The organism is Pseudomonas sp. TWI929, assembly GCF_039673335.1.
GTDB lineage: Bacteria > Pseudomonadota > Gammaproteobacteria > Pseudomonadales > Pseudomonadaceae > Aquipseudomonas.
This window is the reverse complement of sequence record NZ_JBDJLK010000014.1, coordinates 1-96,966: the sequence shown is the minus strand read 5'-3', so window position 1 is coordinate 96,966 and position 96,966 is coordinate 1. Positions and strand designations below refer to the sequence as shown.

At 63.3% G+C, this 96,966-nt stretch carries 76 protein-coding genes, 1 pseudogene and 1 riboswitch; of the genes and pseudogenes, 31 read left to right on the top strand and 46 right to left on the bottom strand.

Going from position 1 to position 96,966, the window contains the following annotated elements; translation table 11 throughout:
- Nucleotides 1–80: 80 nt before the first annotated feature.
- Together ABE456_RS09140 and ABE456_RS09135 are read right to left on the bottom strand one after the other, a co-directional pair.
- Complete coding sequence (locus ABE456_RS09140) at nt 81–1,394, bottom strand: hypothetical protein (RefSeq protein ID WP_346643604.1); 1,314 nt, start codon at nt 1,392–1,394, stop codon at nt 81–83.
- A 92-nt stretch (nt 1,395–1,486) separates the two neighbouring features.
- Nucleotides 1,487–2,980 carry an aldehyde dehydrogenase family protein gene (locus tag ABE456_RS09135; protein ID WP_346643603.1) on the bottom strand — a complete coding sequence of 498 codons (1,494 nt, stop codon included), beginning with the start codon at nt 2,978–2,980 and terminating at the stop codon, nt 1,487–1,489.
- Between the two features lie 494 nt (nt 2,981–3,474).
- On the opposite strand from ABE456_RS09135, the gene peaA reads away from it, so the two are divergent.
- The 5 genes from peaA to ABE456_RS09110 all read left to right on the top strand — a co-directional run bounded on the left by peaA (nt 3,475) and on the right by ABE456_RS09110 (nt 9,748).
- Nucleotides 3,475–5,040: a quinohemoprotein amine dehydrogenase subunit alpha gene (gene peaA / locus ABE456_RS09130; RefSeq protein ID WP_346643602.1), complete on the top strand. Its 1,566-nt coding sequence runs from the start codon at nt 3,475–3,477 to the stop codon at nt 5,038–5,040.
- Between the two features lie 48 nt (nt 5,041–5,088).
- Nucleotides 5,089–6,519, top strand: coding sequence for a quinohemoprotein amine dehydrogenase maturation protein (gene peaB, locus ABE456_RS09125; RefSeq protein WP_346643601.1), 1,431 nt, complete (start codon nt 5,089–5,091; stop codon nt 6,517–6,519).
- 1 nt (nt 6,520) lies between these two features.
- On the top strand, nt 6,521–6,844 hold the full coding sequence (gene qhpC / locus ABE456_RS09120) for a quinohemoprotein amine dehydrogenase subunit gamma (RefSeq protein ID WP_346643600.1): 324 nt from the start codon (nt 6,521–6,523) through the stop codon (nt 6,842–6,844).
- A gap of 32 nt (nt 6,845–6,876) precedes the next feature.
- The gene (gene peaD, locus ABE456_RS09115; protein WP_346643599.1) at nt 6,877–7,998 is read left to right on the top strand and encodes a quinohemoprotein amine dehydrogenase subunit beta; all 1,122 of its coding nucleotides are present in this window, start codon (nt 6,877–6,879) and stop codon (nt 7,996–7,998) included.
- Nucleotides 7,999–8,074: 76 nt separating this feature from the next.
- A complete protein-coding gene (locus tag ABE456_RS09110; protein ID WP_346643598.1) occupies nt 8,075–9,748 on the top strand; it encodes a fatty acid CoA ligase family protein in 1,674 nt (557 codons plus the stop codon).
- A 160-nt stretch (nt 9,749–9,908) separates the two neighbouring features.
- On the opposite strand, the gene mobA is transcribed toward ABE456_RS09110, so the two are convergent.
- The 3 genes from mobA to ABE456_RS09095 all read right to left on the bottom strand — a co-directional run bounded on the left by mobA (nt 9,909) and on the right by ABE456_RS09095 (nt 14,861).
- Entirely contained in the window at nt 9,909–10,484 is a 576-nt protein-coding gene (gene mobA, locus ABE456_RS09105; protein ID WP_346643597.1) for a molybdenum cofactor guanylyltransferase MobA, read from the bottom strand.
- Nucleotides 10,485–10,545: 61 nt separating this feature from the next.
- Nucleotides 10,546–13,674 (bottom strand): efflux RND transporter permease subunit, encoded by a 3,129-nt coding sequence (locus ABE456_RS09100; RefSeq protein WP_346643596.1) that lies wholly within the window; start codon nt 13,672–13,674, stop codon nt 10,546–10,548.
- Nucleotides 13,675–13,685: 11 nt separating this feature from the next.
- Nucleotides 13,686–14,861 (bottom strand): efflux RND transporter periplasmic adaptor subunit, encoded by a 1,176-nt coding sequence (locus tag ABE456_RS09095; protein WP_346643595.1) that lies wholly within the window; start codon nt 14,859–14,861, stop codon nt 13,686–13,688.
- A gap of 263 nt (nt 14,862–15,124) precedes the next feature.
- Between ABE456_RS09095 and ABE456_RS09090 the strand changes: the two genes are divergently transcribed.
- Entirely contained in the window at nt 15,125–15,826 is a 702-nt protein-coding gene (locus ABE456_RS09090; RefSeq protein ID WP_326432937.1) for a response regulator transcription factor, read from the top strand.
- Nucleotides 15,827–15,832: 6 nt separating this feature from the next.
- On the top strand, nt 15,833–17,131 hold the full coding sequence (locus ABE456_RS09085; RefSeq protein ID WP_346643594.1) for an ATP-binding protein: 1,299 nt from the start codon (nt 15,833–15,835) through the stop codon (nt 17,129–17,131).
- A 109-nt stretch (nt 17,132–17,240) separates the two neighbouring features.
- Here ABE456_RS09085 and ABE456_RS09080 read toward each other — a convergent pair whose 3' ends face one another.
- From ABE456_RS09080 to nrfB, 4 genes are all read right to left on the bottom strand, one after another.
- Nucleotides 17,241–18,332, bottom strand: a complete 1,092-nt coding sequence (locus ABE456_RS09080) for a GGDEF domain-containing protein (RefSeq protein ID WP_346643593.1) — start codon at nt 18,330–18,332, stop codon at nt 17,241–17,243.
- 81 nt (nt 18,333–18,413) lie between these two features.
- Nucleotides 18,414–19,253, bottom strand: coding sequence for a DUF4434 family protein (locus ABE456_RS09075; RefSeq protein ID WP_346643592.1), 840 nt, complete (start codon nt 19,251–19,253; stop codon nt 18,414–18,416).
- Entirely contained in the window at nt 19,253–22,258 is a 3,006-nt protein-coding gene (locus ABE456_RS09070) for a phage receptor (RefSeq protein ID WP_346643591.1), read from the bottom strand. Before ABE456_RS09070 ends, ABE456_RS09075 begins: the two co-directional genes overlap by 1 nt.
- Nucleotides 22,255–24,429 carry a cyclic di-3',5'-guanylate-activated glycosyltransferase NrfB gene (nrfB, locus tag ABE456_RS09065; RefSeq protein WP_346643590.1) on the bottom strand — a complete coding sequence of 725 codons (2,175 nt, stop codon included), beginning with the start codon at nt 24,427–24,429 and terminating at the stop codon, nt 22,255–22,257. Before nrfB ends, ABE456_RS09070 begins: the two co-directional genes overlap by 4 nt.
- A gap of 193 nt (nt 24,430–24,622) precedes the next feature.
- Between nrfB and ABE456_RS09060 the strand changes: the two genes are divergently transcribed.
- On the top strand, nt 24,623–25,054 hold the full coding sequence (locus ABE456_RS09060; RefSeq protein WP_346643589.1) for a PACE efflux transporter: 432 nt from the start codon (nt 24,623–24,625) through the stop codon (nt 25,052–25,054).
- A 181-nt stretch (nt 25,055–25,235) separates the two neighbouring features.
- Nucleotides 25,236–26,798, top strand: coding sequence for a threonine ammonia-lyase, biosynthetic (gene ilvA / locus ABE456_RS09055; RefSeq protein ID WP_346643588.1), 1,563 nt, complete (start codon nt 25,236–25,238; stop codon nt 26,796–26,798).
- A gap of 187 nt (nt 26,799–26,985) precedes the next feature.
- Here the strand turns inward: ilvA and ABE456_RS09050 are convergent, their stop codons facing one another.
- The 3 genes from ABE456_RS09050 to ABE456_RS09040 form a co-directional block, all read right to left on the bottom strand.
- On the bottom strand, nt 26,986–28,167 hold the full coding sequence (locus tag ABE456_RS09050; RefSeq protein ID WP_346643587.1) for a hypothetical protein: 1,182 nt from the start codon (nt 28,165–28,167) through the stop codon (nt 26,986–26,988).
- A gap of 63 nt (nt 28,168–28,230) precedes the next feature.
- Nucleotides 28,231–28,698 carry a VOC family protein gene (locus ABE456_RS09045; protein ID WP_346643586.1) on the bottom strand — a complete coding sequence of 156 codons (468 nt, stop codon included), beginning with the start codon at nt 28,696–28,698 and terminating at the stop codon, nt 28,231–28,233.
- A gap of 110 nt (nt 28,699–28,808) precedes the next feature.
- On the bottom strand, nt 28,809–30,428 hold the full coding sequence (locus ABE456_RS09040; protein WP_346643585.1) for an NADP-dependent glyceraldehyde-3-phosphate dehydrogenase: 1,620 nt from the start codon (nt 30,426–30,428) through the stop codon (nt 28,809–28,811).
- A 186-nt stretch (nt 30,429–30,614) separates the two neighbouring features.
- Between ABE456_RS09040 and ABE456_RS09035 the strand changes: the two genes are divergently transcribed.
- Nucleotides 30,615–31,769 (top strand): hypothetical protein, encoded by a 1,155-nt coding sequence (locus ABE456_RS09035; RefSeq protein WP_346643584.1) that lies wholly within the window; start codon nt 30,615–30,617, stop codon nt 31,767–31,769.
- A gap of 83 nt (nt 31,770–31,852) precedes the next feature.
- A complete protein-coding gene (locus ABE456_RS09030) occupies nt 31,853–32,638 on the top strand; it encodes an AraC family transcriptional regulator (RefSeq protein ID WP_346643583.1) in 786 nt (261 codons plus the stop codon).
- Here the strand turns inward: ABE456_RS09030 and ABE456_RS09025 are convergent.
- Nucleotides 32,631–33,212, bottom strand: a complete 582-nt coding sequence (locus ABE456_RS09025) for a LysE family translocator (protein ID WP_346643582.1) — start codon at nt 33,210–33,212, stop codon at nt 32,631–32,633. The genes ABE456_RS09030 and ABE456_RS09025 overlap by 8 nt on opposite strands.
- A gap of 401 nt (nt 33,213–33,613) precedes the next feature.
- On the opposite strand from ABE456_RS09025, the gene ABE456_RS09020 reads away from it, so the two are divergent.
- The gene (locus tag ABE456_RS09020; RefSeq protein ID WP_346643581.1) at nt 33,614–35,182 is read left to right on the top strand and encodes a TerC family protein; all 1,569 of its coding nucleotides are present in this window, start codon (nt 33,614–33,616) and stop codon (nt 35,180–35,182) included.
- Here the strand turns inward: ABE456_RS09020 and rarD are convergent.
- Nucleotides 35,145–36,032 carry an EamA family transporter RarD gene (rarD, locus tag ABE456_RS09015; protein WP_346643580.1) on the bottom strand — a complete coding sequence of 296 codons (888 nt, stop codon included), beginning with the start codon at nt 36,030–36,032 and terminating at the stop codon, nt 35,145–35,147. The genes ABE456_RS09020 and rarD overlap by 38 nt on opposite strands.
- Before the next feature lie 32 nt (nt 36,033–36,064).
- Entirely contained in the window at nt 36,065–37,651 is a 1,587-nt protein-coding gene (locus ABE456_RS09010; RefSeq protein ID WP_346643579.1) for an EAL domain-containing protein, read from the bottom strand.
- A 299-nt stretch (nt 37,652–37,950) separates the two neighbouring features.
- Here ABE456_RS09010 and hppD point away from each other — a divergent pair, with 299 nt between their 5' ends.
- Nucleotides 37,951–39,027 (top strand): 4-hydroxyphenylpyruvate dioxygenase, encoded by a 1,077-nt coding sequence (hppD, locus tag ABE456_RS09005; protein WP_346643578.1) that lies wholly within the window; start codon nt 37,951–37,953, stop codon nt 39,025–39,027.
- Nucleotides 39,028–39,049: 22 nt separating this feature from the next.
- On the opposite strand, the gene ABE456_RS09000 is transcribed toward hppD, so the two are convergent.
- Both ABE456_RS09000 and ABE456_RS08995 read right to left on the bottom strand, forming a co-directional pair.
- Nucleotides 39,050–39,856: a CSS-motif domain-containing protein gene (locus ABE456_RS09000; protein ID WP_346643577.1), complete on the bottom strand. Its 807-nt coding sequence runs from the start codon at nt 39,854–39,856 to the stop codon at nt 39,050–39,052.
- 133 nt (nt 39,857–39,989) lie between these two features.
- Complete coding sequence (locus tag ABE456_RS08995; RefSeq protein ID WP_346643576.1) at nt 39,990–40,676, bottom strand: type 1 glutamine amidotransferase domain-containing protein; 687 nt, start codon at nt 40,674–40,676, stop codon at nt 39,990–39,992.
- Nucleotides 40,677–40,874: 198 nt separating this feature from the next.
- On the opposite strand from ABE456_RS08995, the gene ABE456_RS08990 reads away from it, so the two are divergent.
- A complete protein-coding gene (locus ABE456_RS08990) occupies nt 40,875–42,941 on the top strand; it encodes an ATP-binding protein (RefSeq protein ID WP_346643575.1) in 2,067 nt (688 codons plus the stop codon).
- Between the two features lie 6 nt (nt 42,942–42,947).
- Here the strand turns inward: ABE456_RS08990 and ABE456_RS08985 are convergent, their stop codons facing one another.
- The 7 genes from ABE456_RS08985 to gspG form a co-directional block, all read right to left on the bottom strand.
- Nucleotides 42,948–44,549, bottom strand: a complete 1,602-nt coding sequence (locus tag ABE456_RS08985; RefSeq protein WP_346643574.1) for a response regulator — start codon at nt 44,547–44,549, stop codon at nt 42,948–42,950.
- 79 nt (nt 44,550–44,628) lie between these two features.
- On the bottom strand, nt 44,629–45,684 hold the full coding sequence (locus ABE456_RS08980; protein ID WP_346643573.1) for a tetratricopeptide repeat protein: 1,056 nt from the start codon (nt 45,682–45,684) through the stop codon (nt 44,629–44,631).
- 248 nt (nt 45,685–45,932) lie between these two features.
- A complete protein-coding gene (locus ABE456_RS08975; RefSeq protein ID WP_346643572.1) occupies nt 45,933–47,348 on the bottom strand; it encodes a TolC family protein in 1,416 nt (471 codons plus the stop codon).
- Nucleotides 47,345–50,524, bottom strand: a complete 3,180-nt coding sequence (locus ABE456_RS08970) for an efflux RND transporter permease subunit (protein WP_346643571.1) — start codon at nt 50,522–50,524, stop codon at nt 47,345–47,347. Before ABE456_RS08970 ends, ABE456_RS08975 begins: the two co-directional genes overlap by 4 nt.
- 12 nt (nt 50,525–50,536) lie before the next feature.
- A complete protein-coding gene (gene mexE, locus ABE456_RS08965; RefSeq protein ID WP_346643570.1) occupies nt 50,537–51,778 on the bottom strand; it encodes a multidrug efflux RND transporter periplasmic adaptor subunit MexE in 1,242 nt (413 codons plus the stop codon).
- Between the two features lie 192 nt (nt 51,779–51,970).
- Nucleotides 51,971–53,161 (bottom strand): type II secretion system F family protein, encoded by a 1,191-nt coding sequence (locus ABE456_RS08960; RefSeq protein ID WP_346643569.1) that lies wholly within the window; start codon nt 53,159–53,161, stop codon nt 51,971–51,973.
- Between the two features lie 11 nt (nt 53,162–53,172).
- Nucleotides 53,173–53,598: a type II secretion system major pseudopilin GspG gene (gene gspG, locus ABE456_RS08955; RefSeq protein WP_346643606.1), complete on the bottom strand. Its 426-nt coding sequence runs from the start codon at nt 53,596–53,598 to the stop codon at nt 53,173–53,175.
- A gap of 185 nt (nt 53,599–53,783) precedes the next feature.
- Here gspG and ABE456_RS08950 point away from each other — a divergent pair, with 185 nt between their 5' ends.
- The 4 genes from ABE456_RS08950 to ABE456_RS08935 all read left to right on the top strand — a co-directional run bounded on the left by ABE456_RS08950 (nt 53,784) and on the right by ABE456_RS08935 (nt 59,192).
- Nucleotides 53,784–54,377, top strand: coding sequence for a lytic transglycosylase domain-containing protein (locus tag ABE456_RS08950; RefSeq protein ID WP_346643568.1), 594 nt, complete (start codon nt 53,784–53,786; stop codon nt 54,375–54,377).
- 167 nt (nt 54,378–54,544) lie between these two features.
- Nucleotides 54,545–56,005 (top strand): HAMP domain-containing sensor histidine kinase, encoded by a 1,461-nt coding sequence (locus ABE456_RS08945; protein WP_346643567.1) that lies wholly within the window; start codon nt 54,545–54,547, stop codon nt 56,003–56,005.
- A gap of 297 nt (nt 56,006–56,302) precedes the next feature.
- A complete protein-coding gene (locus ABE456_RS08940) occupies nt 56,303–57,775 on the top strand; it encodes a HAMP domain-containing sensor histidine kinase (RefSeq protein ID WP_346643566.1) in 1,473 nt (490 codons plus the stop codon).
- On the top strand, nt 57,765–59,192 hold the full coding sequence (locus ABE456_RS08935) for a sigma-54 dependent transcriptional regulator (RefSeq protein WP_346643565.1): 1,428 nt from the start codon (nt 57,765–57,767) through the stop codon (nt 59,190–59,192). The genes ABE456_RS08940 and ABE456_RS08935 overlap by 11 nt, the downstream gene beginning before the upstream one ends.
- 37 nt (nt 59,193–59,229) lie before the next feature.
- Here the strand turns inward: ABE456_RS08935 and ABE456_RS08930 are convergent, their stop codons facing one another.
- From ABE456_RS08930 to ABE456_RS08920, 3 genes are all read right to left on the bottom strand, one after another.
- The gene (locus tag ABE456_RS08930; protein WP_346643564.1) at nt 59,230–59,514 is read right to left on the bottom strand and encodes a hypothetical protein; all 285 of its coding nucleotides are present in this window, start codon (nt 59,512–59,514) and stop codon (nt 59,230–59,232) included.
- Between the two features lie 92 nt (nt 59,515–59,606).
- Nucleotides 59,607–60,959 carry a GntP family permease gene (locus ABE456_RS08925; protein WP_346643563.1) on the bottom strand — a complete coding sequence of 451 codons (1,353 nt, stop codon included), beginning with the start codon at nt 60,957–60,959 and terminating at the stop codon, nt 59,607–59,609.
- Between the two features lie 110 nt (nt 60,960–61,069).
- The gene (locus ABE456_RS08920; RefSeq protein WP_346643562.1) at nt 61,070–61,609 is read right to left on the bottom strand and encodes a gluconokinase; all 540 of its coding nucleotides are present in this window, start codon (nt 61,607–61,609) and stop codon (nt 61,070–61,072) included.
- Nucleotides 61,610–61,816: 207 nt separating this feature from the next.
- On the opposite strand from ABE456_RS08920, the gene ABE456_RS08915 reads away from it, so the two are divergent.
- Nucleotides 61,817–62,836, top strand: a complete 1,020-nt coding sequence (locus ABE456_RS08915; protein WP_346643561.1) for a LacI family DNA-binding transcriptional regulator — start codon at nt 61,817–61,819, stop codon at nt 62,834–62,836.
- A gap of 146 nt (nt 62,837–62,982) precedes the next feature.
- A complete protein-coding gene (locus tag ABE456_RS08910) occupies nt 62,983–64,302 on the top strand; it encodes a PAS domain-containing methyl-accepting chemotaxis protein (RefSeq protein ID WP_346643560.1) in 1,320 nt (439 codons plus the stop codon).
- Here ABE456_RS08910 and ABE456_RS08905 read toward each other — a convergent pair.
- The 8 genes from ABE456_RS08905 to ABE456_RS08870 form a co-directional block, all read right to left on the bottom strand.
- A complete protein-coding gene (locus tag ABE456_RS08905; protein WP_346643559.1) occupies nt 64,277–67,549 on the bottom strand; it encodes a transporter substrate-binding domain-containing protein in 3,273 nt (1,090 codons plus the stop codon). The two genes, ABE456_RS08910 and ABE456_RS08905, sit on opposite strands and share 26 nt — an antisense overlap.
- A gap of 13 nt (nt 67,550–67,562) precedes the next feature.
- Nucleotides 67,563–68,177 carry a response regulator transcription factor gene (locus ABE456_RS08900; protein WP_346643558.1) on the bottom strand — a complete coding sequence of 205 codons (615 nt, stop codon included), beginning with the start codon at nt 68,175–68,177 and terminating at the stop codon, nt 67,563–67,565.
- Between the two features lie 219 nt (nt 68,178–68,396).
- Nucleotides 68,397–68,639: a DUF1272 domain-containing protein gene (locus ABE456_RS08895; protein WP_346643557.1), complete on the bottom strand. Its 243-nt coding sequence runs from the start codon at nt 68,637–68,639 to the stop codon at nt 68,397–68,399.
- A gap of 66 nt (nt 68,640–68,705) precedes the next feature.
- Nucleotides 68,706–69,458, bottom strand: coding sequence for a precorrin-4 C(11)-methyltransferase (gene cobM, locus ABE456_RS08890; RefSeq protein WP_346643556.1), 753 nt, complete (start codon nt 69,456–69,458; stop codon nt 68,706–68,708).
- A gap of 33 nt (nt 69,459–69,491) precedes the next feature.
- Entirely contained in the window at nt 69,492–69,878 is a 387-nt protein-coding gene (locus ABE456_RS08885; RefSeq protein ID WP_346643605.1) for a cobalamin biosynthesis protein, read from the bottom strand.
- The gene (locus tag ABE456_RS08880) at nt 69,878–70,564 is read right to left on the bottom strand and encodes a CbtA family protein (protein ID WP_346643555.1); all 687 of its coding nucleotides are present in this window, start codon (nt 70,562–70,564) and stop codon (nt 69,878–69,880) included. The genes ABE456_RS08885 and ABE456_RS08880 overlap by 1 nt, the downstream gene beginning before the upstream one ends.
- 9 nt (nt 70,565–70,573) lie before the next feature.
- On the bottom strand, nt 70,574–70,762 hold the full coding sequence (locus ABE456_RS08875) for a CbtB domain-containing protein (protein WP_012272173.1): 189 nt from the start codon (nt 70,760–70,762) through the stop codon (nt 70,574–70,576).
- Between the two features lie 93 nt (nt 70,763–70,855).
- A riboswitch (cobalamin riboswitch) is annotated at nt 70,856–71,081 on the bottom strand.
- A 194-nt stretch (nt 71,082–71,275) separates the two neighbouring features.
- Nucleotides 71,276–71,755 (bottom strand): GNAT family N-acetyltransferase, encoded by a 480-nt coding sequence (locus ABE456_RS08870; protein ID WP_346643554.1) that lies wholly within the window; start codon nt 71,753–71,755, stop codon nt 71,276–71,278.
- A 123-nt stretch (nt 71,756–71,878) separates the two neighbouring features.
- On the opposite strand from ABE456_RS08870, the gene ABE456_RS08865 reads away from it, so the two are divergent.
- The 5 genes from ABE456_RS08865 (at nt 71,879) to ABE456_RS08845 (ending at nt 75,871) form a co-directional block, all read left to right on the top strand.
- Nucleotides 71,879–72,508, top strand: a complete 630-nt coding sequence (locus ABE456_RS08865) for a LysE family translocator (protein ID WP_346643553.1) — start codon at nt 71,879–71,881, stop codon at nt 72,506–72,508.
- A gap of 21 nt (nt 72,509–72,529) precedes the next feature.
- Nucleotides 72,530–73,402, top strand: coding sequence for an alpha/beta hydrolase (locus ABE456_RS08860; RefSeq protein ID WP_346643552.1), 873 nt, complete (start codon nt 72,530–72,532; stop codon nt 73,400–73,402).
- Nucleotides 73,403–73,498: 96 nt separating this feature from the next.
- A complete protein-coding gene (locus ABE456_RS08855) occupies nt 73,499–74,365 on the top strand; it encodes a pirin family protein (protein WP_346643551.1) in 867 nt (288 codons plus the stop codon).
- 132 nt (nt 74,366–74,497) lie between these two features.
- Nucleotides 74,498–75,424: an AlkA N-terminal domain-containing protein gene (locus ABE456_RS08850; RefSeq protein WP_346643550.1), complete on the top strand. Its 927-nt coding sequence runs from the start codon at nt 74,498–74,500 to the stop codon at nt 75,422–75,424.
- A 186-nt stretch (nt 75,425–75,610) separates the two neighbouring features.
- Complete coding sequence (locus tag ABE456_RS08845) at nt 75,611–75,871, top strand: DUF1652 domain-containing protein (protein WP_346643549.1); 261 nt, start codon at nt 75,611–75,613, stop codon at nt 75,869–75,871.
- Nucleotides 75,872–75,890: 19 nt separating this feature from the next.
- Here the strand turns inward: ABE456_RS08845 and ABE456_RS08840 are convergent, their stop codons facing one another.
- From ABE456_RS08840 to ABE456_RS08810, 7 genes are all read right to left on the bottom strand, one after another.
- Nucleotides 75,891–76,505 carry a Yip1 family protein gene (locus tag ABE456_RS08840; RefSeq protein WP_346643548.1) on the bottom strand — a complete coding sequence of 205 codons (615 nt, stop codon included), beginning with the start codon at nt 76,503–76,505 and terminating at the stop codon, nt 75,891–75,893.
- Nucleotides 76,506–76,591: 86 nt separating this feature from the next.
- On the bottom strand, nt 76,592–76,879 hold the full coding sequence (locus tag ABE456_RS08835; protein ID WP_346643547.1) for a hypothetical protein: 288 nt from the start codon (nt 76,877–76,879) through the stop codon (nt 76,592–76,594).
- Between the two features lie 169 nt (nt 76,880–77,048).
- Nucleotides 77,049–77,696, bottom strand: coding sequence for a DNA oxidative demethylase AlkB (gene alkB, locus ABE456_RS08830; RefSeq protein ID WP_346643546.1), 648 nt, complete (start codon nt 77,694–77,696; stop codon nt 77,049–77,051).
- A 225-nt stretch (nt 77,697–77,921) separates the two neighbouring features.
- Nucleotides 77,922–79,367: a curlin gene (locus ABE456_RS08825; protein ID WP_346643545.1), complete on the bottom strand. Its 1,446-nt coding sequence runs from the start codon at nt 79,365–79,367 to the stop codon at nt 77,922–77,924.
- A 16-nt stretch (nt 79,368–79,383) separates the two neighbouring features.
- Nucleotides 79,384–79,857 (bottom strand): curlin, encoded by a 474-nt coding sequence (locus tag ABE456_RS08820; protein ID WP_346643544.1) that lies wholly within the window; start codon nt 79,855–79,857, stop codon nt 79,384–79,386.
- A 15-nt stretch (nt 79,858–79,872) separates the two neighbouring features.
- Nucleotides 79,873–82,104 (bottom strand): Ig-like domain-containing protein, encoded by a 2,232-nt coding sequence (locus ABE456_RS08815; protein ID WP_346643543.1) that lies wholly within the window; start codon nt 82,102–82,104, stop codon nt 79,873–79,875.
- A gap of 32 nt (nt 82,105–82,136) precedes the next feature.
- Entirely contained in the window at nt 82,137–83,465 is a 1,329-nt protein-coding gene (locus ABE456_RS08810; RefSeq protein ID WP_346643542.1) for a hypothetical protein, read from the bottom strand.
- 306 nt (nt 83,466–83,771) lie between these two features.
- Between ABE456_RS08810 and ABE456_RS08805 the strand changes: the two genes are divergently transcribed.
- From ABE456_RS08805 to ABE456_RS08780, 6 genes are all read left to right on the top strand, one after another.
- Nucleotides 83,772–84,683 carry a LysR family transcriptional regulator gene (locus ABE456_RS08805; protein WP_346643541.1) on the top strand — a complete coding sequence of 304 codons (912 nt, stop codon included), beginning with the start codon at nt 83,772–83,774 and terminating at the stop codon, nt 84,681–84,683.
- A gap of 98 nt (nt 84,684–84,781) precedes the next feature.
- Nucleotides 84,782–85,711: a hydroxymethylglutaryl-CoA lyase gene (locus tag ABE456_RS08800; RefSeq protein ID WP_346643540.1), complete on the top strand. Its 930-nt coding sequence runs from the start codon at nt 84,782–84,784 to the stop codon at nt 85,709–85,711.
- A gap of 24 nt (nt 85,712–85,735) precedes the next feature.
- Nucleotides 85,736–86,926: a CaiB/BaiF CoA-transferase family protein gene (locus ABE456_RS08795; RefSeq protein ID WP_346643539.1), complete on the top strand. Its 1,191-nt coding sequence runs from the start codon at nt 85,736–85,738 to the stop codon at nt 86,924–86,926.
- A 12-nt stretch (nt 86,927–86,938) separates the two neighbouring features.
- On the top strand, nt 86,939–87,463 hold the full coding sequence (locus ABE456_RS08790; RefSeq protein ID WP_346643538.1) for a gamma carbonic anhydrase family protein: 525 nt from the start codon (nt 86,939–86,941) through the stop codon (nt 87,461–87,463).
- 67 nt (nt 87,464–87,530) lie between these two features.
- On the top strand, nt 87,531–88,847 hold the full coding sequence (locus tag ABE456_RS08785; RefSeq protein ID WP_346643537.1) for an MFS transporter: 1,317 nt from the start codon (nt 87,531–87,533) through the stop codon (nt 88,845–88,847).
- A 43-nt stretch (nt 88,848–88,890) separates the two neighbouring features.
- Entirely contained in the window at nt 88,891–90,171 is a 1,281-nt protein-coding gene (locus tag ABE456_RS08780; RefSeq protein ID WP_346643536.1) for an OprD family porin, read from the top strand.
- 652 nt (nt 90,172–90,823) lie between these two features.
- On the opposite strand, the pseudogene ABE456_RS08775 reads toward ABE456_RS08780, so the two are convergent.
- The 4 genes and pseudogenes from ABE456_RS08775 to tssI all read right to left on the bottom strand — a co-directional run.
- A pseudogene (locus ABE456_RS08775) lies at nt 90,824–91,961 on the bottom strand (hypothetical protein).
- Nucleotides 91,961–94,639, bottom strand: a complete 2,679-nt coding sequence (locus ABE456_RS08770) for a T6SS effector BTH_I2691 family protein (RefSeq protein ID WP_346643535.1) — start codon at nt 94,637–94,639, stop codon at nt 91,961–91,963. Before ABE456_RS08770 ends, ABE456_RS08775 begins: the two are co-directional and overlap by 1 nt.
- A gap of 11 nt (nt 94,640–94,650) precedes the next feature.
- Complete coding sequence (locus ABE456_RS08765; protein WP_346643534.1) at nt 94,651–95,529, bottom strand: DUF4123 domain-containing protein; 879 nt, start codon at nt 95,527–95,529, stop codon at nt 94,651–94,653.
- Nucleotides 95,529–96,966, bottom strand: a 1,438-nt coding sequence (gene tssI / locus ABE456_RS08760) for a type VI secretion system tip protein TssI/VgrG (protein ID WP_346643533.1), incomplete at its 5' end; no start/stop codon positions are given. The genes ABE456_RS08765 and tssI, both read right to left, overlap by 1 nt.

Here is a 96,966-nt window from a genome sequence, read left to right as displayed (position 1 = left end):
CTTAGTGGGGTTTTTTGTTAATTTCCGGGGGGTTGGGGGGTTCCCGGCGATGGGCTGCAAAGCAGCCCCAAAATTTCAAATCAGAAGAAGGTCCCGACGATTAGCTGCATATAAGTCCCGCCGTCCGTCCCACCCAACTGCGTACCGCCATTCGCAGCACTGCGCTCCGGCTTGTAGAAACCCACCAGCGGGCTGATCAGCAGGTGGTCGTTGACCATCCATTCCACATACAGGTCCAGCTCGCGCCCGCCCAGGTTGCCCCGGTCGGTGTCCAGCGTATCGAAGTCGAAGTACAGCGCGCCGACCGTCAGGTTGTCGCGTGGCTTGCCTTTTAGCGCCACGTGGTGCACCTGGCTGTTCTTGTTGAACGGCCCGGCATAGTTGGCCGCCACTTCACCCTGGAACCAGGTGCCGTAGCCTCGGCTCAGGCCATAGAACAGCGGGTCGAAGTCTTCGGAAAAGCGGCTGTAACGGTAGGTGGCGGTCGGTGACCAGGGCAGCGCGGAGAAGGTCCAGTTACCCTCCAGGTACCAGGCGTTCTCGCGCCCGCCGGTGCGGTCTTGGGTTACGTATTCGGCGGCCAGCTCCAGGTCTTTCACGCCCAGGCCGCCGCGCCCGCGCAGGCTGGCGGTGTCCATGCCGTCGCGGTGTTCCAGGCCCAGAAGCTGCGCGTAGCGCTGGTCCACGTCGAGGCCGTGGATCCAGCTCAGGCCGACGGTGCCGGCGTCGGCGACATGCTCCAGGTTGGCTACCGCCAGCGAAGTGTCGGCCTGGAAGTGGTTGTCGGACTTCAGCCACATCAGGTCGCCGCGCCAGCCTTGTTTGCCGCCCAGGCGCAGCACAGCGGTGCGGTCGAAGGCCTTGCGGGCGGCCAGGTAGTAGGCGCCGCCGCGGTCGAAGTTGGCACCCAGGTCTACCTTGCCCAGGTTGACCGGGTCGCCCTGGATCAGGAAGCCGTCACCCAGGGTCACCACCTGACGCCCACCGGAAATGTCCACGCCGTCTTCGCCCAGGGCCGGGAACAGGTTGGCCGAGCGCCAGCCCAGGTACAGGTCTTCGATGGCGGTGCGGCGCTCATCGCCCAGGGTCAGGCCGGCAGCATCGCCATCGCCCCAGGTGGCGGAACTGAGCAGGTTGAAGGCGCCGTACAGTGCGCCGCTGTCGGCCAGGGCCTGGCTGCCGCTGAGGCCGTACTTGATGTAGCCCTCTTGCCAGGCGCTGCTGCCGGGCTGGCGGTTGCCGGCCTGGTTGAAGCTTTCGTCGCTGTGGAATACGCCGAACAGGGCTTCGAGGTCGGCGTTGAGGGTGCTGCCGTTGTGGTTGTACAGCTCGTACGCTTGGCTGGCGGGTGCGGTCAAAAGAAGGGCCAATGTGCAGGCGAGTGTGTGCCTCATGGTGTGCTCCATGTTTTTGTTGTTGTTTTTTCGGTTACCTGCGCCGGCCTCTTCGCGGGTGAACCCGCGAAAGGGCCAGAACAGGCTGAAGATCAGAGCTTGATCAACACCGACTTGAGCTCGGTGTAATGCTCGATGGCCGCCGCGCCCATCTCGCGACCGACGCCGGACATCTTGTAGCCACCAAACGGCAGCGCCGGGTCCAGCGCGCTGTGGCAGTTGACCCACACCGAGCCCGACTTGATGCGCGGGATCATGCGGTGCACGGCGGACAGGTCGTTGGACCAGATGCTGGCGCCCAGCCCGTAGGGGTTGTCGTTGGCCATGCCGATCACTTCGTCGAGGTCATCAAACGGCATCGCCACCAGCACCGGCCCGAAGATTTCTTCCTGCACCAGGCGGTGGCGCTGGTCGACATCGACGATCACCGTCGGCTTGACGAAGTAACCCGGCCCGAAGCCTTCGCCACCGCAGGCAATGGTCGCGCCCAGCTCGCGGCCCAGTTCGATATAGCCGGTGACACGGTCCTGTTGCTTGGCCGAGATCAGCGGGCCCATCTGTACCGCCGGGTCCAGGCCGCTGCCCAGCTTCATGCCATTGGCGATGCCGGCGATGTCGGCCACCACATTGTCGAAGTGCTTGCGGTGCACATACAGCCGCGAGCCTGCGCAGCACACCTGGCCCTGGTTGAAGAAGATTGCCGTGGCGGCGCCAGCGGCGGCTTCCTGCAGGTTGGCGTCGGGCATGACGATGGTTGGCGACTTGCCGCCCAGCTCCAGGGTGACGCGGGTCATGTTGTCCATGGCCGCCTTGCCGATCAGCTTGCCGACCTCGGTGGAGCCGGTGAAGGTCAGTTTGTCCACGCCGGGGTGGCGGCTAAGCGCGGCACCGGCATTCAGGCCGGTACCGGTGACCACGTTGAACACGCCTGCCGGGTAGCCGGCTTCGTCTACAAGCTCGGCCAGCTTGAGCACGCTCAGCGGGGTTTCATCAGCAGGCTTGAGCACCACGGTGCAGCCGGTGGCCAGTGCCGGGCCCAGCTTCCAGCAGGCCAGCAGCAGCGGGAAGTTCCAGGCGACGATGGCGCCGACCACGCCGACGGCCTCACGGCGTACGAAACCATGGAATTGGTCGTTGGGCATCAGCGGCATGGAGGCCTCGACGGTGCTACCCTCGATCTTGGTAGCCCAGCCCGCCATGTAGCGCAGGAAGTCGATGGCCAGTTGCACGTCCATCACCTGGGCCACGGCAGCGCTCTTGCCGTTGTTCAGGCATTCCAGTTCGGCCAGTTGGCGGGCGTCACGCTCCATCAGGTCGGCCAGGCGCCACAGCAGGTTCTGCCGTTCCCGCGGGCGCAGGCGGCTCCAGGGTGAATCGTCGAAGGCCTGGCGTGCGGCGCGCACGGCGCGGTCGACATCTTCGGCTTCGGCGGCGGGCACCTCACCCAGCACTTCGCCAGTGGCCGGGTTGCGGAACGACAGGGTGCGACCGCTGGCGGCGTCCTGCCAGTCGGCGCCGATGCGCATCTTCAGCTTGCGTTCGAGGAAGGCGCGGGTGGCGGGCAGGATGGGCAGTTCGGAAAGCATGGGGCTGTGCCTCTTGTCTTTGGATGTGACGGGCACTGGCGCAATGGCCGTGCCAAGCTGGGCTGATGGCCGCAAAGCGCTGAAGGTATTGGGTTTTGCCTAGGTGCAAGGTTGTGATTGCAGGCGTGCGCTGTTGCACATTGAGACGGTGTGAGACGGTGGTGAAACAGTGGCTGTTCCGGCCTCTTCGCGGGCTCGCCCGCTCCCACAAGGAATGTGTAATGCCTGGGGGCGGTGCAATACCTGTGGCAGCGGGCGAGCCCGCGAAGGCCTGCACAGCAGGCCCCTGTCTCAGGATGAAACACCCTGTCGCGAAATGGCACGCTGCAATTGGCCATCTCTGCCGATGTCCAAGCACCGAAAACCGGCTAAAAGGTTGAAAGGAAAAGCTTTTACAGCACCTGGCACAGTTCCTGTATCACAACCGTCACATGCACACCTGCTGTACCAAAGCGTGCGAAAACGATAAGAACAACAACCGTGGAGGTCTGACCTTGAAGACGACTCGACTCCGGCGGCATGCGGGCAAACTGGCGCTGGTCGCCGCCGCGCTGCTGAGCACCCAGGCCATGGCGGCCGAGCAGGGCCCGAGCCTGTTGCAGAACAAGTGCATGGGGTGCCATATCCCCGAAGGCAACGACACCTATAGCCGCATCAGCCACCAGCGCAAGACGCCGGAAGGCTGGCTGATGAGCATCGCCCGCATGCAGGTGATGCATGGCCTGCAGATCAGCGACGACGACCGTCGCACGCTGGTCAAGTACCTGGCCGACAAGCAGGGCCTGGCGCCTAGCGAGACCGATGGCGTGCGCTACGCCATGGAGCGCCGGCTCAACACCGTCGAGCACTTCGACACCCAGCTCAGCGAAACCTGTGGCCGTTGCCACTCCGGTGCCCGTGTCGCCTTGCAACGGCGCCCGGCCAAGGAGTGGGAACACCTGGTCAACTTCCACCTCGGCCAATGGCCGTCCCTTGAATACCAGGCCCAGGCGCGTGACCGCGACTGGCTGCCGATCGCCCTTCAGCAAGTAGTACCCGAGCTGGCCAAGCGTTACCCGATGGAAAACGCGGCCTGGGCCGAATGGCAGAAAGCCAAGCCCAAGGCCGACGCACTTCCCGGGCAATGGGCCTTCAGTGGCCACATGTTGGCCAAGGGCGATGTGCGCGGGGTGATGAGCGTTACCGCCGACGAGGGCGATACCTTCAAGGTCGAGGTCAAGGGGGCTTACGCTGACGGCACGCCGTTCAACGGCAGCGGCTCGGCAATCCTCTACAACGGCTATGAATGGCGCGGCAACGTCAAGGTCGGCGACGCCAACCTGCGTCAGGTGTTCGCTGCGCTGGATGGCGAAATGAAAGGCCGCATGTTCGAGGCCGAGCACGATGAGCGTGGCCTGGACTTCACCGCCGTGAAGGAAGGCAAGGCGCACTTGCTGGCGGTACAACCGGCGTTCATCAAGGTTGGCAGCGAAAGCGAAATCACCTTGGTCGGCAGCGGCCTGTCCGGCAAGCCGGAGCTGGGCGCCGGGGTGGAAGTGACCGAAGTGCTGGAGCAGACCCCAACCCTGGTACGGGTCAAGGCCCGCGCTGCGGCGGATGCCAAGCCTGGTCAGCGTGAAGTTGTGGTGGGCGCGCTCAAGGGCGCCAACCTGGCGGTCTACGACAAGGTCGATGAAGTGAAGGTAGTGCCGGCGTTCTCCATTGCCCGCATTGGCGAGAACGACGCTTCGGTGCCGAAGGTGCAGGGCCGTTTCGAGGCCGAGGCCTGGGGTAAAGACGCCAACGGCCAGCCACTGCGCATCGGCTACCTGCCGGCCAGCTGGAAGGTCGAGCCGTTCAACGAGCGTGCGGTCGAGGATGAAGACGTCAAGTTTGCAGGGCAGATGCAGGCCGATGGGGTGTTTGTGCCAGGCGGTGCCGGGCCCAACCCTGAGCGCAAGATGATGACCAACAACGCCGGTAACCTGAAGGTCATCGCCACGCTGGCCGACGGCGGCCAGACCGGCGAAGGGCACATGATCGTCACCGTTCAGCGCTGGAACAACCCGCCGCTGCCGTAACGGCAGGGCGCAACGGTTTTCCAACGGATCGATTATCGGGAGGTCGCCATGGGCGCACTACTGAACCTGGTCGAACGCAACCTGCATGAAGTGCAGGTCGATGCCGACCGCATGCTGTTCCATATCCCCAGCAGTTCGCTGTTTGCCACCGATGCGGTGACCGGCAGCATCATCGACGCCTTGCGCCAGCAAGGCTGCTCGGCCGAGGAGCTGATGCAGCGCCTTGGCCAGCAGTTTGCCGGCGACGATATCCAAGACACCCTGCGCGAGCTGATCGCGCTGGAACTGGTCAGCGACGGCTCGCCGCTGACCCCGGAAATCGCCCTCAAGCAGGTCGAGCGCACCGCGCTGAACACCGTGGTGCTGAACGTTAACACCGGCTGCAACCTCAGCTGCACCTATTGCTACAAGGAAGACCTGGACAAGCCTTCCGCCGGCAAGAAGATGAGCACTGACACGGCCGAAGCCTCGGTAGAGATGCTGCTCAAGGAGTCGCCCAACGAGGAACGCTACAGCGTGGTGTTCTTCGGTGGCGAGCCGCTGTCCAACCGGCCGTTGATCGAGCACATGGTGGCGTACTGCGAGCGGCGTTTCGCCGAGGCCGGCAAGCAGGTGGAGTTCATCATGACCACCAATGCCACGCTGCTCACCGAAGAGATCATCGACTGGCTCAATGCCCACCGCTTCGGCCTGTCGATCAGCATCGACGGCCCCAAGACCGTGCACGACCGCAACCGCATTACCGTGGGCGGGCAGGGCACTTATGACGTGGTGCGGCGCAAGGCCGACCTGTTGCTGTCGCGCTACACCAGCCGCCCGGTGGGCGCGCGGGTCACGCTGACCCGTGGCATCACCGACGTCGAAACCATCTGGAACCACCTGTTCAACGAAATGGGCTTCGCCGAGGTCGGTTTTGCCCCAGTCACCTCTGGTGACATGGCCGACTTCAACCTCACTGGCGAAGAGCTGGTGCAGGTGTTCGCCAACATGAAGGCGCTGGGCCGCAAGTACCTGGAGGCGGCACTGGAGCACCGCAACATCGGCTTCTCCAACCTGCACCAGCTGATCACCGACATCCACGAGGGCCACAAGAAGGCCCTGCCGTGCGGTGCCGGGTTGAAGATGCTGGCGGTGGACCACAAGGGCGAGCTGAACCTGTGCCACCGCTTCACCGGCTCCAACCTGCCGACCTTTGGCAACGTGCACCAGGGCGTCAAGCAGGCACAGCTCAACGACTTCCTGTCGCAGCGCCTGGACCGCAGCAACACAGGCTGCGAAAGCTGCCGCATCCGCAACCTGTGCTCGGGCGGTTGCTACCACGAGAGCTACGCACGCTACGGCGACCCGCAGCACCCGACCTACCACTATTGCGAACTGATGCGTGACTGGGTCGACTTCGGCATCGAGGTTTACAGCCGCATCATGGCCGCCAACCCGGCCTTCATCGATCGCTACATCACCCCGCGGAAGGCGCACTGACATGAAGCACTTGAAGCCCCTGAACAACAAGGCGCGCATCCTCGAGCAGGCCGCCGCCGAAGACCGCGTCGAAGAAGTCATGGCCATGAGCGCGGTGGCGGGCTGCACCGCCACCACCGACCCGGGTTGGGAAGTGGATGCCTTTGGCGGCGTCAGCTCGCTGTGCCAGCCGATGGAGGCCGACCTGTACGGTTGCTCCGACCCTTGCTGGTGGCCGGCCCAGGTGCCGGACATGATGAGCACCTACCAGGAGTGGAATGCCCAGGCAAGCAACTCCCAGGAAGACTGGCGCAACCTCGGCACCGTGTTCCCGAAAGACAAGTGACCGGCCCAACAAGAATGACAAGGGGAAACCGCATGAAAGCTGGACGCTGCGCGCAACTCGCGCTCACCATCGCCGCCACGGCCTGCGCCGGGCTGGTACAGGCCGACGACACCGGGCCGGCGCTGAAGGCTGGCCACGAATACATGATCGTGACCAACTACCCGAACAACCTGCATGTGGTCGATGTGGCCAGTGACACGGTGTACAAGAGCTGCGTGATGCCCGACAAGTTCGGCCCCGGTACCGCGATGATGGCGCCGGACAACCGCACCGCCTATGTGCTCAACAACCACTACGGCGACATTTACGGCATCGACCTGGACACCTGCAAGAACACCTTCCGCGCCAACCTGTCCAGTGTGGCGGGCGAGGTGGGGCGCTCGATGTACTCGTTCGCCATCAGCCCGGACGGCAAGGAAGTGTACGCCACGGTCAACCCGACCCAGCGCCTGAACGACCACTACGTGGTCAAGCCGCCGCGGCTGGAAGTGTTCAGCACCGCCGATGGCCTTGAGGCCAAGCCGGTGCGTACCTACCCGATGCCGCGCCAGGTTTACCTGATGCGTACTGCCGACGATGGCACCCTGTATTTCGCCGGGCCGGACATCTACAAGATGGACGTGAAGACCGGCAAGTATTCGGTGGCCTTGCCGCTGCGCAACTGGAACCGCAAAGGCTACAGTGCCCCGGACGTGCTGTACTTCTGGCCGCACCAGAACCCGCGCCACGAGTTCTCGATGCTGTACACCATTGCCAAGTTCAAGGATGCCAAGCAGGACCCGAACGAGGCCGAGCTGCTGTACGGCTACCTCAGTGTCGACCTGAAGACCGGCAAGACCCATACCCAGGAATTTGCCGACCTGACTGAGCTGTATTTCACCGGCCTGCGCTCGCCCAAGGACCCGAACCAGATCTACGGCGTGCTCAACCGCCTGGCCAAGTACGACATCAAGCAACGCAAGCTGATCAAGGCGGCTAACCTTGAGCACACGTACTACTGCGTCACCTTCGACAAGAAGGGCGACAAGCTGTATCTGGGCGGCACCTTCAATGACCTTGCCGTGTTCAACCCGGATACGCTGGAAAAGGTGAAGAACATCAAGTTGCCGGGTGGTGACATGTCCACCACCACGCCGCAGGTGTTCGTCCGTTAAATCGGTGTTGGCTTCTTCGCGGGCAAGCCCGCGAAGAGGCCGGCACAGACAACACAAAAACAACAAGAGATCGCCCATGCCCCAGCCAAGCTACTCCCAGGGCAACCAGGCCAAGCCCCTGCTGACCCAATGCATCGGCGACGCCTTCGACACCACCGTCGCCCGCTTCCCCCACCGCGAGGCCCTGATAGTCCGTCACCAGGCCCTGCGCTACACCTGGCAGCAACTGGCCGATGCCGTCGACCAGCACGCCCGCGCGCTGATGGCCTTGGGCGTGCAACCCGGTGACCGCTTAGGGATCTGGGCACCCAACTGCGCCGAATGGTGCATCACCCAGTTCGCCAGCGCCAAGCTCGGTGCGATCCTGGTCAACATCAACCCGGCCTACCGCTCCAGTGAGCTGGACTACGCCCTTGGCCAGTCCGGTTGCCGTTGGATAGTTTGCGCCGACGCATTCAAGACCTCCGATTACCACGCCATGCTGCTGGGCCTGGTCCCAGGCCTGGCAGGCAGCCAACCGGGCGCCCTGATCTGCGAGCGCTTCCCTGAGCTGCGCGGCGTGGTCAGCCTGGCCGCCGCACCACCGCCGGGCTTCCTCGCCTGGCACGACCTGCAGGCCCGTGCCGGGGCCGTCAGCCGCCAAGCCTTGGCCGAGCGCCAGGCGCAACTGCGTTGCGACGACCCGATCAACATCCAGTACACCTCGGGCACCACCGGTTTCCCCAAGGGCGCCACGCTCAGCCACAGCAACATTCTCAACAACGGCTACATGGTCGGCGAAAGCCTGGGCCTGACCGAGCATGACCGGTTGGTGGTGCCGGTGCCGCTGTACCACTGCTTCGGCATGGTCATGGCCAACCTCGGCTGCATGACCCACGGCAGCACCCTGATCTACCCCAACGATGCCTTCGACCCGCTAGCCACGCTGCGCGCGGTGGCAGAGGAAAAGGCCACTGCACTGTATGGTGTGCCGACCATGTTCATCGCCGAGCTGGACCACCCGCAGCGCGGCGAATTCGACCTGTCGAGCCTGCGTACCGGGATCATGGCTGGCGCCACCTGCCCGATCGAGGTGATGCGCCGGGTAATCAGTGAGATGCACATGGCCGAAGTGCAGATTGCTTATGGCATGACCGAGACCAGCCCGGTGTCGCTGCAGACCGGCGCTACCGACGACCTGGAGCGCCGTGTAACCAGCGTTGGCCGCACCCAGCCACGGCTGGAGAACAAGGTAGTCGATACCGACGGCAACACCGTGCCGCGTGGCGAAATCGGCGAGCTGTGCACGCGCGGCTACAGCGTGATGCTGGGTTACTGGAACAACCCCAAGGCCACGGCCGAGAGCATCGATGAAGAAGGCTGGATGCACACCGGTGACCTGGCGGTGATGGACGAGCAGGGCTACGTGCGTATCGTCGGGCGCAGCAAGGACATGATCATTCGCGGGGGCGAGAACATCTACCCGCGCGAGCTGGAGGAGTTTTTCTTCACCCACCCGGCGGTGGCCGATGTGCAGGTGATTGGCGTGCCGTGCAGCAAGTATGGTGAGGAGATCGTGGCCTGGGTACGGTTGCATCCGGGACATGTGGCCAGCGAGGAAGAACTGCGCGAGTGGGCGAAGGCGCGGATTGCGCATTTCAAGGTGCCCAGGTACTTCCGCTTTGTCGAGGAGTTCCCGATGACGGTGACGGGCAAGGTGCAGAAGTTCAGGATGCGTGAGATCAGTATCGAGGAATTGATTGCTGGCTGACCATTTCCATGCTGTTACGCGGTCCCTGTGGGAGCGGCCTTGTGTCGCGAAAGGGCCGCAAAGCGGCCCCGGCAATTTATGCGTCGATGCTGAAGTCCTGGGGCTGCTTCGCAGCCCTTTCGCGACACAAGGCCGCTCCCACAATGACCGCGCCAGGCATTCAGTCCTTTAGCAACTCCGGGCTGTTGAAATTGCTCAACCTGCGATCACCCTCGGCACACTCCAGCGCCACTACCTCGTCGCGCAGCAAGGACTTCTGCAAACTCCGCTCCCCCTCGGCCCAGGCCTGTTCCAGCACCGGCAACACCCGCCGCGGCAGCACGCTGAACATCGGCTGCCAATAGCCCCCCTGGCGCACCATGGCGGCGCAGTCATGAACTGCTGCCACCCGCAGCAGGTCCTCGATCAACGCCCGGTCAACCAGCGGCGCATCGCAAGCCTGCACCACCACCCATTCATGCCGCGCCACCTTAAGCCCGGCAATCACCCCTGCCAGCGGCCCAGGGAAGTCCACCTCGGCATCACCCACCAACTGGTCGGCATACGCCCGGTAGGCATCCTGGTTGCGGTTGCAGGAAATCACCAGGTCGTCGCTCAGCGGCCGCACCACACGGTGCACATGCGCCACCAGTGGCTCGCCTTGCCAGTCAATCAAGCCCTTGTCACGGCCACCCATGCGCTGCCCGCGGCCACCGGCGAGAATGAGGATGGAGCAGGGCGGCAATGCATCAGGCATGAAAAAGGGTTCCAGGCAGTCTTTGCCGGGAACCCTCCCATGTCACGCTGGGCTTGTCCAGTCAGCTGTCGCTGACTATCGGTTGCGTGTCGGCATTATTTGCCTGGCGACGCCCGGCCAGGCGCATCACCACCACGAAGAACACTGGCACGAACACCACCGCCAGGGTGGCGCTGAGCATGCCGCCGATCACCCCGGTGCCGATGGCCTGCTGGCTGGCCGAGCTGGCACCGCTGGCAATGGCCAGTGGCACCACGCCGAGGATGAACGCCAGCGAGGTCATCACGATCGGCCGCAGGCGCAGGCGCGCGGCCTGCACGGCAGCGTCGGCGGCATTCACGCCCTGGTCGACCAGATGCTTGGCAAACTCGATGATCAGGATGGCGTTCTTCGCCGACAGGCCGATCAGGGTGATCAGGCCGACCTTGAAGAACACGTCGTTGGGCATGCCGCGCAGGGTCACCGCCAGCACCGCGCCGAGTACGCCGAGCGGCACCACCAGCAGCACCGCGGTCGGGATCGACCAGCTTTCGTACAGCGCCGCCAGGCACAGGAACACCACCAGCAACGACAGCGCCATCAGCATCGGTGCCTGGCTGCCAGACAGCCGCTCCTGCAGCGACAGGCCGGTCCACTCCAGGCCGGCACCAGCCGGCAGCTGCGCCACCAGGCGCTCGATCTCGGCCATGGCTTCGCCTGAGCTGTAGCCGGCCGCCGGCTCGCCGGAAATCGACACCGCCGGGTAGCCGTTGTAGCGGGTGAGCTGCACCGGGCCGCTGACCCACTTGGCTTGAACGAACGCGCCCAGCGGTACCATCTTGCCACTGTTGTTGCGCACATGGATTTTCAGCAGGTCTTCGACCTGGCTGCGCTGGTCGCCTTCGGCCTGCACCACCACCCGCTGCATGCGGCCCTGGTTGGGGAAGTCGTTGACGTAGCTGGAGCCCACGGCCACGTCCAGCACCGTGCCGATATCGGCAAACGACACGCCCAGGGCATTGGCCTGGCGGCGGTCGATTTCCAGCTGCACCTGCGGGCTTTCCGCCAGCGAGGCTTCGCGCACGTTGGTTAGCACCTTGCTTTTGGTGGCGCTTTCCAGCAACTGGTCACGGGCAGCCATCAGCTCGGTGTGGCCCATGCCGCCGCGGTCCTGCAGGCGGAACTCGAAACCGGTCGACTCACCCAGGCCGTCGATTGGTGGCGGTAGGACCGAGTAGGCGATGGCGTCCTTGAGCTGGCTGAAGGCCATGGTCGCACGGTCGGCAATCGACTGGGCGCTGTCGTCGGCGCCGCGCTCGGACCAGTCCTTGAGCGTGGTAAAGGCCAGCGCCGCGTTCTGCCCGCTACCGGAGAAGCTGAAACCGAGGATCAGCGTGGTATTGCCTACGCCCGGTTCCTCGGCATTGTGCGCCTCGATCTGCGCGGCCACCTGCTCGGTACGCATGCGGCTGGCGCCCGGCGGCAGCTGGATGTCGGTGATGGTATAGCCCTGGTCTTCCGTTGGCAGGAATGCCGTGGGCAGCTGGCTGAAGCCGTAGCCCAGCACAGCCAGCAGCACCGCGTACACCAGCAGGTAACGGCCGCTGCGCTTGAGGGCTTGCACCACCCAACGCTGGTAGCCTTTGCTCATGCCCTCGAAGCGGCGGTTGAACCAGCCGAAGAAGCCCTTGCGCTCGTGGTGTTCACCCTTTGCCACGGGTTTGAGCAAGGTGGCGCACAGCGCCGGGGTCAGGCTGAGGGCGAGGAATGCCGAGAACAGGATCGACACCGCCATCGACACCGAGAACTGCTGGTAGATCACCCCCACCGAGCCTTGCATGAACGCCATGGGCAGGAATACCGCTACCAGCACCAGGGTAATGCCGACGATCGCGCCGCTGATCTGGCCCATGGCCTTGCGCGTGGCCTCCTTGGGCGGCAGGCCTTCTTCGGCCATGATGCGCTCGACGTTTTCCACCACCACGATGGCATCGTCGACCAGGATACCGATGGCCAGCACCATGCCGAACAGGGTCAGCACGTTGACCGAAAAGCCCATGGCCAGCATCACGGCGAAGGTGCCCATCAGCGCCACCGGCACCACCAGGGTTGGGATCAGGGTGTAGCGCAGGTTCTGCAGGAACAAGAACATCACCGCGAACACCAGCAGCATGGCTTCGAACAGGGTGTTGATGACCTGTTGGATCGACACCTTGACGAACGGTGAGGTGTCGTAGGGGATGTCGTACTTGACCCCCTCCGGGAAGTAGCGCGCCAGCTCCTGCATCTTCGCCCGCACCAGGGTGGCGGTTTCCATGGCGTTGGCGCCGGGCGCCAGCTGCACGCTGAAGGCGGTGGCCGGCTTGCCGTTCAGGCGCGTGCCGTACTGGTATTCCTGGGCACCGATCTCGACCCGGGCAACATCACCGATGGTGACCGTGGAGCCGTCCGGGTTGGCGCGCAGGACAATGGCGGCAAACTCTTCGGGGGTGCTCAGCTGGCCCTTGACCACCACGTTGGCGGTGATTTCCTGGGTGCTGCGGCTGGGCAGGTCACCGATGCTGCCGGGGGCGACCTGGGCGTTCTGGCCGGCGATGGCTTCGGCCACGTCATTGGGCGTGAGGTTGAAGCCGATCAGCTTGCGTGGGTCGATCCAGATACGCATGGCACGCTCGGAGCCATACAGCTGGGCCTTGCCGACGCCCTTGAGGCGGCGGATTTCATCCATCACGTTGCGCGCCAGGATGTCCGACAGGGCGGTCTCGTCGAGCTTGCCGTCTTCGGAGGTAAGCGTGGCCAGCAGCAGGAAACCGGTGGACACCTTTTCCACCTGCAGACCCTGCTGGGTGACCGGGCGTGGCAGGCGCGACTCGACCACCTTCAGGCGGTTCTGCACATCGACCTGGGCCAGGTCCGGGTTGGTGCCCGGGGCGAAGGTGGCGGTGATGGTGGCGCTGCCCAGGCTGCTCTGCGATTCGAAGTACAGCAGGTTGTCGGCGCCATTGAGCTCCTGCTCGATCAGGCTGACCACGCTTTCGTCCATGGTCGCCGCCGAGGCGCCCGGGTACACGGCGTAGATCTCCACCTGCGGCGGGGCCACGTTGGGGTACTGGGCCACCGGCAGTTGCGGGATGGCCAGCGCACCGGCGAGCAGGATGAACAGCGCGACCACCCAGGCAAAAACCGGGCGGTCGATGAAGAATTGCGGCATGAATCAGGCCCTCACTGGCCGGTGTGCTGTGCGATGGGCGGCGTCCCGGATGCATTGTCGACCTGCACCTGGTCACCGGCCTTGACGTGTTGCAGGCCCTCGACCACCACCCGCTCGCCGGGGGCCAGGCCTTCGCTGACGACCCAACGGTCGCCCTGGGCGCTGCCCAGTACCACCTGGCGGTCGCTGACCCGGGCCTGCTGGTCGACTACCAGCACCTTGGGCACGCCTGCGCTGTCACGCAGGATGGCGCGCTGCGGCACGCTCAGGCCCTTGGGTTGCACGGCCTGCTCCAGGCGCACGCGCACGTAGCTGCCGGGCAGCAGGTCGAGGTCCGGGTTGGGGAACTCGCTGCGCAGGGTGATCTGGTTGGTGCTGGGGTCGACACTGATGTCGGAGAACAGCAGCTTGCCCTGCAGCGGGTAGGTGCTGCCGTCGTCCTGGATCAACGTGGCGCGGGCCTGGCCGTCGCCCACCTGTTGCAGCTCGCCGGCACGCAGTGCGCGGCGCAGGGCGTTGAGCTCGCGCGTGGACTGGGTGACATCGGCATGGATCGGGTCCAGTTGCTGGATGGTCGCCAGCGCTGTGGTCTCGTTCTGCCCGACCAGCGCGCCTTCGGTGACCTGGGCGCGGCCGATACGGCCGGAAATCGGCGCGGTCACGGTGGCGTAGCCGAGGTTCAGGCGGGCGCGCTCGAGTGCCGCCTTGGCTTCGGCCACTTCGGCATCGGCCTGCAGGAAGCTGGCCTTGGCGTTGTCGTATTCCTGGCGGCTGACGGCCTTGTCGTCGACCAGCTCGCGGTAGCGCTGTTCCTGCAAACGGGCCTGGTACAGGGTGGCCTGGGCCTTGGCCAGGGTGGCCCGGGCGCTGTCGTGGTCGGCCTTGAACGGTGCCGGGTCGATCAGGAACAGCACATCGCCTTGCTTGACGTCGCTGCCTTCGCGGTAAACACGCTTGAGTACCACGCCGGCGACCCGCGCACGTACTTCGGCAGTGCGCGGCGCGAGGATACGGCCGCTGAGTTCGCTGCTGATGGCCAGGGGCTGCAGTTGCAGGGTTTCCACCCGCACTTGCGGGGTGGGGGCCTGTTCGTCTTGCTCGGCGCTGTCGCCGCAGCCGGCCAGGGGCAGGCTCAGAAACGCCACGAGCGCCAACGGGCGCAGGCGCGGGGGGAGGGTAGTAGGCATGCGGATCTTCCGATGATGACCGGCTATATCCTACGGCAGGCGTTGCCTGGGCGGCTGTTAATACCTGTAGGACGAGTGTGAAAAAGTGTGAAGAACAATCCTGTGGTGCTGCAGTGTTCTATATCCTGAGTATTCCTGTGCCGGCCTCTTCGCGGGTAAACCCGCTCCTACACAGGTTTCAGGTGCTGTGCGGTCCCTGTGGGAGCGGGTTTACCCGCGAAGAGGCCGGCACAGGCATACCTCAACCCAGATTTGATCCGCCTATGCCGAATATTTTCCTGGTCGAAGACGACAGTGCCCTGTCCGAGCTGATCGCCAGCTACCTGCAACGCAACGACTTCCATGTCCAGGTGATCGCCCGGGGCGATCATGTGCTGGACGAGTATCGCCGGCAAAAGCCCGACCTGGTCATCCTCGACCTGATGCTGCCGGGTATCGATGGCCTGCAATTGTGCCGCTTGCTGCGCCAGGAGTCGCAGGGCCTGCCCATCCTGATGCTGACTGCCCGTGACGACAGCCATGACCAGGTGCTGGGCCTGGAAATGGGTGCCGACGACTATGTGACCAAACCCTGCGAACCCCGCGTGCTGCTGGCCCGGGTGCGTACCCTGCTGCGCCGTAGCAGTGTCAACGAGCCGCGCCTGGACAACGACCTGATCCTGATCGGTGGCCTGCGCATCGACCTGGCCGAGCGTACAGTCAGCTGGCGTGGCGAAGAAGTGGAGCTGTCCAGTGGCGAGTACAACCTGCTGGTGGTACTGGCGCGCAATGCTGGCGAGGTAATGAACCGCGACCGCATCCTGCAGCAACTGCGTGGCATCGAGTTCAACGGCACCGACCGTTCGGTGGACGTGGCCATCTCCAAGCTGCGGCGCAAGTTCGACGACAACGCCGGCGAAGCGCGCAAGATCAAGACCGTGTGGGGCAAGGGCTACCTGTTCAGCCGCGTCGAGTGGGAGTGCTGACCGGCCATGCTCAAGATCCTGGTGCGGCTGTACCTGGTGATCATCGTTGCCTACGCCGGCGCGTTATTGTTCATCCCTGACACTATCGTCGGTCTGTTCCACGAACGCTTCATGGCCTACAACCTGGACCAGGCCAAGGGCGTGCAGTCGTTGATCGTGCGCCAGTTCCGCCAGGCCCCGCGCGAACAGTGGCCGGCGGTAGAGCAGGAACTGGCCCGTGATTTTGCGCCGCTGCAACTGCAGCTGCTACGCATGGAACAGGCCGAGCTGAGCGAAGAAGAACAGGCGCGCCTGGAGCACGGCCTGTACGCGGTGCGTATTGCCGAGTGGGGCTACTACGAGACAGTGCTGGCGCCATTGGACAAGGAATGGCTGGTGCGCCTGCATTCGCCGCCAGACCCGCTGGACATCAACGTGCTGTCGTGGGGCGTGACCGTGCTTATTGGTGCGGCCATGCTGGGTTGCCTGCTGCTGTGGGTATGGCCGCACTGGCGCGACCTGGAACGCCTGAAGGAAACTGCCCGGCGCCTGGGCCAGGGGCAGATGGCCGAGCGTACGCACATCTCGCCGCATTCCAACATCGGTGAGCTGGCCGGGGTGTTCGACACCATGGCCAGTGACCTGGAACGCCACGTCAACCAGCAGCGCGAGCTGCTCAATGCGGTGTCGCATGAGTTGCGCACGCCCTTGACCCGGCTGGACTTCGGCCTGGTGCTGCTGTTTGACGAAGTGCCGCCGGCCAGCCGCAAGCGCCTGCTGGAGCTAGTGGGGCATGTACGTGAGCTGGATGAGCTGGTGCTGGAACTGCTGTCCTATAGCCGCCTGTATAACGCCGACCAGGCCCGCGAGCGGGTCGAGGTGTCGTTGCTGGAGCTGGTCGACAGCGTGCTTGGCGGTTTCGCCGAGGAGCTTGATAGCCGCGGTATCCAGTGGGAGGTGCAGGCCGAGGGCGATTTGCCGCGCTTTGTGCTGGACCCGCGGCTGACGGCGCGGGCCGTGCAGAACCTGGTGCGTAATGCCATGCGTTATTGCGATGAAAGCCTGTTGCTGCGCTTGCGCCTGGAAGCGGATGGCGGCTGCTTGCTGACGGTGGAGGATGACGGGATTGGCATTCCGGCGGAGGAGCGGGAGCGGATTTTCCAGCCGTTCTATCGGTTGGACCGTAGTCGGGACCGCAACACCGGCGGGTTTGGTCTGGGGTTGGCGATCAGCCGGCGGGCGATCGAGGGGCAGGGTGGCACCTTGACTGTGGCGCAGTCGGCACTGGGCGGGGCGCAGTTCCGCATTCGGTTGCCTGCGGGTTGATGTATCGCCAGTGCCGGCCTCTTCGCGGGTGAACCCGCTCCCACAGGGAATTTTGCGCAGGTCCTGTGGGTTTATCGAGACGTCGAACCGCCGCGAAAGGCCGGGCCTGCTAATGCTGGTCTGCCAGCTGGCTTGACCACAGCACAAAGCGGTCCTTGCCACTGTGCTTCGCCTCATACAGCGCCTGGTCGGCGCGTACCAGCGCGGCGGTCAGGCTGTCGCCCTGGTCGACCCGGGCCAGGCCGATGCTGACGGTCACCGAGTGCTCGCCAATGTCTTCCCGCACCCGCTGGCACAGCGCCGCGACTTGCTGCTCGGCACCGTGCTGGTCCAGGCCCTGGAAAAAGATCGCGAATTCCTCGCCGCCCAGCCGGGCAAACTCGAAGCCACTCATGCTCGCCTTGATATGCAGGGCCACGCGCTTGAGCACTTCATCACCCACGTCATGGCCAAAGCGGTCATTGACCCGTTTGAAATTGTCGATGTCGATCATCGCCAGGTACTGCCCGCCTGTGCCCAGGCGCAGTTGGCGGTCGGCCTGGGCCATGAACGAGCGGCGGTTGGGGATTTCGGTCAAGGCGTCGACATAGGCCTGGTCCAGCAGCACCTTGGACAGGTAGAAGTTGTGCAGCTTGGCCTTGCGCATCTGCAGGTAGCTGTAGGTGACCAGGCCGCTGAGAAACACCGCGTAGCTGATCAGCATGGCGCCTTCAAGTTCGTCGGGCCCGATGCGGGTGTGGTAGAACGGGTTGAGCACCACCCAGGTGATGAACATGGCGCAGAAGAACGACCAGCGCCTTACCGGCAGCACCGACACGGCATACAGCACGGTGGAGACCCCAAGCACCAGCCACACCGGGCGCAGGGCCACCGGGATGCCTTCGATCACCAGGCGCATGCCCAAGGTGATGACGCTGATGAACAGCAGGTTGAGCACGTCGAAGTGGTGGCTGCGGCGGGTGAAGCGCAGTACCACGGTGAGGCAGCTGAGCAGTGCGATGAACAGGTAGGACAGCCAGGTGAAACCCTGGCCGCCGAGGAAGCTGACGATCAGGTCGAAGACCAGCCAGATCACGATGCTGATGCTGAACACCAGCAGGCAGAACGGGCGCATGGAGTCGAATTCGTACTGGCGGAACTCGGCGCGCAGGGCGGCTGGGGCGACCTGCTTGCGCACGTGGGCTTCGATGGTCTTGAACATGGGGGCTCCTGGGGGTACTGCTTTACCAGGCCCGGCCTCTTCGCGGCGGTTCGACGCCTCGAAGAGGCCGGGCCTGGAGACTCAATTCTGTGGCAGGACACCCCGGGCCCAGGGCCGGTAACGCAAGGCAAACACTGCCTCGGCATGGCAGCCGCCTACCAGCTTCGGCTCGGCTGGTTCAGCCCTGAACGCTTGCCCCGCCGTGCTCACCTGGCGGAACGCCTCGCGCACCACGCCGACCCGGCATGGCAAGGCCTGTTCGTAGCCTTGCCGCACCAACGCCGGCAAACGCCCTGTCCCGGCGCCATCCTGCCACCACACAGTCAAGCCCAACCCGGCCAGTTGATCCAGCCAGGCTGCATTCACCCGCGGCGACAGCTTGCCGGCGCTGAATGCACTGATATGCAGCGGCTTGTCCAGCTGGCGGTTGAACGCCTGCAGTTGGCTGTACAGCGCTTCGCGCCGATCGGCTTCACGAAAATGCTGGTCGTCCAGCTCCATTGGCAGGTACCAACCATCCACCGGCAGCTGCCAGGCCTGGCGCAGTTGCTGGTACTGGCTGAGCGAGCGCCCCAGTTGCGCTTTCCAGTAGCTGTTCAAGCCTGCGCCATCCAGCTCGTCCAGGCGCTGGTAGTAGGCTGGGTCCATATACAACCCCAGCACCAACTGCAGGCCCTGGGCTTGCGCCGTGCGCAGGCTGTTGGCCAGCCAGCCCTGGGCACCGCCAAAGTCGCTGTCGCCATAGGCGCTCCACTGCACGATCAGGGTCTTGCCGCCCTGGGCGACGGTGGCGTGCCATAGCTGCTGCCACTGGGCAGGGGTGACACTGGCATCGCGGTTCAGCGGTTGGTAGAACAGGCGCTGGTCGGCCGTGGCCGACAGGCTCAGGGCGAGCAGGCAGAGGGCCAGGAACGTACGCATCAGAAGGTCATCTCCGCACCGACCAGCACGCCGTTGGCGCGCTCGTAGAGGTTGCCGCCCAGCGATTGCTGGTACTCGGCACGCACTTTCAACGAGCCGCGGTAGGCGTTGTAGCGGTCGTCATCGAACCACCATTGCCAGCGCAAGCCAACCCCGGCCCGCGCGTCCTGGCGCCAGTCGTTGCTTGGGTCCTGGCTGGAGAACTCGACAAAACCATAGGGCATGATGGTTTGTGGCGAGCTGCCGGGCAGTTTCCAGGCATGGCCCTGCTGGTAGCGCGACAGCCAGGCGTGGTCGCCGGCGCGGGTCCACCAGGCAGCGTCGAGGTAGAGGAAGCGCTCGTTCCAGTCATCTTCATCGACCCGCCAGTCGTTGCGCCAGTCACCCTGGTCGAGGAACGAGGCGGTGGCGCGCAACAGCAGGTCGTTGCTCGATTCGGCGTGGTGGCGCAAGTCGCCCCAGTTGCCGCCGACCTTGGCCGGGCTCAGCAGCTGGCCCAGGCTGAGGCTGCGGTAGTGCTCCTCGTCGACCTGCCGCTGGTGGTACAACTCGGCATACAGGTTGAGGTTGGCCTGGCCGAGCGGCTTGTAGCGCAGGCCAACGCCGGTGCCCATGCTTTGCGCATAGTCGTTGCGGCTTTGGCCACCGAACAGCACCCGGCCATACACCGACAGGGTGCTGCCGTTGCGGCTGGGTTCTTCGCCCAGGGCGTGGTCCCACATGGCCAGCTGCACGTTCTGCGATTGCGTCCGGCGTGAGCTGCCGCTGCGCTGGCCGTTGTCGAGGAACTTGTCGTTGGTCGAGGTGCCGGCCGGCGACCAGGTGCTGGCCAGGGTGATGGTGTCGCGCCGTGACAGGCTTTCGTGGGCGCGGCGCTGGCGGTACTTGCGGGCTTTCAGGCTGCCGTACTCGTCATCGCCGTCGACCAGGTTGTGCTCCACATCAAGGATGCGCCGTAGTTCGCGACGTGCTGCGGCGCTGTCTTCATGCTCGTCGTAGCGCAGGGCCAGTGTTTCGCCAAGGCGGTAGTCTTCGGGGAAGTCGTGGGTGGCGCGCTCCAGGTAGGGTATTGACTGAATGCGCTGGTTTTTTTCCGTCGAGCCGGCCAGGCGCATGCCGTAGTCGGCGCGATAGCGCGGCTGGTCGGGGGCCAGGCGTACGGCTTCGGCCAGCCAGGCGGTGCTCTGCGCTGTGTCGCCGGCCAGTTGCGCGGTGCTGGATGCGGCGTAGTAGTGGTCGGCGCGTGGGTTGTGTGCCAGGGCTTGGCGCTGGAAGCCCAGTGCGGCCTGCGGGTCGCCTTGGCGCTGGGCAATGGCAGCGCCTAGCGCCCAGTCATCGGCGCTGTTGTGTGCGGCGGCGTCCCAGTAGCGCCGCGCTGCATCAGCGTCGCCTGCATTCAGCGCGCCACGGGCGGCAGTGAGGCGGGCGTTGTCGGTCCAGGCGCCCTCGGGCAAGCTGCGCCAGATGGGCAGAGCGGTTTCGGAATCGCCAGCGGCCTCAAGCGCATAGGCCAACGGCAGGCGGTTGCCAGGGTCGCCCAGGCGCTCGGCGGCCTGGTAGTAGACCACCGCTTCACCCGGCTGGTCGGGCATGGCGCAGCGGCCCAGGGCGCGGTATTGCCCAGGCTCGCCTGGAGTGGCTGGCACGGCTTGGCGTACGGCGTCGCACTGGCCGGCCTCGGCCAGGCGGCCGAGCAACTGGGCGCGGGTATTGGCGTCGACCCGGGGGATCAGGCCGAGCATGCGGCGGCTGTCCAGCGGCCCGTCGTTGCGCGCATACAGGTTGCCCAGGCGTTGCAGCAGCGACGGGGTAAGGCGGCCCTGGCGGCGGTCGTAGGCTTGCTCCAGCAGTTGCCGGGCGTGTTCGCTGTGGCCCTGTTCGGTCAGCAGGAAGGTGGTTTGCTCCAACGCAGCCAGATCGCCGGTCTGCCGATAGCGCTTTTCCCATTCGCTGGCAGTACGGGGTTGCGGGGGCTGTGGCGGGTCGCCGTACAGGCGTTGCTTGAGCACCGCATAAGCCCGTGGGTCGCTGCTGGCGGTGCAGCCCTTGAACTGTTCGCGGGCCAGGTTCGGGTCCTGGTGTGACAGCCAGTCGACAGTCTCCAGGCAAGGGCGTTGCAGATCGTTGCTCAGGCGGCGCACCAGTGCGGCATCGTCACCTTCGCGGGCCAGTTGCCAAAGTTGCTGGCGCTGTTCGGGTTGATTCAATTGGTCGGGCGGTAGTGACTGCAGCCAGCGCTGGGCGGCCTGGTTATGGCCAACGGCAATGGCGCGGTTGGCCATGGCCAGGCGGGCCTGGTTGGCCGCTTCGGCGGAAGGCGCGCTGGGCAGCAGTGCGTTCAGGCCTTTTTCATCCACCTGCTGGATGTAGGCATTGGCCAGGCGTTGCCAGTCCTCGGCTGGCAGCTGGCCTTTGTCGGCGAGCGGTTGCAGTTGTTCGCTGGTTTCCTTCCAGTTGCGCAGTTGTTCGGCGAAGTTGGCCCGGGCCAGGCGCAATACCTGCCCGTCACTACCGGGAGGCAGCTGGTTGAGCCAGTCCAACGCCTTGGCCGCGCCACCGAACTTGGCCAGGCTCAGGCTGTAGGCCTGCCACAGGCGTACCCGGTGGGTGCCGTCGCTGGCGGCCAGCCATTGCTCCACCTGGCTGGCCGGGGGTGGGTCCTGCTCGATCCAGGTCAGGCGCAGTTCAAGCAGGGCGTTGGCATATTCGGGGCTGCCGCCCAGCTGTTCAGCCAGCGCTTCAGCCTCTTTGTAACGGCGTTGGTGGGCCAGGGCTTCCACCAGCAGCGCGCGGGCCTCGTCGTTGTTCGGTACCCGGCCCAGCACATGGCGGGTCAGGCGCTCAACTTCGGCCCAGTTGTCTTTCTTGGCCTCGCGGTAGCTGCGGTCCATGAAGGGGTAGCTGGTGAACCGCTGGAACTCGGTCATCGGCGCCGAAGCGGCGGCGGGCAGGGCGGCAGAGCACAGCAGCAGGCCAGTGAAAGTGAGGGAAAAGCGCGGCTTCATGCCACCTCCCGGGTCAGGTCAAAGGCAGCCTGCTGTTCGCTGGCCTGTTCGAGCAGGGCCTGCTGCAGCACCTGCTCGGTGATGATGCCGCGAGCGATCAGGTGCTCGCCGAGGCTGTGGTGTTCGGGGTCGAAGTCGATCAGCGCCTGGTTGAACAAGGTGACCGGGACCATGCCACGCACCTGCAGCAGGGTGCCGAGCATGACTTGGTGATGGCTGACCCGCTCCAGCAGCGCTTCGTCGTCCTGGTGGCGCTCCAGGATGGCCAGCATGTCGCGGGTTTCTGGCTTTTGCCAGGGGCTTGGGTAGTGGTAGCGCAGGCCCAGGGTGACCCGGCCCTGCGGCGCCAGGCGGGCGCTGACCGGGCGTTTCAGGTAGCGGCTGATTACCCCCAGCGACACCTGGCTGACCGGGGTTTCGCTGGCCAGGATCAGTGTGTCGCCGTTTTCGGCCACGGGTAGCACACCGTAGTGCGTGGCCAGTTTGCGCGGCAGCTTGGTTATCAGTTGCGGGTCGAGCTTGAACGGGTTAAGCGGTGCCCAGGGCAGCTCCAGCTGCTCGGCCAGGGTGGCTACCAACTGTTCGCTGTTCAGCCAGCCGCGCAGCAGCAGTTCGCGGCCCAGGCGCCGGCGAATCGGGCTGGTGATTGCCTGCTGCAGCTGCTCGTCGCTGATCAGGCCCTTGGCCACCAGGCGCTGGCCCAGTGGCGTACGGGCAGGGGCAGCGATAGCGGGGAACTCGTGGGTGGTCTTGTCCCAGGCCACGCGCCGCGAGTCGCCCATTTCCATCACTTGGCGCAGGGCGCGCAGGTTGGCGAAAAAGTTGACGAAGTTGCTCCACATCATCCGCGGCGCGGACAGCAGGCCTTCGCCAATGCCATAGAAGCGGGTGACGAACCAGGCGCGCTGAAACAGGCGGTTGAACAGCATCAGCCCGTTCAGCCACAGCAGCGTGGTCAGCAGCCAACTGTCACTGAGGATCGACATGAAGCGCCACGACTGCGGCGCGATCACCGTGACCAGCCACATGGCCAGCAACACCAGCAGCAACAGGTTGACCAGAAAACTGAGCAAGTAGGCGAACAGCCCGCGCCGGTCACGCCAGAGGAAGTAGTTGAGCGCGCCCTTGCGGCTCCAGCCGAGGTTGCTGGTGCCCTGGAACACAATGCCGACGATCCACCGCGACTTCTGCCGGATGGCATGCTGCCAGTCGCGCGGGAAGTGCTCGCGTACGCAGATCACCTGGGAAAATTCGCGGCTCATGCCTGGGCGCCATTCCTGCTTCAGGGTCAGCGCCGGGTCGGAGATGGAATAGCGGGCGAAAATGCATTTCATGCCCTTTTGCTTCAGGCGAAAGCCGATGTCGTAGTCTTCGGTGAGGCTTTGCACATCAAAGGCGATGCCGTCGCCGTCCTCCAGCAGCGCGTTGATGGCGCGGCGGCTGAAGCAGGTACCGACACCGGCGCTGGGCACCTGGCCGGTCAGTGCTTCGCGAACGATCACGTCCTTGCCGTGGTTTTCGGCGAATTCGTCGACATAGTGGCCGGCGGTAAAGCCCTTCCACTCCGGTGCGTAGGGGTACACCGGGATCTGGATCATGTCCTTGTTCGGCAGCAGGTAGTTGAACAGGCGCAGCTCCATGGGCGAAATCACGTCTTCGGCGTCGTGCAGGATGAAGCCGGCGAATTCGATGCCGGCGTCCTGCTGGAAGCGCAGCAGCGCGTCGATGATGTTGTTCAGGCAGTCGGCCTTGCTGGTGGGGCCGGGGCGGGCGCAGACCACTTTGTGCACGTTGGGGTAGTGCAGGCACACCGCGTCGACGTCGGCCTGGGTTTGCGGGTCGTTGGGGTAGGTGCCGACGAAGATCTGGTAGTTCTCGTAGTCGATGGTCGACGCTGCCAGGCGCGCCATTTCACCTACCACGCCCACTTCGTTCCAGGCTGGGACCATGATGGCCAGGGGTTTTTCCGCGACCTCGTACAGGCGTTTCTCGTCGGCTTTCTCGAACTTGTCGTAGATGCGAAAGCGCCGGATCAACTTGCGGCCCCAATAGCACAGGTCGATGAACAGGTCATCCAGGCCCAGCAGGAACATCAGCGAGGCCAGGATGATCGCGAGGATCTTCAGGCCGAACAGCACGTAGGTGAGAAAATCGATGAATGCCAGATTCATGTGCCGGTCACCGGCTGGGCTGAGTGGGTCATTGTCCTGCTCCTCGTTCAATTCCCTGGACGAAGTTGTACGACATGTCGCCGTTTGTACTGGATAGATACAAGCAGCCGCACACCGGGTTGTCCAAATTTCAGGCTTTTTCTTGCGGGCTACTTCTTGTAGCTTTACAGGTCGTTTACCCAGGGAGCTGAACATGCAAGGCAAGGCACGCAAGATCGTCCAGGCCATACTTTACGAAGCCATCGCCGTCGCCTGCGTGGCGCCCGCGCTGGAGCTGGCGTTTGGTGCTGGCATGGCGCAGTCGACCGTGCTGTCGGTGCTGATGTCGGGTATCGCCATGAGCTGGAACATGGGCTACAACTGGGTGTTCGAGCGCTGGGAAGCGCGCCAGCACCAGCGTAAGCGCACCTTCATGCGGCGCCTGCTGCATGCCTTGGGCTTCGAAGGCGGGCTGGTGCTGATCCTGCTACCGCTGGTGGCTTATTGGCTGGACGTGAGCCTGGGGGCGGCACTGCTGACCAACATGGCGTTGTTCGTGTTCTTCTTCGTTTACGCTTTTGTCTTCCAGTGGGGCTTCGACAAGGTGTTCGATGTGCCGCTTTCGGCGCAGCAGGCAAAGTGTTGACTTGCGGCCACGCGGCAGGCTAAGTTCCTACCCCATGAATACCTTCCCGCACGTGAACGCCATTATTATTACCGCCATTATCAGCTTGGCGGGCTAGCGCGTACGTGCAGCAAACCCGCCCTGGAGGCGGGTTTCTTCTCTCTGACTCCTGGGCAACGTGAAAACAGCCAAGGAGTCATTGATGACCAGCTTCAGCGTCACCCCGCGTACTACCGCCACCCCCCAGCAACTGCTGTCGGAGCAGGTGCGGCGCATTCTTGCCGCGCCGGTGTACGACCTGGCCATCGAAACACCCCTGCAAGCCGCGCCTGCCTTGTCGGCCAGCCTGGGCAACCAGGTGTTGCTCAAGCGTGAAGACCTGCAGCCTACCTTCTCGTTCAAGATCCGCGGTGCCTACACTCGCCTGTCACGCCTGAGCGCCGCACAGCGCGAACGTGGGGTGATCACTGCGTCGGCGGGTAACCATGCCCAGGGCGTAGCCATGGCGGCATCGCACCTGGGCATGAAGGCCACTATCGTCATGCCCACCACCACGCCATCGCTGAAAGTGGAAGGTGTGCGTTCGCGCGGCGGGCATGTGGTGCTGCACGGTGAGAGCTTCCCGCATGCCCTGGCCCACGCACTGAAACTGGCCGACAGCGAAGGCGCCACCTTTGTGCCACCGTTCGATGACCCGGACGTGATCGCCGGGCAGGGCACCGTGGCCATGGAAATCCTCCGTCAACGCCCAGGCGCCCTGGACGCCATTTTCGTGCCGGTGGGTGGCGGTGGCTTGATCGCCGGTATCGCCGCTTATGTGAAGTACCTGCGCCCGGAGGTGAAGGTGATCGGTGTCGAGCCAGAGGACTCCAATTGCCTGCAAGCCGCCATGGCCGCTGGCGAGCGGGTGATCCTGCCGCAAGTCGGGACCTTTGCCGATGGCGTGGCGGTTGCACAGGTCGGTGCCCATTGCTTCGAACTGTGCCGGCACTTCGTTGACGAGGTGGTTACGGTGAGCAGTGACGAGCTATGCGCGGCAATCAAGGACATCTACGACGACACCCGCTCGATCACCGAGCCATCCGGTGCCCTGGCGGTGGCCGGGATCAAGAAGTACGTGGCGCGCGACGGCGTGCAAGGGCAGACCCTGGTGGCCATCGACTCCGGGGCCAACGTCAACTTCGACCGCTTGCGCCATGTGGCCGAGCGGGCCGAACTGGGCGAGCAGCGTGAGGCGATCATCGCTGTCACCATCCCGGAACAGCCGGGCAGCTTCCGTGCCTTCTGCCAGGCCCTGGGCAAGCGGCAGATCACCGAGTTCAACTACCGCTATTTCCCCGGCAAGGAGGCGCGCCTGTTCGTCGGGGTGCAGACCCACCCTGTGCACGACCCGCGCGAGCAGTTGCTGGCCAGCTTGCGTGAGCAGGGTTACAGCGTGCTGGACTTGACCGACAACGAGCTGGCCAAGCTGCATGTGCGCCATACCGTGGGCGGCCATGCCGCGCCGGGGGCTGATGAGCGGGTGTTGCGTTTCGAGTTCCCCGAGCGCCCGGGGGCGTTGCTGGGCTTTCTGGAGCGGCTGGGCAAACGCTGGAACATCAGCCTGTTCCATTACCGCAACCATGGCGCGGCGGAGGCCCGGGTGTTTGCTGCACTGGAAGTGCCGGGGGATGAGCTGGTGGGGTTGCCGCTGGCGCTGGATGAGATGGGTTACCGGTATTGGGATGAGACTGATAACCCGGCATACAAGCTGTTTCTCGGTTGAGTCGAGGCCTTGTGGCGAATGCAACCTTGTGTAGGAGCGGCCTTGTGTCGCGATAGGGCCGCTAAGCGGCCCCGGCAATTTATGCTTTGTCGCTGAAATCCTGGGGCTGCTTTGCAGCCCATCCGACCGGTCCAGCGCTTCGGCAAGGCCGCTCCTACAAGGCCCTGCGTACGGTGATGAACGATGTTCAGCGCTCACGCATGAAAAAGCCGGCGACGAACTTGCGGAAGGTTTCCAGGCTCTTGAAGTCGGCGTAGCGCTTGAAGTTCTCGGCATCCGGCTCGGGGCCGATCGGCTGCTCCAGTAGCGACACCGATAGCACCCGGTCCTGGTCCGAGGTCATTACCAGTTCATCCATCACTTGGCCGCCGATCACCGGGCGACGCATCTGCACCTTTATACCCTTGCTCGCCATCCAGTCGATCAGCGACACCAGGGCCTTGAGTGGCTCGCGCTCTTCATCGCGATACACCGGGAACAGGTGGGCGCGTGATAGCACCGGCACGCTGGCCACGTGGATCAGTTCGTAGTAATGGCTGCCGGCACTGGTCGGCGAGTAGACCATCAGCGCCAGCAATGGCCCGCTGGTGCGGTTACCGCCCCAATACAGGTGGTGCCCTTGGAAGTCGAAGCCGTCTTCACTGCGGTTGTTGAACAGCTTGCGCCCTTTGATCTGGTCGACGCAGTCCAGCAGCAGGCCATGGCGGCGGTGGTTGCCGAACACCGTGGCTTCGCGCAGGCGGGCCTTGAGCATCAGCATGTGCTTCATGTCCAGGCGGGTTTCCAGGTAGTTGCTGGCGGGTACCCGCTCCAGCAGCGGGTAGCGGCTGGCCACGCTGCGTAATTCGGCAAACTGTGTGGTCAGGTCCTTTTTCAGGTGGGTGGCGTACAGGTTCAGGCCGCTGGTTTCGAGCCAGGTCAGCAGCAGTGACAACAGCCGCTGTTGTTCGCGCCGCTCGCTGGCATCGCCGCTGGCACTGGCCGTGCTGGCGCGAAAGTCGCCGATCAGGCGCAACGGCGTGTCGGGCGGCAGCCAGGCAGCGGGGGGCGTGGGGTCGTTTTCGCGTTCGAGCGCTTCCCGTTCGTCCTTGGTGAACGGGCAGCCGGGCGCGTGCTCGGCGGTGCCCGGGTTGTTCTTGAGGAACAACGTGCCGGTGTTGCCATTGAGGGTAACGTTGAGCACCGGCAACGCATCGTTGCGGCAGTCACAGGCCAGCCACTGGTTGGCGTTGCGCACTTTCATCAGCAGCTGGTTGGCCTGCAACAAGCGTGGGCCGACGAGGCTGCCAGTGGCAAAGCCGACCAGCAGCTCCTCTTCGGCGGGGGTCAGGCTGCGCACCTGGGCGGCGGTTTTGTCGATGATTCGCATGAAGCAGCTCCAAGCTACGAGCGCCAAGCTTCAAGCAAAGTCGCGCCGCTTTCAACTTGCCGCTCAGTTGCCGCCAAACATCTTCGCGGCGCGGGCGCGAATTTCGTCGGGGGTGAGGTCTTCCTTGTGGGTGGAAACGAACCAGATGTTGCCGAACGGGTCTTTCAAGGTGCCGCTGCGGTCACCGTAGAACTGGTCCGTCAAGGGGTGCAACTGGGTGCCGCCGGCCGCCAGGGCCTGGGCGTAGACCTTGTCGCAGTCCTCGACGTAAAGGTGCAGGCCCACGCCTGCGCCGCTGAGCTTCTGGCTGGCAGTGAGGCCACCTTCCATGTCGCAGGGGTCACCGAGCATCAGTGAAGAATCGCCAATCTTCAGCTCGGCATGGCCGACGCGGCCGCCAGGGGCGTCGAGGCGGAACATTTCGATAGCACCAAAGGCCTTCTTGTAGAACTCGATGGCCTTGGCGGCGTCGTTGATGGCCAGGTAAGGGGTGATGCTGCGTTGGCCTTCGGGGATGGGTTTGGCTGCCATGTTCAACTCTCCTTTGCAGTGGGCGCCGGCGGGCGCCCTGTTGCTTAGAGTCGTTTGCGCAGATGGAAAATCGACAGTGGTGCTAGAACGATTCTCTATAAGCGCGGCCGTCAGAAGATGTAGTCGGTGGTGAGGAAGCTCGACTGGCGGTTGCGGATGATCTCGCTGATCAGTTCCTTGTTGGCCTCCTGGAAGCGCGTTGCGACCAGCGTGCGGATGGAGAACACGCGCAGGGCATCATGCACCGACAGGGTGCCTTCGGCGCTGTTCTTGCGGCCGTTGAACGGGTAGGTGTCGGGGCCGCGCTGGCATTGCGCGTTGATGTTGATGCGCCCGACCTGGTTGGCGAAGGTGTCGGCCAAACTGCCGATGGTAGCCGGGTCGTTGCCGAACAGGCTCAGTTGCTGGCCGTAGTCGGAGTCGAGCACATAGTCGATCACCGTCTGCAGGTCGCGGTAGGGCACCACCGGCACCAGTGGGCCGAACTGTTCTTCGTGGTACACGCGCATGCTGTGGTTCACCGGGTAGAGCAGGGCGGGGTAGAAGAACGAGCCGCGGCTGCGCCCGCCGCCTTCATTGAGCACCTGCGCGCCCTTGGCCGTGGCATCGGCGACCAGGCCGTCGAGGTAGTCGATTTTGCCGGGCTCTGGCAGTGGCGTCAGCGCTACGCCAGGCTCCCAGGGCATGCCAGGCTTGAGCGCAGCCAGCTTGCGCTGGAATTTGTCGAGGAAGGCATCCACTACATCCTCGTGGACGAACAGGATCTTCAACGCCGTGCAGCGCTGGCCGTTGAACGACAGTGCGCCGGTGACCGCCTCTTCTACGGCGTTGTCGAGGTCGACCTGCGGCAGCACGATGCCTGGGTTCTTGGCATCCAGGCCCAGCGCCGCGCGCAGGCGGTGCGGGCGGGGGTGCAGCTTTTTCAGGTCGCTGGCGGCCTTGTGCGTGCCGATGAAGGCGAACACGTCGACCTTGCCGCTGGCCATCAGCGCGCTTACGGTTTCGCGGCCACGCCCGTAGATGACGTTGATCACCCCCGGCGGGAAGCTGTCGCGGAACGCTTCAAGCAATGGGCGAATCAGCAGCACGCCGAACTTGGCCGGCTTGAACACCACCGTGTTGCCCATGATCAGCGCCGGGATCAGCGTGGTGAAGGTTTCGTTGAGTGGGTAGTTGTACGGGCCCATGCACAGGGCCACGCCGAGCGGTGCGCGGCGGATCTGGCCCAGCGTGCCTTGCTCCAGCTCGAAGCGGCTGGAGCGGCGGTCGAGGTCCTTGAGGGCGTTGATGGTGTCGACGATGTAGTCGCAGGTACGGTCGAATTCCTTTTCCGAGTCCTTGAGGTTCTTGCCGATTTCCCACATCAGCAGCTTGACCACGGCCTGGCGCTGTTCACGCATGCGCGCAAGGAAGGTTTCGACGTGCTGGATACGCTCGGCCACGCGCATGTTCGGCCAGGCGCCACGGCCCTTGTCATAGGCCTGCACGGCGGCGTCGAGGGCGGTGAGCGCGGTATCGGCATCGAGCAGCGGGGCGCTGCCCAGTATTACCTGGCGTTCTTCGTCGCCCTCCTTGAGCCACACTGGGCTGCGCACGGTGGCCAGCGGGCCGTCCCAGCGCCTGAGCTCACCATTGACCAGGTAGTCGCGTTGTTCCAGAGGGGCTCCCAGGCGCCAGGTTTCGGGGATGTTCTCGGCGCTGGGGAAGAGTGAATCGAGCAGACGGTCCATGGGTACTGCACCTCACATTGCTGGGCGGGTTTTGAGCCTGATGAAACGTTTCATCTGGCAGCATGCACCGGCCGCCGGGAAAACACCAGCCTGCGCTGCCAGCTGGGTTCTAGTCGGGCAGGTATTGCTGAACTACTCTCTTTTTCCGATAGACCATAGAGCATCTAAAAGGACGTCGAAGAAGATATGAAAGCGACCTTGATGGCAGTGGCGAAAAAATTCATATCGCCCTCGATGCGCTACGAAATGAGACACCTGGCCAGCAAAATACGTGAGACGCTGGCACGTGCCTGTTTCTGGCGCTGGGAAGTGGTGCGGTTTCGGCTGCAGCAGGCGAGCCCCTACGAAATCCTCTATATCGGCCGCAAGCAGCAACGGGAAATGGCCAAACTGCTGATCGGCGGCAAGGGCCAGGGCAGCGCGTCGATCGTTGATGGCGCGAATGCGACGACGCCTGCCGAGCATGTGGTGGTGGTCAGCGAAATGCCGACTACAGGGGCGCTGTCGGTACCGCATTACCTGAGCGCCGTGGTGCCGCTGGGGCGTTCGCTGGAGGATATCACTGCGCGCTACGACAGCGAGCTGCGGCGTAGCATTCGCAAGAACCGCCCCTTGTACCAGATGCGCCAGACCCTGGCAGACGACGAGATCGCCATGGCTGACCGCGAGCTGCTGCGCCCCTATGCCAGCGCCAGGCAGGGTATCCATGCCGCGCAATTCCCCACTGAAGAAGTGTTCCGCATAGCCAAGAGCGTCGGCCGGCTCGACTTGATAACCTTGGGCGATGAAGTGATCGGCTGCCACCTGGGTTGCGAGGTGGTGCGCGGCGGCAAGCGTTACTGGAGCACGTTGCGCTTCGGCTATTGTGAAGCGGTGTTTTCCGACCCGAAAAAATTGCGTGAGGTGAATTCAATCACCACCTTCATGGCTCTTGAATGGGCACTGGAGCAGGGGTTTGATTATTACGATATCGGCCTTTGCCTGGCGCGTCCCGATGACGGGCTGTTGAAGTGGAAGCGGCGCCGCGGCGGTGATGTCGATTCGCTGGGTAACCATGCTTACCTGTTTGTCCGCTTGCCCAAGACCGGCACGGCGAAGTTCCTCTGGGATACGCCGATGTTTGCGGTCGAAGGTGACAAGCTTACGCTGCACCTGGGGCTGCCTGAGGGGCCGAGTGAAGAAGAAGTTGCCAGCCGCTACCACGAAATGGTGTTTGGTGGGCTGCACAAGATTTATCTCTATGGTGGCAGCGGTGCGGGCGAACCGTTCGTGGAAACCTTGCGCAGCCGCTACGCCACCCAGCAGTCACCGCCCACCATGGAACGGGTCATGTGCAACTGAGTGGTCATCCACAGAGGGCACTGGACCTGTTGCTGGGGTAAGCGTGTAGTATCTGGGCGCATGAAAGTTGAGCGGGGCGAGGCATGATCGAGGTATCACGGTTCTGGCGCGACCCTGCGTTGCCCTTCGTCGAAGCCCGGCGGGTAGGGGATGGGCGCCAGGTGTGCTACGCCGCGCATTCCCACGAGAGCTTTTCCATCGGGGTGATCACCGGTGGGCGCAGCACTTACCAGAACGGTGATCAGCATATCGAGGTTGCGGCGGGTACCACGGTGCTGATGAACCCGGGCGTGGTGCATACCTGCAACCCCATTGCGGGGGAGCCGTGGTCGTACCTGATGCTGTTCGTCGATGTACCTTGGTTGCAGGCACTGGGGTTTGCCTTGCCAATGCAGACATGGAGTACTTCGCCAACGCTGTACCAATGGCTGCTGCAGGTGTTTGCCGATTTGTTCGACGCCGGTGTGCCAGACCGTGAAGGCCGCCTGGCAGCCCTGTTCGAAGCACTGCCGGGCCTGCTTGGCGGTAACGCCGGCATGCATGACGGGGGCAACCCGCGGCTGGACGCGGCGGCGGCGTTCATGCGCGCCCATCGTACCGACCCGTTGAGCCTTGAGGACATCTGTGCGGCCTGCGGCCTGTCGCGCTCCTACCTGATTCGTGCGTTTCGCCAACGCTTCGGCCTCACGCCGCATGGCTACTTGCTTGACCAGCGCGTGCAACTGGCCAGGGCGCAGCTGCGCCAGGGCAGGGCGATTGCCGAAGTCGCGCACGAGGCCGGGTTTGCCGACCAGGCACACCTGCAGCGAGCATTCAAACAGCACCTGGCGGCAACGCCGGGGCATTACCGCAATGCTCTTGTCAAATGACCAGGTAAACCGCACTGCCCAGCAGCAACACTGCCAACCCTCGATTGAGCAGGCGCATGTGCCGTGGGTTGCCCAGGTACTGGCGAATCACACTCCCGGCCCATGCCCAACTGGCCACCGAGATGAAACAGATCGGCCCGTAGATCCAGGTAAACAGCCACAACAAGTGCTGCTCACCGCCGGTGTAGGCGCCAACTCCGGCCACTGCCGCCAGCCAGGCCTTGGGGTTGAGCCATTGCATCGCAGCGCCATGCCAGGCCGAAGGGGCTTGTGGGGGATGGTCGTTGCCTAGCCGGCCGTTGTCACAGGCCAGCTTCCATGCCATGTACAGCAGAAACGCCACGCCGCCCCAATGCAACAGCAGGCCAAGCAAGGGCCAGCGCAGCAAAAGCTGATGCAGGCCCAGCCCGACCAGCACTAGCAGCAGGCAGAAGCCCAGCGTGGCACCAGCAACATGCGCCAGGCTGGCTCGCAGGCCGTGGCGGGCACCACTACCCAGCGCGACGATGTTGACTGGGCCGGGAGAGATCGAAGCGGCCAGTGCGAAGGCGGCCATGGACAGGGACAGGCTCATGAGGGGGATCCGTTTGCTTGAAATAGAGCGTTTATCCTCGGGTATCCACGGGCTGGAATATTGAATAAAAGTACCCACTGGCGGGTTGCATGGTCCTTGTGAGCGGGTTCATCAATGCGTCGAACCGCCGCGAAGAATGCAGCGCGGTGGATGGCACCGGCGTTGCCGGTGTTCGCGGCTAAAGCCGCTCCCACAGGTACAGCATGGGCCAGGTATAGCGGTGGTTGTTACAGGTTTTGTAATAGTTTTGCGCTATCACGGAAACCTGCTGTGCTTGTAGGATCATTTTCCCAATTTGTTATCAAGGTCTATATGAGCACCTTCGCGGAGCCCCCCAGTCTTCGGCCTTCCTGGCCATCCTTCCCCCGTCCTTGTGACGCTTCCCCCGTGAGTACCCGCTAATGGAATGGCTAGCCGACCCCACGGCCTGGCTGGGCCTGCTGACGCTTATCGTCCTTGAGCTGGTGCTGGGTATCGACAACCTGGTGTTCATCGCCATCCTTGCCGACAAGCTGCCACCGCATCAGCGCGACCGCGCGCGGGTCATTGGCCTGAGCCTGGCGTTGATCATGCGCCTGGGCCTGTTGGCCAGTATTTCGTGGATGGTCACCCTGACCGCGCCGCTGTTCGAGGTGTTCGACAAGAGTTTCTCCGGCCGTGACCTGATCATGCTGTTCGGTGGTGTGTTCCTGCTGTTCAAAGCCACCATGGAGCTGCATGAGCGCTTGGAAGGCCATGTGACGCAGGCCAGCGGTACGGTGCGCCATGCTGCTTTCTGGCCTATCGTCGGGCAGATCGTGGTGCTTGACGCGGTGTTCTCGCTGGATGCGGTGATCACTGCGGTCGGCATGGTTGAACAGTTGTCGGTGATGATGATCGCGGTGATCTTCTCGATCGGTATCATGATCGTGGCCAGCAAGCCGCTGACACGCTTCGTCAACGCCCATCCCACGGTGATCATGCTGTGCCTGGGCTTCCTGATGATGATCGGCTTCAACCTGACCGCCGAAGGCCTGGGCTTCCACATCCCGAAAGGCTACCTGTACGCCGCCATCGGCTTCTCGATCGTGGTCGAGCTGCTCAACCAGCTGGCCCGTGCCCGCCGCAAGCGCAGCCTGCAGCAGCACCGGCCGTTGCGTGAACGTACTGCGCATGCCGTGCTGCGCCTGTTGGGTGGCCGCCGGGTCGAGGCTGACGAAGTGGGCGAGGAAATCGCCGACCTGGTCGAAGGCGGTGAGGAACAGGTGTTCGACCGTCGCGAGCGGGTGATGATCAGTGGCGTGCTGAACTTGGCCGAGCGGCCGATCCGCACGGTGATGACCGCACGCGCCGAAGTCGATGTGATCGACCTTGCGCAGCCGGCCGAGGCCATCACCCAGGCCCTGGCCAATTCGCCATACTCACGCTTGCCGCTGATCCGCGATGGCCGGGTGGACGAGCCACTGGGCTTCGTGCACAAGAAGGAGCTGCTCAAGGAACTGCTGTCGGGCAGCCAGCCAGACCTGGAAGCCATGGCCCGGGTGCCGTTGAACCTGCTGGAAAGCTTCAGCATTCTCAACGCCCTGGAGCAGATGCGCGGCCAGTCGACCCACATCGCTTTCGTGGTCAACGAGTTCGGTGACTTCACCGGCCTGCTGACCATGACCGACATCCTTGAGTCGATTGCCGGCGAACTACCGGATGCCAGCGAGGTTGAAGGCCCAGGTATCGTGCAGGAGGGTGAAGGCTTTGTGGTCAGTGGTGCGTTGAACCTGAGCCAGGTGCAAGCGCGTACTGGCTTCAGTGCCCGTGCCACCGAGGACTACCAGACCCTCGCGGGCCTGGTAATGAGCCTGCTCGACCGCCTGCCGATGGTTGGTGACCGCCTGGCCTGGAATGGCTGGACGCTGACCGTGGAGGCGGTTGAAGAACGGCGGGTGCGCCAGGTGCGGCTTACACCGAGCGGCGACGCTGACGCAGCAGGTGCTTGAAGCCCTCTAGCACCAGCACCAGCACGGCGGCCCAGATTGGCAGGTAAGTCAGCCACTGATCCGGGCCGATGGTTTCGCCCAGCAGCAGTGCCACGCCCACCAGCAGCACAGGCTCGACGTAGCTGAGCAGGCCGAACAGGCTGAAGGGCAGCAAGCGGCTGGCCAGTACGTAGGCGATCAGGGCAGAGGCGCTGATCGCCCCGAGAATCGGGATCAAGGCGTAAAGGCCTGGGTGGGCTTGCAGGTCAGCCGGCGAGAGCGGGCCCTGGATCACGAAGTACAGTGCCCAGGGCAACAGCAGGCACATGTCGCACCACAGGCCACCCAGGTGGTCGGTGCGGCAGCGCCGGCGCAGCACGAAGTAGATCGGGTAGCCGATCGTCACCAGCAGGGTTTCCCAGGCGAAGCTGCCGTTCTGGTACAGCTCGTGGCCCACGCCCAGCGCGGCGCAGGCCACGGCGACCTTTTGCAGGCGTGACAGGCGCTCGCCATACACCAAGCGCCCGGTCAGGACCATGGCCAACGGCAGTAGGAAGTAGCCCATCGACACTTCCAGGCTGCGCCCGTGCAGGGGCGCCCAGAGGAACAGCCACAACTGCACGCCCATCAGCCACGAGGTGCCGACCATGCCGAGCAACAGAACGGGCGTGCGTCTTACCCGGCCCAGTAATTCGCCTACCCGTTTCCAGTCTTTGGAGACCAGCATGAACAAGGTCAGGCAGGGCAGCGTCAGCAGGGTGCGCCAACCGAAGATCTCTTCGCCATCGAGTGGCTTGAGCAGCGAGGTATAGAAGTACATCACAGCGAACAGACAGGACGCCATGACCGATGAAACAATGCCTTTTGACACGAATGCCTCGAATAGGGAGTTGAGCGGGCGGATCAGCCGCGCATGATCTCAGGGGGCGCGGTTTGCGGCAACCGCAACGCGCCTGGGCGTGTGGCCAGCGCTTCAAGGAACTGTGCGGCTGGCAAGGGCCTGGCGAACAGGTAGCCCTGCTGGTAGTCCACGCCATGGCGGGCCAGGTAGTCGCGTTGCGTGTCGGTTTCCACCCCCTCGGCAACAATGCCCAGGCCAAGCTTGGCCGACAGCTCGATGATGGTTTCGAGGATATGCACCGACAGCGCGTCGCCACCGATCATGGCAACGAAGCTCTGGTCGATTTTCAGGTAGTCGACCTTGAACTGGCGCAGGTAGTTGAGGCTCGACTGGCCAGTGCCGAAGTCGTCGAGGGCGATCATCACGCCCATTTCGTGCAGCTTGTCGAACAGCTCCAGGGTCGTGGGTGTGGCTTCGATCAGCTTGCGCTCGGTCAGCTCCAAGGTCAGCACCACACGGCCGGGTGGGAAGTGCTGCAGGAAGGTGCGGCAGTCGTCCAGCAGGCTCAGGTCGCGGCAGTGGTCGGCGGTGATGTTGACCCCGATATGGAAACCGTCCTCCAGCAGCCCGGCATACGGCGCAAGGCTCTGTGCGGTGTGCATCAGCAGCGCCCTGGTCATGGCGACGATCTGCCCGCTATGTTCGGCGTAAGGGATGAACAGGTCGGGCCGCACCAGGCCTTCTCGCGGGTGGTTCCAGCGCATCAGCACTTCGGCACCGGCCCAGCGGTAGTCGCCCTTGCGCACCACTGGCTGGAAGTACGGCAGGAATTCGTCAGCTTCCAGGGCCCGCTGCAGTTCGGCGCGGGGCGAGCTGGCGCGGCGAATTTGCCAGCGGCACACCACGGCGGCCACCGCGCCCAGTAGCAGCAGCAAGCCGAGCAGGGCGGGGTAGTGGCTGCGCCACAGCTGGCCCTGCTGCTCGGCGGCATAGCCGCCCTGCACGCTGAACGGGTAACGCGTCGAGCCCAGCAACACGTTCGCATTGGCCGCAGGGGGCGGTGCGCCCTTGTGCACGATGCCATCCTTGCCCATCCAGGCGTCGCCCACGCGAATCTGCAGGGCTTCGTCGGGGCCAATCAGGCGCAGCGCCGTCAGCAGGTGGTCGCCATCCACCGTGCTGATCGCGCCGCGCTCATCCTCGCTGGCCCGGTACACCAGCAGCGGGTGCCCTGGGGTGACCGAGTTGCCGTCCATCAGCCACAGCTTGCCGCCGACGTAGTCGCCGGGGTTGACCGGCTCATCGAAAGCACCGAACAGTGAGGTGCAATAAAGGCTGTTGTGCCTGAACAGGCTGGTCGAGCGGACAAAGGCGTTCCGCGTGACCTGGGCGCGCAGCATGAGCTGGGCCTGGTCGCAAGGGTTGCCGGCAAGCGGCAGCAGGTTATTGGCAGCGCTGGACAGGCTGTCGAGGATACGATCGACATGTTCCACCACCTGGCGAGTGGTGGCCTGGCTGCTGGCCTGCATTTCGCGCTCGACCTGCCAGTTCATCACGGCCACGCCACATACCACGGGCAGCACGCCGACAACCCAGGGCAGCAGGGTGCGCCAGCTGAGGCTGGCGTGGCGTTTGGCGGAAAGGGGCATACTGGCCTGATCTATATGAAGAGTAACCAGATGATAGCCGTTTGTCGGCGCGTGCAATCAACTAAAACGCGACAAACTATTTTACGCAATGTAGAATCGGTTTACGAATACAACAATAAGGTCCTTTAACTCCGAAGGATCAAGCCCGCCGAGAATGGGTCCATATGACATACCATGGGTTCAAGCTAATCATAGGTGACTTCCTCGCCCGCAGCGTGCGGGGCATCCCGTGCTCACCGCCTTTTCTGTGCCACATCCCACGCAATCAATAATCTTTCGCTGCAGATGAGGACACGAACATGGCTGATATCTTCGACAATCCAATGGGCCTGATGGGCTTCGAATTCATCGAACTGGCTTCGCCGACCCCCGGTGTACTGGAGCCGGTCTTCCAGATCCTGGGTTTCACCAAGGTGGCTACCCACCGCTCCAAGGATGTGCACCTGTATCGCCAGGGTGGCATCAACCTGATTCTGAACAACGAACCCAAGAGCATTGCCTCGTACTTTGCCGCTGAACACGGCCCGTCGGTGTGCGGCATGGCGTTCCGCGTGCGCAATGCCCATGAGGCCTATGCCCGCGCCCTGGAGTTGGGCGCCCAGCCGGTGGAGATCGAAACCGGCCCGATGGAGCTGCGTCTGCCGGCGATCAAGGGTATCGGTGGTGCGCCGCTGTACCTGATCGACCGCTTTGAGGAAGGCAGCTCGATCTACGACATCGATTTCAATTTCATCGAAGGCGTAGACCGCAACCCTGTGGGTGCTGGCCTGAAGATCATCGACCACCTCACCCACAACGTTTACCGCGGGCGCATGGCCTACTGGGCCGGCTTCTACGAGAAGCTGTTCAACTTCCGTGAGATCCGCTACTTCGATATCAAGGGTGAGTACACCGGCCTGACCTCCAAGGCCATGACCGCACCGGATGGCATGATCCGCATCCCACTCAACGAAGAGTCGTCCAAGGGCGCCGGGCAGATCGAAGAGTTCCTGATGCAGTTCAATGGCGAAGGCATCCAGCATGTGGCCTTCCTGACCGATGACCTGCTCAAGACCTGGGATGCCCTGAAGGGCTTTGGCATGCGCTTCATGACTGCGCCGCCGCAAACCTACTACGAAATGCTCGAAGAGCGCCTGCCTGGCCATGGCGAGCCGGTCGATCAGCTGCAAGCACGCGGCATCCTCCTCGACGGTGCCTCGCAGCCTGAAGACAAGCGCTTGCTGCTGCAGATCTTCTCGGAAACCCTGCTTGGCCCGGTGTTCTTCGAGTTCATCCAGCGCAAGGGTGATGACGGCTTTGGCGAAGGCAACTTCAAGGCACTGTTCGAATCCATCGAGCGTGACCAGGTGCGCCGTGGTGTGCTGAGCACCGACTGATGCGCCCTGGGTTGCGCCGCCTTCATGCACGGTCGGCGGCGCGACCACCCCTGTTGGAACGCGCCCTGAACAGGGCCAGATAGACGATTGAGCCGGTCACGATCCCTACCAGCATCAGCGAGGGAAGGATCTGCAGCATTGACTGGCGGGCTTCGCCAGCTGTATAGCCTTGGGCGTAGCCGCCCTTGACCTTGTAGCCATATTTGGCCGACAGCGCGCTTGCCGTGAATTCGGACTGCGATGGGGGTTGCCCGTCGCGGCTGTCGCCGTTGCTCCAGATGTAGCGGTCGTCGAACTCCAGCAGCAAGGTCAAACCATCCTGGAAACCGTCCAGTTCGTTGCGCAGCTGCATCGCATAAGCGGTCAAAATCACACCGTACTTTTCGCCGTGCAAGTAGAAGTTGACCAGCATTTTTTGGCGCATGTCGGGTGGCCCGTAGGAAAGTTCAACCTGGCGGCCAGACGCGGCAAAGGACGACAAGTGCGCCAGCGACTGCGAAGTGGTGCTGCAGTAGGCTTGGTTGTCCTCGACCAGCGACAACGAGCGTACCATCGAGCGGTTGGCTACCTGGTCCTGCAATGCGCCCATGACTTCGCTGCACGGTTTGCCCGCCAATGGCAGGGCCCGGCGTGCGGTTTCATGCATGCGGTCCAACGCCTGATCAACTGCGAAAACCGCTTCCTTGACCGAGACAGCCGCGTTTTCCGCGAGCTTCATTTCCAGCTGAAAAACCATCACCAGCAACCCGGAAACCACCGGCACCAGGCCCACTGCCATGAGCAGCAGCAGCTCCAGCAAGCCGCGCCCGGCGTGCATGATTTTCGACATAGGCCAATCGCTCTCCGGTCCGAAACTGTTCGTAGTGAACAGCTGAGCCCTGAGCCTATGTATTCAATGACCGTCCGGCTGTAGTCCGGTTGCAGTGTGCGCGATGGGAATTCGAGAAGCTGTGTGTAGGCATCTATCGCCCCTTGAGTTTTGCCAGCACTTTTTCGGCCAGCTGGGCTGTGGAGGCGGGGTTCTGCCCGGTGATCAGCCGATCATCGGCAACCACGTAAGGCTGCCACGGATCATCGTGCTTGCTGTAGCTACCACCGCGGGCGCCCAGCTCGTTTTCGGTCAGAAATGGCACCACATTGTCCAGCTCGGCCAGTTTTTCTTCAGTGTTGGAAAAACCTGTCACTTGACGGTCCTTCAATAGCAGGCTGTTGTCGCTGAGCTTGATGTTCAACAGGCCGACCACACCGTGGCAAACCGCCGCGACAATGCCCTTGTTCTCATAGACCCGGCGTGCCAGCTCCTGCAGCGCCGGGTTATCGGCAAAGTCATACATCACCCCGTGCCCGCCGGTGTAGTAGATTACGCTGTAGTCGTCGGCCTTGACCTGACCAGGGCTCAAGGTGGCGCCCAGGCGTGTCATGAAGTGCTTGTCGTCATACCACTGCCAGTCCAGGTCGGGGGCCATCTGCAGGCTGTGAGGGTCGATGGGGACGTAGCCGCCCAACGGGCTGACATAGTCGACCGTATAGCCGGCCTTTTCGACTTTTTCGACAAAGTGCACAGCTTCACCCAGCCACAACCCAGTCGCCCGCTTGAGGGTCGGATACTTGGCTGTATTGGTCAGCACCACCAGCATTTTCTTGCTCATGACCACGCTCCCGTCGGCAACCTGAAAGGGCCGTTGCTCCCTGGCCCAAGGGAAAACCTAATCAGCATAGCTGCCACCAGCAAGTACGCCATAGAGAGTGGGGGCGTGTGCTGTGCTAACTTGAACAAGATCCATTGCGCAAGCCTGCCGGTTCGGGCGGCGCCGTGGTTAACCCCGAGCATTGCTGGAGTCACGATATTGGTCGCAAACGGTACGCCGCACGAGCCTGCGCCGCTGGTCATCCTGCCACCCACAGTTTCGGCACCGGTTGACCTGATGGGCGAACGGATTGCGCAATTCGACTGGGGGCGCACATCGCTCGGGCCGTTGCCACGCTGGCCGGCTTCGCTGCGGGTTGCCGTGGACATGATGCATCTGTCGCCGTTCCCGTGTGCCGTTGTCTGGGGGGCAGACCTTTGCGTAGTCCACAACGATGGCTACCGGGCATTGCGGGCTTTCGCCCCAGATGCGCTGGGCATGCCGTTCGATACGCTGTGGGGTGAAGTCTGGCCGGCAGTGGGGCCCTGGGTGTTCAAGGCGCTTGAAGGGCGTTCAAGTTTTGTCGAGGACCCGCCCCTGCGTATCGAGTGTGGTGAAAACAGCGAGCCGCTCTGGTGCGCGTTCGGTTACGCTCCGCTTCGCGATGAACTCGGCAGTGTGGCGGGTTTTCTGCATACGGTGATCGAGACCACGGCCAGTGTTGAGGCACACCGCCATTGGCGCGAGCAGGCGCAAGGCTTTGAACGGCAGATCGAGCACCATGTGGCTGAGCGCGAGCAGATCTGGCAGTTGTCGCGTGATGCGATGATGACTGTTACCCCTGAGCTGAATTTACATGACGCCAACCCTGCCTGGTACCGCATTCTGGGCTGGACCGAACAGCAGGTGCTGAATCTGCCGGTGCTGGAACTGGTGCATCCGGCGGACCGCGTTGGAGTTCAGGTGGCCGTGTCCGGGCTCCTGCAATACAGCGACGCTGAGCAGATCGAGACCCGCCTGCGCCATTGCGATGGCCATTATCACTGGTTTCGCTGGAGCGCCCGCTTCGATGGCAATCTGCTGACAGTGGTTGGCCGAGATATTACTGAAGACCGCGAAGAAGCGGCACGCCAGTCTGAAGCGCTGATGCGCAACAGCGAACGCATGGAGGTGGTTGGCCAACTGGCCGGGGGCATGGGCCATGAGATGAACAATTTGCTGTCTGGCATCGGTGGTAGCCTTGAATTACTGCAGCGGCGCTTTCAGGAAGGGCGCCTGGAGCGGGTGGAGGCCTACGTGGAAGTGGCGCGCGATTCGGTGCAGCGTGCCATGGAGCTGACCCACCGTTTGCTGGCGTTTTCCCGCCATCAACCATTGGCCCCCAAGCCGCTGGATTTCAATCGGCAATTGCGCCTGAGCGAGCCCTTGCTGCGGCGTACGCTGGGCGCCGAGATGTGTTTGCACTGGCAGCTGGATGTGGCGCCATGGGCGGTAAACCTGGACGTACCGCAGCTTGAGAATGCCTTGATCAACCTTTGCGCCAATGCCCGTGAAGCGTGCCTGGAGCGCGGTAACGTCACCATCCGCAGTGTCAACAAGCGGTTGACGGCAGGTTTCCCGGATGAGCACGGCCTGCCGCCAGGCGATTACGTAGCCTTGCATGTCGAGGATGATGGCCATGGTATGGCGGCGGCCGATATTGCCAGGGCCTTTGAACCTTTCTTCACCAGCAAACCCATTGGGCGAGGGGCCGGGCTTGGGCTGTCGATGGTGTATGGCTTTGTCGGCCAGTCGGGGGGCTATGTCTGGATCGAGTCGACCGTGAACCAGGGGACCACGGTTTCCATGCTCTTCCCGAGGTGCCATGACCCGGTACCTGAGTTGCCCCCGCTACCCGCGTTTTCACAGTGCAAGGCCCAGGGAGAGCGCCTGTTGCTGGTCGATGATGAGCACAATTTACGCGCGGTCATGCGCGAGTACCTGACCGAGCGAGGTTTCGATGTCACTGATGTGGGCGACGCCAATTCCGCGCTGGAGCGGTTCCGCCATGAGGGCCCCTTCGACCTGGTGATCACCGATATCGGTTTGCCGGGCGGTTTCAGCGGTCGGCAAGTGGCCAAGGCCATGCGCATGCAAATGCCGCAGCAGAAGATCCTGTTCATCACCGGTTACGCAGATCAGCCAGTCGAAGCGCAGTTTCTTGAGCAGCCCGGCACGGCACTGATGAACAAGCCGTTCCCGCTTGCGGGGCTTGTCGATCAGGCGCTGCGTATGCTCGAGGGCTAATCCGTTTCAGGGCTTGCCAAGAATTTGTGTCACTTGCGCCTGCAACTGCTTCAGTTCGAACGGCTTGCAGATCAGGTGCATGCCAGCTTCCAGGAAGCCCTCGCGGGCCATGGCCGTTTCCGCATAACCGGTGATGAACAGCACCGGCAAATGGGGGCGTAGGCTGCGTGCAATTTCAGCCAATTGCCGGCCATTCATGCCGGGCAGGCCGACATCACTGACCAGCAAGTCTACCGGTTGTGTCGAGCGCAGTACTTTCAACCCCTCGTTGGCGTTGGCAGCGCCTTGGCAGGGGAAGCCATCTTCGCGCAGGGCCTGGCACAGCAGTTGACGCACATGCGGGTCGTCCTCGACCAGCAGCACGTGATGGCCCAAGGTGCCTTGCCCAGGCAGCGTTGGCCTGCCCGGTTCCTGGGGCTGCACGACATGGCGGGGCAGGTACAAGTCTACCCGGGTACCCTGGCCGATCTGGCTGCGCAGGGTGAGATGACCATGGGACTGCTTGCTGAAGCCATAGACCATCGACAGGCCCAAGCCAATGCCCTGGCCGATCGCCTTGGTGCTGAAGAACGGTTCGAAGGCATGCTCCAGCGTGCTTTGCGCCATGCCCTGGCCGTCATCAATGATGCTCAGTTGCAGGTAGTCACCCGCGCTCAACGCGTCTGCGCTGAAACGCTCGCTGCCAATGTGCTGGTTGCTCGCCTCGATGCGCAGCAGGCCGCCACTGGGCATGGCCTCGCAGGCGTTGAGCAACAGGTTGTCGAGGGCTTCCTGCAGCTGCTGGCCATCGGCTTGCACCGGCCACAGGCCTTTGGCCAGGTGCACTTGCAGGCTTACGGTCGGGCTCAGGCATGCGCTCAGGCGCTTTACCTGCAGCAAGTTGTGCAGGTCGACACGCTGGCTGTGCAGCGATTGCCGGGAAGAGAAGGCCAGCAGGCGGTGGGTCAGGCGGGCGGCGCGTGACACCGCCTCGCGGCCCATGCGCAGCACCTTGTCCAGGCCGTCGCTGCGGCCTTGCTGCAGGCGCCGCTCGATCAGCTCGAAGCTGCCACCAATGCTGGTGAGCAGGTTGTTGAAGTCGTGGGCAACCCCACCAGCCAGTTGGCCGATGGCATCCATCTTGCGCGCCTGGTAGCGGGCGAACTCGTCGCGCTCCTGCTCTACGCCTGCATCCAGACGCTGCTGGAGGTCATGCAACTGGTCGCGTGCCAGGTACTGCCGGCGGCGGTTGCGCAGGGCAGACTGGGCCAGGTTCAGCAGCTGGGCGTTTTTGAACGGGGCAACCAGCAGTAGCAGATTACCCACCGGGCGGTTGCCCGCAGTGGTGGCCGGCTGGGTAGCTTGGGTGAGCAGCACGATGGGCAGGTCTGACCAGCACGGTTGCTGGTCGATGAATGCCTGCAGCAATACACTTGGGCCCTGGCTGAATACCTGCTCGGCAATGATCGCCAGGCCTGCGCCTTCGGCAAGGCAAGCTTGCAGGTTGGCCAGGTCGACCGCGCACAGGTAATCGATACCGGCGGAGGCGAGCAGGCGTGAGGTATCCGCCGCCAATGGCGGGGGTGCCAGGATCAAGGCACGTTCATCCAGCGCCAACGAACTGGCCAAAGCGACTCTCCTGTAGGGTGGCCTGATATCCACTGGACTCTGGGCACAGGCCCAGGGTTCAACAAAAGTCAGCTATTGCCTACAGGCCCTGTTGCAGTACAGGGTCGTCCGGGTTTTGCCGCTCCAGCTCGGCCAGCAGCACTTGTACGTTCTGCAACTGGCCGGTCTCTTTCCAGTACTGGATCAGCAACACCCGTGCCCGGCGATTGGCCGGTTGCCGGTTGAGCACGGTTTCCAGCTGCTTCTGCGCGGCATCGAGTTGCTCCAGCTCATGTAGGGTAACCGCCAGCGTGTAGCGATAGTCAGCGTTGTCGGGGTCCAGTTCGACGGCGCGGGACAAGGCCAGCAAGGCGTATTCGCGCTGTTCGTGGCGGTTCAGCCACAGCCCCAGCTCATATTGCAGAAAGGCCGAGTCAGGGCTCAGCGCCAGGGCCTTGCCCAGTACCTGACGCGAGGCGTCGTGATGGCCCTGACGCTCCAGCAGGCGTACCTGAGTGGCCAATGCGTCGAGGTTGCCGGGGGCTACTGCCAGCGCACGTTGCAGGGCCGTGGCGGCCTGGGTGTAGTCGTTTTCGTGCAGGTACAGGCGCGCCAGGTGCACCTGGGCGTCGGCATCCTCAGGCTGTTGCTCCAGGGCCTGCTGATATTGTTCAAGGGCTGCCTGCAGCGGGCCGAAATACAGGCCGATGGCGTCGGGGTCGAGGCCCAACAGGGCATCCACGGCGGCAAAGCGCACGCTTTGCTCTTCGTCATCCAGCAGCGGGCCGAGCACCAGGCTGCGCTGTGCTGCCGGCAACAGGCGGCGGATACCGGCAATGGCTGCACGGCGTACCAGCGGCTCGGCATGTTCCAGGTCCTGGCGGGCGAGCTTCAATGCCTGCGGCGAGGGGTAGTTGGGCAGTTCGGCATACAGGGCAGCGCGGCGGATAGGGGGCAGGTCGTTGCGTTGCAGCTGCTGGTACAGCACCCGCGCAGCGCCGGGCTGGCCTTCATGGGCCTGGCGCAGGGCCTTGGCGTAGCTGTGTGCAGGCAAGCTCGGCGGGGTTGGCGGGGTGTCGCGCCACAGGTAGCCGAACAGGGCCGATACCAGGATCAACAACAACAGGGCGATCAGGTAGCGGTTACGTCTGGGCATCGGACGATCCGTGGCGGCGGGAAGGGCAGAGCTTGGGGCAGGTGGGGGGTAAATGCAACCGAGCGGAGGCTACCAGGTACCCGGCTCGGGTTTTGCTGTGGCGCTCGATCTCTCAGGCAATGAAAATGTTGTGGCTAACACCCCCAGAAAACACACTCAAAAAGGCATAAAAAAGCCCCGCGGACCAAGGCCTACGGGGCAAACGGTTGGGGGAGGAGCCAACCAAAGGAGTCGTTTAAACGGGTGTATCAGCGCGCGCTGGCCACGGTCTCCGGCTGCCAGCCACCGCCCAGGGCCTTGTAGATCGAGACAATGCCGCGGTACAGCTCGACCTCACCTTGGGCCTGCGCATCTTCAGCGCTCAGCCGCTCACGCTCGGCATCGAGCAGCACCAAGTAGTCCACCGTGCCCTCGCGATAACGAATCGAGGCCAGGTCCGCCGCCTTGCGGCTGGCGTCGCTCTGGCGCATCAGCGACAGCAGCCGCTGCTGGGTCTTGTCGTAATCGCTGAAGGCGTTGGCCGACTCTTCCAGGGCCAGCAACACCTGCTGTTCGTAATTGGCCAGGGCCCCTTCGGCATCGGCCTTGGCACCGCGCAGGCGGGCCCGCACGCTGCCCAGGTCGAATGCCGCCCAGGTAATGCTCGGGCCCAGCGCCCAGGCGTTGGCCGCAGACGAGCCGATCTGCGAGCCGCGGGCGGCGGTAAAGCCCAGGAAGCCGCTGAGGCTGACGCGGGGGAACAGGTCGGCGGTGGCCACGCCCACGTTGGCGGTGGCGGCCGCCAGCTGGCGTTCGGCGCTGCGGATGTCCGGGCGGCGGCGCAGCAGCTCACCTGGGTCACCCACGGGCAGCGCCTTGGCGATGGCCGGCAGGGCCTTGGGCGACAGGTCGACGCTAAGTGCCTCCGGGCGCTGGCCGAGCAGGGTGGCAATACGGTGCCGCGCCCGGGCCTGTTCGGCCTGCAGTTGCGGCACGGTGGCTTCGACCCCGGCCAGGCGCGCATCGGCACGCACCACGTCGAGGTCGTTGCCTACGCCCGCATCGCGCAGGGTTTCGGTGATGGTCCGCGATTCCTGCTGGGTCTTGAGGTTGGCCAGGGCGATCTTCTCGCGCAATTGCGCGCCACGAAGTTGCCCGTAGGCATCGACCAGCTCGGCGATCAGGCTCACCTGCAACTGCTGCAGGTCGGCGGCGGCCACGGCTTCCTGGGCTTCGCTGGCTTCGATCTGGCGCTGGATACGGCCGAACAGGTCAAGCTCCCAGGCCATGTCCAGGCCCAGGTCATAACGCTCGCTGTTGACCCGTTGATCGGTCTGGCCGGGGACCTGGCCCTTGCCGATGTCGCTGCTGACGCGGCTGGTAACCACCGGCAACTGGTCGTTCTCGGCGTCTTCACGGATCGAGCGGGCCGACTTCAGGCGGGCGAAGGCCACGCGCAAATCGCGGTTGCCGTCCAGCGAGGCCTGCACCAGCTGGTTCAGCACCGGGTCGTCGAACTGCTTCCACCACAGGCTTTCGAAGCGGCTACGGTCATAAGCCTTGGCCTGCACATCGCTGCTCAGTTGAGCAGGTTCGGTGGCCGGCGCCTGGTAGTCCGGGCCCACCGCACAGGCCGCCAGGGCCAAGGCCAGCAGGCTCGGGGTCAGGGGTTTGAGCAGGTTCATGCATGGTTCTCCAGCGCTTGAACGTGTTCGGCCTTGCGGGCCTGGCGACGCTCGACGAAACGGCGAATCAGGAAGAAGAACACCGGGGTCAGGAACAGGCCGAACACGGTCACGCCGATCATCCCCGAGAACACCGCCACACCCATGGCATGGCGCATTTCCGAGCCGGCACCGGAGCTGAACACCAGTGGCACCACACCCATGATGAAGGCGATCGAGGTCATCAGGATCGGCCGCAGACGCAGGCGGCAGGCTTCCAGCACCGCTGCCAGCGGGTCGAGGCCCTTGGCCTGTTCATCCTTGGCAAACTCGACGATCAGGATCGCGTTCTTGCACGCCAGGCCGACCAGTACGATCAGGCCGATCTGGGTGAAGATGTTGTTGTCGCCACCGGATACGATCACGCCAGTGATGGCCGACAGCAGGGTCATCGGCACGATCAGGATCACCGCCAGCGGCAGGCTCCAGCTTTCGTACTGGGCAGCCAGCACCAGGAAGGCCAGCAGCACGCACAGCGGGAACACGAACAGCGCGGTATTGCCCGAGAGGATCTGCTGGTAGGTCAGGTCGGTCCACTCGAAGGTCATGCCGTTGGGCAGTTCCTCTTTCAACAGCTTCTCGATCGCCGCCTCGGCCTGGCCGGAGCTGTAGCCAGGGGCTGCGGCACCGTTGATTTCGGCAGTGATGAAGCCGTTGTAGTGCATGACCCGGTCCGGCCCGGAGGTGTCGCTGACCTTGAGGAAGGTCGCCAGCGGGATCATTTCGCCCAGGTTGTTGCGTACCTTCAACTGGCCGATCTGCTCGGCGTCGAGGCGGAACTGCTGTTCAGCCTGGACGTTGACCTGGTAGGTGCGGCCAAAGCGGTTGAAGTCGTTGGTGTACAGCGAGCCCAGGTAGACCTGCAGGGTGTCGAAGATGTCGTTGATCGCCACACCATGGGTCTTGGCCTTTTCCCGGTCGATGGCGGCATCGACCTGCGGCACGTTGACCTGGTAGCTGGTGAACAGGCCCGCCAGTTCCGGTACATTGTGGCTCTTGGCGATGATGTTCTGGGTTTCCTTGTACAGCGCTTCGTAGCCCAGGTTGCCACGGTCCTCGATTTGCAGGCGGAAGCCGCCAATGGTGCCCAGGCCTTGTACCGGCGGTGGCGGGAAGATCGCGATGTAGGCGTCCTGGATGTCGGCGAACTGGGCGTTCAGCGCGGCAGCAATGGCGGCGGCCGACTGGCTCGGGTCCTTGCGCTCGTCGAACGGCTTGAGCGGGGTGAACACGATGCCGCTGTTCGGGCTGTTGGTGAAACCGTTGATCGACAGGCCAGGGAAGGCCACCGAGTCGGCCACGCCAGGTTGCTTGAGGGCGATTTCGCTCATGCGCTTGATCACCGCCTCGGTGCGGTCGAGGCTGGCTGCGTCAGGCAACTGGGCGAAGGCCACCAGGTACTGCTTGTCCTGCGCTGGCACGAAGCCAGTCGGGGTGGACGAGAAGCCCAGGTAGGTCAGGCCCATCAGGCCGGCATACACGAACAGGGCGATGCCGCTGGAGCGGATGACCCGGCGCACGCCGCCGACGTAGCGGTTGGAGGCACGGTCGAAGAAGCGGTTGAACGGCGCGAACAGCCAGCTGCCCAGCAGTTTTTCCAGGAACCGCGAGAAGCGGTCCTTGGGTGCGTGGTGCTCCTTGAGCAGCACGGCAGCCAAGGCTGGCGACAGGGTCAGCGAGTTGAAGGCCGAGATCACCGTGGAAATGGCAATGGTCAGGGCGAACTGCTTGTAGAACTGCCCGGTCAGGCCGGAAATGAACGCGGCAGGTACGAACACCGCGCACAGCACCAGGGCGGTGGCGATGATCGGGCCGGTCACTTCGCCCATGGCCTTTTGCGTGGCTTCCAGCGGTTTCAGGCCCAGCCCGATATTGCGCTCGACGTTTTCCACCACGACGATGGCGTCGTCCACCACGATACCGATGGCCAGCACCAGGCCGAACAGGGACAGCGCGTTGAGCGAGAAGCCGAACAGGTGCATCACCGCAAAGGTACCGATCAGCGAAACCGGTACGGCCAGCAGCGGGATGATCGAGGCACGCCAGGTCTGCAGGAACAGGATCACCACCAGTACCACCAGCACCAGTGCTTCAAACAGGGTGTGCACTACCGCTTCGATGGAACCACGGACGAACACGGTCGGGTCATAGACGATGCTGTAGTCCATGCCCTCGGGGAAGTCCTTCTTCAGCTCGGCCATTTTCGCCCGCACTTCGTCGGAGATCTCGATGGCGTTGGAGCCGGGGCGCTGGAAGATCGGGATGGCTACCGCCGGCTGGTTGTTCAGCAGCGAACGCAGGGCGTACTGGCTGGAGCCGAGTTCGACCCGGGCGATGTCTTTCAGGCGCGTGATTTCGCCATCGGCACCGGCACGGATGATGATGTTTTCGAACTCTTCCTCGTTGACCAGGCGGCCCTGGGTGTTGATCGACAGCTGGAAGCTGGTCGAACCAGGGGCGGGTGGGGCGCCCAGCTGGCCGGCAGCAACCTGGCGGTTCTGCTCACGGATTGCCGCGACCACGTCGCTGGCCGTCAGGTTGCGCGAAGCGGTCTTGTTCGGGTCGAGCCACACGCGCAGCGAGTAGTCGCCCATGCCGAACAGCTGCACATCGCCCACGCCGCCCAGGCGCGCCAACTCGTCCTTGATGTTGAGGATGGCGTAGTTGGACAGGTAGAGCATGTCGTAGCGGTTATCCGGCGAAGTCAGGTGCACGACCATGGTCAGGTCGGGCGAGGCCTTGTCGACGGTGATACCGATGCGGGTCACTTCCTCCGGCAGCTTGGGTTGGGTACGGGTGACGCGGTTCTGCACCTGCACCTGGGCGTTGTCCAGGTCGGTACCCAGGGCGAAGGTGATGGTCAGCGTCAGCTTGCCGTCAGCGGTGGACTGCGAGGACATGTACAGCATGTTCTCCACGCCGGTAATGGCCTGTTCCAGCGGCGCGGCAACGGTTTCGCCAATGACCTTGGGGTTGGCACCGGGGAAGTTGGCGCGCACCACCACGGTGGGCGGCACCACTTCTGGGTATTCGCTGATCGGCAGCTGGAACAGCGAGATCGAACCCGCAATCAGCAGCACCAGCGACAGCACCGCAGCGAAGATCGGCCGGGTAATGAAGAATTTCGAGAAGTTCATCGGTGTGGTCCCTTAACCGCGTGGCGCCTGGGCGCTGGCGACTTTCACGTTGTTGCCCGCCACCTTTGGCGCCGGGTTGCTGGCCTCCAGGGCCTGGCGCTGCTGGGCGAGGGCGGCGAGGGTCTGTTCGCTGGCCATCTGGGCCTCGATCGGGGTTACCGGCGAGCCTGGACGTACACGCTGCAGGCCCTTGACCACGATGCGGTCGTCCTTGCCCAGGCCGCTGCGCACGATGCGCAGGCCTTCCAGCTTCGGCCCCAGCTCTACAGCGCGGTAGGCAGCCTTGTTGTCCTTGTCCATGACCAGTACGAACTTCTTGCCAAGGTCGGTGCCCACGGCTTCGTCGTTGATCAGTACGGCATCGTACTGGGCGCTGCCGACCAGCTTCAGGCGCGCATACAGCCCCGGGGTGAACTGGCCGTCGCGGTTGTCGAACACCGCACGGCCACGGATGGTGCCGGTACGCGGGTTGACCTGGTTGTCGACGAAGTTCATCTGGCCCAGGTGCGGGTTGCCGGTTTCGTTGGTCAGGCCCAGGTACACCGGGGTGCTTTGGCCACGCTGGCCTTCGCGGGCCAGCTGGGTGTACTTGAGGTACACGCGCTCGTCGGCGTCGAAGTAGGCGTAGACCTTGTCGGTGGAAACCACACTGGTCAGTGGGGTGACATCGGCAGTGACGATGTTGCCGGCGGTGAACTGGGCGCGGCTGACACGGCCACTGATGGGCGCGGTGACGCGGGTGAAGCTGAGGTTAAGGCGTGCCAGGTCGAGCTGGGCCTGGATCGCATCGACCCCGGCACGGGCTTCGGCGGCGGCGCTGCTGCGCGATTCGGCCAGTTCTGCGGAAATGGCGTTGCTGTCACGCAGGCGTTCGCCACGGCGGGCTTCGTTGGCGCTGCGGATGGCGGTGGCCTTGGCCTGCTGCAGTTGGGCTTCGAGGCGGCGCACGTCGGCCTGGAACGGGCGTGGGTCGATCTGGAACAGCAGGTCGCCCTTCTTGACCTGGGCGCCTTCGGTGAAGGCCACCAGGTCGATCTGGCCGGAGACGCGTGGGCGTACTTCGACGGTTTCCGGTGCTTCAAGGCGGCCGGTGAACTCGTCCCATTCGTTGATCGGTTGCTCGATCACCTTGGCTACGGTGACTTTCGGCGCGGCGGGAGCCTGCACGGCGTCTGGGGTTCGACCGCAAGCGCTGATCACCACCACTGCCAGGGCAGCGAGGGGCAAGCGCAAGGGTTTGAGTGATTGTTCCATGGAGAACTCCGCCAATGTATTAGTAGTGGGCGGAGTGTGAGTGTCTTGCGCGTGAGGCACGAATCGAACGGGGCGAAGGTTATTATCACGCTGAATGATATGTGTGGGTCATTCATCGATTTGCGGCATGGTTGGGGTTGGCTTGTCGTGAAAGGGGCGCAAAGCGCCCCCGGCATTCTGGGACTTGTCGATTCAGTGAATGCTGGAGGCCAGCTCGAAGATCGGCATGTACATGAGGATCACGATCAGGCCGATGAGCAGGCCGATGAAGGTCATCAGCAGCGGTTCGAACAGTTTCACGAACCACTCCACCCAGCGGCCGATTTCCTGGTCGTGGAAGTCGGCGCAGCGCTCCAGCATCTCGCCCAGGTTGCCAGACTGCTCGCCGGCCCGCAGCAGGCGCAGCGATACCGGCGTGACCAGGTGCCCGGCTTCCAGCGCATCGGACAGTGGCAGCCCTTCGCCCACTCGCTGGCTGGCCTGTTCCAGGCCTTGGGCCGCCGCGCTGCCGAGCAGGCCGCGGGCCATGCCCATGGCAGTGAGGATGGGGATACCGCCTTGCAGCAGGATGCCCAGCGAGCGGTAGAAGCGTGCCAGTTCGTACATCATCAGGCGTTGGTGCAGCGCTGGTAGGCGCCGCAGTTGGCAGGACGCCCAGCGTCGCACCCGTGGGTGCCGGCGTAGCAGCCACAGGGCCGTGACCCCGCCAACGGTGCCCAAGGCCAGCGGCAGTTGTTGGGCATGCAAGAACAAGCCGATCTGCATCAATACCCGTGACAGCCAGGGCAACTCGGTGCCCATGCCCTCGAACACCTGGCTGAAGCGCGGCACCACATAGCCGAGCAGGAACAGCACCACGCCGCCGCCCACCAGCAGAAGCAGCAACGGGTAGACGGAGGCCCCCACCAGTTTCTGCCGTACCAGGTCCAGGCGCTGGCGGTAGCTGATGTAGCGGGTGAGGGCATCGCCCAGCGCGCCGGTACGTTCGCTGGATTGCACCAGTGCCACGTACAGCGGCGGGAATACCCGTGGCTGTTGGCCCAAGGCCTGGGAAAGCGAGCGGCCTTCGTACAGCTGGCGTACCAGTTCGCCCAGCACTTTGCGGGTTGCCGCCGCAGGTGCCTTTTCTGCCAGGCTCTCCAGCGCGTCGATCAGCGGCAGGCCGGCGTTGAGCAGGGTCGACAATTCCTGGCTGAACAGCACCAGGTCAAAGGCTGCCTCGCGGCGCCAGGCCATGCCGTGCAAGGCGCCGCCGTGGCCACGCAGGCTGAGCACGCGCAAGCCTTGGTCCTCAGCCTGGCGACGGGCCTGCTCGGCGTCCTCGGCGTCGATCTGCAACTGCACCACGCCCTGTCTGCCCAGGGCCTTGAGGCTGTAGCGCATGGCCGCTCTCCTTACTGCCAACTGGTGATTTCGGCGTTTTCCCCGTCGCCCCCAGGCTGGCCGTCCTTGCCCATCGACAGCAGGTCGTATTCACCACCGTTTTCGCCGGGTTGCCGGTAGATGTAGGGGCGGCCCCACGGGTCTTGCGGCACCGCCTTCTGCAAATACGGGCCGGTCCAGCGTGGTTCGCCACTTGGGGCGATCACCAGGGCCTGCAGGCCTTGCTCACTGTTGGGGTAGTGGCCGACTTCCAGGCGGTACAGGTCCAGGGCCTTGCTCAGCCCCTCTATCTGCGCGCGTGCCACCTTGGCCTCGGAGCGGCCGAGCTGGCTGAAGTACTTGGGTGCGACAATGCCGGCCAACAGGCCGAGCACCACCAGTACCACCAGGAGTTCGAGCAGGGTGAAGCCACGTTGCGGTTTGGTTCTGCGCTGCATGGTGAAGCCCTCCACTGCATAGGTACAAGCGTTTCCAGGGACCATGCAACAGCCGTGCACGTCTGCCTCGGGGCCTTGCGCCATGCGGTACAGGAAGCGGCACAGTGCTTGCGTCGTGGTCATTGTCCTCGGGTTTTCCGGGGCATTTCCCCCACATCGGGGGCCACGACGAAGAGGCGACCGACATGCGTGGACTCATCCTCGGATTGATCTGGCTGGTGGCAGGTGCTGCCCAGGCTGATGTGTACATTTCCATCGATGCCAAGGGCGGCTACCTACTGACCAACGTCCATCGACCGGGGCGTCATTACGAAAAGGTGATCAGCGAGCCGCTGGCGCAGGCTGGCGCGGCCAAGGCGCAGATGATCACCGGCCGCCCCTACGCAGAAGTGGTCGCCGCTGCGGCGAAGACCCACAACGTTCCCCCGGCGCTGTTGCATGCGCTGATCAAGGCCGAGTCTGGCTACAACCCCAAGGCCCGTTCACGAGCAGGCGCGGTGGGCTTGATGCAATTGATGCCGGATACCGCCCGCGAGATGGGCGTGGAAGACCGCCTGGACCCGGAAGACAACGTGCAGGGCGGGGCACGCTACCTCAAGCGTATGCTCACCTTGTTCGACAACGACATCACCCTGGCCGTGGCGGCTTACAACGCCGGCCCGGATGCCGTGCTGCGGCGCGGCGCGGTACCGCCATTTGCCGAGACCCGGCGCTATGTGCCCACTGTGCTGCGGGAGTACCGCAAGTTGCAGAGGTTGGCGGATGATTCGCCTTTGTAACTGCCATCCACCGCGCTGGATTCTTCGCGGGTGAACCCGCTCCCACAAGGATCGTGTGCATTGGAGGGAAAGTAGTCATACCCTTCGGCGGATGCCATCAATTTAACACTACTGCTTCCCCATCTCTGGGCTATAACCTTCAAAGGTGCCCAGATGTGGAGTCCGCCATGGACGTCGCCCCCCGTTCCGACGCCGTAGATATGCCAGCCGGTAACGAGATGGCCACCCCGCGCAAGCCGTTCAACCTGCTGCGCTGGTATGCCTGGGTCAGCCTGGCCATCATCCTCTCGGTGGCCACCGGGTTGGGGCTGATATCCAGCCGTTTCATCATCGATGAAAGCGTCGAGCGCGACGCCTTGCTCACCGCGCAGTTCATCACTGCCATCGCAGACGCCGAAGTGCGTCATGTGTCGATCCCCAATATACGTACCATGGGCGAGTTGCTCGACCCGCGTACCGACCGTGCCAGTTTGCCCGGCGTGGACCCGGAGGCCCGGCGTAAGGCACGCGGCGAATTTCTCGACCACATTGCCCACCTGCCCGACATGCTGCTGGCCAACATCTATGCCCCGGATCGCACGGTGATCTGGTCCAGCAACCCGGCGCTGGTTGGCAAGCTCATCGAAGGCGACGATGACCTGGACCGCGCCTTCGATTACAAGATGCGGGTCTCGGCCAGCTACCACAACTTCGAACAGGCACGCGCCGAACAGAAGTTCGTCACCCCGCCGGAGCAGTTGTTCATCGAAAACTACATTCCGCTGTTCGACGCTGATGGTGAGCAGGTCACGGCGATGGTAGAGATCTATAAAGAACCCCACGACCTGATCGTGCGTATCGAGCATGGCCTGATCATGATCTGGCTGGCGATCACCGTCGGCGCCGGGCTGGTCTATGTCGGCCTGTACGGCATCATGCACCGCGCCGCGCGGTTGCTGGCAGTGCAGCAAAAGCGGCTGATCAACAGCGAAACCTACGTGGCGCTGGGCGAGGTGTCTTCGGCAGTGGCCCACAGCCTGCGCAACCCGCTGGCCAGTATTCGCTCAAGTGCCGAGTTGGCCCAGGCGTTCGACGAGGGCCCGGCGCAGCGCAACATCAACGACATCATCAGCCAGGTTGACCGCATGTCGCAGTGGATTCGCCAGATGCTGCAATCGCTGCGCCCCCTCAACGATGAGGCGGTGGCCGTGGACTTGCCGCAGGCGCTGCAGGAAAGCCTGCAAACCTTCGCCGTGCCCCTGGCGCGCGGCGGGGTGACGCTGGATCTGCAGCCGTTACCGGCCGTGCAGGTACTGGGGCAGCCGGCGTTACTGCGGCAGATATTCAGCAGCTTGATTGCCAATGCCCTGGAGTCGATGGAGCAGGGCGGCCGGCTACGTGTGGAAGTTGTACGCCAGGACAGGCGCAGCCTGACCCTGCGGCTGTCTGACAATGGCAAGGGCATGAACGAAGAACAGCAACGTATGGCGTTCCGGCCCTTCTTCACCACCAAGCAGGGTGGGCTGGGTGTAGGGCTGGTGTTGGTCAAACGCATCATGGAACGGTTTGGGGGTTCGGCCAGGCTCAGCAGCAGCGAGGGCCATGGCACCCGGGTGTCGCTGAACTTCCGGTTGGCGAAATCATCTTGAATTACATTAATTAAGTTTTCTATTTATTTGAATTTAAAAGGTTTTACATATTTTGGGTGAGAAATACCCAATTGTGGGGAATCGGCCTTGAACTGTATTGACCCAAAGCGCCCAAGCCTTTGAAAAATAACCACAAAAGTTTGTTTCGGCAAGCTGGCTGAGTTTTTGCAACGTGCCATGCACAGCGTGATACGCGACAAATGGCAGCTGCGGCTGCGCAGGTGGAATGCTCTCAATATGCCGCTAGTCGATGTATTGATGTATTTCTGAACGGACTCCCTGGGCGGGAACCACGCAATGCAGATGCTGGAAAACGAAGTGCCCGACAAGGCAGGTGCGAACGCCAACGGTATGGCCATACCGCTGCGTGAGTTCAACCTGCTGCGCTGGTTTTCGCTGATCAGCTTGCTGATCATTGCCTCGGTGGCGGGCGGGCTGGGTTATGTGTCAACGCGCTTCGTGGTGCGTGACAGTGTCGAGCGCGATGCCTTGCTCACTGCCCAGTTCATCCAGGCCATGGCCCAGGCCGAAGTGCGCCATTCCCAGTTGCCCCCAGGCACCACCATGGGTGAGTTGCTCGACCCGCGCCTGGATCAGCAGCACCTGCAGTTCACCCCGGCGTTGGCCGAGTCGACTCGGGTCGAGTTCCTCGACCATGTCGAGCACCTGCCCGATACCCTGCTGGCCAACGTCTATGCCCGCGACCGCACGATCGTCTGGTCTACCAACCCGGAGCTGGTTGGCAAGCGCATCGAGGCCGATGGCGATCTTGATCGGGCCTTCCGCTCGCGCAAGGCGGTGTCAGCCAGCTACCACAAGGCCGAGGACGACCGCGAAGAGCAAAAATTCCTGCGGGAGCCCATGTACCTGTTCATCGAGAACTACATCCCACTGTTCGACAGCCAGGGCGAGCAGGTAATGGCGATGGTGGAGATCTACAAGGAACCGCAGGACCTGGTGCGGCGTATCCAGCGCGGTTACGTGCTGATCTGGGCATCGACCCTGGTAGGCGGAGCGTTGATCTATTTCGGCCTGTTCTGGATCGTGCGTCGGGCGGCATTGATGCTGCGCCTGCAGCAAGACCGGTTGGTGGCCAGTGAAACCTATGTCGCGCTGGGTGAGATGTCATCGGCGGTAGCCCACAGCCTGCGCAACCCGCTGGCCAACATCCGCTCCAGTGCGGAGTTGGCCCAGGAAATCGCCAACCCGATGGCGCAGAAGAACATCACCGACATCATCAGCCAGGTCGACCGTATGTCGCGCTGGGTGCGCGACCTGCTGGTGTCATTGCGCCCAACCAGCGACGAGGCCGAGGCGGTGGACCTGGTAGCGGCCATCGAGGATACCCACCTGGCTTTCGTGCAGCAGATCGAGCGCAATGGTGTGCGCTTCCATTTCGAAGGGCCTGATGTGCAGTGGGTGGCCAGCCAGCCGCTGCAGCTCACGCAGATTCTCAACAGCCTGTTCTCCAATGCCCTGGAGGCCATGCCAAATGGCGGCATGCTGACTGCCCAGGTCAATGTACAGGATGGCCTGCGTGCCGAGTTCGTGCTCACTGATACCGGCAAGGGCATGAGCCAACAGCAGGAACGGATGGTGTTCAAGCCGTTCTTCACTACCAAGCAGGGTGGCCTCGGTGTAGGCCTGGCCCTGGTCAAACGCATCATGGAACGTTTTGGCGGCTCGGTCAGTTTGAGCAGCCGCGAAGAGGAAGGAACCCGCGTCAGTCTTACATTCAATATCGCAGCGGGAGGGGACCATGGAGCATAGCATCCTGGTAGTGGAGGACGATGAAATCCTCGCCGACAACATTCGCACCTACCTCAGCCTCAAGGGCTTTGAGGTGACTGTGTGCCACAGCGCGGAGTTGGCGCTGGAGCAGATCAAGCGGGCCCAGCCCGATGCGGTGCTGACCGACAACTCGCTGCCTGGCATGAGCGGGCATGACCTGCTGCGGACCCTGGTGGCCCAGGCACCGGATTTGAAAGTGATCATGATGACCGGTTACGGCAATGTCGAAGATGCCGTGCAGGCGATGAAGGAGGGCGCCTTCCATTACCTGACCAAGCCGGTGGTGCTGGCAGAACTCAAGCTGACCCTGGACAAGGCCCTGGCTGCCGAGCGCATGGAGCGCACGCTGTCGTTCTATCAGGAGCGCGAGGCGCAGAAGTCTGGGTTGCAGGCGCTGATCGGTGAGTCGCCGGCCATGCTTACCCTCAAGCACACCCTGCGCCAGGTGCTGGATGCCGAGCGGCGCATGGCCAGCGACGACTTGCCGCCGGTGCTGGTGGAGGGCGAGACCGGTACCGGCAAGGAACTGGTGGCCCGCGCCCTGCATTTTGATGGTTTGCGTAGCAAAGGGCCGTTCATCGAGTTCAACTGTGCGTCGATCCCTGCCAACCTGCTGGAGGCCGAATTGTTCGGCCACGAGAAGGGCGCGTTCACCGATGCCAAGGATCGCCGGGTAGGCTTGGTGGAGGCTGCCGATGGCGGCACGCTTTTCCTCGACGAGATCGGCGAGATGGACCTGATACTGCAGGCCAAGCTGCTCAAACTGCTGGAAGACCGCAGTATCCGCCGGATTGGTGCGGTGAAGGAGCGCAAGGTCGACTTGCGCGTGATCAGCGCCACCAACTGTAACCTTGAGCAGATGGTGCAGCAGGGCAAGTTCCGCCGCGACCTGTTCTTCCGCCTGCGTATCATTGCCCTGAAGGTGCCGCGCCTGTATGCGCGTGGGCAAGACGTGTTGCTGCTGGCGCGGCACTTCCTGGCCCACCATGGGCGGCGCTATGGCAAGCCGAACCTGCGCTTTTCTGCCGAGGCGGAAAGCCTGTTGCTTGGCTATAGCTGGCCAGGCAATGTCCGCGAGTTGCGCAACATGCTGGAGCAGACGGTGTTGCTGGCGCCAAATGAGGTGGTGCAGGCGCATCAGTTGAACCTGTGCATGACGCTGATCGACGAGCCGCTGGTGCAGCAGCCGACGCCTGCGATGTTCGAAATGCCGCGGCATGAGCCAGAGCCGGGGACCAGCCTGCCGGACATGGAGCGTGATCTGGTGTGCAAAACCCTGGACCGCACCGACTGGAACGTGACCAAGTCGGCGCGCATGCTTGGGTTGTCGCGGGACATGCTGCGTTACCGGATCGAGAAGTTGGGGCTGACCCGGCCTGACAAGCGTCAGTGGTGATTGCAGGCTGAGAGAGGTCCTTGTGGGAGCGATGTCTTCAGGGTGGGTTACCAGTGCTTGTACCGCTGCTTCCTTGCCGCCCTGTCCCCTCCGACGGCAGATCGCGGTTGTCATTCTGCTCCGCCGGCGGGCTTTCCGGGTCGTTGCCCTGAATGCGTGGGTCGCTATCCCGCGGCATGGGCTTTTCGATCGGGTTAAGGGTGCTGTCCACGCCCGGCCTGGGCGCCGGGTTGTGCGGGTCGTCGGGGTAAGTCGGGCCTGTACCGACCGCCAGTGCCAGTGGCGATACCAGTAGGGCGGCGAGCAGGAAAGATCGGGGCATGGTGCAAGCTCCTTTGCGGCGGGACAAGGGCGTGGCCTGTACCTCGGTTAGGCCACCCGGCAGGCGCCGGGTGCCCCAACCCCGATCAACGGTCACACCACCATCGACAGCAACATGATGAAGATGATGCCAACGATCGACAGGATCGTCTCCATCATGCTCCAGGTCTTGAAGGTTTCTGCCACGGTCATGTTGAAGTACTGCTTCACCAGCCAGAAACCGGCGTCGTTCACATGGGACAGGATCAGCGAGCCGGCACCGGTGGCCAGCACCAGCAGCTCGCGGTTCACCCCTGGCACCAGGTCGATCACCGGTGCGACGATACCGGCGCCGGTAATGGTGGCGACCGTGGCGGAACCGGTGGCGATGCGGATTACTGCTGCCACCAGCCAGGCCAGCATGATCGGCGAGATTTCCGCCTGCACGGCCATTTGCCCAATTACGTTGCCCACGCCAGTGTCCACCAGCATCTGCTTGAAACCACCGCCAGCACCCACGATCAGCACGATGGCCGCAGTCGGCGCCAGGCTCTGGTCGAGCATTTTCATGATCTGCTGGCGGTTGAAACCACGGGCCGAGCCAAAGGTGTAGAAGGCCAGCAGCAGGGCGGCGAGCAGGGCGGTGATGGGGTGGCCGATCAGGTCCATCCATTGGCGCACGATGTGCTCGGCGGGCAGCACCACGTCAGCGAATGTCTTCAGCAGCATCAGCACCACTGGCAGCAGCACGGTGACCAGGGTGATGGTGAAGCTCGGCAGGTTGCCCTGGTCGGACTCCTTGGCGATCTGGTCCATCAGTTCCTGGGACGGGCTGCCCGGGATGTAGCGGGAAATGAAGTTACCGAACAGCGGGCCTGCGATGATCGCGGTGGGCAGCGCCACGATCAGGCCGTAGAAGATGGTCTTGCCGATGTCGGCATGGAAGATGCCGATCGCCAGTAACGGCCCCGGGTGTGGGGGAACCAGGCCGTGCACCACCGACAGGCCGGCCAGCAGCGGGATGCCGATCTTGATCAGTGACACGCCGGAGCGCCGTGCAACGATGAACACCAGCGGAATCAGCAGCACGAAGCCGATCTCGAAGAACAGCGGGATGCCTACCAGGAAGGCGGCGAACATCATGGCCCAGTGCACGTTCTTCTTGCCAAAGGCGCGAATGAGGGTTTGTGCGATCTGGTCGGCACCACCGGAGTCGGCCATCAGCTTGCCGAGCATGGTGCCCAGGGCGAGCACGATACCGACGAAGCCCAATACGCCGCCAAAACCGTCCTGGAACGATTTCATGACCTTGGCTACCGGCATGCCGGAAGTCAGGCCAAGGAAGCCGGCTGCGATAGTAAGGGCGACGAAGGGGTGGACTTTGAAGTGGGTGATCAGCAGGATCAGCCCGACGATGGTAACCAGCGCGTCGAGCAGCAGGAAGGTATCAGTAGCCAGTCCGAACATGGTTTTAAGGCCTCGGTCTTATCGTTGTTTTGGGCGTAGCTTTTTTGCAATGTCGCCCACGTTTACGGGGCGAGGTAGCGCTGTCTTTGGTGAGCCAGGAAACCGCCGGGTCAGGCGGTTTGTGCCAGGCCCGGCTCACCGCAGCGCTTTAGCCAGCGATCCACCGCTTCGGCCAGTGCGTCGATGGGCTGGGTGGCGTCCAGCGCCAGGGTCAGGGGTTCGCCGCGTGGCGATTCCAGGGCAGCGAACTGGCTGTCGATGAGGCTGGCCGGCATGAAGTGGCCGGGGCGTGCCAGCACGCGCTTTTCGGCCTCGGCGGGCGACAGTTCGAGGAACACGAACAGCAGCCCGGGCATGGCATCGCGCAGGGTGTCGCGGTAGCGGCGCTTGAGTGCCGAGCAGGTCAGGATCGGGCGCTCCCCAGCCTGGCTGGTGGTTTGCAACTCCTCACCCAGGCGCACCAGCCAGCCGGCGCGGTCGCTGTCGTCCAGGGGGATGCCAGCGCTCATCTTGCGGATGTTTTCGGCAGGGTGGAAAGCGTCGCCTTCGATCAGGCGGCCGCCACTTCTGGCGGCAATGGCGGCGCCTATGCAGCTTTTGCCGCAACCGGCCACGCCCATCACCACGATGGCGGACAGGGGAGAATTCATCAGTACCTCCTGCGGGGTGAGATAGCGCTGTCTCGTCGTTGACGAACAGCCACCTCCCCGGTGTTATTGGTCTTGTCCTTACGCAGTATGGACGCTTGGCGGCGAGCACGTAGTGGCTGCTACCAAAGATTACATTGCCTGCGTCCTGAGACAGCGCTACCTTAGTGGCCGTTCCCTATCCTTGCAAGTAGTAAAATTACAACATCCATGTCCCGCACCGGCTCCCGCACTACAGGTCGTCCCACCCTGGCAGAAGTTGCCAGGCTTTCCGGGGTTTCCCCGATTACCGCTTCGCGCGCCTTGCGTGGGGTGAGCACTGTCGCGCCAGAGCTGGTGGAAAAGGTCGTCGTCGCAGCGGCGAACCTGGGCTACGTGGCCAACCCGGCGGCCCGGGCACTGGCCTCGGCCCGCAGCCAGTCGGTGGTGGTGTTGATCCCGTCGCTGTCCAACCAGCTGTTCATCGACACCCTGGAAGCCATTCACGAGGTCATGCGCCCGCGCGGGCTTGAAGTGCTGATCGGCAACTATCACTACGATATTGCCGAAGAAGAGAACCTGATCCGCAACTACCTGGCTTACCAGCCCTGCGGCATGCTATTGACTGGTTTCGAGCGCAGCGATGCAGCGCGGCAAATGCTGGCCGCCAGCGGTGTGCCTTGTGTGCACATGATGGAGCTCAATGGCGAGCCAGGGGCGTTGTCGGTCGGCTTCTCGCAGCAGCAGGCCGGGCGCGCTGCCGCCAGGCACCTGATCGAGCGCGGGCGCAAGCGCCTGGCGTTCATTGCCGCGCAGCTCGACCCACGGGTGATGCAGCGTGCCGAAGGCTTCCGCCAGGCGCTGGCCGAAGCCGGTTTGCAGGCCGCCGAGCTGGAGGTACTGGCCCCGGAGCCTTCTTCCATTGCCTTGGGCAGCGCACTGTTCAGCCAGCTGATGCAGCAGGCGCCGGATGTCGACGGTATTTTCTTCTGCAACGACGACCTGGCCCAGGGCGCTGTGCTGCAGGCGTTGCGCCAGGGAGTGGAGGTGCCACGCCAGGTGGCGATGGTCGGCTTCAACGACCTGCCGGCCTCGGCGCACATGGTGCCGCGGCTGACCTCGATTCGCACGCCCCGTGCTGCCGTCGGGCGCGGGGCGGCGCAGGCACTGCTGGCGTTGCTCGATGGCAAGCGGGTGCCGAATGCGCAGCAGGATTTGGGCTTTGAGTTGATGGTGCGGGAAAGCACCTGAACCCCATACCCCGCGCGGTCCTACAGGGATCGCACTGGCCGCCGGGCTTCATAAAAATATAGTAATTACAAAGCGATAGCACTGTGCTTGCATGCTAATTATGGCGATCTATGCTCATGAAACCGCGCATAAAGGAGCCCGGCGTCATGTTCGATTTCCACCGCAAGTCCGACCTGCTCGAGATCCAGCGCAGCCACCAGGCTTTGGCCAATGCGCAAGCCAAACTGGCAGCCATCAGTCGTTCCATGGCGATGATCGAGTTCGCCCCCGACGGTACCATCCTCGATGCCAACGAGCGCTTCTGCCTGGCCATGGGCTACAGCGCCGACGAATTGCGTGGCAAGCACCACCGGCTGTTCTGTGAGCCTGGCTACGCAAAAAGCGCCGAATACCAGCAGCTGTGGCGTGAACTGGGGCAGGGCAAGGCCATCAGCGGTACCTTCGAACGTATCGACAAAGCCGGGCGCGAAGTCTGGCTGGAAGCCAGTTACATGCCGGTACTGGATGAGCAGCGCCAGGTCAGCAGCGTGATCAAGGTGGCCACCGACATCAGCCAGCGGGTGGTGCTGGAACATGAGAGCGAAAGCCTGCTCAAGGCCATCAGCCGCTCCATGGCGGTCATCGAGTTCACGCCGCAAGGCCGGGTGATCACGGCCAACCAGAACTTCCTCGACACCATGGGCTACTGCCTTGATGAAGTGGTCGGCCGCCATCACGGGCTGTTCTGCCTGGCCCATGAGCGTGAGTCGACCGCGTACCGCGCATTCTGGGCTTCGCTTAACCGTGGCGAATACCATTCGCACCGCTTCGAGCGCATCAACAAGCGAGGCCAGACGGTGTACCTGGAGGCCTCCTATAACCCAATCTTCGACAACAAGGGCCGCCTGTACAAGGTGGTGAAGTTTGCCAGCGACATCACCCACCAGGTCAGCACCCAGCAAAGCGCCGCCGACGCCGCCCATGCCAGTTCGGTGCAGACTGACGCCTGCGCGCGCAAGGGCACCGAGGTGGTGCAGCAGGCGGTGCAGGTGATTGAGCAGATTTCCCAGGAGCTTAACGACGCCGCGCGCAGCATTGACGCAGTGAGCAAGCAATCGGACGTGATCGGGCAGATCGTGCTGACCATTCGCGGCATCGCCGATCAGACCAACCTGCTGGCCCTGAATGCAGCCATCGAGGCGGCCCGTGCAGGCGAACATGGGCGCGGCTTTGCCGTGGTAGCCGATGAGGTGCGCAACCTGGCAGCGCGGACCAGCAAGGCAACCCTGGAAATCGTCGATGTGGTGCGGCAGAACCACGACCTGTCACTGTTGGCGGTGGCCAGTATGCAGTCAAGCCTGAACCGCACCGGCCACGGCGTGGCGCTGGCCAACGAGGCCGGGACGGTGATCATGGAAATTCAACAGGGCTCACGGCACGTGGTAGATGCCATCAGCCAGATCAGTTCGACGCTGCAATTGCATTGAGCGCATCGCCCATTTCCTCAAGCAGGGCCTGCAGGCTGGCTTGCAGTTGTGCGCGTTCGTCAACGGTTGGCAGTCCTTGGGCGTGAGCTTGCTCGATGGCTTCGCAGTCCTTGACCACGGTGCGCACCCTGATCATCTTGGCCCCGCCCTTGATGCGGTGGGCCAGGGCGCGGACTGCCTCATCAGGGGCATCTGGGTTTAGCGCGCGCAAGGTGGCCAGGTCTTCACCGACGCTTTTCGACAATTGCTCAAGCAAATGCCGCGTCAGTTGTTCGTCATCCTGGGTCAGGTGGCGCAACTCAGCCAGGTTGAACCCGCTGTGGCGTGCTTGCGGGGGCTGGTGCTGGGAGTGGGCGTAGGGCAGGTGGGCTTTGAGCGTGCGCAGGCCAATCGGTTTGAACAGGCATTCATCCATGCCGCTGGCCAGGCAGCGGGCACGCTCCTCGGCCTGGGCGTTGGCGGTTACGCCGAGGATCCGGCACGCTGTCAGGCCGCACTCGCCCTCCAAACTGCGAATGCGGCGGGTGAGTTCGTGGCCGTCCATGACCGGCATGCTGCAGTCGGTAATCACCAGGTCGAAGCGCGCTGCCTGCCAACGTGCCAGGGCAATTTCGCCGTTCTCTGCCAGGGTCACGCGATGCCCCAGGGTGTGCAGTTGCCGCTCCAGCAACAGCAGGTTGGCAGGGTAGTCGTCGACTACCAGGATGTTCAGCGGGCCGCTGCTGCTTTCCAGTGCTGGCATGTCCTGCTCGGCTTGCATAGGTGCTGCGCAGGCGGGCAGTTGCAGGTTGACGTGTACCCGGGTGCCGACGCCTTCGACACTCTGCAAGCTCAAGGTGCCGCCCATCAATTCGGCCAGGCTGCGGCTGATGACCAAGCCCAGGCCTGCCCCTTGGCGTGCCCGTGGGCCTTCGGCTTGAGCGAAGGCATTGAACAGCCGGGCCTGGTCGGCGGCGCTGATGCCGATGCCGGTGTCGCGCACATTCAGTTCAACTGCCAGGCCGCTGTGGTCGGCAGCCTTGGCCAGCACCAGGCTGGCCTGGACTTCGCCGCGGTCGGTGAACTTGATGGCGTTGCTGATCAGGTTGGACAGCACCTGTTTGAGCCGCAGCGGGTCTGCCAGAACCCAGACGGGCGAAGCGGGCAGCTCGCTGTGCAGATGCAGGCCTTTGGTTCGCGCATTGCCTTCAAATACCCGAACCGTGGCGCGTACCAGCTCAACCAGGTTGGTGGCTACCGGTTGCAGGGTAATGTGCCCGGACTCGATGCGTGAAATGTCGAGAGTATCGCCAATCAGCTCAAGCAGGCCGATGGCCGAGTCATAGGCGGTCTGCAAGGTCTGAGTGTCACAGCGGCCGTTACGGCTGTCTTCCAGGGCCAGCTCCAGCAGGCCGATCACAGCATTCATCGGGGTGCGGATTTCATGGCTCATGGTGGCCAGGAAAGTACTTTTTGTGTGGCTGGCCTGTTCAGCGTCGTCCTTGGCCTGGCGCAGCTGTTCGAGCAGGCCGCGGCTGAGCGCCAATTGGGCCTGCAGGGCATGCTGGGCCTCGGTGCGTTGGTTGATGAGCTTGCGCAGGTAGCTGTTCCAGAACACCACCCCGGCCAGCAACATGGCCGACAGCACCAGCACCTGCACGGCCAGGGTGCGGTAGTCGCGCCACGGGCTGTCGCTGACCAGCGTGCTGGTGCGCCAGCGGTTGATCAACTGGTCCAGCTCTTCTGGCGGTATGCTCAGCAGTGCCTTGTCGAGAATGGCCTGCAGCTGCGGTTGGTCGGAGGCCACGGCAAAGGCGGCAATGGCCGGGTCGTCATCGAGCACACTGGCGATGCGCAAACGGTCCTTGAACACATGGCTGATGTAGTAGGCGGCATTGATATGGCTGCTCAAGGCAACATCGGCAGTGTCGTTGGCCACGGCTTCCATCAGGCCGAGCGGGTTATCCACTTCGATCAGCCTGGCCTGCGGGTAGCGTTGCTGCAACACGGCCCGTTGCGGTGAGCCACGCACCAGGGCGATACGCTGGCCGTCCAGTGCCTTGGCTTGCGCCGGCGATGCATTGTCGCTGCGGGTGACCAACACCCTTGGGCTGACCAGGTAAGGGCGGGTATAGCGCAGTTGCCTGGAACGGTCTGCGCCGTAGCCCAGGGCGCCGATCATCTGCGCATCACCTTGGCCCAGGCGTTCAACCATCGCATAGGCGGACGTGCTCTCGACGGGTTTGAAGTGCAGCCCTGTGCGCAATGAAATCTGCTTGAGCAGGTCGAGGGTGATGCCGCTGGGGTGGTGCTGGGCATCGTTGAAGGTCAGTGGCGCCAGTGAGGTATTGATCAGCACGTCGATGGTAGGGTTGGCGGCGATCCAGGCTTCTTCTTCGGCGGTCAGCGCGGCGAGGTGGCGCTGCAACAGCAAGCTGGTGTTGCCACTGCTCCAGCGCCGCAGGATGTTCAGGCGTTCGCTTTCGCTGATGCGCGCAAGCGCCTGGTCGACCAGCCGATGCAAACGCGGGTTGTCGTTGGCCAGGGCAAAGGCGAAGGCCTCGGGGGCAGCCTGGGAAAAGTGGTCGATCTTCAACGCGCCCTGATAACTCTTGCCAATCGTGAAGTCGGTGCTGATGGCATCGCCCAGGTAGGCGTCGGCCTCGCCCAGTTCGACGGCGGCAAGCCCGGCCAGGGTTGAGCGGTACAGGCTCAATTGCGCCTTGGGGTAGAGGGCGCGTACGGTACTGGCCGGCAGGTAATGATCGACCATGGCCAGGCGCAGGCCGGCGAGGTCGGGTGTGTTCTTCAGGCTGCGCCCCTCGCGGGTGACGATCACCGGCAGGTCCTCAGCATAAGGGGTGCTAAGGCTGAGCTGGGCATCTGCTGCCTCGAAGGCATTGGAGCTACCCAGCAGGTCGATGCGGCCATCGCGCAGCGCGGCAATGGCTTCGTGGCGGTTGTCGTAGCAACGTACTTCGATGGCTATGCCCAGCTGTTCGGCAATGATACCTGCGTAATCGGCGCTGAGGCCTTCGTAGTCATGCTGGCTGACGTTGATTTCGAACGGCGGGTAGTCGGGCCGCGAACTGCCCAGCACCAGGTGTTGGCGTTGCTGTAGCCACTGGCGGTCTTCGCTGGGCAGCGGTAGCGGTGTTGCGGCGCTGACCGAGCGGGCCAGCAGCTGGCGGGGTTCACTGTTGGCCAACAGCCCGCTGGAACAAACCAGGCCGATGGCCAGAAGGGCGCTCGCCAGCAGGCGCTTCATGGCTGCCAAGCGCTCAGTAGACGCTGTTGCGTTTGGCCAGGTCGACCATTTCAACCAAGGATTCCGTCTTGAGCTTTTCCATGATGCGGCCTCGGTAAGTACTGATGGTCTTGGCGCTGAGGTTCATGCAGGTGCCAATGTTCTTGTTGTTTTCGCCGCGCGCCAGGCGCCGCAGTACTTCCATTTCCCGGTTGGAAAGGCTGGCCAGGCGCACTGGCTCGCTCTCCAGCGAGTTGCTGTTGACCGACATCTGCGGGAAGGTCGAGTAGCCCTTGACCAGGGCCTTGAGGGCAAACAGCAGGGCCTCGTGGTCCTCTTCCTTGGTGACGAAGGCGCCGATGCCGGCATCCAGGCAGCGCCGCACGTACAGGTCGGTGGCTTGCCCGGTCAGCACCATGATCTTGGGTACCGGTTCCAGGCATTGCAGGCGCTTGATCACTTCCATGCCGTCCAGGCCGGGCAGGCCGATGTCGAGAATGACCACGTCCGGGCGCAGATCGCGGGCTACCTGCGCCACTTCGCTGCCATTGCCGACCTCTCCGACGACATGAAAGCGCTCACGCTCGAGCAGTAGGCGCAACGACAGCCGGACGATGGGGTGGTCGTCGACGATCAGCACGGTTGTCATGAGGAAAACTCCTGTCGGGATGTGGTCCGCTTCCTTGATCACTCAGGAATACGTCTGCAAGTGGGGTTGTCGGAAGCGCTGCACGATACGACCATTCCCGAAGTTTGGTAATGCCGAGTATAGAAGTGTTGATAATCCCCGTGGTTGTTGTCGAAATTTCCTACAAATAACGGGAAAGACATCACCCTATCAAAGCGGCAATGTCTGTTTTTGGGCCAGTCAGGCGCAGGCGGAGTGCGCTTTGTTCACGCGCAGGGTCGAGGCGGGGTTATTGAGCAGCGCCTGGCCGACCCGCGTGGGGCGAGCCACCAACTGGCCGGAGCAGTTCGGGCAACGGCCCTGAAAGCGGGTTTCGGCACAGGTGCGGCAGAAAGTGCATTCAAAGGAGCAGATCAGCGTGTCGGGGCTGTCACCCGGCAGGTCGGTATCGCAGCACTCGCAGTTGGGGCGTAAGTCCAGCATGGGCATGACTCCTGTTCGCAGGCGGGAACCCGGAGTCTGCTACGCCGGCGGCAAGCCTGGCAATGCTCAGTCGCCAGGGCGATACAAGTGTGCGTGCCCGGCGCGGTACAAGGCCGACTCGGCGAACGGCGTGTCGCCCAGCACGTGGCCCACGAGGATCAGCGCCGTGCGCCGGAAGGCCTTGGCCGCAACGCGTTCGACAATATTGCCGAGGGTGCCGCGCACCCAGTCCTGGTCTGGCCAGGTGGCGCGATGGACCACCGCCACCGGGCAGTGCGCGCCGTAATGCGGTAGCAACTCATCGACGATGCGCGCCAGGTGCTTGACCCCCAGGTGAATCGCCAAGGTGCTGCCATGGCGCGCCAGGTCGCCCAGTTGCTCGCCCGGTGGCATCGGTGAGCTGTCGCCATAGCGGGTGAGGATTACCGTCTGCGCCACTTGTGGCAGGGTCAGTTCGCAGCCGAGCAGGGCGGCGCTGGCCGCCGTGGCGGTGACGCCGGGGATGATCTGGTAATCGATGCCCAGCACCTGCAGGTGGCGGATCTGCTCGCCGATGGCGCCATACAGGCTTGGGTCGCCGCTATGTACCCGGGCCACATCCTGGCCTTGTTCGTGAGCGTTGCGCATGGCCGCGATGATCTGCTCCAGGTGCAGCTCGGCACTGTTGATCACGGTCTCGGCCTGGTGGCCTTCGAGCACGGCGGCCGGTACCAGTGAGCCGGCATAGATGATCACCGGGCACTGGCGGATCAGCCGTTGGCCCTTGACCGTGATCAGTTCCGGGTCGCCGGGGCCGGCGCCGATGAAGTAGACGGTCATGGAAAGTCCTTGCAAGAAAAGGATATGAAGCGTTCAGCAGGCCAGGGCGAGCGTGGCCGGACCCAGTACCTGACGGGGCAGCAGCAACCGGGCAGTGCCAAGCCACTGGCTGGCCAGGGCCAGGGCAGCGCTCTCCGCCACGCCCCAGCAGCCGCTATGGGCATGGGCAGCGGCAGAACGATGGCTGAGCAATGGTTCGTAGGGTTGCAGTTGCGCGCCATGGTACAGCACCAAGGGCAAACCGAGGCGATCGGCCAGTTGCTGCAAGCCGGGTTCGTCGGCCTTAAGGCTAATGCTGGCGATACCGCGTAGATCGGCCAACGCCAGGCCCTGGTGTTCCAAGGCCTGGCGCAGCAAGGTTTGCAGGGTATCCGCCGGGCAACCCCGGCGGCAACCGAAACCGGCGTAAAAAACCGGCATCAGGCCTGGCTGGAACGGCGGAACAGCCATGCGCTGAGCAGGCCCAAGGCCAGCCAGAAGGCGGCGTTGGTCAGCCAGGAGGCCAGTTTGAACTGGGTTTCCAGTGCTTCGGGGGCCAGGCTTTCGTGCACTTCGGGCTGCGGTGCGCCGATTACATGGGGAATGACCAGCAGCACGGCGCCCAGCGCCTTCAGCAGCCAGTGGCGGGCGAATACCAGCATGGCCAGCCCCAGGGCTGTAGCGCTGGCTGTGCCAACCCACCAGGCCTGGCGTTGCCCCAGGTCGGCGGCCGCAGTACCTGGCAGTTCTGGTGGCAGGCCCAGGGTCGGGGCCAGGCAGAACACGGCAAAGCCGGCCAGCCCCCACAATGCGCCAGTGCCGGCGCGCTTGGGCTCGCGCAGGCTGTACAGGGCGGTGAGGATCAAGGCGAAGCCGACCGCGACCACCAGGTTGCCACCGGTGGTAGACAGCACGCGCTGCCAGCCGTCTTCCGGCGACCAGGCTTCGGCACTGTGTTCATGGGCGGCCACTTCACTGCCATGTTCGTGGTGTGCGGCCGGTGCCGCAGACTCGTAGGTTTCTGCCTCGAGAATCAACGGGGCGACCCAGAAACTCTGCAGCAGGGTCAGCAGCAAGGCAGCAAGCAGCCCGCTGAAGCCCGCGGTACGGGCAATGCGCGTAATCATCGGGCGTACTCAGTGGCAGGGGAAGGCGGCGCTGTGGCGGGTGTCGTGGGCGGCGTTGTGCACGGCCTCGATGTGCGAGAAGCCGGCGAAGTACACCAGGCACAGGCCCAGCAGGCTGGCGCCGACGGCGATGACTACACGCTGACTGAGGGTGACCGGGGTGGCAAGGCTGTGCTGCTTGGCGCTGGTGACGGGCATGACGCGTTCCTCTGCTTTTTTGTGGGCAACGGGCGAGCGCGGCAGCCCCGGGCATGATTGCCCAGGGGAATGCAACAGCGCCCGCCCACCGCGGGGTGTTCATGAACGCCAGGCCGGTCTCCGGGCTTGCGAGGAGGAGCAGGGCTCCTGGAAGGCGTCACCTTCCCATGCCGAACTACCGGGCACAGTGGTATAGACGCTTCGCTCGCTTACCGTTGCGGGGGCAGCACCGGCCTTGTCCGGCCCTGTTTGCAGGGCCTGCGACGCACCGGTTTCCCGTTTCACCCCCATTGGGGGCACCTGAACGTGAGGTGTAAGGAGAGCATGGGGCGGGCTTGGCGTCAATTGCCAAGTACCGCAGCAGCAACCCATAAGCTGAAGGAGATTGCCCAGCCCTTTGGGCTGCGCTGTCACGCAGATAACTGTGCTGGCAGCTGCTCCGCGTACCCTGTGGGAGCGGGCGCGCCCGCGAAGGGGCCGGCACAGGCGACAGACAGCAGCCAGTTTGCCCAATCAACCCCGGGCAAACGCCGCCAGTTTCTCCCCATCCAACCGGTAACGCACCCACTCGTCCTGCGCCTCGGCCCCCAACTTCTCATAGAAGCCGATCGCCGGCTCGTTCCAGTCCAGCACACTCCACTCCAGCCGCCCGCAGTTGTTCGCCACTGCCTCGCGGGCAATGTGCTGCAGCAACTGCCGCCCGGCGCCGTCACCGCGCTGCTCGGGCGTCACGTAAAGGTCTTCCAGGTAAATGCCATTGCGCCCCAGCCAGGTCGAGTAACTGTAGAAGTACACCGCAAAACCGATAGCCCGCCCATCGCGTTCGCACATCAGGCTGTGCACGGTGCTGCCTTCGTCGAACAGGCTGTGCTCGATGTCGGCAAGGCTGGCGACCACTTCGTGGCGGGCGCGCTCGTACTCGGCCAGTTCAGTGATGAAGGCCAGGATCTGCTCGGCATCGGTACGAACGGCAGGTCGAATGGTGAGGCTCATGGGGACGGCTTCCTTGATCCAAGTGGCGGTACAGTAATGTGTATCTACATAATTTATTAGAACTGTATCGGTCGCAAGAGAGGGCGACTCCGTTAGTGTGACAGCACCTATCAAGAAAGTGGAATGCCCGCCATGCTTGCCTCTGCCGACTTGCTGACTGCCTTCGTGCTGTTTGCCTTCGTGTCTTCCATTACCCCTGGGCCCAACAACACCATGTTGCTGGCCTCGGGGGTGAACTTTGGCGTGCGTCGCTCGATCCCCCACGCGCTGGGTATCAGCTGTGGCTTCATGGTGATGGTACTGGCCGTCGGCCTGGGCCTGGGTGAGGTGTTCAAGGCCTGGCCGCCGTTATACACAGTGCTGCGCTACACCGGCGCCGCTTACCTGCTGTACCTGGCCTGGAAGATCGCCACCTCCGGGCCGGTCGGCACGGCTTCATCCAGCGCACGCCAACCGCTGGGCTTCTGGGGCGCGGCAGCCTTCCAGTGGGTAAACCCCAAGGCCTGGGTGATGGCGGTGGGGGCGATTACCACCTACACGCCGGCGCAGGGCTATGTGACCAATGTGATCGTCATTGCTGCCTTGTTCGCCCTGGTCAACCTGCCAAGCGTGGGTGTGTGGGTGATGTTCGGCAGCGCCCTGCGCAACCTGTTGCAGAACCCGCGCTGGCTGATGCTGTTCAATGTCCTGATGGCCTTGCTGCTGGTGATTTCACTGTACCCGCTGCTGTTTGTAGAATCGGCGTTTTCCTAGCCCCGCGAGTGCAGCAAGCCGATGCAGTTGATCCCCTGGTCCCACGAATGTCCCGAAGGCTTCACCCTGCGTGGCTGGCGAACCCCGGCCAGTGGCAAGCCGTTGCTGCATTTTCTGCATGGCAATGGCTTCTGCTGCCTGGCTTACCAGCCATTGCTGATGCGCCTTGGCGAGCATTTCGACCTGTGGCTCTGCGATGTCCAGGGGCATGGCGACAGCGACCATGGCGGGGTGTTTCGCGGTTGGAACCGTACCGCCGCCCTGGCTGTGGAGGCCTTTCAGGCCGGGCGTGAGGAGTACGGCGACGTGCCACGGTTTGCCGTGGGGCACAGCTTCGGTGGCGTGCTTACCGGGCTGATCCTGGCCAGTGAGCCGCAGCTTTTCGCGCGTGCCGTGCTGCTGGACCCGGTGCTGTTCAGCCGGCGTATGCTCGGTGTGATGGGGGCGGCGGCACTGGTCGGCCTGCATCAGCGTCATGCCCTGGCGCGCAAGGCTGCTAACCGGCGCAGCCACTGGCCAGACCGCGAGGCGGCGCTGGCTTCGCTGCAAGGCCGTGGCATCTTCAAAGGCTGGACCGATGCGGCGCTGCAGGCCTATGTCGAGCATGCCATCGGCGATTGTGGCGAAGCCGTGGTGCTCAAGTGCCGGCCCAGCCGTGAGGTGGAAATCTTCAGCTCGTTCCCAAAGCGCATGTGGGCCAGCCTTGGCGCAATCAGCACGCCGACGCGGGTGTTGTATGGCGAACATACTTACCCCTTCGTACCCCACTCGGTGAACCGCCTTACGGCGCTCAACCGCAATGTGAGCGCGCAGCAGGTCGCTGGTGGACACTGTTTCATGCAAGAAGACCCGGCCATGGCGGCGGAGCAGGTGCTAAGTTTCCTGCAAGGCTGATTGTTCTATTTGTGGAACGAAGTAGGTCGTTTAAGCGGTCTACCGCCTGATTGGCATCATTGATAAGGTTATCCCAACCAAGAGAGGAGCCTTCTCATGAAAAAGATTCTGGGTATCCACCGCAGCCCACACGCCCACTGGGTAGGTGATGGTTTCCCGGTGCGCAGCTTGTTCACCTATGACGACCTGGCCAGCAAGATCAGCCCGTTCCTGCTGCTGGATTACGCTGGCCCGCATGACTTTACCCCGACCAGTGCTCGGCGTGGCGTTGGCCAGCACCCGCATCGCGGCTTCGAGACTGTGACCATCGTCTACCAGGGCGAGCTGGAGCATCGTGATTCCACCGGCGCAGGTGGCTTGATCGGCCCCGGTGATGTGCAGTGGATGACCGCCGCCAACGGCATCATCCATGAAGAGTTCCACTCCCCAGGCTTTGCCCGCAGTGGCGGCACGCTGGAGATGGTGCAGCTGTGGGTCAACCTGCCGGCACGGGACAAGCGTGCTGCGGCCGGCTACCAGACGCTACTGGCCAACGACATCCCGGTGGTGGCGCTGGACGCAGACGCCGGTAGCCTGCGGGTGATTGCCGGTGACTTCCGTGGGCACCAGGGGCCGGCGCGAACCTTCACCGCCATGGACGTGTGGGACCTGCGGCTGAATGCTGGCGCAACCTTGCAACTGCCGGTGGCCGCCGGGCGCAACGCGGCGCTGGTGGTGCTGCGTGGTAACGTGCGGATCAACGGCGAGCGCGAAGCCGGCCCGTCCAGCCTGGTGTTGCTTGACCAGGTTGGTGAGGATGTAACGGTCGAAGCACTGGAAGGTGCTAGCGTGCTGCTGCTCAGCGGTGAGCCGATTGATGAGCCGATCGTTGGCTATGGCCCGTTCGTGATGAACAGCCAGGCGGAGATTGCCGAATCGTTCGACGATTTCCATGCCGGGCGATTTGGGCAGATGCACGGCTGAAAAAGCTGGGGCTGCTTTGCAGCCCTTTCGCGACACAAGGCCGCTCCCACAGGGATTGCGATTTCCTGTGGGAGCGGCCTTGTGTCGCGAAAGGGGCGCAAAGCGCCCCCAGCTTTCTGGCATCATCCTCGTATGCCCAAACTCTCAACCCTGCACGCCGTGCGCCGATCATTGTCCCACCCCAGCCACCACACCCTGTGGCTGCGCTACCGCGCTCCCTACCACTGGCCCTCGACCCTGGGTTTTCTCGCTGCCCGCTGCATCCCAGGCATCGAAACCTGCCAGAAAGGCACCTACCGTCGCACCCTGATCGTGGCTGGCCACCATGCCGTCCTGCACGCCACGCCGTTGCGCAACCAGTTGCGTATCCATCTCGAGGGCGCTCCCTCAGCAATGCTGCCTGGCCTGATTGCCAGGCTGAGGCGAGTCTTCGACCTCGACGCAGACCCCGCGCGTATCAGTGGCGAGCTGTCTCGCGACCCCTTGATGGCAAACCTGCTCAAGCAACGGCCCGGCTTGCGCGTGCCGCAAGGTTGGGACGCTTGCGAACAAGCCATGCGTACGGTGCTGGGGCAACAAATCAGTGTGGCTGGAGCCATGACCCTGGCCGGCCGATTGGTGCAACGTCACGGCGCGCCCCTGCGTCTTCGCGCACCGGGCCTGAGCCACGTGTTCCCGACACTTGCGGCATTGGCGGCAGCGCAGTTCGAAAACATGGGCATGCCAAGGGCGCGTGCCGCCACCCTCGGTACCTTGGCCAATGCCTTGTTGGCCGAACCCGGGCTGCTGCGTAGCGGGCAAGAACTGGATGAGGTGCTGCGCAACCTGCGTTTGCTCAAGGGTATCGGCCCATGGAGCGCGCACTACCTGGCGCTGCGCCAGGCCGGCGCGGCTGACGCCTTGCCGCTGGGCGACGTGGCGCTGATCAAGGCATTGCGCCTGCTGGAAGGCGATGATGCGCAACTGGCCGAACGGGCGTTGGCCTGGCGACCATGGCGGGCTTATGCGGCACAGCACCTGTGGGCATCGCTGGGGCCGGCCGGGACCACTCGTCGTTAAGTTTGCCATTGCATTCGAACACTCGGCCCCCGCGCAGAATCTTCCACTAAGGTGCTAGAGGATTCCCCGCATGATTATTGCCCCGACGCATGGACGCCTGCCCGGGCATGCGCAATATCAATTGGCGCCCCGCCCGACAAAGGCGTACTTCCACACAACAGGCCATCCCACAGAGAGGGTCGTACCATGTCGTTGATAGGAGTTTCGATGCTAGAGATGCGGCAGCTGATCGAGCAGGCCTGCCTGCCCGATCGCTGTGAAGTCAGCTGCCCGGACGGCGCCAACCTGACCATCCGCCTGGGCCAGGGCCAGAGTCTCGAAGAGGGCGTGACCCTGAGCGGGGTCCCGCTGCAAAGCCTTAACAGCTGCCGTGACTTGGTCAATCTTGTGGAGCAGCTGCATGCGCTGCGCGACAGCCACCCGGCGCCACTCAAGGCAATTGCCTGAGCCCCCCGCCGTGCCCCGGTCAGCCCAGGCTGGCCGGGCGTACGTATTCCGGCATTAGGGTGTTGAACCAGAACAGGATCATTGCTACCAGGATGGTCACCAACAGCAATAACCCCACCCCCCAGACGCAAGTGGCAAACAGCATGGCCTGTTCTTTCTTCAGCCGCAGGAACGTCTGCAACCCGCCATACAGCAAGACACTGGCATAAGCCGAGGCTGCCATCAGCGCGGTGAAGGCCAGCCAGCGAATTGGCAGCAGGCCGACCACCCCGGCAAAGAACCATGGCGTAGCGCAGTAGGCGGCAAAGCCAATGCACTGGTTGAGGCTGGGCTGTGTATCGAAGCCGCGTGACATCCAGCGGATCATCACCCCCATCAACATCACCCCGACCACTGTGGTGGCATACAACAGGCCTGCCAGTTGCGCGGCGCTGCCCATGCTCAGGCGTACCCGCTCCTCGGCCGCCAGGCTCCAGCCGAAGGTGGTGGTGCCAATGAACAGGCACACGGCGGGGATCAGCGCCAAGGCCAGCAGGCGTGGCAGGTACTGCTGTGGGTGGTCTTCCTCGGCCCGTCGAATGTCCAGCCAGGCGTCGGCAGGGTGGGTGAAGAGCTTGAGCAACGGACTGTTCATGGCGTTCTCCGGCAGGCGTGGGCCCTTTTGCTATGGAGACATGCCGCGCCCGGTGGGTTCAGCCAGGTTGGCCGCCGTTGATCGGCTTACTGCAGCTCCAGCAACAGGTTCAAGCCGCCATCCCCGCACTTGCCGTGGTCGCGGACCACACCGTGGTAGCTACGCCCGTCCCACACAAAGGCCACACTGTGGGCACGGTCGACCTTGTCGGGCAGTGGTGGGCAAATGTGCAGGCGCAGGCCTGGGCGGCCTTGCAGGGTGAGGGCGGCGAGCTGGCACTGGCACTCCACGCTCTGCGCCACCGGGCCGAACAGGGTGTCGCGCACGTAATCGAGTTGCAGCGAGGCATTGGGCGCGCGGCCAGGCATTTTCATGGGCGCGCGGCTCCGCTGCAAAGGCTTGGGGAACAGGGCTGGTAGGGCATGGCAGGCTCCAGGCAGAAGAAAGCGCGGCTTAACGTTTGAAGCTTGCCTGGGCAAGATGTTCAACGTGTTTCATGTGCGTTCGTCTTGTTTGCGCCGGCTGGCGGGCCGTTAGTCCGATTCAGCCACCGGCCTTGCGCAAGGTCAGGTTGATCCGCCGCTCGCCCAAGCGCGGGTGCACGCCAGGCTTGATCGGCAGCACGCCGTGGAAGCGCAAGCGGTCTTCGCCGCCCCAGACCAACACATCGCCGTGGCTCAGCGGGATGCGCTGGGTTTTGTCGGCGCGTTGCAAACCACCGAACAGGAACACCGCCGGCAAGCCCAGCGAAACCGACACGATAGGCTGGCCGAAGTCCTGCTCGTCGCGGTCCTGGTGCAGGCTCAAGCGGGTGCCAGGAAGGTAGTGGTTGACCAGGCAGGCATCGGGTACAAAAGCGTCGAACCCGGCCATGGCCGCAGCGCGGGCAGCAAGGTTGAGCAACACCGGGGGCAGGGCAGGCCAGGGCTTGCCGCTGATCGGGTCGCTGGGGCTGTAGCGGTAGCCGTGTTCATCACTTACCCAACCCAGCGTGCCGCAGTTGGTCAGGCCAACCGCCATGCGCAGACCACCCGGGGTGTGCATGTGCCGGAACGGCGCGGCGCGCAGCACCGGGCGCAGGGCGTCTAGCAGCGGCTCGATTTCGGCCAGGGCGAAGCCAGGCAGCAGCACGGTGTGGCTGGCCAGGCGTTGCGGCTGGGGGCCGAACAGGTCGAGATCGGACTGGATCATGGGGTGGGCGTCGGGTTGGGTGGTGCCTATTGTAATGCGCTTGGCAGGCCTGGCCTATTCGCGGGTAAACCCGCTCCCACAGGCAGCCCGTAGATTTCAGACCTGTGGTTATCCTGTGGGAGCGGGTTTACCCGCGAATGGGCCGGAAAAGAAAAAGAAGATCAGGCAGAAAAAAAGGAACCGCGGCACCAGGGAGAGGAGCACCGCGGTTCAAGGGGGAGACGCTTACTTCTGGGTCACAGTTGCCAGGTTCGTACTGCCCAGCTGGGTGATGGTGGCGGTTTGGGCGATACCGCTCTGGTCTACGAACGCCTTGTTGCCCTGGCCTCCTTGGGTCACGTAGGCGACGTTGATGCTGTCAGTCTGCTTGATGGTGGCTTCGTTGCCGCTACCGTACAGCTGGTTGGTGTAGCTCTGGTTGCTGTAGCCAGACTGGTCGAGGGTGATGGAGTTGTTGTTGCCCTGGCTGTTGCCGTAGGCATAGTTGTCGGTACCACGCTGGTCGGCGACCAGAATGTTGTCGGTGCCGTTCTGCTCGAAGTACAGCTCGTTGTTGCTGTCGGCCTGCTTGGTCGACATCTGGTTGCCTTTGCCTTGCTGGCCCAGCGTGGCCAACTGGTTGTCGCCGTTCTGGGTCAGGTTGACGCTGTTGTTTTTGCCGTTCTGGTTGATGGTGGCGGTTTGGTCGGTACCGAACTGGCCGCCCATCTTGGCGCCTTTCCAGTTGCTGGCGGTGATGCTGTTGCCATCGCCCTTGGTATTGATGGTGAGGTTGAGGTTTTCACCGTTCTGGTAGGTGAAGTGCAGGTTGTTGCTGCCGGTCTGGGTGATGGTGGTGGTCGAGTTGTTGGTCTCGAACTGGTCCGACCAGCTGGCGTTGGCAGTGCCCTGCTGCGACAGGCTGACCTTGTTGTTCATGCCGAAGCTCTGGTCGATATAGCCTTCGTTCGACTGACCGGTCTGGGTCACGGATGCCTGGCTGCCGATCTGGGTGTCCTGCCACACTTCCACCGAGTTGCCGCCACCGTACTGGCCAATGCCGATGGTGCCGCCGGTGCCTTCACGCTGGTCGCCATAGGCCCAGTTGTCGTGGCCGTCCTGGAAGATCTGGATATTGCCGTCGACATGGTTCAGGTGCTCGGCGGCGGCATAGTTGCCCTGGCCGGTCTGGTTGACGGTGCTTTGGTTGTTGAGGCCGCCGAAGGTCTGCTCGATGAAGGCTTCGTTGCGCTGGCCAGACTGGATGCTGGTGGCCTTGCTGCCTTCCTGGCTGTCCTGCCACACGGTCGAGGCGTTTTCGCTGCCTTGCTGGGTTTGCAGCGATGTGTTGTTCACGCCCAGGGACTGGCTGGCGAAGGCGTCGTTGTAACTGCCACCGGCTTGCTGGGTGATCTGGCTGCCATTCTCGTACAGCTGCTCACCGTAGCCGGCGTTGTACGAACCTGTGGCGGTCTGCTGGATGTCGCTGGTGCTGTTATCCTGAACCGCCAGGTGGTTGTGGCCCTTGCCGGTCTGGTTTTGGGTGGCCGAAGCGAAAGGTGCCAGGGACTGGCTGACTTCGGCTTTGTTTTCCTTACCGTCCTGAGTCTGGGACGAGGTGCTGTCAGAAGCCATGGCCTGACCTGCGAGGGCCAGGACAATAGCGGCACTTAGGGGAGCGAGCTTGTACATGGTGGTGCCTCCAGGTCTATCTGTATTGAGTGATCTGAACATGCTGGCCATTGCCGTTCTGGGTCACAGAGCTGTTAAGGCCTGTGCCGGACTGCACGATGCTGGCGCTGTTGTCGTTGCCGATCTGCTCGATGGCCGCACTGTTGCTGCTGCCGCTCTGGCGGATCGACGCGCTGTTGCCATATCCCTGTTGGCTGATGACGGCCATCAGGTCACTGCCTTCCTGCAAGATGTACGCTTCCTGCGCACCCCCGGCCTGGACGATGCGGCCCAGCAGGGCCTGGCCGTTCTGGTCGAGGGCGGCGCGGTTGCCCGACCCTTGCTGCTCGATCACCGCGGCCTGGCCGGCGCCGACCGGCAGCAGGCGGATGATCACCGGTTCACCGAGGTCGTTGCCGGGCGCGAGGTCGGCATTGTCCATCAGGTCGTCGGCCCAACTGGCCTGGCCCACCAGGGCCAGGCTGAGCAGCAGTGGATACAGGCGTTTCATGGCGTTACCCCGCCTTTACTGCACGACTACGTTGACGGTGCGGGTGGTACCCGGGCTGGTAGTGATGGTCGCCGTCGGCGCGGCGGTCGGGATTATCGTGGTGCTGTTACTGACTGCCAGACGCCAGCGGCCATTCACCGGTACTGTGGCGGTGCCCAGTGTCTGCACGCCGGTGGTAGTGGTGACCCTTACGGTGACGACGTTGCCGGTAGTCACTGAAGAGGTGCCGCTGATGTCCCAGTTGTAACGGTTGTTGGAGCGCGCAGTGACTGTGGCTGCCGTGACTGCAAAGGTTTCCGCGGCGGGCCGTGGCGACACGTTGACGGTGACCGTGCCCGGGGTGGACAGCGCTCCCAGCGAGTCACGTGCCTGGTAGGTGAACGTGGTGGTGAAGGCTGCGGTCACCGTGGCCGGTGGGGTGTAGGTCACGGTGGCGCCGTCGGTGCTGACTGTGCCCCGCCCGGTAGCCGGCTGGGTAACGGCGGCCACGCTCAGCGGCACGTTGCCTTCTGGGTCGGTGTCGTTGGCCAGCACGTTGATGGTCAATGGCACGCCCAGGGTGGCGACGGTTTCCGGGTTGGCGGTCGGTGCCCGGTTAGGCGCGACGTTGATAGTGACCGTGGCCGGTTCCGACTTCAGGCCTTTGGCGTCCACCGCCCGGTAACTGAAGATGGCCACCAGTGGTTGCGTAGCCCCGACTGGCGGGGTGTAGGTAACCGAGGTAGTGCCATTCAGCACCACGCCGCCAAGTCCGGTACCAGGTTGGGTCAGGTCGCTGATGGTCAGCGGCACGTTGCCGTCCGGGTCGCTGTCGTTCTGCAGCAAGTTGAGGGTGATCGGGACACCGACACTGGTGTTGGCGCCATCGGCCTGGGCCAGTGGAGGCTGGTTGGCCGATTCAACCGGGGCGGTGCCGACCACGGTCACCGGCTCGACGTCGCTGCCGCCGTGCGCCGATTTGACCGTGATGGTGGCCGGTGGCTGCGCCACGTCGTTAACGGTCAGGCTTTGCTGCACGCCCTGTTTGGACATGCGGCCATAACCCTGTGCCAGCAGGTCCGGGACCACAACTTCGTCACTGGAGCGGGCCTCGATCACCAGGCGTTTGGTGGCCCATTCATAGCGTGCGGTACTTACCTTGACCACGTCGGTGAGTTTGCTCGACAGCGCGGTCGGCTGGGTGCCGGCGAGGCTGTTGCTGGCGGTGACCACTACAACCGGCGGTGGCGGGTTCTGGCTGAGCTGCTGGGTAAAGAACAGCCCGCCCTTGTCGCTGATCAGGTCGTATTGGCAAGGCGAAGGCGGGGTGCCGATCAATGCCAGGCCATTGCGCATGCACAGGCTGGCGTCTTTCGGGGCCTTGGCGAATACTTCCACGCGGGTGCCGTTGCCGTTGCGCGAGTAGGTGGCGCGTTCGAGCGTAACCGGCGTTTGCGCACGTTCGTCCAGCACCTTGCCCGAGACCGTGAACAGCGAGGTCTCGATGCGGCCGGGCGGGCCGTCGATGCGGATATAGTTGGTATCGAACGGGCTGCCGAGCACGGCTTCGGGCCGGTTCGGGTCGCCGATGAAGGTTTCGGTGGCGCCGGTGTCCGGGTTGACTTCCTGGTATGGCCCGCCAGCACCGCGCAACCATGGCCCGATGGCGCCGTTGAGTGCGCCACGGAAGTTGCCCGGTGCGCCGATACCGATGTCTCGAGTGATGTTGATCGCCCGCCGACCGGGCGCGGTGACGTTGACCGTCTCTACGCCATACGGGTGGGTGATGGTGTAGATACCGGCGCGCGGTACCGAGACGCGGATGCGAATACGAGCAAAGCTCTGCTGGTCGCCATCGACCGGGTTTTCTGCGGCGAAGGCCGCTTCCACGCCGGCGACGTAGGCATCCAGTTCATAGCCGCTGTTGCCCACCGCAGGGATAGTGGCCTCGGCCAGGAACCAGAACATTTCCGGTGGCCAGTTGTCGGGGAATACCAGCGGCAGGGCGTCGTCGTAGATGCCTGGCTCCGGCAGCAGGGTACACATGTAGGACGGTGCGGCCGGAGTACCAGGAACCCGAGTACTGGTGGCACGTGACTGGCACAGCTCCAGGGACTGGTTGAGGCTGTCCTTGTACCACATTGGGTAGCCGCCGGTGGCAAAGGTATAGGGGCCCGGGTCGACATCAGACAGCGCGGCAAAGGCGGCGCTGGTAACGGTGAGGGAGAAACCGGCGGCGAACAGCGCACGGCGCGACCAAGTGTTCATGCTGCCTCCTTGAAGGCTGAGCCTTTGTCTGTTCATGGCACCAGCACCACGTCTTCGGTGTCGCTGCCGCCGTGGGCACTGATGACTTGCACCTTGGCTGGCGGAACGGGCGTAAGGCCGGTGGTCAACGTCTTCACTGCGCCACTGCCGCTCAGGTTGCCGATTGCCGTGCCGTTGCCGGTTTGCGCCGTCAGGAGGGGGGGGGACGTTTCGTCGCTGCTACTGGCTACCAGGGTCAGCTCGCCGGTGGACAGGCTGTACTGGGCCTGGGTGATGGTGACCAGGTCGGTGAGCGGCACGTTGCTGGTGGTCAGGCTGCTGGTGGGGATCGCCACGCTGTTGTCGGCGGTCAGCGTCAGAATGGTGCCGGCGGCCGGGTCAAGGGCCGACTGCGCGTACCAGGCGCCGGTACCATTGGCCTCGGTGAGGTTGAGGTTTGGCGTCTGGCTGGTAAGGGTGACACTGGCAGGTGGTGGCGGGGCCATTACAAAGATGTCTTGCTGGGCGCGCAGGTCGCCATTCACGGTGTGCCGTGAATAGGTGCTGCGTTGCGGCATCAGCGGGGTAGGCAGGGCGACGGTCGAGAGCTTGCCCGAGATCGAGAACAGTTCGGTGCGCAGGTCGATGCCACCAGGGCCTTCGATGCGTACGTAGTTGGTGTTGAACGGGCTACCGGTTACCCGTTCATCCAGGTTGGGGTCGCCGATGAAGCGTTCGTTGCCTTCGGTGTAGGGGCCGTTGACACTGCGCAGGAATGGCCCGACGTCGCCCTTGAGCGCGCCGGAGAAGTCGCCTGCGCCGGCGATGCCGATGTCGCGGGTCATGTTGATCGCCCGGCGCCCTCCGGCCGGCACGTCGAACACTTCCACGCCGTAGGGGTGGGTGATCACATAAGTGCCGGCGGTTGGCACGTCGACCCGAATACGCACCCGGGCGAAGCTGACCTGGTCGCCGTCGACCGGCTCTTCTGCGGCAAATGCGGCTTCGATGGCGGAGCCGTAGCCTAGGTCGATGCCGCGGGCGGCGTCGACGATGGCGGCGTCGGCGGTAAACCAGAACGCTTCGTCAGGGAAGTTGGTGGGGAAGACGATGGGCTTGGTATCGTCGAACACACCGGGGGTTGGCAGCAGCGTGCACATGTACGACGGTGCGCCGGGTGCACCAGCGACACGAGAACTGACGGCCTTGCTCAGGCACAGGTCAAGCGTACGACCGTGGCTGTCCTGGTACCAGGCGGGGAAGCCGCCGTTGGCGGGGACGTAGGCGCCTGGGTCGACAGCATTCAAGGCGGCCTGCGCCGGAAGTTGGAGCATGCCGGCGAAAATCGCGACTGCCAGCGGGTGGGGTATCGGTCGGTGCATGAGTCACTTCCTCCTGCAAACGGGCCCATGGACTTGGGGCGTCTGACAGGAGATCGGCAATAGGCGTGCCAAACCGTGAAGATACCGCTGCAGGCCACGTGGGATAAGGGATCCAGTTTCTGCGAGGGGAAAATTGTCGACCATTGACGGTGGGCCCTGTTCCCCCAGATTTGGGGGATTGGGGTAGGCACCCTCAACCCAATCATGCGCGACGGCGCAGCCCAAAGGGCTGGGTGATCTCCCACAGGCCATTGATGTTTTTGCTACATTGCGTCGGCCTTTCCATCCCAGCAGCCGAGCCACGCAATGCAGCCCCTCGACCACCTGTCCCTGAACCTGTTCATCGTTGTTTGTGAAGAGGGCACTATCGCCCGCGCTGGCGAGCGTGCGTTCATGGCGCCGTCGGCGGTCAGCAAGCGTATCTCCGACATTGAGACACGCTTCGGCACCGCTTTGCTCAAACGCAGCAAGCGTGGCGTGGAACCCACCCCGGCAGGGCTGGCCCTGCTGCGCCATGCCCGGGAAATGACCCGGGCCATGGAGCGCCTGGACAGTGAACTGAGCGAGTACGCCGAAGGTGCGCGCGGCCATGTGCGGGTGCTGGCCAATGTGTCGTCGATCATGGAGTTCCTGCCCGAAGAGCTGTCGGCGTTCATGCTGCAGCACCCGCTGATCCAGGCCGATATCGAAGAGCGTTTCAGCCCCGATGTGGTACGCGGTGTGGCCGAGGGCAGCGCAGACCTGGGCATCTGCCGCAAATCCATGGCGGTGGGTGATCTGGAGTTCGTGCCATACCGCCAGGACCACCTGGCCGTAGTGGTCAGCGCCGACCACCCCCTGGCCGGGCGCAGCCAGGTTGCCTTTGAAGAGACACTGGCCTATGAACACCTGGGCCTGTCGGCCTTTGCCACCCTCAACACCTTCATGCGCAAGAGTGCTGAAAAGGCCGGCCGAGAGCTGCGATTTCGCTCGTACGTATCGTCGTTCGATGCGGCGTACCGCCTGGTGCAGTTCGGCCTGGGCCTGGCGGTGTTCCCCCAGGAAGCCGTGGCCCGCTATGCGGCGTTGTTCGACCTGCGGGTGATTCCGCTGACCGACGATTGGGCATTGGGCGAGTTCGTCATCTGCATGCGTGACCGGCACAGTTTGTCGCTGTCGGCGCGGCGCCTGCTCGACCACCTGCTGCTGCGTGCACCGGCCTGGCAGGCAGCGGGCTGATCCATCGTGGCTGACGATGGATCAGCCCGTGAAACACGTCTTTTCTGCCCGCCATCCAGCTCTTAGTCTGGCGCAACGCTTGAGACAGAGAGACCGTGATGACAACAATAACAATCAACGAAGTCGGCATGCGCGATGGCCTGCAGAGCCTGCAGGCGATCATGCCGACAGCCGCCAAACGCCGCTGGATCGACGCGGCCTACGCCGCCGGCGTGCGCCACATGGAGGTCGCCTCGTTCGTGCCGGCGCGCTTGTTGCCGCAAATGGCCGATGCCCGCGAAGTAGTGGCCCATGCCCTTGCATACCCGGGCCTGCAAGTGACCGTGCTGGCCCCCAACCTGCGCGGGGCCAGGGACGCGCTGGAGTCCGGTGTTCATCGCATCGTCGCCCCGGTATCGGTCAGCATGGCGCACAGCCTGGCCAACGTGCGCCGCACGCCCATGGAGATGGTCGAGGAACTGGGGCGCATGTGCCAACTGCGTACTGAAATGGGCCTGCATGAGGTACAGGTCATGGCTGGCATGTCGGTCGCTTTTGGCTGCACCCGCCAGGGTGATGTGCCGCTGGCCGACCTCTGTGCGCTGACTCGCCAGGTAATCGAGGCCGGTTGCGATCTGGTCTCGCTGGGCGATACCACCGGCTACGCCAACCCGGGCCAGGTGGCAACGGTGCTCCAGGCCGTGCGGGCGATTGCCGGTGAGCGGCTCAAGGCCGCGCATTTCCATGACACCCGTGGCCTCGCCCTGGCCAACAGCCTGGTTGCCGTGCAGCAGGGCATCGGCGAGCTGGATGCCTCGCTGGCCGGCCTGGGTGGCTGCCCGTTCGCCCCTGGCGCTTCTGGCAACACGGTCACCGAGGATCTGGTGTTCATGCTGCAGAGCATGGGCTACGACACCGGCATCGGCCTGCCTGCACTGATTGCGTCGCGGCAAGTGCTGAGCGACGCGCTGCCGGGCGAGGCCCTTTACGGCTGTATCGCCCGCGCCGGCTTGCCGTTGAATTTTCCGCAGGCCGCCCAGCACGCCTGACTTGCCTGAACAAGGAGTATCACGATGTCCAGACTTCCCTTGGACGGCATCCGTGTCGTCGAGATTTCGCACATGGTCATGGGCCCGACTTGCGGCATGATCCTCGGTGACCTTGGCGCCGAAGTGATCAAGATCGAGCCCGTGCGCGGCGACGGCACCCGCCGGCTGCTGGGTGCCGGGGCAGGCTTCTTCCGCACCTTCAACCGCAACAAGCAATGCATTGCCGTGGATGTCGAAACGCCCGAAGGCCGCGAGGCCGTGCTGCAGCTGATCGATACCGCCGACGTGTTCATCGAGAACTTCAAGCCCGGGCGGATGCACAAGCTGGGCCTGGGCTATGCCGCGTTGCGCCAGCGCAACCCAAGGCTGATCTATGCCTCGCACAAAGGCTTCCTCAGCGGGCCCTACGACAACCGCCTGGCGCTGGACGAGGTGGTGCAGATGATGGCCGGCTTGGCCTACATGACCGGGCCGGTGGGCCGCCCGCTGCGCGCCGGCAGTTCGGTGAACGACATCATGGGTGGCATGTTCGGTGCCATTGGCGTGCTGGCCGCGCTCAACGAGCGCCACACCACCGGCAACGGCCGCGAGGTGCAAAGCGCCCTGTACGAGAACTGCGTGCTGCTGGCTGCCCAGCACATGCAGCAGTACGTGGTCACCGGTGAGGCGGCGGCACCCATGCCAAACCGTATCAGTGCCTGGGCCATCTATGACGTGTTCACCTTCGCCGGTGGCGAGCAGATGTTCGTCGCCGCCACCGGTGAGGGGCAGTGGCATGCGTTGTGCCAGCTACTGGGGCAGACTGCCTTGCTCGATGACCCGACGCTGGCCAGCAACAACGACCGCGTGTTGCAACGGCCACGGCTGCTGGCGCACCTGGCTGAAGTGTTCGCAGCGCTGGACGCCGGCCAACTGGCGCTGCAGCTGGAGGCCAACGGCATTCCCTTTGCACCGATCCGCCGCCCGGAAGAGCTGTTCGACGACCCGCACCTGCAGCAAAGCGGTGGCATGGCCGACCTGCAACTGGAAGACGGCAGCCACACGCCGATGCCTTTGCTGCCGTTGTCACTGGACGGCCAGCGCCTGCAGCCACGCCGGGCGATAGCGCGGATTGGCGAGCATACCCGCCAGGTGATGCGTGAACTGGGCTACAGCGACGCGCACATTGCCCAGCTGTGCGCGGCCGGTGTGCTGAAAACCGACGACGATGCCTGAGGAGGGGTTGATATGGCGATTTACCAGTACGGCAGCCTTGCGCCCAGTGTGCACCCGGAAACCTTTGTTGCCGAGGATGCCAGCGTAATTGGCGACGTTACCCTCGAACAGGGCGTCAGCGTATGGCCGCAGGCTGTGTTGCGCGGGGACAACGAACCGATCCGCATTGGCCAGCACAGCAACGTGCAGGAAGGCGCGGTACTGCATGCCGACCCAGGTTTTGCCCTGACCGTGGGGCAGGGCGTGACCATCGGCCACCAAGCGATGCTGCACGGCTGCAGCGTCGGCGATGGCGCGCTGATCGGCATCCAGGCAGTGGTGCTCAATGGCGCGGTCATCGGCAAAAACTGTCTGGTCGGTGCTGGCGCCATCGTCACCGAGGGCAAGGTGTTCCCCGATAACTCGCTGATCCTCGGTGCGCCTGCCAAAGTCGTGCGCGAGCTGACGCCAGAAGCCATCGCCGGCATGCAACGCAACGCTGCCGAGTACGTTTGCAAAGGCCAGGCCTTCAAGGAAAAGCTGGTCCGTATCCGCTGAAAACCCTGCAAGCGGCGCCCGCCGAGGCGTCGCTGCTCTCCAATAATTACAAGAATGGAGATCCACCATGGTTGCCATGACCGGCGAACTGGCGCGTGAGCGCAACGACAGCCACATCAACGAACTGCTGCTATACCGCCGTGTGGCCTGGCGCATCATGCCGCTGGCCATCATCTGCTTCCTGTTCTCGTACTTCGACCGCATCAACATCAGTTTCGCCAAAGCCCAGATGCAGCAGGAACTGGGCCTGAGCGATGCCGCCTATGGCCTGGCCGCGAGCATGTTCTTCGTCGGCTACGTGCTGTTTGAAGTACCCAGCAGCCTAGGCCTTAAGCGCTACGGGGCACCGGCGTGGATTTGCCGGATCATGGTGTCGTGGGGCCTGGCCACGGCTGCGCTGGTGTTTGCCTACACCCAGTACACCCTGTACTTCCTGCGCTTTCTGATTGGCGTGATGGAGGCCGGCTTCGGCCCGGCGATCCTGTTTTACCTGGCGTGCTGGTTCCCGCGCAAGCACCTGGCGAAGATGAATGGCCTGTGGTTTCTGGCCGTGCCGCTGGCCGGTGCGGTGGGTGGCCCGGCGGCGGGCTTCTTGCTGGGGACCATGGACGGCGTGCTGGGCCTGGCCGGCTGGCACTGGTTGTTCCTGATGTCCGGGCTGCCGTGCGTGGTGCTGGGCCTGTTGGTGCTATGGAAACTGGACCGCGATATCGAAGCAGCGAAATGGCTGAGCCGTGAAGAGAAGGACCTGCTTGCACAGAACCTGGCCCAAGACAAACGCACCGAAAAGCCCATGCTTGGCTCGATCTGGCGGGTGTTGCTGACCCGCGAAGTGGCGATCATGGCGTTCATCTACTACGTGGTGAAAACCGCGTCCTATGGCCTGAATTTCTGGATGCCGCACCTGATCAAGTCCTCGGGGGTGCAGGACATGCTGTGGGTTGGCGTACTGTCGGCATTGCCTTATGCGGTGGCCTGCATCGGTATGGTGTTGCTGACTCGCCGCTCCGACCGCACCGGCGAGCGCAAGCGCTACCTGGTGTACTGCCTGCTCGCGGCGGCCTTGGGTTACCTGCTGGCGTGCCTGTACTCCGACTCGTCGGTGGCGATGATGGCCGCGCTGGTACTGGCCACCGCTGGCACCTTCATCGCCATCCCGATCTTCTGGACCATTCCGCAGTCGACCTTCTCAGGGTTGGCGATTGCCACTGGCACCGCTGCGATCAACTCGGTCGGGCAGCTGAGCGGTATTGTCGCACCGGTGATGGTCGGAAAGATCAATGACGTAACTGGCAGCACTTACATGGGCATGCTGTCCATCGCCCCGCTGATCCTGATCGCCTGCCTGGTGGTAATGCGCTACGTGCGCAACCCCAGAAGCTGATTGGCGCTGAGTCTTCGAACAACAACAAGAACAAGGCACACCCATGATCATTCTTTCCCGGCGAGCATCGCTGATGCTCGCGGCGCTTTGCTGCGCCTGCCAAACGGCACAGGCCGGCTTCATCGAAGACGGCAAAGGCAGCCTGGAACTGCGCAATTTCTATTTCGACCGCGACTTTCATGGCGACAGCGCCACGCAATCCCGGCGTGGTGAATGGGCCCAGGGCTTCATGCTGCGCCTGCAGTCCGGTTATACCGAGGGCGCGGTCGGCTTCGGCCTGGATGCAGCTGGCATGCTCGGGCTCAAGCTGGATTCGTCACCCGACCGCAGCGGTACCGGCCTGTTGCCCCGTGGTAGCGACAAACGTGCTGCGGATGACTACGCCAAGGCTGTCGCAACCTTCAAGGCGAAGCTGTCGCAGACCGAGTTGAAGGTCGGCGGCTTGAGCCCGCAGCTGCCATTGCTGGCGTCCAACAACAGCCGCTTGTTCCCCCAGTGGTACAACGGTGCGCAACTGGTCAGCAAAGACCTCGACCATTTTGTGTTCACGCTGCTGCAGGTGGATGCCACCAAATTGCGTGATTCAACCGACTTCGAGGACCTGACCGCCATGGCGCAGCAAGGCGCTTATCCGGCGACGGTTACCAGCGACCGGTTGAATTACGCAGGTGTCGATTATCAGCCACTGGCCAACCTGACCTTGAGCCTGCATACCAGTGAGCTCAAGGATCTGTTCCGTCGGGATTTTGCCGGGTTCAAGTTCAAGAACGCTTTGGGGCCAGGGGAGGTGTTCACCGAGTGGCGCTGGTTCAACGCCCGCGAGCAGGGTCGGGCGTTACTGGGCGAGGTCGACAACCAGGCGCTCAGTACCAACTTTGGTTACAACATCAAGGGCCATACGTTCAGCGGTGGCTACCAGAAAGTGCGTGGCGACACGGCATATGCCTATGTGGGCGGCACTGATACCTACCTGTTCAGTGAACAGCAAGTCAGCACCTTCGCCCTGGCCAACGAACGGGCGTGGATGCTGCGCTATGACTACAACTTCGCAGCCATGGGTATCCCTGGGCTCACCTTCAATGTGCGATATGTGAAGGGCGACCAGGTGGACCCGCAGCGCATCGCCAGTGCCAAGGGCAGGGCGTTGGCGGCGCGGGATGGGGAAGGGCGGGAGTGGGAGCGGACCACGGACATCACCTATGTGGTGCAGTCAGGCCCACTCAGGAATGTGTCTCTGCGCTGGCGCAATGCGAGCATGCGTTCGAATTTTGCCGATGCGGCGGATGAGAACCGGGTGATTGTGGGGTATACGTTTGAGCTCTGAAAACTGACGCGCCCTCGCTGTAGGAGATCACCCAGCCCTTTGGGCTGCCCTGTCGCGCAGAGAACTGTTACTGGCAAGCGCTCCGCGTACCCTGTGGGAGCGGGTTTACCCGCGAAGAATTTAACGCGGTGCATGGCACCGGCTGCGCCGGTGTTCGCGGGTAAACCAGCTCCCAAAGAGTCCCTTCTAAATCAATGAGTTATGTGCCGTTCTATGAGGGCGGCCTTGTGTCGCGATGGGCTGCGCAGCAGCCCCAGATTTCAAGGTGTCGTTAAAGGCGAACACCGGGCCACGAGTATGAGCCGTCTCGCTCACGGGGCGAAAATGGACATCTTTCTCCAGGTCACCCTCGTAAAGATCTTGACTTGCGCGCCTCTCAGCAGGCGTCAACCCTGCTTCGTTTGCTTTTCGCCTGGACTCTGATTCGATTGCCGTCTGCCACAACCCCCATTCGATCAAGTACATCACAAGACCTCACGAATATCGTCTTCGTTGTACATGACACCACGCATCGCCAGATTGTCCCGATCCGCCACGTCACTGCGACACCAGTGGTCCAACACCGTCGTGCCCCATTCGCGAATTCCATACCGATCACGCATTGTCCGGTCTGTCCATGGGCACGATCCATCTTCAAGGACAATGTGATGCATCAATCAATCTCCTTGGGTTTTCTGGACGTACGTGGCTTGCGCGGCTTTTTCGCCGGGCTTTTGCCGGGCTTGAGCTGCCAGCGGTCGGCATTGGCGAGCAGGCGTTCCTGGATTGCTGGTGGGTAGTCGCTGAGGGTGGTCACGGGGGGCACGGGCTTGCCGGGCATGCCGGCCTCGCGGATTACCTTTGGCCAGCGAGGTCGCCAGCACAGCATCAGGCTGAGCCAATGCCCGGTGCCGACGATGACAAAGGCGGGCCAGACCATCAACAGGGCGACCTTTGACAGCCAGCTGCTTTTGCGGAAGAAACGGCCAAGGCCTTCGAACTGGGCGCTGAACGCCTGGATGGGCGAGGGGAGCTGAGTACTCAGGCGGGGGCGGGGGACGGCATGCGGCCCTTCTTCCATGTAACGGCGGATGAATTCCCACTCGTCACGCAGCTCGCTGCCGCCTTGGCCTTGCTTGCCGACCAAGGCCATTTCCATGTGCGGCAGGCCGGTGAGGCTGGGGTGCCAGACAAGGCCGAGTCGCATGCCGGCGCTTAGGGAATCATCTTCTGGATAGATCCCCGTGCTGCCAGTTGTTCTCCAGGGAAAGGTTACGATACCGCCGCAACTGTCAGGCCGATGCAAGTGGACCTGTTGAGTTTTTCGGTTGAAGCGAATAAGTAGATGACGAGTGGTCAATACTTCCAATCGAGTGAATTTTATGCCGTATTTTAAATAAAAATATAATGCGGATCCCGAGGCAAAAGCCACGGCAATCGTAAGCAATGCGGCTAAAAAGGAGCTTGATTCAGGCTGGGTTATGTCAAACCAGATAGAGCCAGCAGTCATGAATATCCCGAAAGCTACCCCAGGGAGGACGCCACCTAATGTAGCGAGGGTAATAAGTCCCCGTTTTTCCTCTGCCCCCCCCGCAGCGCAAATCCATGAATACTTCATTTAAATTATAAACAGGTCCGCGTGCGCGAGGGTTATCACTGACCTGGCTAAAATGTATATTTTCATCCAGGTCGCCTTCATAAAAATTTCTATTGGCACGTTTTTCTGCAGGTGTCATACCTGCTTCATACGCTCTACGTTGAGCTTTCGACTCGGTTGCCATCTGCCAGAGTCCCCACTCGATCAAATACATTATATGACCTCGCTGAAAGCCGCGTGCAGTTTACTTAACTCTTCGTACTCCTCGTAGTGATTGGATTTTTTTCCTAATTGGAAGCAGCTACGTTTACACCATTTTTCCAGCGCGTCATCCTCAAAGATGTAAATTATTATAGTGATGACGAGTCCTACCCAGAATGCCCCCAATATTAGGCGAGTGAGTAATAGACGAGCGGCTTGCGTTCCAAGCTTGCTTGCCAATGCTGCCATGGATTTGGCCAGCATTTTCACAATTTTGTTTTGGGTGTTGCGTGAGAGTGAGTCAAAGAAAGGCTTTGCGGTTGCAATGGCCGATCCCGCTTCGGCTAATGATAATGTAATAGTCGCCAGAGCCCGCGATGAATAGGCTAGTGCTAGTATTCTTGATTTTTTTGTACTGTGTCCAGCAGCGCTATTTTGGGCATACCTATAATGTTCTGCCGCATCGACGAAGTCCCACCATGACAAGACCAGCCCCCCAGTACCCGCGAGACTAGCCCCCCAAAGCTTCAACCTCCCCAGTACCGCTGCTGCCCCTCGCCCCGTAACGCTTTTCGCCCCATATCGCGTTACCACTTGATCCACATAACTGGCGCCAATCTCAAACCCCGCCGCAGCCGTGGTCATCGCCGCCGCCATGAGTTCGGTCTTAACCCGTGCATCACTGTCGGGCAGCTCTCGCGCCTTGAAGGCCATCAACATACCTTCGAGCAGGCATACCAGGCCGGCAGCGCGCACCTTATAGAAGTCACTCTTCTTGCTGTCGGCCTGCATCAGCCCTTCAGCCCAGGCCTGGTCCAGGTACCGTGAAACCTGGCCGGCGCTGCGTTGAGGGTCTAATGGTTGTCCGTTGCGAGCCGCTTCACCCAGGCGAAAATCGACAGCCGGTTCATGCACCGAAGCAAACAGTGTCAGGCGCAAGCCATGGTGCAGGGCGCGGTCCACGCTGTTGGGAGCTCCAGTGCGCAGCACTTGCCGGCCCAGCGCGACGTACCAGGCATACAAGCCGATGCTGGCCGTGCTGCTTCTGTTCTGCAATTCTTCGTACAGCGCGTTGATTCGCCCGAAGGCACCGGCCGCGATATGCGCTTGCCGGGCCAGTGACTCGCGTAGCACGAACGATGATTCTGAAGGTGGTTCAGCTTTCGCTGCTTCCCGCAATGCTGCAAGCTCCTCACGAATATCGTCCTGGTTGTACGTGATGCCACGCATTGCCAGGTTGTCCCGATCCGCCACGTCACTGCGCCACCAGTGGTCCAGCACCGTCGCGCCCCATTCGCTAAGCTCCATGCCTATCACGCACTGGCCGGTTTGCTCGGCAAAGGCCAGGCCATTGATCAGGTCGGCATTGTCGTAGCGGTCCAGCGCCTGCAAAAGACGCTCACTGATCACCCAGCTGGCATGATCCTTGGCCCGCTCCTCGGCGGCGTGCTGGGCCTGCTGCATCGCCTGCTCGAAACCTTCCAGCTGATCGTGCATGGCCTGGCGGTCGATCAGATGGCCGTATTTCTGCTCAAACTTCTTGCTGAACTCGCCAGCCTCCTGGCGAGCCTGGACCTTGGCGCGCACATCGCTCTCGAACTTGGCGAGGTGCGGTTTCATCTGCTCGTCATGCGCGTCAGCCTGCTGCCTGGCCCGTTCGGAAAAAGTGTAGATTTCCGCGTGGACGAACGGTTGATGGCGAACGTTCTCAGCCATGACCGCCTGTTTGACGATCCGGTCGGCCACCATCTGCGGATAGAGCTTCTCGATCTCCAGAAACGATTGCGCGACCAGTAGCCGGCGTTCGTTGTCCACGCCCGGCTCCACCTCGCGCTGTAGCCACTGGGTTTTCACTTCGTCGACCGCAGCATTGCGCCAGGCATTGAGTTCCTGGGTAATGCCGATGGCGTCCTCGATGACGATGGCTGCACCACGCGGCTTGGTTTGATTCGCCAGCGGCGCCAGGGCTTGGCGTGACGCGTGTGGTGAGACGATCTGGTCGTTGTTGAACGGCTGCAGGTCCAGCAGCGCTTGCAGGTCTGCGTCGCCCTGGGCCTTGAAGTCGGCAACCCAGCCCAGCTGATCGTGCTTGAGGACGTGGGGTTGCGGTGGCGCATCGGAGGGCTGGATGAAACGGGCGATATCGATGGCCGGCAGGCTGCTGCGGTACTCGTCGTCGAGCAGGCGGTAGTTGTCGAGCATACGCGGGGTCAGCGGGGAAGGGCTGAACAGCGGGCGCAGTTCCTGGATATCGTCGAGGTCGTAGAGGGTGATGGTCCAGCCAAAGCCGCGGATGATTTCGGCCATGTTGCTGGCACTGGGGGCCGGCGCCCAGGGCGCGTCGGCGCTGATGTACAACAGCGAGCCGTTGGGTGCTACGCGGTACTGGCTGTGCCATTGATAGGCGGGTTCGCTGTGGCGCTTGATCAGCAGGTAGAGAAAGCCCTCGCGCAGTGGGCGGATGGCGTAGCTGGAATTAGTCAGCTCGCCGACATCCTGGAACGGGCTGAGATAGCCCGGCAATTTGGGCAGGCGGGCGCGTTGTGCTGGGTTGCCACCGATGGCGGCATAGCGCAGGGGCAGCAGTTCGAAGCGGCGGGTGCAGTCGGCGACGGGGCTGCTGCGCAGGGCGGGGCGGTAGCCCTCAGTGATGTGCCTGCACAGATCGAGGGTTTTGCTGAGAGAGTCCATGTTTGTGTACCTCAGTCCTTAGTGCGCAGGAATCGCTGCACGTTGTCCATCAGGGATGTGTGCTGCTCGCGTGTGGCGGCAATCGCGTTCTGCCAGGCTGTTGAGTTGCTGAGATGCTCGCCGTCGCGAACCTGCATGAGCACATAGCTGATGAGGTCTTTCTCACGGTCCAGGCCCTGTTCGCGCGCTTCATCCAGATAGTGCTGGATCAGGCCGACCCGAGTGCCGTGGCAAACAGCCGCCAGCGCCGGGCAGGACTGCCCGTCATTGAGCAATTCGGCAAGCTGGTAGCTCAGCGGGTCACCTGCCAGATCGGCCCAACAGTCTTCGTTCAATGTGATGGGCGGAATGTGTGTGGCTGTAGGCTGATCCCCACCGGAAATCTGCTGCCACAACCGTTTGTTCGGGTGCGTCACCGGTGACCACCAGTGATGAATAGGGGCCAGCCACTCGCTTATCCCTGGCAGTTCGCGGTGCCTGTCGAGCACTTGCAAAGCTGCAGCGGTTTGAAAGCGCAAGAGGTACGAATGGCCGTCAGGGCCCGTGACGATATTGGCATGGCTCAAATGCCGGGCGAGTTGCACCGGTGGTAGCGCGCTGACGACCCAGCCACATACCGCACCCGCTGCAAGCTGCTCGAGTTGCCATTGAAAATCGTACTGGGCCGACACATCGGAACCGGGCCGCGATCCGAACAGCCAGGGGCCTGCCGTTCGCAGGTTGCTGAACTGGGCTTGTTGCAACAGCGGCCAGCAGCGGTCCGCATAGTGCCGAGTCAGTTCATCCTGTGCCTTGGGGGACAGATTGGCCATTTCCACGATGGCGCTCAGGCGATACCGGTCGGATGCCCGCAGCACCTCGACCATTGCTCTGACAAATGGGCTGGGCATCAGCTTGCTCCCTGCATGCGAATCACGCTGTGGCCTTGCTCGATCGCTTTCAGCAAACAGCTGAGGCAAACGGGCTCGCCAGGTTCGGGTACGCCAGAGGTCGATGTCGTGCGCTGGCTACCGGTTGTCTGCTGGCTGAGCGGCCCCTTGAAGGCCAGCGCCAGGCCGTCCAGCGTGATGCCGGCGCCATCGATGCGCAGCAAGCCGGCCGGGCTCCTGATTGTCAGGCTTTCGCTGACCTGGATGTCGTAGACTTTTGTGGTGTGCCGGATGGCTTCACCTGTCTGCAAGGTACTGTGACCGGCCACGACTTGCTCCAGGTGCCCACCGATTTCTACCGTGTGGTTGGCCTTGGTGGTGTCCTGGCGATGGTTGCCGACCTGTTCGATGCGGTCCTGGCCGGTGATGATGGTATGGGTCCGGCCAATGGTCAGGCTGTCGTCATTGCCGATTTCCTGTACACGGTTCTGCCCGACGCTGACAGACTCATCCCGGGCAACATCTTCCCGTCGATCCTGGCCAATCGAAACAGTCTCGTCTCTTTCGACACGTTCGCTGCGGTCGTTACCGACTTGCGTGGTTTCGTCATGCTTGATGACATTGTTCTGGTCTTTTTCTGCGTGGATGAAGACTTCCTGCCTGCCCAGCTCGTCCTCGAAACGCAGCTCGTTGAAACCATCGCCCTTGTGGGTCTGGCTCTTGATGGTCATGCGCGTCTTGTGTTCGGGCAGGTCGTAAGGCGGTAGCTGATCGCCGCAGTAGGTGCGCCCGGTGATCATCGGCTGGTCGGGGTCGGCGTTGACGTACTGGATGATCACGTCCTGGCCAATCCGTGGAATCGCCATCGAGCCCCAGCTGCCGCCGGCCCAGCCTTGCGACACCCGTACCCAGCAGGAGCTGAATTCGTTGTTGTTGCTTTCCCGGTCCCAAGGGAAGCTGACCTTAACCCGGCCCCACTCGTCGCAATAGATCTCCTCGCCGGGCGGGCCGACCACGGTGGCCATGTGCGGGCCGTCGATGCGCGGTTTGGCCAACGGTGCCGGGCGCCATTCACCTCTGCCGGGCACCAGTACGGCTTCCTGTTTGTAGCGCGTGCCTTGCTCGGCGCCGGTGGCCTCTTCCTGCAGGCTGGTGAACTGGATGCCTTCGTGGTGCACGCTGATCGTGCGCCAGTGCACGTTGAGGTCTTCACGCGGGTGCTCGACAAGGGTGAAACTCAGCCCTGGTTGCAGGCGCACATCGTCGCCCTCGACCTCGGCAATGCGCGCATCGTGGCGCAGGGCCGTGAGGCGGGTGGCGGTGAACGGGACACCGACCGCATCCCGCTTGTAGCGCCCGGGGTAGTCGAAGCGCTCATAGTTCTGCGACTGGTGGGTGATGTTGCCGTCAGTCGCGCGGTGTTCCTGGCGGTATTGCGGGTTGGTGAAGGTGTAGTCC

What these genes read in the sequence shown, in the direction of transcription:
- ABE456_RS09050 (WP_346643587.1), bottom strand. Translation starts at nt 28,167, where the DNA reads ATGCGAATCATCGACAAAACCGCCGCCCAGGTGCGCAGCCTGACCCCC.
- ABE456_RS08970 (WP_346643571.1), bottom strand. Translation starts at nt 50,524, where the DNA reads ATGAACTTCTCGAAATTCTTCATTACCCGGCCGATCTTCGCTGCGGTG.
- ABE456_RS09035 (WP_346643584.1), top strand. Translation starts at nt 30,615, where the DNA reads ATGAAAGCGACCTTGATGGCAGTGGCGAAAAAATTCATATCGCCCTCG.
- ABE456_RS08820 (WP_346643544.1), bottom strand. Translation starts at nt 79,857, where the DNA reads ATGAAACGCCTGTATCCACTGCTGCTCAGCCTGGCCCTGGTGGGCCAG.
- ABE456_RS09070 (WP_346643591.1), bottom strand. Translation starts at nt 22,258, where the DNA reads ATGAAGCCGCGCTTTTCCCTCACTTTCACTGGCCTGCTGCTGTGCTCT.
- ABE456_RS08860 (WP_346643552.1), top strand. Translation starts at nt 72,530, where the DNA reads ATGCAGTTGATCCCCTGGTCCCACGAATGTCCCGAAGGCTTCACCCTG.
- ABE456_RS09075 (WP_346643592.1), bottom strand. Translation starts at nt 19,253, where the DNA reads ATGCGTACGTTCCTGGCCCTCTGCCTGCTCGCCCTGAGCCTGTCGGCC.
- ABE456_RS09110 (WP_346643598.1), top strand. Translation starts at nt 8,075, where the DNA reads ATGCCCCAGCCAAGCTACTCCCAGGGCAACCAGGCCAAGCCCCTGCTG.
- ABE456_RS09020 (WP_346643581.1), top strand. Translation starts at nt 33,614, where the DNA reads ATGGAATGGCTAGCCGACCCCACGGCCTGGCTGGGCCTGCTGACGCTT.
- ABE456_RS08905 (WP_346643559.1), bottom strand. Translation starts at nt 67,549, where the DNA reads ATGAAGCGCCTGCTGGCGAGCGCCCTTCTGGCCATCGGCCTGGTTTGT.
- ABE456_RS08780 (WP_346643536.1), top strand. Translation starts at nt 88,891, where the DNA reads ATGATCATTCTTTCCCGGCGAGCATCGCTGATGCTCGCGGCGCTTTGC.
- ABE456_RS08995 (WP_346643576.1), bottom strand. Translation starts at nt 40,676, where the DNA reads ATGAGCAAGAAAATGCTGGTGGTGCTGACCAATACAGCCAAGTATCCG.
- ABE456_RS08865 (WP_346643553.1), top strand. Translation starts at nt 71,879, where the DNA reads ATGCCCGCCATGCTTGCCTCTGCCGACTTGCTGACTGCCTTCGTGCTG.
- ABE456_RS08960 (WP_346643569.1), bottom strand. Translation starts at nt 53,161, where the DNA reads ATGCGCTACAGCCTCAAGGCCCTGGGCAGACAGGGCGTGGTGCAGTTG.
- ABE456_RS09100 (WP_346643596.1), bottom strand. Translation starts at nt 13,674, where the DNA reads ATGCCGCAATTCTTCATCGACCGCCCGGTTTTTGCCTGGGTGGTCGCG.
- ABE456_RS08895 (WP_346643557.1), bottom strand. Translation starts at nt 68,639, where the DNA reads ATGCTGGACTTACGCCCCAACTGCGAGTGCTGCGATACCGACCTGCCG.
- ABE456_RS08855 (WP_346643551.1), top strand. Translation starts at nt 73,499, where the DNA reads ATGAAAAAGATTCTGGGTATCCACCGCAGCCCACACGCCCACTGGGTA.
- qhpC (WP_346643600.1), top strand. Translation starts at nt 6,521, where the DNA reads ATGAAGCACTTGAAGCCCCTGAACAACAAGGCGCGCATCCTCGAGCAG.
- ABE456_RS08950 (WP_346643568.1), top strand. Translation starts at nt 53,784, where the DNA reads ATGCGTGGACTCATCCTCGGATTGATCTGGCTGGTGGCAGGTGCTGCC.
- ABE456_RS09045 (WP_346643586.1), bottom strand. Translation starts at nt 28,698, where the DNA reads ATGGCAGCCAAACCCATCCCCGAAGGCCAACGCAGCATCACCCCTTAC.
- ABE456_RS08770 (WP_346643535.1), bottom strand. Translation starts at nt 94,639, where the DNA reads ATGGACTCTCTCAGCAAAACCCTCGATCTGTGCAGGCACATCACTGAG.
- ABE456_RS08850 (WP_346643550.1), top strand. Translation starts at nt 74,498, where the DNA reads ATGCCCAAACTCTCAACCCTGCACGCCGTGCGCCGATCATTGTCCCAC.
- ABE456_RS08910 (WP_346643560.1), top strand. Translation starts at nt 62,983, where the DNA reads ATGTTCGATTTCCACCGCAAGTCCGACCTGCTCGAGATCCAGCGCAGC.
- ABE456_RS09140 (WP_346643604.1), bottom strand. Translation starts at nt 1,394, where the DNA reads ATGAGGCACACACTCGCCTGCACATTGGCCCTTCTTTTGACCGCACCC.
- ABE456_RS08940 (WP_346643566.1), top strand. Translation starts at nt 56,303, where the DNA reads ATGCAGATGCTGGAAAACGAAGTGCCCGACAAGGCAGGTGCGAACGCC.
- ABE456_RS09080 (WP_346643593.1), bottom strand. Translation starts at nt 18,332, where the DNA reads ATGTTCAAGACCATCGAAGCCCACGTGCGCAAGCAGGTCGCCCCAGCC.
- ABE456_RS08870 (WP_346643554.1), bottom strand. Translation starts at nt 71,755, where the DNA reads ATGAGCCTCACCATTCGACCTGCCGTTCGTACCGATGCCGAGCAGATC.
- mobA (WP_346643597.1), bottom strand. Translation starts at nt 10,484, where the DNA reads ATGCCTGATGCATTGCCGCCCTGCTCCATCCTCATTCTCGCCGGTGGC.
- ABE456_RS08920 (WP_346643562.1), bottom strand. Translation starts at nt 61,609, where the DNA reads ATGAATTCTCCCCTGTCCGCCATCGTGGTGATGGGCGTGGCCGGTTGC.
- ABE456_RS09000 (WP_346643577.1), bottom strand. Translation starts at nt 39,856, where the DNA reads ATGTCGAAAATCATGCACGCCGGGCGCGGCTTGCTGGAGCTGCTGCTG.
- ABE456_RS09060 (WP_346643589.1), top strand. Translation starts at nt 24,623, where the DNA reads ATGCAAGGCAAGGCACGCAAGATCGTCCAGGCCATACTTTACGAAGCC.
- ABE456_RS08790 (WP_346643538.1), top strand. Translation starts at nt 86,939, where the DNA reads ATGGCGATTTACCAGTACGGCAGCCTTGCGCCCAGTGTGCACCCGGAA.
- cobM (WP_346643556.1), bottom strand. Translation starts at nt 69,458, where the DNA reads ATGACCGTCTACTTCATCGGCGCCGGCCCCGGCGACCCGGAACTGATC.
- ABE456_RS09090 (WP_326432937.1), top strand. Translation starts at nt 15,125, where the DNA reads ATGCCGAATATTTTCCTGGTCGAAGACGACAGTGCCCTGTCCGAGCTG.
- mexE (WP_346643570.1), bottom strand. Translation starts at nt 51,778, where the DNA reads ATGGAACAATCACTCAAACCCTTGCGCTTGCCCCTCGCTGCCCTGGCA.
- ABE456_RS08915 (WP_346643561.1), top strand. Translation starts at nt 61,817, where the DNA reads ATGTCCCGCACCGGCTCCCGCACTACAGGTCGTCCCACCCTGGCAGAA.
- ABE456_RS08805 (WP_346643541.1), top strand. Translation starts at nt 83,772, where the DNA reads ATGCAGCCCCTCGACCACCTGTCCCTGAACCTGTTCATCGTTGTTTGT.
- gspG (WP_346643606.1), bottom strand. Translation starts at nt 53,598, where the DNA reads ATGCAGCGCAGAACCAAACCGCAACGTGGCTTCACCCTGCTCGAACTC.
- ABE456_RS09040 (WP_346643585.1), bottom strand. Translation starts at nt 30,428, where the DNA reads ATGGACCGTCTGCTCGATTCACTCTTCCCCAGCGCCGAGAACATCCCC.
- ABE456_RS08765 (WP_346643534.1), bottom strand. Translation starts at nt 95,529, where the DNA reads ATGCCCAGCCCATTTGTCAGAGCAATGGTCGAGGTGCTGCGGGCATCC.
- alkB (WP_346643546.1), bottom strand. Translation starts at nt 77,696, where the DNA reads ATGATCCAGTCCGATCTCGACCTGTTCGGCCCCCAGCCGCAACGCCTG.
- ABE456_RS09095 (WP_346643595.1), bottom strand. Translation starts at nt 14,861, where the DNA reads ATGCCTACTACCCTCCCCCCGCGCCTGCGCCCGTTGGCGCTCGTGGCG.
- hppD (WP_346643578.1), top strand. Translation starts at nt 37,951, where the DNA reads ATGGCTGATATCTTCGACAATCCAATGGGCCTGATGGGCTTCGAATTC.
- ABE456_RS09010 (WP_346643579.1), bottom strand. Translation starts at nt 37,651, where the DNA reads ATGCCCCTTTCCGCCAAACGCCACGCCAGCCTCAGCTGGCGCACCCTG.
- ABE456_RS08840 (WP_346643548.1), bottom strand. Translation starts at nt 76,505, where the DNA reads ATGAACAGTCCGTTGCTCAAGCTCTTCACCCACCCTGCCGACGCCTGG.
- peaD (WP_346643599.1), top strand. Translation starts at nt 6,877, where the DNA reads ATGAAAGCTGGACGCTGCGCGCAACTCGCGCTCACCATCGCCGCCACG.
- ABE456_RS08785 (WP_346643537.1), top strand. Translation starts at nt 87,531, where the DNA reads ATGGTTGCCATGACCGGCGAACTGGCGCGTGAGCGCAACGACAGCCAC.
- ABE456_RS08900 (WP_346643558.1), bottom strand. Translation starts at nt 68,177, where the DNA reads ATGACAACCGTGCTGATCGTCGACGACCACCCCATCGTCCGGCTGTCG.
- ABE456_RS08875 (WP_012272173.1), bottom strand. Translation starts at nt 70,762, where the DNA reads ATGCCCGTCACCAGCGCCAAGCAGCACAGCCTTGCCACCCCGGTCACC.
- ABE456_RS08980 (WP_346643573.1), bottom strand. Translation starts at nt 45,684, where the DNA reads ATGCCCAGACGTAACCGCTACCTGATCGCCCTGTTGTTGTTGATCCTG.
- ABE456_RS08930 (WP_346643564.1), bottom strand. Translation starts at nt 59,514, where the DNA reads ATGCCCCGATCTTTCCTGCTCGCCGCCCTACTGGTATCGCCACTGGCA.
- ABE456_RS08935 (WP_346643565.1), top strand. Translation starts at nt 57,765, where the DNA reads ATGGAGCATAGCATCCTGGTAGTGGAGGACGATGAAATCCTCGCCGAC.
- nrfB (WP_346643590.1), bottom strand. Translation starts at nt 24,429, where the DNA reads ATGAATCTGGCATTCATCGATTTTCTCACCTACGTGCTGTTCGGCCTG.
- ABE456_RS08925 (WP_346643563.1), bottom strand. Translation starts at nt 60,959, where the DNA reads ATGTTCGGACTGGCTACTGATACCTTCCTGCTGCTCGACGCGCTGGTT.
- ilvA (WP_346643588.1), top strand. Translation starts at nt 25,236, where the DNA reads ATGACCAGCTTCAGCGTCACCCCGCGTACTACCGCCACCCCCCAGCAA.
- ABE456_RS08880 (WP_346643555.1), bottom strand. Translation starts at nt 70,564, where the DNA reads ATGATTACGCGCATTGCCCGTACCGCGGGCTTCAGCGGGCTGCTTGCT.
- ABE456_RS08810 (WP_346643542.1), bottom strand. Translation starts at nt 83,465, where the DNA reads ATGCACCGACCGATACCCCACCCGCTGGCAGTCGCGATTTTCGCCGGC.
- ABE456_RS08815 (WP_346643543.1), bottom strand. Translation starts at nt 82,104, where the DNA reads ATGAACACTTGGTCGCGCCGTGCGCTGTTCGCCGCCGGTTTCTCCCTC.
- ABE456_RS08825 (WP_346643545.1), bottom strand. Translation starts at nt 79,367, where the DNA reads ATGTACAAGCTCGCTCCCCTAAGTGCCGCTATTGTCCTGGCCCTCGCA.
- ABE456_RS08800 (WP_346643540.1), top strand. Translation starts at nt 84,782, where the DNA reads ATGACAACAATAACAATCAACGAAGTCGGCATGCGCGATGGCCTGCAG.
- ABE456_RS09135 (WP_346643603.1), bottom strand. Translation starts at nt 2,980, where the DNA reads ATGCTTTCCGAACTGCCCATCCTGCCCGCCACCCGCGCCTTCCTCGAA.
- ABE456_RS08975 (WP_346643572.1), bottom strand. Translation starts at nt 47,348, where the DNA reads ATGAACCTGCTCAAACCCCTGACCCCGAGCCTGCTGGCCTTGGCCCTG.
- peaB (WP_346643601.1), top strand. Translation starts at nt 5,089, where the DNA reads ATGGGCGCACTACTGAACCTGGTCGAACGCAACCTGCATGAAGTGCAG.
- ABE456_RS08945 (WP_346643567.1), top strand. Translation starts at nt 54,545, where the DNA reads ATGGACGTCGCCCCCCGTTCCGACGCCGTAGATATGCCAGCCGGTAAC.
- ABE456_RS09030 (WP_346643583.1), top strand. Translation starts at nt 31,853, where the DNA reads ATGATCGAGGTATCACGGTTCTGGCGCGACCCTGCGTTGCCCTTCGTC.
- ABE456_RS08845 (WP_346643549.1), top strand. Translation starts at nt 75,611, where the DNA reads ATGTCGTTGATAGGAGTTTCGATGCTAGAGATGCGGCAGCTGATCGAG.
- ABE456_RS08795 (WP_346643539.1), top strand. Translation starts at nt 85,736, where the DNA reads ATGTCCAGACTTCCCTTGGACGGCATCCGTGTCGTCGAGATTTCGCAC.
- ABE456_RS09025 (WP_346643582.1), bottom strand. Translation starts at nt 33,212, where the DNA reads ATGAGCCTGTCCCTGTCCATGGCCGCCTTCGCACTGGCCGCTTCGATC.
- ABE456_RS08885 (WP_346643605.1), bottom strand. Translation starts at nt 69,878, where the DNA reads ATGCCGGTTTTTTACGCCGGTTTCGGTTGCCGCCGGGGTTGCCCGGCG.
- ABE456_RS09085 (WP_346643594.1), top strand. Translation starts at nt 15,833, where the DNA reads ATGCTCAAGATCCTGGTGCGGCTGTACCTGGTGATCATCGTTGCCTAC.
- ABE456_RS08835 (WP_346643547.1), bottom strand. Translation starts at nt 76,879, where the DNA reads ATGAAAATGCCTGGCCGCGCGCCCAATGCCTCGCTGCAACTCGATTAC.